102 protein-coding genes, 4 tRNA genes, 3 rRNA genes and 2 pseudogenes (2 of these 111 only partly in view) are annotated in these 113,968 nt (G+C 60.3%); 50 read left to right on the forward strand and 61 right to left on the reverse strand.

The genetic code is table 11. The annotated features are described in order from the left end of the window. The 7 genes in view from HU731_RS19210 to cpaB are tightly spaced (at most 19 nt apart) and all read right to left on the reverse strand, a layout consistent with a single transcriptional unit that may run on beyond the window. On the reverse strand, nt 1-231 hold the 5' portion of the coding sequence (locus HU731_RS19210) for a tetratricopeptide repeat protein (protein ID WP_186608868.1). 495 nt of this gene lie to the left of the window's left edge; only the first 231 of its 726 coding nucleotides appear in the window; it begins with the start codon at nt 229-231; the stop codon falls past the left edge of the window. A 10-nt stretch (nt 232-241) separates the two neighbouring features. Then, nucleotides 242-1,129 (reverse strand): type II secretion system F family protein, encoded by an 888-nt coding sequence (locus HU731_RS19215; protein WP_186608870.1) that lies wholly within the window; start codon nt 1,127-1,129, stop codon nt 242-244. Nucleotide 1,130: 1 nt separating this feature from the next. Then, nucleotides 1,131-2,012 carry a type II secretion system F family protein gene (locus HU731_RS19220; protein WP_186608874.1) on the reverse strand — a complete coding sequence of 294 codons (882 nt, stop codon included), beginning with the start codon at nt 2,010-2,012 and terminating at the stop codon, nt 1,131-1,133. 9 nt (nt 2,013-2,021) lie between these two features. Further along, nucleotides 2,022-3,293, reverse strand: a complete 1,272-nt coding sequence (locus HU731_RS19225) for a TadA family conjugal transfer-associated ATPase (protein ID WP_044271145.1) — start codon at nt 3,291-3,293, stop codon at nt 2,022-2,024. Beyond that, complete coding sequence (locus tag HU731_RS19230; RefSeq protein ID WP_186608875.1) at nt 3,290-4,483, reverse strand: CpaE/TadZ family protein; 1,194 nt, start codon at nt 4,481-4,483, stop codon at nt 3,290-3,292. The genes HU731_RS19225 and HU731_RS19230 overlap by 4 nt, the downstream gene beginning before the upstream one ends. Continuing rightward, a complete protein-coding gene (locus HU731_RS19235) occupies nt 4,480-5,685 on the reverse strand; it encodes a type II and III secretion system protein family protein (protein WP_186608876.1) in 1,206 nt (401 codons plus the stop codon). The genes HU731_RS19230 and HU731_RS19235 overlap by 4 nt, the downstream gene beginning before the upstream one ends. A 19-nt stretch (nt 5,686-5,704) precedes the next feature. Continuing rightward, complete coding sequence (gene cpaB / locus HU731_RS19240; RefSeq protein ID WP_186608877.1) at nt 5,705-6,649, reverse strand: Flp pilus assembly protein CpaB; 945 nt, start codon at nt 6,647-6,649, stop codon at nt 5,705-5,707. Between the two features lie 337 nt (nt 6,650-6,986). On the opposite strand from cpaB, the gene HU731_RS19245 reads away from it, so the two are divergent. Continuing rightward, a complete protein-coding gene (locus HU731_RS19245) occupies nt 6,987-7,184 on the forward strand; it encodes a Flp family type IVb pilin (RefSeq protein WP_186608879.1) in 198 nt (65 codons plus the stop codon). A 53-nt stretch (nt 7,185-7,237) separates the two neighbouring features. After that, nucleotides 7,238-7,642, forward strand: a complete 405-nt coding sequence (locus tag HU731_RS19250; protein WP_186608881.1) for a response regulator — start codon at nt 7,238-7,240, stop codon at nt 7,640-7,642. Nucleotides 7,643-7,925: 283 nt separating this feature from the next. Here the strand turns inward: HU731_RS19250 and HU731_RS19255 are convergent, their stop codons facing one another. The 4 genes from HU731_RS19255 to HU731_RS19270 all read right to left on the reverse strand — a co-directional run bounded on the left by HU731_RS19255 (nt 7,926) and on the right by HU731_RS19270 (nt 14,114). After that, nucleotides 7,926-9,608 (reverse strand): ShlB/FhaC/HecB family hemolysin secretion/activation protein, encoded by a 1,683-nt coding sequence (locus HU731_RS19255; protein WP_186608883.1) that lies wholly within the window; start codon nt 9,606-9,608, stop codon nt 7,926-7,928. A 186-nt stretch (nt 9,609-9,794) separates the two neighbouring features. After that, nucleotides 9,795-11,609 (reverse strand): collagen-like triple helix repeat-containing protein, encoded by a 1,815-nt coding sequence (locus tag HU731_RS19260; RefSeq protein ID WP_186608885.1) that lies wholly within the window; start codon nt 11,607-11,609, stop codon nt 9,795-9,797. Nucleotides 11,610-11,910: 301 nt separating this feature from the next. Continuing rightward, entirely contained in the window at nt 11,911-12,759 is an 849-nt protein-coding gene (locus HU731_RS19265; RefSeq protein ID WP_186608887.1) for a MaoC family dehydratase, read from the reverse strand. A gap of 2 nt (nt 12,760-12,761) precedes the next feature. After that, a complete protein-coding gene (locus HU731_RS19270) occupies nt 12,762-14,114 on the reverse strand; it encodes a 3-oxoacyl-ACP reductase (protein WP_186608888.1) in 1,353 nt (450 codons plus the stop codon). 113 nt (nt 14,115-14,227) lie between these two features. Here HU731_RS19270 and HU731_RS19275 point away from each other — a divergent pair, with 113 nt between their 5' ends. Both HU731_RS19275 and HU731_RS19280 read left to right on the forward strand, forming a co-directional pair. Continuing rightward, nucleotides 14,228-15,505 (forward strand): acetyl-CoA C-acetyltransferase, encoded by a 1,278-nt coding sequence (locus HU731_RS19275; protein ID WP_106111814.1) that lies wholly within the window; start codon nt 14,228-14,230, stop codon nt 15,503-15,505. 134 nt (nt 15,506-15,639) lie between these two features. Next, nucleotides 15,640-16,539, forward strand: a complete 900-nt coding sequence (locus tag HU731_RS19280) for a PA4780 family RIO1-like protein kinase (protein ID WP_014716761.1) — start codon at nt 15,640-15,642, stop codon at nt 16,537-16,539. A 228-nt stretch (nt 16,540-16,767) separates the two neighbouring features. On the opposite strand, the gene cueR is transcribed toward HU731_RS19280, so the two are convergent. The 3 genes from cueR to HU731_RS19295 all read right to left on the reverse strand — a co-directional run bounded on the left by cueR (nt 16,768) and on the right by HU731_RS19295 (nt 19,815). Then, entirely contained in the window at nt 16,768-17,169 is a 402-nt protein-coding gene (gene cueR, locus HU731_RS19285) for a Cu(I)-responsive transcriptional regulator (protein WP_003188242.1), read from the reverse strand. After that, a complete protein-coding gene (locus HU731_RS19290) occupies nt 17,166-19,367 on the reverse strand; it encodes a heavy metal translocating P-type ATPase (RefSeq protein WP_186608889.1) in 2,202 nt (733 codons plus the stop codon). Before HU731_RS19290 ends, cueR begins: the two co-directional genes overlap by 4 nt. A 67-nt stretch (nt 19,368-19,434) precedes the next feature. Further along, entirely contained in the window at nt 19,435-19,815 is a 381-nt protein-coding gene (locus HU731_RS19295; protein WP_186608890.1) for a hypothetical protein, read from the reverse strand. A gap of 147 nt (nt 19,816-19,962) precedes the next feature. Here HU731_RS19295 and HU731_RS19300 point away from each other — a divergent pair, with 147 nt between their 5' ends. Together HU731_RS19300 and HU731_RS19305 are read left to right on the forward strand one after the other, a co-directional pair. Beyond that, nucleotides 19,963-20,160: a heavy-metal-associated domain-containing protein gene (locus HU731_RS19300; RefSeq protein WP_032893730.1), complete on the forward strand. Its 198-nt coding sequence runs from the start codon at nt 19,963-19,965 to the stop codon at nt 20,158-20,160. An 87-nt stretch (nt 20,161-20,247) separates the two neighbouring features. Further along, the gene (locus HU731_RS19305; RefSeq protein ID WP_186608891.1) at nt 20,248-21,441 is read left to right on the forward strand and encodes a multidrug effflux MFS transporter; all 1,194 of its coding nucleotides are present in this window, start codon (nt 20,248-20,250) and stop codon (nt 21,439-21,441) included. Between the two features lie 8 nt (nt 21,442-21,449). On the opposite strand, the gene HU731_RS19310 is transcribed toward HU731_RS19305, so the two are convergent. The 3 genes from HU731_RS19310 to HU731_RS19320 all read right to left on the reverse strand — a co-directional run bounded on the left by HU731_RS19310 (nt 21,450) and on the right by HU731_RS19320 (nt 23,216). Next, nucleotides 21,450-21,626 (reverse strand): hypothetical protein, encoded by a 177-nt coding sequence (locus tag HU731_RS19310; RefSeq protein WP_186608892.1) that lies wholly within the window; start codon nt 21,624-21,626, stop codon nt 21,450-21,452. 146 nt (nt 21,627-21,772) lie between these two features. Beyond that, nucleotides 21,773-22,786 carry a zinc-binding alcohol dehydrogenase family protein gene (locus HU731_RS19315; protein WP_186608893.1) on the reverse strand — a complete coding sequence of 338 codons (1,014 nt, stop codon included), beginning with the start codon at nt 22,784-22,786 and terminating at the stop codon, nt 21,773-21,775. 136 nt (nt 22,787-22,922) lie between these two features. After that, complete coding sequence (locus tag HU731_RS19320) at nt 22,923-23,216, reverse strand: putative quinol monooxygenase (protein WP_032893727.1); 294 nt, start codon at nt 23,214-23,216, stop codon at nt 22,923-22,925. A gap of 117 nt (nt 23,217-23,333) precedes the next feature. On the opposite strand from HU731_RS19320, the gene vimR reads away from it, so the two are divergent. From vimR to HU731_RS19335, 3 genes are all read left to right on the forward strand, one after another. Continuing rightward, nucleotides 23,334-24,245 carry a transcription regulator VimR gene (gene vimR, locus HU731_RS19325; protein WP_186608894.1) on the forward strand — a complete coding sequence of 304 codons (912 nt, stop codon included), beginning with the start codon at nt 23,334-23,336 and terminating at the stop codon, nt 24,243-24,245. A gap of 153 nt (nt 24,246-24,398) precedes the next feature. Continuing rightward, nucleotides 24,399-25,085 carry an ArsR/SmtB family transcription factor gene (locus HU731_RS19330; protein ID WP_186608896.1) on the forward strand — a complete coding sequence of 229 codons (687 nt, stop codon included), beginning with the start codon at nt 24,399-24,401 and terminating at the stop codon, nt 25,083-25,085. Nucleotides 25,086-25,286: 201 nt separating this feature from the next. Then, nucleotides 25,287-26,657 carry an MFS transporter gene (locus tag HU731_RS19335; protein WP_032893724.1) on the forward strand — a complete coding sequence of 457 codons (1,371 nt, stop codon included), beginning with the start codon at nt 25,287-25,289 and terminating at the stop codon, nt 26,655-26,657. A gap of 126 nt (nt 26,658-26,783) precedes the next feature. Here the strand turns inward: HU731_RS19335 and HU731_RS19340 are convergent, their stop codons facing one another. Then, a complete protein-coding gene (locus HU731_RS19340; protein ID WP_003171521.1) occupies nt 26,784-27,737 on the reverse strand; it encodes an adenosine deaminase in 954 nt (317 codons plus the stop codon). 193 nt (nt 27,738-27,930) lie between these two features. Between HU731_RS19340 and HU731_RS19345 the strand changes: the two genes are divergently transcribed. After that, nucleotides 27,931-29,022, forward strand: coding sequence for a calcium:cation antiporter (locus HU731_RS19345; RefSeq protein ID WP_186608898.1), 1,092 nt, complete (start codon nt 27,931-27,933; stop codon nt 29,020-29,022). Nucleotides 29,023-29,090: 68 nt separating this feature from the next. On the opposite strand, the gene HU731_RS19350 is transcribed toward HU731_RS19345, so the two are convergent. The 6 genes from HU731_RS19350 to HU731_RS19375 all read right to left on the reverse strand — a co-directional run bounded on the left by HU731_RS19350 (nt 29,091) and on the right by HU731_RS19375 (nt 35,147). Continuing rightward, nucleotides 29,091-30,449 (reverse strand): 8-oxoguanine deaminase, encoded by a 1,359-nt coding sequence (locus HU731_RS19350; protein ID WP_186608900.1) that lies wholly within the window; start codon nt 30,447-30,449, stop codon nt 29,091-29,093. Nucleotides 30,450-30,659: 210 nt separating this feature from the next. Beyond that, complete coding sequence (locus HU731_RS19355) at nt 30,660-31,346, reverse strand: SDR family oxidoreductase (protein WP_186608902.1); 687 nt, start codon at nt 31,344-31,346, stop codon at nt 30,660-30,662. 56 nt (nt 31,347-31,402) lie between these two features. Continuing rightward, a complete protein-coding gene (locus HU731_RS19360) occupies nt 31,403-31,984 on the reverse strand; it encodes an IMPACT family protein (protein ID WP_014716775.1) in 582 nt (193 codons plus the stop codon). A 12-nt stretch (nt 31,985-31,996) separates the two neighbouring features. Next, nucleotides 31,997-32,656 carry a TetR/AcrR family transcriptional regulator gene (locus tag HU731_RS19365; protein WP_014716776.1) on the reverse strand — a complete coding sequence of 220 codons (660 nt, stop codon included), beginning with the start codon at nt 32,654-32,656 and terminating at the stop codon, nt 31,997-31,999. 87 nt (nt 32,657-32,743) lie between these two features. After that, nucleotides 32,744-34,138: a uracil-xanthine permease family protein gene (locus tag HU731_RS19370; protein WP_186608904.1), complete on the reverse strand. Its 1,395-nt coding sequence runs from the start codon at nt 34,136-34,138 to the stop codon at nt 32,744-32,746. Nucleotides 34,139-34,226: 88 nt separating this feature from the next. Continuing rightward, nucleotides 34,227-35,147, reverse strand: coding sequence for a LysR family transcriptional regulator (locus tag HU731_RS19375; RefSeq protein ID WP_135292593.1), 921 nt, complete (start codon nt 35,145-35,147; stop codon nt 34,227-34,229). A 126-nt stretch (nt 35,148-35,273) separates the two neighbouring features. Between HU731_RS19375 and aptA the strand changes: the two genes are divergently transcribed. The 10 genes from aptA to HU731_RS19425 all read left to right on the forward strand — a co-directional run bounded on the left by aptA (nt 35,274) and on the right by HU731_RS19425 (nt 47,710). Next, complete coding sequence (aptA, locus tag HU731_RS19380) at nt 35,274-36,623, forward strand: omega-aminotransferase AptA (RefSeq protein ID WP_186608906.1); 1,350 nt, start codon at nt 35,274-35,276, stop codon at nt 36,621-36,623. Between the two features lie 39 nt (nt 36,624-36,662). Then, nucleotides 36,663-38,156, forward strand: a complete 1,494-nt coding sequence (locus HU731_RS19385; protein WP_014716778.1) for a CoA-acylating methylmalonate-semialdehyde dehydrogenase — start codon at nt 36,663-36,665, stop codon at nt 38,154-38,156. A gap of 571 nt (nt 38,157-38,727) precedes the next feature. Then, nucleotides 38,728-40,264: ribosomal RNA gene (locus HU731_RS19390) — 16S ribosomal RNA — on the forward strand. A gap of 82 nt (nt 40,265-40,346) precedes the next feature. Beyond that, a tRNA-Ile gene (locus tag HU731_RS19395) sits at nt 40,347-40,423 on the forward strand. A 30-nt stretch (nt 40,424-40,453) separates the two neighbouring features. After that, nucleotides 40,454-40,529 (forward strand) — tRNA-Ala (locus HU731_RS19400). Nucleotides 40,530-40,776: 247 nt separating this feature from the next. Then, nucleotides 40,777-43,668 (forward strand): 23S ribosomal RNA (locus tag HU731_RS19405). A 170-nt stretch (nt 43,669-43,838) separates the two neighbouring features. After that, nucleotides 43,839-43,954, forward strand: a 5S ribosomal RNA gene (gene rrf, locus HU731_RS19410). The 16S, 23S and 5S rRNA genes sit together here with 2 tRNA genes alongside, the layout of an rRNA operon. Before the next feature lie 190 nt (nt 43,955-44,144). Next, entirely contained in the window at nt 44,145-44,804 is a 660-nt protein-coding gene (locus HU731_RS19415) for a paraquat-inducible protein A (protein ID WP_044271246.1), read from the forward strand. Beyond that, nucleotides 44,791-45,414, forward strand: a complete 624-nt coding sequence (locus HU731_RS19420) for a paraquat-inducible protein A (protein WP_186608478.1) — start codon at nt 44,791-44,793, stop codon at nt 45,412-45,414. Before HU731_RS19415 ends, HU731_RS19420 begins: the two co-directional genes overlap by 14 nt. Continuing rightward, nucleotides 45,407-47,710, forward strand: a complete 2,304-nt coding sequence (locus HU731_RS19425) for a PqiB family protein (protein WP_186608477.1) — start codon at nt 45,407-45,409, stop codon at nt 47,708-47,710. The genes HU731_RS19420 and HU731_RS19425 overlap by 8 nt, the downstream gene beginning before the upstream one ends. A gap of 184 nt (nt 47,711-47,894) precedes the next feature. On the opposite strand, the gene mksF is transcribed toward HU731_RS19425, so the two are convergent. From mksF to mksB, 3 genes are read right to left on the reverse strand one after another with little or no spacing between them, the layout of a single operon-like run. After that, nucleotides 47,895-50,735, reverse strand: coding sequence for an Mks condensin complex protein MksF (gene mksF, locus HU731_RS19430; protein ID WP_186608476.1), 2,841 nt, complete (start codon nt 50,733-50,735; stop codon nt 47,895-47,897). After that, the gene (mksE, locus tag HU731_RS19435) at nt 50,732-51,439 is read right to left on the reverse strand and encodes an Mks condensin complex protein MksE (protein ID WP_003188281.1); all 708 of its coding nucleotides are present in this window, start codon (nt 51,437-51,439) and stop codon (nt 50,732-50,734) included. The genes mksF and mksE overlap by 4 nt, the downstream gene beginning before the upstream one ends. Continuing rightward, complete coding sequence (gene mksB, locus HU731_RS19440) at nt 51,429-52,706, reverse strand: Mks condensin complex protein MksB (RefSeq protein ID WP_186608475.1); 1,278 nt, start codon at nt 52,704-52,706, stop codon at nt 51,429-51,431. Before mksB ends, mksE begins: the two co-directional genes overlap by 11 nt. A 187-nt stretch (nt 52,707-52,893) precedes the next feature. Between mksB and HU731_RS19445 the strand changes: the two genes are divergently transcribed. Together HU731_RS19445 and rimI are read left to right on the forward strand one after the other, a co-directional pair. Further along, the gene (locus tag HU731_RS19445) at nt 52,894-53,640 is read left to right on the forward strand and encodes a flagellar biosynthesis protein FlhF (protein ID WP_186608480.1); all 747 of its coding nucleotides are present in this window, start codon (nt 52,894-52,896) and stop codon (nt 53,638-53,640) included. Continuing rightward, nucleotides 53,633-54,085: a ribosomal protein S18-alanine N-acetyltransferase gene (gene rimI / locus HU731_RS19450; RefSeq protein WP_003188286.1), complete on the forward strand. Its 453-nt coding sequence runs from the start codon at nt 53,633-53,635 to the stop codon at nt 54,083-54,085. Before HU731_RS19445 ends, rimI begins: the two co-directional genes overlap by 8 nt. A 133-nt stretch (nt 54,086-54,218) precedes the next feature. On the opposite strand, the gene HU731_RS19455 is transcribed toward rimI, so the two are convergent. Next, nucleotides 54,219-54,623: a serine kinase/phosphatase gene (locus HU731_RS19455; protein ID WP_186608474.1), complete on the reverse strand. Its 405-nt coding sequence runs from the start codon at nt 54,621-54,623 to the stop codon at nt 54,219-54,221. A gap of 139 nt (nt 54,624-54,762) precedes the next feature. Here HU731_RS19455 and can point away from each other — a divergent pair, with 139 nt between their 5' ends. Then, nucleotides 54,763-55,407, forward strand: coding sequence for a carbonate dehydratase (can, locus tag HU731_RS19460; protein WP_003188288.1), 645 nt, complete (start codon nt 54,763-54,765; stop codon nt 55,405-55,407). Here the strand turns inward: can and HU731_RS19465 are convergent. The 4 genes from HU731_RS19465 to HU731_RS19480 all read right to left on the reverse strand — a co-directional run bounded on the left by HU731_RS19465 (nt 55,404) and on the right by HU731_RS19480 (nt 60,673). Beyond that, the gene (locus HU731_RS19465; RefSeq protein ID WP_186608473.1) at nt 55,404-55,928 is read right to left on the reverse strand and encodes an SET domain-containing protein-lysine N-methyltransferase; all 525 of its coding nucleotides are present in this window, start codon (nt 55,926-55,928) and stop codon (nt 55,404-55,406) included. The genes can and HU731_RS19465 overlap by 4 nt on opposite strands. Nucleotides 55,929-56,063: 135 nt before the next feature. Further along, the gene (locus HU731_RS19470) at nt 56,064-57,233 is read right to left on the reverse strand and encodes a hypothetical protein (RefSeq protein WP_186608472.1); all 1,170 of its coding nucleotides are present in this window, start codon (nt 57,231-57,233) and stop codon (nt 56,064-56,066) included. A 119-nt stretch (nt 57,234-57,352) separates the two neighbouring features. Then, nucleotides 57,353-59,053, reverse strand: a complete 1,701-nt coding sequence (locus HU731_RS19475; RefSeq protein ID WP_186608471.1) for an acid phosphatase — start codon at nt 59,051-59,053, stop codon at nt 57,353-57,355. Between the two features lie 201 nt (nt 59,054-59,254). Beyond that, nucleotides 59,255-60,673: a short-chain fatty acid transporter gene (locus HU731_RS19480; protein WP_186608470.1), complete on the reverse strand. Its 1,419-nt coding sequence runs from the start codon at nt 60,671-60,673 to the stop codon at nt 59,255-59,257. A gap of 186 nt (nt 60,674-60,859) precedes the next feature. On the opposite strand from HU731_RS19480, the gene HU731_RS19485 reads away from it, so the two are divergent. Then, on the forward strand, nt 60,860-62,149 hold the full coding sequence (locus HU731_RS19485; protein ID WP_186608469.1) for an MFS transporter: 1,290 nt from the start codon (nt 60,860-60,862) through the stop codon (nt 62,147-62,149). 3 nt (nt 62,150-62,152) lie between these two features. Here the strand turns inward: HU731_RS19485 and HU731_RS19490 are convergent, their stop codons facing one another. Further along, complete coding sequence (locus HU731_RS19490) at nt 62,153-63,523, reverse strand: GntT/GntP/DsdX family permease (RefSeq protein ID WP_186608468.1); 1,371 nt, start codon at nt 63,521-63,523, stop codon at nt 62,153-62,155. Nucleotides 63,524-63,740: 217 nt separating this feature from the next. Here HU731_RS19490 and HU731_RS19495 point away from each other — a divergent pair, with 217 nt between their 5' ends. From HU731_RS19495 to HU731_RS19510, 4 genes are all read left to right on the forward strand, one after another. Beyond that, the gene (locus HU731_RS19495; RefSeq protein ID WP_186608467.1) at nt 63,741-64,646 is read left to right on the forward strand and encodes a cation diffusion facilitator family transporter; all 906 of its coding nucleotides are present in this window, start codon (nt 63,741-63,743) and stop codon (nt 64,644-64,646) included. 109 nt (nt 64,647-64,755) lie between these two features. Continuing rightward, nucleotides 64,756-65,982 carry a TolC family protein gene (locus HU731_RS19500; protein ID WP_186608466.1) on the forward strand — a complete coding sequence of 409 codons (1,227 nt, stop codon included), beginning with the start codon at nt 64,756-64,758 and terminating at the stop codon, nt 65,980-65,982. 19 nt (nt 65,983-66,001) lie between these two features. Then, on the forward strand, nt 66,002-67,108 hold the full coding sequence (locus HU731_RS19505) for an efflux RND transporter periplasmic adaptor subunit (RefSeq protein WP_186608465.1): 1,107 nt from the start codon (nt 66,002-66,004) through the stop codon (nt 67,106-67,108). An 18-nt stretch (nt 67,109-67,126) separates the two neighbouring features. Then, a complete protein-coding gene (locus HU731_RS19510; protein ID WP_186608464.1) occupies nt 67,127-70,270 on the forward strand; it encodes a CusA/CzcA family heavy metal efflux RND transporter in 3,144 nt (1,047 codons plus the stop codon). A gap of 137 nt (nt 70,271-70,407) precedes the next feature. On the opposite strand, the gene HU731_RS19515 is transcribed toward HU731_RS19510, so the two are convergent. From HU731_RS19515 to HU731_RS19525, 3 genes are all read right to left on the reverse strand, one after another. After that, on the reverse strand, nt 70,408-71,805 hold the full coding sequence (locus HU731_RS19515; protein ID WP_186608463.1) for a heavy metal sensor histidine kinase: 1,398 nt from the start codon (nt 71,803-71,805) through the stop codon (nt 70,408-70,410). Further along, entirely contained in the window at nt 71,802-72,476 is a 675-nt protein-coding gene (locus tag HU731_RS19520) for a heavy metal response regulator transcription factor (RefSeq protein ID WP_003188303.1), read from the reverse strand. Before HU731_RS19520 ends, HU731_RS19515 begins: the two co-directional genes overlap by 4 nt. Before the next feature lie 337 nt (nt 72,477-72,813). Next, on the reverse strand, nt 72,814-74,133 hold the full coding sequence (locus HU731_RS19525; RefSeq protein WP_186608462.1) for an OprD family porin: 1,320 nt from the start codon (nt 74,131-74,133) through the stop codon (nt 72,814-72,816). Between the two features lie 226 nt (nt 74,134-74,359). On the opposite strand from HU731_RS19525, the gene HU731_RS19530 reads away from it, so the two are divergent. From HU731_RS19530 to HU731_RS19540, 4 genes and pseudogenes are all read left to right on the forward strand, one after another. Then, nucleotides 74,360-74,692 carry a DUF2790 domain-containing protein gene (locus tag HU731_RS19530; protein ID WP_186608461.1) on the forward strand — a complete coding sequence of 111 codons (333 nt, stop codon included), beginning with the start codon at nt 74,360-74,362 and terminating at the stop codon, nt 74,690-74,692. Between the two features lie 186 nt (nt 74,693-74,878). Beyond that, nucleotides 74,879-75,517, forward strand: a pseudogene (locus tag HU731_RS28980) (PAS domain-containing protein); the annotation flags it as partial. Nucleotides 75,518-75,673: 156 nt separating this feature from the next. Further along, nucleotides 75,674-76,105 (forward strand): annotated as a pseudogene (locus HU731_RS28985) (methyl-accepting chemotaxis protein); the annotation flags it as partial. A 60-nt stretch (nt 76,106-76,165) separates the two neighbouring features. Then, nucleotides 76,166-76,741, forward strand: coding sequence for a flavin reductase family protein (locus HU731_RS19540; RefSeq protein ID WP_186608459.1), 576 nt, complete (start codon nt 76,166-76,168; stop codon nt 76,739-76,741). A gap of 512 nt (nt 76,742-77,253) precedes the next feature. Here HU731_RS19540 and HU731_RS19545 read toward each other — a convergent pair. Both HU731_RS19545 and HU731_RS19550 read right to left on the reverse strand, forming a co-directional pair. Then, complete coding sequence (locus HU731_RS19545) at nt 77,254-77,490, reverse strand: hypothetical protein (protein ID WP_186608458.1); 237 nt, start codon at nt 77,488-77,490, stop codon at nt 77,254-77,256. Between the two features lie 446 nt (nt 77,491-77,936). Further along, nucleotides 77,937-78,746 carry an AraC family transcriptional regulator gene (locus HU731_RS19550; protein ID WP_186608457.1) on the reverse strand — a complete coding sequence of 270 codons (810 nt, stop codon included), beginning with the start codon at nt 78,744-78,746 and terminating at the stop codon, nt 77,937-77,939. 136 nt (nt 78,747-78,882) lie between these two features. Here HU731_RS19550 and HU731_RS19555 point away from each other — a divergent pair, with 136 nt between their 5' ends. Together HU731_RS19555 and ddlA are read left to right on the forward strand one after the other, a co-directional pair. Next, nucleotides 78,883-79,521, forward strand: coding sequence for a LysE family translocator (locus tag HU731_RS19555; protein ID WP_072434135.1), 639 nt, complete (start codon nt 78,883-78,885; stop codon nt 79,519-79,521). Nucleotides 79,522-79,565: 44 nt separating this feature from the next. Next, nucleotides 79,566-80,660: a D-alanine--D-alanine ligase gene (gene ddlA / locus HU731_RS19560; RefSeq protein WP_186608456.1), complete on the forward strand. Its 1,095-nt coding sequence runs from the start codon at nt 79,566-79,568 to the stop codon at nt 80,658-80,660. A gap of 93 nt (nt 80,661-80,753) precedes the next feature. Here the strand turns inward: ddlA and ggt are convergent, their stop codons facing one another. The 4 genes from ggt to HU731_RS19580 form a co-directional block, all read right to left on the reverse strand. Beyond that, nucleotides 80,754-82,583, reverse strand: a complete 1,830-nt coding sequence (gene ggt / locus HU731_RS19565) for a gamma-glutamyltransferase (protein WP_186608455.1) — start codon at nt 82,581-82,583, stop codon at nt 80,754-80,756. Nucleotides 82,584-82,619: 36 nt separating this feature from the next. Further along, nucleotides 82,620-83,399 (reverse strand): PhzF family protein, encoded by a 780-nt coding sequence (locus HU731_RS19570; RefSeq protein ID WP_186608454.1) that lies wholly within the window; start codon nt 83,397-83,399, stop codon nt 82,620-82,622. Between the two features lie 128 nt (nt 83,400-83,527). Then, nucleotides 83,528-83,604, reverse strand: a tRNA-Met gene (locus HU731_RS19575). Nucleotides 83,605-83,839: 235 nt separating this feature from the next. Beyond that, the gene (locus tag HU731_RS19580; RefSeq protein ID WP_032893686.1) at nt 83,840-84,391 is read right to left on the reverse strand and encodes an RNA polymerase sigma factor; all 552 of its coding nucleotides are present in this window, start codon (nt 84,389-84,391) and stop codon (nt 83,840-83,842) included. 263 nt (nt 84,392-84,654) lie between these two features. On the opposite strand from HU731_RS19580, the gene HU731_RS19585 reads away from it, so the two are divergent. From HU731_RS19585 to sctU, 11 genes are read left to right on the forward strand one after another with little or no spacing between them, the layout of a single operon-like run. Beyond that, complete coding sequence (locus HU731_RS19585; RefSeq protein ID WP_186608453.1) at nt 84,655-85,710, forward strand: TyeA family type III secretion system gatekeeper subunit; 1,056 nt, start codon at nt 84,655-84,657, stop codon at nt 85,708-85,710. Next, nucleotides 85,707-87,800 carry a type III secretion system export apparatus subunit SctV gene (sctV, locus tag HU731_RS19590; protein ID WP_186608452.1) on the forward strand — a complete coding sequence of 698 codons (2,094 nt, stop codon included), beginning with the start codon at nt 85,707-85,709 and terminating at the stop codon, nt 87,798-87,800. The genes HU731_RS19585 and sctV overlap by 4 nt, the downstream gene beginning before the upstream one ends. A gap of 37 nt (nt 87,801-87,837) precedes the next feature. Then, nucleotides 87,838-88,743 (forward strand): FHA domain-containing protein, encoded by a 906-nt coding sequence (locus tag HU731_RS19595; RefSeq protein WP_186608451.1) that lies wholly within the window; start codon nt 87,838-87,840, stop codon nt 88,741-88,743. Then, nucleotides 88,740-90,098, forward strand: coding sequence for a FliI/YscN family ATPase (locus HU731_RS19600; RefSeq protein WP_056785417.1), 1,359 nt, complete (start codon nt 88,740-88,742; stop codon nt 90,096-90,098). The genes HU731_RS19595 and HU731_RS19600 overlap by 4 nt, the downstream gene beginning before the upstream one ends. Further along, nucleotides 90,085-90,513 carry a type III secretion system stalk subunit SctO gene (gene sctO / locus HU731_RS19605; RefSeq protein ID WP_056785412.1) on the forward strand — a complete coding sequence of 143 codons (429 nt, stop codon included), beginning with the start codon at nt 90,085-90,087 and terminating at the stop codon, nt 90,511-90,513. The genes HU731_RS19600 and sctO overlap by 14 nt, the downstream gene beginning before the upstream one ends. Next, the gene (locus HU731_RS19610) at nt 90,510-90,977 is read left to right on the forward strand and encodes a type III secretion system HrpP C-terminal domain-containing protein (protein WP_186608450.1); all 468 of its coding nucleotides are present in this window, start codon (nt 90,510-90,512) and stop codon (nt 90,975-90,977) included. The genes sctO and HU731_RS19610 overlap by 4 nt, the downstream gene beginning before the upstream one ends. After that, nucleotides 90,974-91,987, forward strand: coding sequence for a FliM/FliN family flagellar motor switch protein (locus HU731_RS19615; RefSeq protein ID WP_003188327.1), 1,014 nt, complete (start codon nt 90,974-90,976; stop codon nt 91,985-91,987). Before HU731_RS19610 ends, HU731_RS19615 begins: the two co-directional genes overlap by 4 nt. After that, complete coding sequence (gene sctR, locus HU731_RS19620; RefSeq protein WP_003188328.1) at nt 91,984-92,640, forward strand: type III secretion system export apparatus subunit SctR; 657 nt, start codon at nt 91,984-91,986, stop codon at nt 92,638-92,640. The genes HU731_RS19615 and sctR overlap by 4 nt, the downstream gene beginning before the upstream one ends. 7 nt (nt 92,641-92,647) lie before the next feature. After that, a complete protein-coding gene (gene sctS, locus HU731_RS19625) occupies nt 92,648-92,911 on the forward strand; it encodes a type III secretion system export apparatus subunit SctS (RefSeq protein ID WP_003188329.1) in 264 nt (87 codons plus the stop codon). A 10-nt stretch (nt 92,912-92,921) separates the two neighbouring features. Next, nucleotides 92,922-93,710, forward strand: a complete 789-nt coding sequence (gene sctT, locus HU731_RS19630) for a type III secretion system export apparatus subunit SctT (protein ID WP_186608449.1) — start codon at nt 92,922-92,924, stop codon at nt 93,708-93,710. After that, the gene (sctU, locus tag HU731_RS19635; RefSeq protein ID WP_003188332.1) at nt 93,707-94,804 is read left to right on the forward strand and encodes a type III secretion system export apparatus subunit SctU; all 1,098 of its coding nucleotides are present in this window, start codon (nt 93,707-93,709) and stop codon (nt 94,802-94,804) included. Before sctT ends, sctU begins: the two co-directional genes overlap by 4 nt. On the opposite strand, the gene HU731_RS19640 is transcribed toward sctU, so the two are convergent. The 19 genes from HU731_RS19640 to HU731_RS19730 all read right to left on the reverse strand — a co-directional run bounded on the left by HU731_RS19640 (nt 94,805) and on the right by HU731_RS19730 (nt 109,131). Next, nucleotides 94,805-95,170 carry a hypothetical protein gene (locus HU731_RS19640; protein WP_056785398.1) on the reverse strand — a complete coding sequence of 122 codons (366 nt, stop codon included), beginning with the start codon at nt 95,168-95,170 and terminating at the stop codon, nt 94,805-94,807. Next, a complete protein-coding gene (hrpT, locus tag HU731_RS19645) occupies nt 95,167-95,370 on the reverse strand; it encodes an HrpT family type III secretion system protein (protein WP_032893674.1) in 204 nt (67 codons plus the stop codon). Before hrpT ends, HU731_RS19640 begins: the two co-directional genes overlap by 4 nt. Further along, a complete protein-coding gene (gene sctC, locus HU731_RS19650; RefSeq protein WP_186608448.1) occupies nt 95,367-97,505 on the reverse strand; it encodes a type III secretion system outer membrane ring subunit SctC in 2,139 nt (712 codons plus the stop codon). The genes hrpT and sctC overlap by 4 nt, the downstream gene beginning before the upstream one ends. Nucleotides 97,506-97,519: 14 nt before the next feature. Then, nucleotides 97,520-97,909, reverse strand: a complete 390-nt coding sequence (locus HU731_RS19655) for a type III secretion system chaperone (protein WP_186608447.1) — start codon at nt 97,907-97,909, stop codon at nt 97,520-97,522. Between the two features lies 1 nt (nt 97,910). Next, nucleotides 97,911-98,129 carry a hypothetical protein gene (locus HU731_RS19660; protein ID WP_032893671.1) on the reverse strand — a complete coding sequence of 73 codons (219 nt, stop codon included), beginning with the start codon at nt 98,127-98,129 and terminating at the stop codon, nt 97,911-97,913. A 103-nt stretch (nt 98,130-98,232) separates the two neighbouring features. Next, the gene (gene sctL / locus HU731_RS19665; protein ID WP_056785390.1) at nt 98,233-98,805 is read right to left on the reverse strand and encodes a type III secretion system stator protein SctL; all 573 of its coding nucleotides are present in this window, start codon (nt 98,803-98,805) and stop codon (nt 98,233-98,235) included. 24 nt (nt 98,806-98,829) lie between these two features. Further along, nucleotides 98,830-99,372 (reverse strand): type III secretion protein, encoded by a 543-nt coding sequence (locus HU731_RS19670; RefSeq protein ID WP_186608446.1) that lies wholly within the window; start codon nt 99,370-99,372, stop codon nt 98,830-98,832. Beyond that, nucleotides 99,369-100,154 (reverse strand): type III secretion system inner membrane ring lipoprotein SctJ, encoded by a 786-nt coding sequence (gene sctJ, locus HU731_RS19675; RefSeq protein ID WP_186608445.1) that lies wholly within the window; start codon nt 100,152-100,154, stop codon nt 99,369-99,371. Before sctJ ends, HU731_RS19670 begins: the two co-directional genes overlap by 4 nt. A gap of 6 nt (nt 100,155-100,160) precedes the next feature. Next, entirely contained in the window at nt 100,161-100,523 is a 363-nt protein-coding gene (locus HU731_RS28565) for an EscI/YscI/HrpB family type III secretion system inner rod protein (RefSeq protein WP_225931498.1), read from the reverse strand. Nucleotides 100,524-100,574: 51 nt separating this feature from the next. Beyond that, the gene (locus tag HU731_RS19685; protein WP_186608444.1) at nt 100,575-100,751 is read right to left on the reverse strand and encodes a type III secretion effector protein; all 177 of its coding nucleotides are present in this window, start codon (nt 100,749-100,751) and stop codon (nt 100,575-100,577) included. A 184-nt stretch (nt 100,752-100,935) separates the two neighbouring features. After that, on the reverse strand, nt 100,936-101,853 hold the full coding sequence (locus tag HU731_RS19690) for a sigma 54-interacting transcriptional regulator (RefSeq protein WP_186608443.1): 918 nt from the start codon (nt 101,851-101,853) through the stop codon (nt 100,936-100,938). Nucleotides 101,854-102,223: 370 nt separating this feature from the next. Beyond that, nucleotides 102,224-103,324 (reverse strand): redox-regulated ATPase YchF, encoded by a 1,101-nt coding sequence (gene ychF, locus HU731_RS19695; RefSeq protein WP_032893664.1) that lies wholly within the window; start codon nt 103,322-103,324, stop codon nt 102,224-102,226. A gap of 21 nt (nt 103,325-103,345) precedes the next feature. Continuing rightward, the gene (pth, locus tag HU731_RS19700; RefSeq protein ID WP_003188350.1) at nt 103,346-103,930 is read right to left on the reverse strand and encodes an aminoacyl-tRNA hydrolase; all 585 of its coding nucleotides are present in this window, start codon (nt 103,928-103,930) and stop codon (nt 103,346-103,348) included. Nucleotides 103,931-104,097: 167 nt separating this feature from the next. After that, nucleotides 104,098-104,694 carry a 50S ribosomal protein L25/general stress protein Ctc gene (locus tag HU731_RS19705; RefSeq protein ID WP_186608442.1) on the reverse strand — a complete coding sequence of 199 codons (597 nt, stop codon included), beginning with the start codon at nt 104,692-104,694 and terminating at the stop codon, nt 104,098-104,100. Between the two features lie 137 nt (nt 104,695-104,831). Beyond that, nucleotides 104,832-105,773, reverse strand: a complete 942-nt coding sequence (locus tag HU731_RS19710) for a ribose-phosphate pyrophosphokinase (protein WP_003171603.1) — start codon at nt 105,771-105,773, stop codon at nt 104,832-104,834. 46 nt (nt 105,774-105,819) lie between these two features. Beyond that, nucleotides 105,820-105,894: transfer RNA gene (locus HU731_RS19715), tRNA-Gln, on the reverse strand. Between the two features lie 37 nt (nt 105,895-105,931). Next, a complete protein-coding gene (gene ispE, locus HU731_RS19720) occupies nt 105,932-106,783 on the reverse strand; it encodes a 4-(cytidine 5'-diphospho)-2-C-methyl-D-erythritol kinase (RefSeq protein ID WP_186608441.1) in 852 nt (283 codons plus the stop codon). 1 nt (nt 106,784) lies between these two features. Further along, entirely contained in the window at nt 106,785-107,402 is a 618-nt protein-coding gene (gene lolB, locus HU731_RS19725; protein ID WP_186608440.1) for a lipoprotein insertase outer membrane protein LolB, read from the reverse strand. A 4-nt stretch (nt 107,403-107,406) separates the two neighbouring features. Next, the gene (locus tag HU731_RS19730; RefSeq protein WP_003188355.1) at nt 107,407-109,131 is read right to left on the reverse strand and encodes a tetratricopeptide repeat protein; all 1,725 of its coding nucleotides are present in this window, start codon (nt 109,129-109,131) and stop codon (nt 107,407-107,409) included. 316 nt (nt 109,132-109,447) lie between these two features. On the opposite strand from HU731_RS19730, the gene hemA reads away from it, so the two are divergent. The 5 genes in view from hemA to murI are tightly spaced (each overlapping or abutting the next) and all read left to right on the forward strand, a layout consistent with a single transcriptional unit that may run on beyond the window. After that, entirely contained in the window at nt 109,448-110,737 is a 1,290-nt protein-coding gene (hemA, locus tag HU731_RS19735; RefSeq protein WP_003188356.1) for a glutamyl-tRNA reductase, read from the forward strand. After that, nucleotides 110,734-111,816, forward strand: a complete 1,083-nt coding sequence (gene prfA / locus HU731_RS19740; protein WP_044271404.1) for a peptide chain release factor 1 — start codon at nt 110,734-110,736, stop codon at nt 111,814-111,816. The genes hemA and prfA overlap by 4 nt, the downstream gene beginning before the upstream one ends. Continuing rightward, a complete protein-coding gene (gene prmC / locus HU731_RS19745; protein WP_186608439.1) occupies nt 111,817-112,647 on the forward strand; it encodes a peptide chain release factor N(5)-glutamine methyltransferase in 831 nt (276 codons plus the stop codon). Beyond that, entirely contained in the window at nt 112,641-113,396 is a 756-nt protein-coding gene (locus HU731_RS19750) for a molybdopterin-synthase adenylyltransferase MoeB (RefSeq protein ID WP_186608438.1), read from the forward strand. The genes prmC and HU731_RS19750 overlap by 7 nt, the downstream gene beginning before the upstream one ends. Next, a protein-coding gene (gene murI, locus HU731_RS19755; RefSeq protein WP_186608437.1) for a glutamate racemase crosses the window boundary here: on the forward strand, nt 113,389-113,968 show its 5' portion. The gene runs 215 nt beyond the window's last position; only the first 580 of its 795 coding nucleotides appear in the window; it begins with the start codon at nt 113,389-113,391; its stop codon lies off the right edge, out of view. The genes HU731_RS19750 and murI overlap by 8 nt, the downstream gene beginning before the upstream one ends.

The following is a 113,968-nucleotide window of genomic DNA, read 5'->3' on the forward strand; positions in this document are numbered from 1 at the left end:
CTGGCGTTGACGAACCTGGGGCAGGGTGCTGGGCAGGTTTTGCAGGTTGGCGAGGCTGGCGTGCAGCTTGCCTTCGTTAGCCATGTCATCGGCCAGGTTCAGCGCCAGCTCCTGATCGGCGCTGGGCTTGGGGCAACTGCCCGGCGCCAGCAACCCGGCCCACGGAACCTGGCCATTGCTGGCACAGCCGCCCAGCATCAACAGGCTCAAGGTGACGATCAGTGGTTTCATGGCAGGCTCCTCAAAAGTTATTCAAGGCTCGGGAGATGGCGATCATCGCCGGCCCCCCGAGCACGATCAGCAAGGCGGGAAACAGGAACACCATCATCACCACGGACATCTTCGCGGACATCTTCGAGATGTATTCCTGCAGGCGGGTCAGGCGGCGGTCGTCGAGCAACTGCTTGAGGGCCAGCAAGGATTTCATCGCGCCGCCGCCTTGGTGGATCAGCTGCTGAAGAATGATGCAGGTGTCGGTGAACTCATCCACGGCCAGCAGGCGTGCGGTCTTGCCCAACTCTTCGGACAGTTCCAGGCCCGAGTCGACCCGCGCCAGGATCAGGCGCAGTTCATGAGTCAGGTCCGGCAGCAAGCGCTGGGCTTCGGTGCTTAACACCCGCAGCGATTGCTCAACCGCCATGCCGGATTCGAACAGGATGCGCAGCAACGGAATGAAGGTGGAAATTTCCCGCGCGATACGCTCCTGGCGGTATTTCGCACTGAGGGCCAGGATGCGTTTGGGCAGCAAGTAACCGATGCCCAGGGCAATTGCCGGGGCAATCCAGGGCGAGCCGGCATGAGGAAACAGCAGCTGCTGGCCGAGCAGGGTCAAGCCCAACAGCACGACGGGCACGCCGATCTGGCAGGCGGCGAACATGGAGCGCTGGTTGGCTTTGCGCCAGCCGACGCGGTTGAGCAGGGTCTGGGTTTCGTTGTCCAGGCTGACCGAGCGCTGGGCCACGGCACTGGCGCCCAACTGGCGCATCAAGCTGCCGAGTTTGTCCTCGCGGGTCAGTTGGCCTTGCAGGCGTTGGCTGACCAGGCGTTGACGGCGCCTCTGCGCCAGCAGGTTGCCGACGATCAAGGCGACGGCGGCGAGCGACAACAGGATGCAGATCAGGATGGCCATCTCAAATACTCCGCAACATGCGCCACATGACGAAGGTGCCCGTGATGTCGAGCGCCGCCGCGGCCAGCAGCAGGTAGCGCCCGGTACCGTCGTTCCACATGCTCATCAGGTAGCCCGGGTTGACCATCAAAAAGTAGCCGACCATGGCGATGGGCAAGCCTGCCAACACGTAGGCGGTCATGCGCGTTTCGCCGGTCATGGCCTTGAGTTGGCGCGCACCCTGTTCGCGCTCGCGGATCATCTTGATCAGGTTTTCCAGCAGCTCGCTGGCGTTGCCGCCGTAGCGGTGGTTGACCTTCAGGCCCAGGGCAAACAGGCGGAACTCATCGCGTTCGTAAAACTCGGCAAAGTCGCTGACCGACTCCGGCAGGCTCACGCCCATTTGCACGTTGCGCTGGATGCGGCTCATGGCCTGTTTGAGCGGCGCTTCGGTGCTGTCGATCGCGCCCAGCACGGCGTCCGCCAGGGTGCGCCCGGACTTGAGGCTGCGTACGCTGTGGTCCAGCAGTTGCGGCAATTGTTCGATCATGCGCTGCACTCGCCGTTGGTAGCGCCAGGCGATATACACCCGCAGCAGCAGCAGCGGCATGATCAGCATCACCAACAGGCCCAGCCCGCCGGCCAGCAGGTAGCCCAGCAACATGCCCACCGCCCAGCCACTCAACCACAACCCCAGGCGGTCGGTGGGCTTGCCCAGGCCGGCGCGCTGGAACATGCGCTCCAGCGCGATCCAGCTGCCGTTCGGCTCCTGGGCTACTGGCTGGCCATCGGAGAGCCGCTCCAGCACCCGGTCGGTGCCGGCCTGGCGCAGCCCGCGCTGGAACAGCCAGACAGACAGGCTGATCAGCAGGACGCAAATGAGCAGCAAGACAAGTCCGGTCATGAGCCCTCTCTACAACGGCAATGCCGATTCACGCCGCAGCTTGTCGCCGGCCGGGTTGAGCGCTTCGCGCAGGAAGCCAAAACCGGTACGACGGTCGAGGCGGAACAGGGTGTTGGTGACATACACGTCGTCGCGCACGCCCACCACTTCCACCACCTCGCTGACGCAACGGCGCCCGTCGGGCAGGCGCGTCAGTTGAACCACCACATCCAGTGCGGCGCAGATCATCTGCCGCAGGGTTTTCTCCGCCACCACCCGGCCGGTCAGGCCCACCAGGGTTTCCAGGCGCAACAGCGCATCCTGGGCATTGTTGGCGTGCACGGTGCTCATGGAACCGTCATGGCCGGTGTTCATGGCCGTCATCACGTCGAGCACTTCGACGCCACGGATCTCGCCAAGGATGATGCGGTCCGGGCGCATCCGCAGGGCGTTGCGGATCAGGTCGCTGGCCTTGACCTCGCCATGCCCCTCGGCATTGGGCGGGCGGGTTTCCAGGCGCACCACATGGGGGTGGCCCAGTTGCAGCTCGGCCACGTCTTCGATGGTGACCAGGCGTTCGTGGGGGTTGATCAATTGGCTGAGGATATTGAGCAACGTGGTCTTGCCGGTGCCGGTGCCGCCACTGATGAGGATATTGCAGCGTTTGCCCACCGCTTCTTGGAAGAACTCGAAGATGTTGTGGTCGATGGTTTGCATCGCCACCAGGTCGCTGCTCTTGAGCATGTCCTTGCGAAATTTACGGATCGACAAGCACGGGCCGTCCAGGGCAATCGGCGGGATGATCGCATTGACCCGGCTGCCATCGGGCAAGCGCGCATCGACCATCGGCGACGACTCATCCAGGCGCCTTCCGAGGGGCGCGAGAATGCGCTGCATCACGCGTTCTACATGGTGCGCATCGATAAAACGCAGGTCGCTCTGGTGGAGCACCCCGTCACGCTCGATAAACACCCGGTGCGGGCCGTTGACCAGAATCTCGGTGATCGACACATCGCGCAGCAGCACTTCCAGCGGGCCGAAGCCGGTCAGCTCATCGACGATTTCCTCGGCCAGGCGCTCCATCTCATAGCGCGAGATCGCCAGGTGCATGCGCGTGATGTACTCGGCCACTTTGTCGATGACAAATTGCGCCAGGGATTGGCGCGAGCCTTCCAGCAGGTTCTGGCCCGACTCTTCGATGGCATCGATGATGTAGCGATGCAGCACCAGTTTCAGGCCATCGTGATCATTGTGCGCGGCAGCCCCACGGGCCGGGGCGCCGAAGAGTTTTTCGCTGTTCATCGACTCGTCCCCAGCAGGCGTTCGAACCAGCGTGTCGAAGGTTTATCCAAGCCTTCGGTGCGTTTGGCCAGGCGCTCGCCCAGGTGGCGCAGGGCTTGGGTCAAGGCTTCGCGTGGGGCCAGGGTGAACAGGCTTTGCCCCTGGTTCTTGGCGTTCAGGCGTACTTCCGGGCTCAGGGGCAGTACAGCGATGCACTCCAGCCCAAAGCTTTTTTCCAGCGTTTCGGTGTCGGGGGCGCAGCCTTTGATGTAGCGATCGACGAGCAGCTTGGCATGGTCGAGCTTCATGCCTTTTTCGCGCCACAGGTTCAGCATCGCCAGGTTACGCCGACAGTCGAGTACGCACTGGTCGGTGCACCACAACAGCTTGTCGCAGTGGCTGACAAAGGTGCGCAGGGCTTCGCTGTCGGCTTGCCCGGTGAGGTTGACCACGATGTGCTGGAAGTGCTGGCGCAAGGCGCTGAGCAACATGTACAGCTCGGCGGCGCTGGTCATTTCCAGGGGTTCATCGCTGGCGGCGTAGGCGAGGATGCGCAGGCCATCGTCGGTGCTGGTGAACGCGCTGTTGATCAGGGTGGCGTCCAGGCGGCGCAGGTGGCGCAAGGCGTCGCCGAAATTGAAGGTGCTGTCCAGGCCCAGCAGCGCCAGGCTGTCGCCCCTGGGCAGGCCGAGGTCGAGCATCAGCGTCTGTTGGCCACTCTTTTGCACCACCATCGCCAGGTGGCTCGCCAGCAGGGCGCCATCGGTATTGCCCTGGGCACCGTAGAGCACGGTGAGGCCGCCGAGATGGGCGTTTGGCGCCGTGGGCGGCAAGCGCTTGCTCAAGCGCCGCACCAGCCCGGCCACTTCGCTGGAGCGTGAACCATAGGCGACAAAATCCCGCGCGCCGGCACGCATGGCGTTGAGTACCAACTGGTTGTCCATGCCGTCGCCCAAGGCCACCACCGCCAGCATCGGCTTGGCTTCCAGGGCGCCTTCGATCAAGGCGCTCTGGGCCACCAGGTGTTCACGGTCCAGGCCCACGAAAACCAGATTGGCGAAGGTCACGTCCACCAGCGCCAGCAATTCATCCAGGCTGCCGCCGCCCACGCTGATCACTTGGCCAAGGGGCGCCAGAGCACCCTGGAGCCATTCCAGGTCGGTGCTGTTGCGGGTGATTGCCAGGTAGGTCTGGCTCAGGCTATCGCTCATTGGGAAAGTCCACTGCGACGGTCGAAGTTGCCGTTTTCCAGGAAGAACAGCCGGAACCAATTCGGGTCGTAGGTGCGCAGTTTCTCGCCGGGCAGCGACGGCAACTGCGCATTGGCGGCCAATGGCTGCACCAGATGCGGCGTGACAATCATCAACAGCTCTTTCTCCTCGCTGTTGATATTGGAGTCGCGGAAGAACGCGCCCAGGATCGGGATGTCGCCCAAGCCTGGCAGCTTGGCGATGGTAGAGCGGTTGGTGCTGCTGATCAGGCCGCTGATCACGAAGCTTTCACCGTCTGCCAGTGACACACTGGTGTCGGTGCGCCGGACGGTCAGGGCAGGCACCTGAATGCCCTCAATCCGGATCGCGTTGTTGTAGTCCAGCTCGCTGACTTCCGGGGCGACCTTCAAGGCGATGCGGTTGTGGTCGATGACCGTGGGCGTGAGGGTCAGGCGAATGCCGAACTCCTTGTACTCGATGGTGATGGTATCGCTGCCGGCACTGGGCACCGGAATCGGCACTTCGCCGCCGGCCAGGAAGGTCGCGCTCTGGCCGCTCATGGCCACCAGGCTCGGGCGTGCGAGGGTGTAGGCAAAGCCACTGCTTTCCAGGGCGTTGATCAGCGCCTTGACCCGGCCACCGCCAAAACCGATGTTGAAGCTGTCAGCGCTCACCGGCAATTTGAAGATGCCCTCTGAAGGGGACAGCAAGCTTGGGCTGCCGAGGAAGAAGTTGTTGCCCATGCCCAGGATCTTGGTGCTGGCCTCCTTGAGCTTGGTGCGGCTGACTTCGACGAAGCGGATATCGGTCTGCACCTGGCTGGGCAGCGTCGGGTCTTCGGAGGGCGACAGCGATTGGCTGGTCAGCGCCGAGGTGGCCTTGCCCTTGACGAACACCATGCTCTGGCGCGGCGTGGTCGAGCAGCCGGTCCACACCATCAGGCTGGTGGCCCCGCTGCCGACGCCGGTGAGCAGGAAGTGGCGGTCGCCGTTGACCCGCACGTCGGCGATTTTCGGGTCGCCGATGGCCAGGCGCGTAATCGCTACCGGCGATTGCAGCTCGGTCTGCAAGCCTTCGCCCACCTCGATCACAGCGGGCAATTGGCCCAAGGCGTTGCAGTTGCCCGATGCGCCCACCGCCATGCCCAGGGGCAGGCACGGCAGCATCAAGGCCAAGGCCAATTGAGCGTAGCGTTGGCTCATTCAAGGCATCCTTGTTCAATCAGGGGGTAGGTTGTGCCGCCGCTGCGCCGCGAATCACTTCAACGCCCCGACGTTGGCCGGTGTCGGCCACCGCGGGGGTGATTTTTTTCGGCGGGCCGCTGAGGGCCAATTGGGTGAACTGGTAGAGATCGCGGTTGGCGCTTTGCACCTTGTCTGGCGTGTCGCTTTCGCCGGCCCAGTAGCGGCTGAGCAACTGTTCGTCGGCACTGCGCACGGCCAGGCGCAGCGTGCCGGCTTGGGAGGCGAGCATCAGCCGGCTCAGCAAGGGTTCGGGCACCGCCAGTACCACACTGCGCGCGGCGGTGCGGCGTTGCGCCGCCTGGGCGCGCTCTTCAGCGTTGGCGGGTGGCGGCACGGCCGGGGTGCCGTCGTTGGCCAAGCCCAGTTGGTCGCCGACGCTGAGCAGGCGAATCGCTGGGATGACCACCTGCGCCGATTGCTCGGCATTGGCATTGTCCTGGCGCAAGAACAGCAAGACATCCACGTAATCGCCGGGGCTCAACTGGCCACCGGCACCGATGACCTCATCGACGGCGACGGCCAGCGCCCGTTCGTTTGTACGAATCATGCGGGCCAGGGGGCCGCCGGCGGTGAAGCTCTCATCATTGAGCCAGGTGCCGGCACCCAGGGCCCGCAAGGGCGTGCGGCCGATGGCCTGGTCGACGCTGGTCAAGCTGCCGGCGGGCACGGTGCGCAGTTTTTCCACGGCGACATCGGCAGCGGTGAGGGGCACAAAAGGCGCAACCGCGTGCACCAGCACCACGACCGGCTGGCGGGTCTGGTCTTCCACGACTGCAACGGTTTTTTCAACGGAAATGACAGGTGCTGGCGAGGGCGCTACGACGGGTGCCGGCGGACGGCTCAACACCAGGCCCCAATACCCTGCAACCAGTGCTCCGATAAGCAGCAAGCCAGCCAGGACCATGCTGATACGACTGTTCATGACGGCGCTCCCTATCCTGTTGCACTGCTTTTATTCCCGTTTATCCAAACGAGTTAAATTCGCAACTGGGCTGTGATGAACAACTAACGATTTGGCTATTTGAAGGTAGCCCAGCTAGGACAAATTGCCATTACTGAATGAAAAATTTATCTGCGCGGTTGAAGCGGGGGCTGTAAATAACGGATTTGTGGGGCTGGCGGGGTGACTAATACTTTGTGATTAATTCGTTCTTACAGTTGTGAGTGTTAAATTTGTTGACAATGCTCTAGTGGCACACGGCAATCATTGTGCGGGCCAGTTGTATCGGCGCTTTGTGGCGCATGAAGGAGACCTCAATATGATCCTTGACCTGTTCTTGAAATTTTACATTCACGCTCAGTTATTCCTGCGCCGTAGAGACGGGGCGTCGGCCATTGAATATGTGATTATTGTGGCGATAGTTGCGTTGGTTATCATTGGATTCGGCACAGGGCTTGGCGATAAAATCGAGGGTGTGCTCCAGAAAGTGTCCGACGCGTTACCGGCGGCGACTTAACATGCAGCGCTGTCTGTAGTTGTTTTGGCGATTCTCTCTATCAGGTACCGCCCATGACCTACCCTTCGTCATCCCGCCAACAAATCCTATTGGTGGATGACGAGGAGGATGCGCTGATCGAGTTGGCCGAATCCCTCGAAAACGAGGGATTCGTCTGTTTCACCGCGAACTCCGTCACCTTCGCCCTGCAAGAATTGACACTTCACCCTGATATCGCCCTGGTCATCACCGATCTGCGCATGCCCGAGGAAAGCGGTATCTCCTTGATCAGGCGTCTGCGCGAACACACCTCACGCCAGCACCTGCCGGTGATCGTGATGTCGGGCCATGCAGAAATGGATGATGTCAGCGATATGCTGCGCTTGCAGGTGCTGGATCTGTTTCGCAAGCCTATCTACCTGGTGCGCTTGCTCGATACCCTCAATAGCCTGTTTCCCCTCTCTACACCTGGTCGGTAACGGACCTGCACCGCTCAAATGTGGGGCACCAGGCGCTTTGTCGTCGACTGTCCGGCCGTCATTGCAGGCAAGCCAGCTCCCACAGTTTGATCGCGGGGGCTCAGGTAGAAAGGTTTCGGCTGTCAGGCCGCAGGGATCTAATGCCAGGCACTGATTCTGTGAGCAACACAGACCCGTGTGGGAGCTGGCTTGCCTGCGATAGCGGTGGTTCAGTTAAAGACTCATTGACTGAAACACCGCCTTCGCGAGCAAGCCACACACACATTGATTACAGGTGCCCTCGTCACAGCTGATAACTGAAACTCAGCGTATACCGCGGCCTGCGGTTGAAGCTGTCCAGGGCGATATCCGACATTGGCTTGGCCGCCTCCAGCGCGATGTTGTAGTACTTCTTGTCGCCAAAGCGCAGACCCACCGCCGCCGAGGACAGGTCGTTGGCCTTGACCGGTAGGTCGTTGAACCAGGATTTGGCGCGGTCGACCACTACGTAGGGTTGCAGGATCTTCACCCAGTTGCCGGTGCGGTTGAAGCTGTAGTTGACCTCGTACGCCACCCCCCAGCCTTTGTCGCCCGAGCCTTGGTCGTCCGGGTAGCCACGGCCGAAATTCTGCCCGCCGAAGGTCACGCGTTCGCTGTCGGGCAGGGTGTTGTCGCTCCAGTACAGCGCACCGGACAGTACGCCTTGCCAGTTGTCGAAGAACTTGTCGCTTTGCACGCCGGAGAGGCGCAGGCGGAAGAAGTCGAGGTCGGGCTTGGCCACGTCCAGGTCACTGCGGGCCTTGGCGCCCAGACCATCGATGCCCTGGTACAGGCCACCGCTGATGATGCGCAGGCGTTGCGCGTCGGCCTTGCGCCAATCGCCTTCGAAAGCCAGGGCACGCAGGTTGGATTCGATGTCGAAACTCAGCGGGAACCCCACCAGTTTGTAGCGCGTGGTCTGGTCGACCACATACAGGCGCGTGCCCAGGGTGAGTGACTCGGTGGGGGAGGCAATGAACGGGTGGCTCAGGCCAATGGAGTAGCGGTCGATGGACTGGTGCGGCTTGAGTTCGAAACCGCCGTCCAGTTGCACGCTGCTGTTGGGGTCGGCGCGATAGCGTTCGGCGGCGAGCGCCAGTTGGGTGCCCTCGGCGTTGATGAACTGGTTGTAGTCCACGCGGTAGTAATGTTCTTTGTCCTCTCCGGGTGGGAACAGGCCGCTGACGCTGAGCTGCTCGCCCAGAAATGTCTGGGAATTGCTGGTGGCGGTGAACAGGGCCTGCGTGCCGCCTCGGCTTTTCTGCACCAAGCTCATGCTGGTGGTGAAGGGTTTGCGGCTGGCCTGGATCTGCATGCGCGTGGCGCCATCGGTGGTGCCCGGTGGCGGCACTTGCGCCTGGACGCTGAGGCCGGGGATGCGGCTCATCAGCGTGGTGTAGCGCTCGAAGGTCTTGCGGGTCAGTGGGCGCTCAGCCAGGAGCTTCTGCGCGAGCTTATCGACGTAGGCCGACACCGAGCCGATGTCGCCGGTTTGTTGATAGTCCTTGATGTAGCCCTCCACCAGTACCACGCGGACCAGGCCGTTTTCGAAGTTCTGTTGCGGCAGGAATGCGTAGGACAGCAAGTAACCATCTTCCTGATAACGGCGGGTGATGCCACGGGTCGCTTCAATCAGCTGCGCAAGGTTGGTTTCACGTCCAATCAACGGTGCATACACCTGTGCCGTCTCGGCGAGCGGGTAGACCGTTCCGCCTTCGATCTGCAACTTGCGAATGGTGACCTTGGTGTCCATCAACAGCGGTTGGCCGGCAGTCGGCGGCGCCTCGGGTACCTGGGTTTTCGACGTGGGCGGTCGATAGGCGTCGGCGGGCAGGTTGGGCACCGGTAGGGTGCGGACTGTGTCGTTGCTGTTAAGAAAGTTGGGAAGGGTCTCGGCCTGGGCGTAAGCACTGAGGGTGAGCAATAACAACGGCGTCAACACGCGCATAGGACACTCCATGGTCAACTGCAGCAGCGCTTCGGGCCCGCCGGGTTCTGGGACTCGGTTCGGGAGGGCGGCGACTGATCACGCTTGTCGTCGCCCATAAAAAAGACGAGAGACTTATTAAAGGTCTCTCGTCTCAACCAAGCGTAGGCGCTGTAGGGGAGGCCGTCTAATCGGCCAGGTGCATTTCTATTGTCCGGTCAGGCCGTTCAACAAACCGCCCAGACCTCCCGTTGCTGTGGTGCCACCCGTGGTTGTGGCAGTGCCTGTGGTGGTAGTGGTGGCGCCGATGTTCAGGCCGCCGAGCAGGCCACCGCTGGTGCCAGTGGTGCCGCCGGTTACCAGGCCTCCCACCGAGGCGACGGTGCCGCCGACCGCTGTGACGGTGGTGCCTACCGCGTTGGTGATCGGGCTGGCATTGGCTGCCGTCAGGTTGGTACCCAAGCTGCTGACTGCGCCGCCGACTTGAGTCACCAACCCATCGACCGGTGTACCGATACCGGTGGTGGTGCCCACGTTTTGCGTCAGCGTGGTGACGCCGGTGGTCACAGGGTTCAAGGCTGCGCCGACAGCGGTGGATACAGTGGCGAGCGGTGCGGTGGCGCCAGTGTTGGCGACACCCGTGCCGCCGAGTACGGTACCCACCGAGGCAATGGTGCCACCCAATGCGCCGCCGGTTACACCCGCTGCACTGACCGTGCCGTTGGTGCTGCCGGCATTCAGGCCGGTGCCTACGTTGGCTACTACGCCGCCGATCAGTTCGGGTAGGCCGGCAGCTGCGGTGCCGCCGGTTGGCGCGACATACCCGCCGGATGTATCGAGTGCACCACCGACGCCAGTCAGCACGCCGCCGACCACATTCGTGACAGGGTTGCTTGCACCACCCGCGGTAGTGACTTGAGTGCCTAGGCTTGCGACGGTGGTGCCAACTTTATCCAGCACACCACTGACTGGCGTGCCCAGGCCGGTTGCCGTGCCGAGGTTGCCGGTGGTGTTTTCCACCAACGACACTACTGGCACCAATACTTGGCCGCCCAGGGTGTTGGTCAACGAACCCAGCGGGCCGGTGGTGCTGGCAGTGCTGAGGGTGTCGCCGAGCATGGTCACCGTGGTGCCGACTTTATCCACTACGCCGCCTACCGCAGTGCCTACACTGCCTGTCAGGCCTCCCACGACAGGGACACCGCCGAGGGTGGTCGACAGCGATTGGCCGGTAGTCGACAGGCCGTCGCCCAAGTCAGCGACGCCGCCGCCGACACTTGCAACCGTAATGCCCAGCGAGTTGGTATTGGTCCCCAGGGTACCCAGACCTGTTGTAACTCCGGTACCGATGGTGGTGACCGCAGTGCCGACCGAGGTGACCAGGCCGCCTGCTGTAGTGCCGACGATTGGAACAGGGGTCAAGGCGCCTCCGAGATCACCCACTGCTGCGCCTACATTGCCTACGGTGGTGCCGAGGGTGCCGACGATCTGGCCGGTGATCAGTGGGGTGGTTGTCGAACCTGTTCCGCCGCCAGTGCCGCCGGTGCCGCCACCAGTCCCGCCGGTGCCACCACCAGTCCCGCCGGTACCGCCGCCAGTCCCGCCGGTGCCACCACCCGTGCCGCCAGTGCTTCCACCAGTCCCACCGGTACCGCCGTCAGTGCCGCCAGTGCCACCGCCAGTCCCACCGGTACCGCCGTCAGTGCCGCCGGTGCCACCGCCAGTCCCACCCGTGCCGCCGTCAGTGCCACCGGTACCGCCGCCAGTCCCACCCGTGCCGCCGTCAGTGCCACCGGTGCCGCCACCAGTCCCGCCGTCAGTACCGCCAGTGCCACCGCCAGTGCCACCCGTGCCGCCGCCCGTACCGCCATCACCGCTCCCGGCACCTGCGCCGGCATCCGGCGAGGACGCCGCCACGCTGGATTTATGCCCGCCACCGCCGCTGCTGCAGCCGCCCAAGCTCATTGCCAGAACGAGGGCTAGCGCGGTACTTGCTTTCCAAAACACTACTTGAGTTTTCATGATTGAGTTCCTTGCACCTGGTACAACCTTGGTTGTTTCAAACCCTCATTATTTCTTTGGATAACGATAGGTTTGTCCGTGTGGCTATCTCAGGCCAGGGCACTCTTTCACGCAATGCTCAACTTGGTATTAACGATTTATATACACCCGGCCTTAGTCGGCTTAGTGACTAATACCAAAGGTGTAATGGAGGGATGTTTCAGGATGTTTATATAAGCAAAATCAAAGCGTTATAAATAAAGGCGGACCTCGAAAGGTCCGCTATAACTTAGGGTGTATATATACAATTAATCAGGGCTTTTCAGGCAATCGGCTGCCACTTCCCAAGCATATGTTGAATATCCCCAGCGCCTTTGAGTTCCAACGCTCCGCTGGAACCGGCTGCGCTGCTCATCAATATCACTTCGCTGGGCAGGCGCACCGGCTTCATGAACTCGACGTCGATTTCAATATTGGCGGCCGGCAGGTGTTCTGCCAGCGCCGCGAGGGTGCGGGCCTTGTTCCACAACCCGTGGGCGATGGCCTGGGGAAAACCGAACAGCTTGGCGGTAGGCGCACTGAGGTGAATGGGGTTGTAGTCGCCGGATACGCGGGCGTAGCGTCGGCCTATGTCAGTGGGCGCTTTCCAGCGCGTCAGTTCGGTGAGCGTGCCCTGAGTCTGCAATCCGCTGTCCGCAGCTTCGCCTTCAAGCTTCACGCCCCGACATAACATCTGGCTTTCGGCTTCCCACAGGAGCCCAAGGGCATCCTCTACAACCGTTACGATGTCAAAGGTGGCCCCCTTGGGATGGGGGCTGAGATTGCGTGCGTAAACGCCGACACTCACGTCACCCACTGCGCCCAACGGCCGATGAATACGGATGCGATTGCGCAGGTGGATCAACCCCAGCAGCGGAAACGGAAACGTCTTGTCCGTCAGCAATTGCAGTTGCAGGCCGAACGCGAGGATATGCGGATAAGTCGCCGGCAGCATCGGGCTATCAGCAAAGCCACACACCTTGCGGTACGCCGCTACGGCGCCGGGATTGATACTCATCCGGCAGCGCAACCCACGTTCGGGCAATGTGCTGCCGGTGATCTTGCGCTTGAGCGCCGCACGCCAATACAGCGGCAGTAGAGACGGGGTGCTGTCCAACGTTTGCCATTGCATGCTCAAGCTCCCAGCAGGCTTTGCCCACACACCCGCAGCGCTTGGCCGCTGACCGCACCGGAACCCGGCTGGCTTAGCCAGGCGACGGCTTCGGCCACATCCTGAGGCAAGCCACCTTGGCCCAGGGAGCTCATGCGGCGCCCGGCCTCGCGCAGGGCGAAGGGAATATGCGCGGTCATCTGGGTTTCGATAAACCCTGGCGCGACGGCGTTGATGCTGATCCCACGCTCCTTCAACAGCGGCGCCCAGGCTTGAGCCAGGCCGATCAATCCGGCCTTGCTCGCGGCATAGTTGGTTTGCCCACGGTTGCCGGCGATGCCACTGATGGAGGCCAGCAATACCACCCGTGCATTGTCTTGCAGAGTGCCGCTGTCGAGCAGGGCCTTGGTCAGCACTTGCGGAGCCCTGAGGTTGACCGCCAGCACTGCGTCCCAGTATTCCGGGGTCATGTTGGCCAGGGTTTTATCGCGGGTGATACCGGCGTTGTGCACCAGGATGTCGAGCCCGTCTGGCAGGTGCTCGGCCAGTTGGCGGGCGGCATCTTCGGCGCAGATATCCAGCACCACTGTGCGCGCATTCAGGCGCGCGGCCAGGGCTTCGAGGTCGGCCTTGGCCTGGGGCACATCGAGCACAATGACGTCGGCGCCGTCGCGGGCCAGGGTTTCGGCGATAGAGGCACCGATGCCTCGAGCGGCGCCGGTCACCAACGCCTTGCGCCCGGCCAATGGGCGCGTCCAGTCTTGCACCGGGGTATCGCAGGCCGTCAGGCGAATCACCTGGCCGGAGATGTACGCGCTTTTGGGCGAGAGGAAAAACCGTAGCGCGCCTTCCAACTGGTCTTCGGCACCGTCGCCCACGTACAGCAACTGCAGCACGCCACCGCTGCGCAATTCCTTGGCCAGGGAGCGGCTGAAGCCTTCCAGGGCGCGCTGGGCGCTGGCGGCGAAGGGGTCGCTGAGGCTTTCCGGCCCACGGCCAAGGATCACCAGGTGGGCACTGTGGTCGAGGTTTTTCAGCAGCGGTTGGAAGAATTCACGCAATTGTTTGAGCTGGTCGGTGTGCTGCAAACCGCTGGCGTCAAACACCACCGCCTTGAGCTTGGGGCCGTGGCCGGGAATCCATGCGGGCGCTGTCGAGGCCTCGGCGCCGTAGCGGTAGACGGCGTCGGTGAGTCGGTTGGCAAACGCCAGCACCTGGGTTGCCAATGCGCCACCGCCCAGCAGCAGTGCGCCTTCGACCGGGCGCAGGCGTCCGGCTTGCCAGCGTTCCAGGCGTACCGGTGACGGCAGGCCAATGGCGGCGACCAGGCGATGGCCGAGGCTTGAGTTGGCGAAGTCGATATAACGGTCAGACATGGAACGCTCTCCGAAGGCTGGGGTTCAAAGGTTGACCACCCTGGGGTGGCAGTCGTTCGATTGAGCCTAGGCTAGGCTTGATGATTCCACCCACCACCACAAGGGAGCTTTCCATGACTCAATTGCGCCGTGTAGCGATCATTGGCGGTAACCGCATTCCTTTCGCCCGTTCCAATGGCCCTTACGCCACGGCGAGTAACCAGGCGATGCTGACCGCCGCGCTGGAGGGCCTGATCGAGCGCTACAACCTGCACGGCCTGCGCATGGGCGAGGTGGCCGCCGGTGCGGTACTCAAACATTCCCGTGATTTCAACCTGACGCGTGAATGCGTGCTCGGCTCGCGCCTGTCACCGCAAACCCCTGCGTACGACATCCAGCAAGCCTGTGGCACGGGGCTGGAGGCGGCGCTGCTGGTGGCCAATAAAATTGCCCTGGGCCAGATCGAGTGCGGTATTGCCGGCGGGGTGGATACCACCTCGGATGCACCGATTGGCGTGAATGAAGGGCTACGCAAGATCCTGCTGCAAGCCAACCGCAGCAAATCCCTGGGAGATAAATTAAAACTCCTGTTACAACTTCGTCCCCAGCACCTCAAGCCGGAGCTGCCGCGCAACGGCGAACCGCGCACCGGTTTGTCCATGGGCCAGCACTGCGAGCTGATGGCCCAGACCTGGCAGATCCCCCGCGCCGAGCAGGACCAGCTGGCGCTGGAGAGCCATCAGAAGATGGCGGCGGCCTACGCCGAAGGCTGGCACAACGATTTGCTTACGCCCTTTCTCGGCCTCACCCGCGACAACAACCTGCGCCCCGACCTGACCCTGGAAAAACTCGCCAGCCTCAAGCCGGCCTTCGAGCGCAGCGAAAAGGGCACGCTCACCGCCGGCAACTCGACACCGCTGACCGATGGTGCCTCCCTGGTGCTGCTGGGCAGCGAGGCGTGGGCCAAGGAGCGCGGCCTGCCGATCCTGGCTTACTTGCGCGATGGCGAAGCAGCGGCGGTGGATTTCGTCCACGGCGCCGAGGGCCTGTTGATGGCGCCGGTGTATGCAGTACCGCGCTTGCTGGCGCGCAATGGCCTGACCTTGCAGGACTTTGATTATTACGAGATCCACGAAGCCTTCGCCGCCCAAGTGCTGTGCACGCTTAAGGCCTGGGAAGACGCCGACTATTGCAAGACCCGCCTGGGCCTGGACGCGCCGTTGGGGTCTATCGACCGCAGCCGGCTGAACGTCAAGGGCAGTTCCCTGGCGGCGGGCCATCCGTTTGCCGCCACCGGTGGGCGGATCGTCGCCAACTTGGCTAAATTATTGGATGCGGCGGGCAAGGGCCGTGGGCTGATTTCCATCTGTGCCGCCGGTGGCCAAGGCGTGACGGCGATAATCGAACGCTGATTGCCGACAAAATTGGCCCATTGAATGCATTCTGAAGGGGTCAGAGGTCAGTAGCCTCTCCCCCCGGCGAGCCGATTGCCGTATAACGAGTGCCACACGCGTGTTTGGTAATACAGGACCCACAATAAAAGCTGATGAAGACTCCTAAACGCATTGAACCCCTGATCGAAGACGGTCTGGTCGACGAAGTGCTGCGCCCTCTGATGAGTGGTAAAGAAGCAGCTGTTTATGTGGTGCGCTGCGGCAATGAATTGCGTTGCGCCAAGGTTTACAAGGAGGCGAATAAACGAAGTTTTCGTCAAGCGTCCGAATACCAGGAAGGCCGTAAGGTCCGTAACAGCCGCCAGGCGCGAGCCATGGCCAAAGGCTCCAAGTTCGGTAAGAAAGAAACCGAAGATGCCTGGCAGAACGCTGAAGTGGCGGCGCTGTTCCGCCTGGCCGGTGCGGGCGTTCGCGTGCCCCAGCCGTTCGACTTCCTTGAAGGCGTGCTGTTGATGGAACTGGTGGCCGACGAGTACGGCGATGCGGCGCCGCGTCTGAATGACGTAGTGCTGGAGCCGGACCAAGCGCGTGAATACCACGCCTTCCTGATCTCCCAGATCGTGCTGATGCTGTGCACCGGCCTGGTGCACGGTGACCTGTCCGAGTTCAACGTACTGCTTACGCCTACGGGCCCGGTGATCATCGACCTGCCCCAGGCGGTGGATGCAGCGGGCAACAACCATGCCTTCAGCATGCTGGAGCGCGACGTCGGCAACATGGCTTCCTACTTCGGGCGTTTTGCCCCGGAGTTGAAGAAGACCAAGTACGCCAAGGAAATGTGGGCGCTGTATGAAGCCGGCACCTTGCACCCGGCCAGTGTGTTGACCGGTGAGTTCGACGAGCCGGAAGAACTGGCGGATGTGGGCGGTGTGATCCGCGAAATCGAAGCGGCGCGGCTGGATGAAGAGCGTCGCCAGGCGATTCGCGCAGCGGATGATGCGCCACCGAGCAAAGTACCGGACGAGCCACCGCCGCCGCCTTGGATGCAGTGATCTTCGGGTACATGAAGATCAAAATGTGGGAGGGGGCTTGCCCTAATGCCCTGTAGGAGCGAGCTTGCTCGCGAAAAGCGTCAACGATAACGCGTGCTTCCTGAGTGGACGCGGCGTCTTTGAGTTTTTCGCGAGCAAGCTCGCTCCTACAAAAATTAGGGCTTGCCCCGATGGCGGTGGTTCAGTCACTTCCTCCCACATTTGGATTGCGTGTATCAAGCCAGAGCATCAGGCGCAGCAGTTGCCTGCCGCCAACTCCTTGAGTATCGGGCAATCGGGCCGATGATCTCCCTGGCAGTGCTCCATCAGGTCCTGCAAGGTATCGCGCAGTTGCCCCAGCTCGCGAATCTTGTGGTTCAACTCGTCGATGTGCTGGCGCGCCAGGGCTTTTACATCGGCGCTGGCCCGCTGGCGGTCCTCCCACAGGGTCAGCAACTTGCCGACTTCTTCCAGTGAAAACCCCAGGTCCCGCGAGCGCTTGATGAACGTCAGGGTGTGCAGGTCATCGTGGCCGTACACGCGGTAGCCGCTGTCGGTGCGGTGGGCGGTTTTCAGCAGGCCAATGGATTCGTAGTAGCGAATCATCTTCGCGCTTAGCCCGCTGGTGCGGGCGGCTTGGCCGATGTTCATGGGCGTTGATCCTCCAAGTCCTTGGGTTTCCAGGTTTTCAACAACAGCGCATTACTCACCACGCTGACGCTGGACAAGGCCATGGCGGCGCCAGCCAGTACCGGGTTGAGCAGGCCGAAGGCGGCCAGGGGAATGCCGATCAAGTTATACACAAAGGCCCAGAACAGATTCTGTCGAATTTTCGCGTAGGTCTTGCGGCTGATCTCCAGGGCGGCCGGCACCAGGCGCGGGTCGCCACGCATCAAGGTGATACCGGCGGCGTGCATGGCCACGTCGGTGCCGCCGCCCATGGCGATGCCGATATCGGCAGCGGCCAGGGCCGGCGCATCGTTGATACCGTCGCCCACCATGGCCACCACGCCGGTTTTTTTCAGCTCGGCCACGGCAGCGGCTTTGTAGGCGGGCAGTACCTCGGCATGCACATCGTCGATGCCCAATGCCTCGGCCACCACCCGCGCACTGCCGTGGTTGTCGCCAGTGATCAGGTGGCTGCTGATGTGCTGCGCCTTGAGTTGTTGCACGGCCTGCAACGCGCCGGGCTTGAGCGTGTCGCCAAAGGCAAACAGCCCCAGCACGCGGGGCTGCGCGCCTTGCTCGATCAGCCAGGACAAGGTGCGGCCTTCGGCCTCCCATTCCTTGGCACGCGGGCCTAAATCGCCTGCGTCCAGGCCGGTTTCTTCCAGCAAGCGACGATTGCCCAGTGCCAGCGGCCGACCGTCGAGCGTACCGGCAATGCCGCGTCCGGTCAGGGATTGGCTGGCGCTCACATCGGCCACGTCCAAGCCTTTTTCGCGGCAAGCATCCAGCACAGCCTTGGCCAGTGGGTGTTCACTGCCGCGCTGCAAGGCGCCGGCCTGTTGCAACAGCAGGGCTTCGTTGCCATCCACGGCCGCCAAATGCGCAATGTTGGGCGCGCCGGAGGTGAGGGTGCCGGTCTTGTCGAACACCACGGCGCTCACGGCATGGGCGCGCTCCAGGGCTTCGGCGTCCTTGATCAGAATGCCGTGGCGTGCGGCGACGCCGGTGCCGGCCATGATCGCGGTCGGCGTGGCCAGGCCCAAGGCACAAGGACAGGCGATCACCAGCACGGCCACCGCATTGATGATGGCAGTTTCCAGGGAGGCGCCGTACAGCCACCAGCCCACTACGGTAATCAGCGCCAATACCAGCACGGCCGGCACGAACACCTGGCTGACTTTATCCACCAGTTTCTGAATCGGCGCCTTGGCGGCCTGGGCGTCTTCGACCAGGCGGATGATGCGCGCCAGCACGCTTTCCGCGCCCAGGGCCAGGGTGCGCACCAGCAAACGGCCTTCACCGTTGATCGCGCCACCGGTGACCGCGTCGCCGGGTTGTTTGGGCACCGGCAGGCTTTCGCCGCTGATCAGCGCTTCATCGGCATGGCTCTGGCCTTCCACCACCTCACCGTCCACCGGGAAGCGTTCGCCGGGTTTGACCAGCACCAGGTCACCGTGCTTCAACGCGCTGATGGCGACGTCTTCTTCACGGCCGTCCTGCACGCGAATCGCCCGTTCCGGCCGCAAGGCTTCAAGGGCGCGAATGGCACTGGCGGTCTGGCGCTTGGCGCGGCTTTCCAGGTATTTGCCCAGCAGCACCAGGGCGATCACCACCGCCGAGGCTTCGAAGTACAGGTGCGGCGTCACGCCTGGGGCGGCGGTGAGCCATTCATAGATACTCAGGCCGTAGCCGGCACTGGTGCCGATCGCCACCAGCAGGTCCATATTGCCAGCGCCGGCACGCACGGCTTTCCACGCGGCGACGTAAAAGCGCGCACCCAGGATGAATTGCACGGGGGTGGCCAGGGCAAACTGTATCCAGGCGGGGAGCATCCAGTGCAGGCCGAAGGGTTCTACCAGCATTGGCAGCACCAAAGGCAACGCCAGCAGAATGCCCGCCACCAGCGACCAGCGCTCGCGGCGCAGGCGTCGGGCTTGATCGGCGTCGGTGGCGGTTTCGCTTTGGGGCAGGGTGGCGGTGTAGCCGGCCTTGTCGACGGCGGCGATCAGCACGCTGGGGTCCATCTGGCCCTGTACTTCGATGTGCGCGCGTTCATTGGCCAGGTTGACGCTGACACGTTGCACGCCCGGCACCTTGCCCAGCGCGCGTTCGACCCGCCCGGCACAGCTGGCACAGGTCATGCCGCCGATGGGCAGGTCAAAGGTGGTGGATCCATTCATTGGGGCAGTCCTCCAAGAGAAGTTGCCACTAGGATCAACCTTAACCTGTGGGGAAGGTCAAGCCCCTTCAGTATTCCAATGCCGCAGCTTTGAGGTACATGCCGTCCGGGCCCAGGGCAATGCGCAATTTGCGTACATCACCGGCTTTCAACGTGATGTTCTGCGCGGCAGGTGCGAGCATGCCCGGCTGACAGCCTGGCGCTTGGCCCGGCAACAGTTTCAGGCGCAGCGACGTATCGCCGGGGGGAAGATTGAATGAAGTGGCCTGTTCCTGGAACAGACGCCCGGCGAGTTGGTCCTGGATATACAGGCCGATCTCGCAGTAGGTCGGCACTTCCAGGCGTTCGCGGGAAATAATCAGCACCGCATAATCTTCAGCTGCCAGAGCCTGGGGCGCAGCGGCAGGAACGCTTATCAGGCCGGCAAGGGTAAAAAACAACCAGCGCATGGCGAATGCTCCGTGGTTCACAGCTAGGAAGGTTGAAGCTTGGCCGACGTCGCCGCCGAATACCAGCCCGGCAGAAATACTGAGAACTTGACCTTGCCATCATGGCAAGCTCGACACTGGGCTCAACCTCATCAAAGGAGTCATGTCATGCAAATATTCAGCGTTGAAGGAATGACCTGCGGCCATTGCGTTAAAGCGGTGACCCAGGCGGTACAGAGCCAGGATCCGGCGGCGAGTGTGGAAGTCGATTTGAAGGCCAAAGAAGTGCGGGTGGCAAGCGGTCTGTCCTCGGACCAAGTGATCGGTCTGATCACCGAGGAAGGCTACAGCGCCAAGCTGGCGTGATTTTTCTGATCGTTAGCCACCTAACGTAATGTTCATGGCACCCAAGCGCGGCTAGACTGTTGAGCTGCCGACTCACTTGGGTGTCTGATGAACCTTCGCATAATCCTGATTCTGGGCGCCTTGAGCGCCTTCGCGCCGTTGGCGATCGATTTTTACCTGCCCGGCTTTCCGGCAATGGCTACAGCTTTTGCCACTGACGAAAAACATATCCAGCTGACCCTGGCCGTTTATTTCGCGGGCCTGGCCATTGGTCAATTGATCTATGGGCCGCTGGCCGACCGTTTTGGCCGGCGTGTGCCGCTGCTCAGCGGCGTCACCCTGTTTACCCTCGCGTCTTTTGCCTGTGCGTATGCGCCTTCCCTGGAATGGCTGATTGGTGCGCGCTTCGTGCAGGCCCTTGGCGGGTGTGCGGGTATGGTGATTTCCCGGGCGGTGGTCAGCGACAAATGCGATGCCGTGGGCTCGGCCAAGGTGTATTCGCAACTGATGCTGGTGACCGGCCTGGCCCCGATCCTGGCGCCGTTGGCCGGTGGCCTGATGGTCGGCGTGTGGGGCTGGCAGTCGATTTTCCTGGCGTTGTCGTTGTTCAGCGTGATGGCGGCCATCGCCGTGGCGGTCGGGTTGCCGGAAACCTTCCCGGCCGATCAGCCGCGCCAGCCGTTGTCGGGCTCGTTGCGCCGCTACGGCTCGCTACTGTCAGACCGGGTGTACCTGGGCTATGCCTTGACCGGCGGTATCTCGATTGCCGGGATGTTTGCCTACATCGCCGGTTCCCCCTTCGTGTTTATCAAGCTCTACGGCGTGCCTGCCGAGCATTACGGCTGGTTGTTCGGCTCCAACGCCGCGGGCTTTATCCTGGTGGCGCAACTGAACGCAAGATTGCTCGCCAAGCGCGGCCCGGCGTTTTTGCTGTCGCGCACCGTGTGGGTGTACGTGGTGGCGGCGTTGACGCTGTTGGCAATTGCCGCGTTGCGTACCGAGGCGTTATGGCCGTTGCTGGTGCCGCTGTTTATCTGTATCGCCAGCCTGGGCTGCATTTTGCCGAACACTTCGGCCTGTGCCATGAGCGGGCAGGGCGCTCGGGCCGGCAGCGCGTCGGCGTTGCTTGGTTGCATTCAGTTCGGTGTGGCGGCAGGCGCGGCGTCGTTGGTCGGCGTGTTGCACGACGGCACGGCGATGCCGATGGCCATGGTCATCAGCCTCTGCGGTGTGCTGGCGGTGACCATTGCCATGGCGACCCAGCGCCTGCAGCGGGCAAGGGCCGTACAGGCGCCGATCTGAAGTTCGGGTCAGCCAGCGGAACGTTGCTGGTTGGGGAAACGATGGGGTGCCTGGATCCGGGCTTGCAGCGTGGCGGCGAAGGCGCGGGCCTCGGCCTCACTGCGGAAGGTGATGGCCTCGCCGTCGAGACGAACTTGCCATTGGCTGCCGGGGGATTTTGCTAACGCTTTTATCAGGATTTTCATTGCTGACTTCCTCACGTAAAAGAATCGTGGCAAAGGCGGCCAATATAAACCTGAACGGGCGCATAGATATGACAAGGATCAACTCTCGGACTAATGGTGTCGTCCATTACCTACGTGAGTAACGGACGACACTGACAGCCGTTTTTTCAGAACCCTTCCAGCACGATCTTGCCCTTGGCCTTGCCGCTTTCCAGCAGGGCGTGGGCGCGGCGCAGGTTCGCCGCATTGATCACACCGAAGTGCTCGCCTACCGTTGTTTTCAGGGTGCCGGTGTCGATCAGCTCGGCCACGCGGTTGAGCAGGTTGTGCTGCTCGATCATGTCTGGCGTCTCGAACATCGAACGGGTGTACATGAACTCCCAGTGCAGCGACAGGCTCTTGCGCTTGAGCTTGCTCACATCCAGGGCCTTGGGATCGTCGATCAACGCCAGCTTGCCTTGGGGTTGCAGCGCTTCGACCAGTTGGTCCAGGTGATGCTCGGTCTGGGTCAGGCTGGCAACGTGGGTGACTTGCTCGTGACCGGCCTGCTTTAACGCTTCGCTCAGTGGCTGGCTATGGTCGATCACCACGTGTGCACCCAGGGCCTTGGCCCATGCCTGGGTCTCGGGGCGCGAGGCGGTGCCGATGACCTTCAGCGCGGTGAGCTGGTTGGCCAGTTGAGTCAGGATCGACCCCACGCCACCGGCAGCGCCGACGATCAGCAGGCTCTGGCCTTGATCGTCTTTGCCTTGCGCCACCTGCAAACGTTCGAACAACAGCTCCCACGCGGTGATGGCGGTCAGCGGCAGTGCGGCTGCTTCGGCAAACCCCAGGCTCTTGGGCATATGGCCGACGATACGTTCATCCACGGTGTGCAGTTCGCTGTTGCCGCCTGGGCGTACCAGGGAACCGGCGTAGTAGACCTTGTCGCCGGCCTTGAACAACGTCACCTCACTGCCGACCGCCTTGACCACCCCGGCCACGTCCCAGCCCAGCACTTTGGCGGCGCCATTTTCCGGGGCGACGTTCTGGCGCACTTTGGTGTCCACCGGGTTGACCGAGATGGCTTTGACTTCCACCAACAGGTCACGGGGGCCGGCCACGGGGGCGGGCAGTTCGATGTCTTGCAGGGATTCTGGATCGTTGATCGGCAGTGAGGTGTAGTAGGCGATGGCTTTCATGATGACTCCAAGTGAATACGGTCAAGGTAGGAGCGAGCTTGCTCGCGAAAAGCGTTAACGATGACGTGGTGTTTCTGTTTTAACGCGTCGTCCTTGGGTTTTCGCGAGCAAGCCCGCTCCTACAAAAAAGGCGGGATCAGGCGAGAAATTTCAGGCGCTTGAGTTCGAAGTGCTCAATCACATCGGCGGCCTGGGCGCGAAAGCTCTGGATATGCGCGCTCTGGTCGTGGTCGGCCAGCGCCGCGTCATCGCTCCAGCGCTCAAGCATGTAGAAGGTCTCGGGGTGTTGCAGGTCCTGGTGCAGGTCGTACTGCTCGCAACCGGCTTCCAGGCGGGTCGGTTCCAGCAGGCCGCGCAGCAGGGTTTCCAGGGTGGCGTGCTGGCCGGGTTTGGCGATCAGCGTGGCGATGACATTAAAAGCGGTGGACATAGTCGACTCCTGGCACGGGCTAACGGGATGGGCTGATGATTGGCTATTTCCCACGCCGGTAAAAGCGGCTAAAACAGCAGGCTGTTTCAACCAAATATTGATAATGGGCGGGAATGCATGCTGCGTTTTGATGATTTGCAGTTGTTTGTGCGGGCCGCAGATTTGGGCAGTCTGTCAGCTGCGGCGCGGGTCATGGACTTGTCGCCGGCGGTGGCCAGCGCCGCGCTCAAGCGTATCGAACAGCAACTGGGCACGCGCTTGCTGGCACGTTCCACCCGCAGCCTGCGCCTGACGGCCGAAGGCGAGGGCTTTCTGGAGTACGCGCGCGCGTCGCTGAGCGCGCTGGATGAAGGACGGCGCTTATTGGCCAGTAGCCAGGATCACGTCAGTGGTGTGTTGCAATTGTCCGCACCTTCGGATTTCGGCCGCAACCAGCTGCTGCCGTGGCTGGACGCCTTCCAGCAGGAGCATCCGCAACTGAACGTGCGCCTGTTGCTCGGTGATCGCATCGCCGACCTGTTCCGCCAGCCCGTGGACATTGCCCTGCGCTACGGCGAACCCGAAGACTCCAGCCTGATTGCGCTGCCCATCGCCCCGGACAATATTCGCGTACTCTGCGCCGCGCCCAGTTACCTCGCCCGGCATGGCGAGCCGCGCCATCTGGAACAACTGGCCCAGCACAATTGCCTGCTGTACATGCTTGGCAGCCGCGTGCACGACCATTGGGGTTTTTACGATGGCAAGCGTCATGTGAGCCTGACGGTCAGCGGCGATCGCTTCAGCGACGATGCCGATGTGGTGCGCCGCTGGGCGGTGGCGGGCATGGGCATTGCCTACAAGTCGTGGCTGGATGTGAGCACCGATGTGCTGGCCGGGCGCTTGCGTTTGATCCTGCCGGAACTGCAAGGCGAGCGCACACCGCTCAACTTGCTGTGCGCCCACCGTGCGCAATTGAGTAAACCCATCAATCTGCTGCGGGACATGCTCGTGTCCCGTTGTGCGACATTGACCGCGCAGCGACCGGGGTGAATGGGTTCTCGGCAATAGCCTGCGCCACGCTCGGAAGTTTCACTCATATCCTGTCCTGATCTGCACTGTCAGACGCCGCGGAACCTATTGCCTGCGCACCTATACTTGGGCGTCAACCGCAGCAGAAAAAATGGTTTAACAGGGAGTGAATACATGGGAGCAGCACCTTGCATCAGTCAGATCGCTAGCTTGCTCGCCGAGCCTAAACGCACGGCCATGCTCTGGGCCTTGATGGACGGTTCGGCGAAGTCTTCAGAAGAACTGGCGGCTCTGGCCGAGTTGTCGCCGGCGTCAGCCAATGCGCATTTGGCGCGGCTGACCGGCAGCGGCCTGCTGCGGATCGAGGCGCGACGGGGCCAGCGTCTGTTTCGTGTCGCGGCCGCCGATGTCAGCGCCGCCATCGATGCGCTGGCCAGCACCACCATGGCCAGCGCGGCCCGCAGCACTCCGGATGTGTTGCCGCCGGCGCTGCGGGCACCACCGTTGCTGCGCCGTGCCCGCTGGTGCCACGGCCACCTCGGCGGCGAGCTGGCGGCGCAGCTTTATCAACGGATGCTTGAGGCCGGATGGATCGAACGCCATGAGCCGCGTACCGAGGTGACGCCCAAGGGCGTGCAGGCGTTGGCGGAACTGGGCATTTTTACCCAGGCACTGGCAACGCCGCTGGCCTGCGACTGTTTCGACTGGAGCCAGCAGCAACCCCACCTGGGCGGTGCGTTGGGGGCGGGCTTGATGCAGCTGTTTCTGCAGGCGAACTGGATCAGCGTGATCAACGAATCTCGGGCTTTGTCTGTCACTGATGTGGGGCTTGAGCACATAGCCCGCATCGCCAAATTGTAGGCGCGAGCTTGCTCGCGAAAAACGTGAGTGCGCCGCGTTTTATCCAGAAGCCCCCGCGTTAACGTTGACGATCTTCGCGAGCGAGCTCGCTCCTACAGGCGTTGGCGTCGTTCTCAGGTGTTGTCAGGTCGCATCCAGCAATAGCCGGCATAAATGATGCCGCACACTCGCCAAGGGGATTTTTCATTCGAGGGGTGCGGCATGGGTAGGCAGGGTTATAGCGCGGCGGAACGCCTGGAACGGTTGCCCATCAGCGGTTACCACCGAGTCATTTTCATCATCATCGCCCTGGCGTTTTTCTTCGACTCCATGGACCTGGCGATGATGACCTTCCTGTTGGGCTCGATCAAAACCGAGTTTGGCCTGAGTACGGCCCAGGCCGGGTTGCTGGCCAGCTCGAGTTTTTTCGGCATGGTGGTGGGCGCTTCGCTGTCCGGGATGCTTGCTGATCGCTTCGGGCGCAAACCGGTGTTCCAGTGGAGCATCGTACTTTGGGGCCTGGCGAGCTACTTGTGTTCCACGGCGCAGACGGTGGAGACGCTGACGTTGTTTCGGATCTTGCTGGGCATTGGCATGGGCATGGAATTTCCTATTGCCCAGTCGATGCTGTCGGAGCTGATCCCCGCCAAGCGGCGTGGGCGTTACATCGCCTTGATGGATGGTTTCTGGCCATTGGGTTTTGTGGCGGCGGGGGTGTTGTCTTACTTCTTATTGCCGGTGATTGGTTGGCGCGACATCTTCCTGGTGTTGGCGATACCGGCGGTGTTTGTGTTGGCTATCCGTTTCTTTATCCCAGAGTCACCGCGTTGGCTGGAACAGGCGGGGCGCCATGAGGCGGCGGACAAGGTCTTGCTGGGCATCGAGCAGAAAGTGCGCGATTCCCTGGGCCGCGCCGACTTGCCGGAGCCGATTGCCCTGCCACGGATCGAGAGTGCACCGGGGACGTTTTTCTCCGCGTTCCAGCAGTTGTGGTCGGCGCAGTACCGCCAGCGCACGATGATGATCTGGAGTGTGTGGTTCTTCGCCCTGCTTGGGTTCTACGGGCTGACATCGTGGTTGAGTGCGTTGTTGCAGCAATCGGGTTTTGCCGTGACCCAGTCGGTGTATTACACGGTGATCATTTCCCTGGGCGGGATCCCAGGCTTTTTGATGGCCGCGTGGTTGGTCGAGCGCTGGGGGCGCAAGCCCGTGTGTGTGGTGACCTTATTGGGCGGCGGGGTGATGGCGTTTCTGTATGGGCAGAGCGCAGTGTTTGGCGGCAACGTGGGCTTGCTGATCACCTCGGGGTTGTTGATGCAGTTCTTCCTGTTTGGCATGTGGGCGGTGCTGTACACCTACACGCCGGAGTTGTATCCCACCTCTGCACGTGCGACCGGCTCGGGGTTTGCATCGGCGATTGGGCGGGTTGGCTCGTTGCTGGGGCCGTTGGTGACCGGGCTGGTGTTCCCGATAACCGGGCAGGGCGGGGTATTTGCCTTGGGCGCCTTGTGCTTTGCGGTGGCGGCGCTGGTGGTGTGGGTGTTTGGGATGGAGACCAAGGGCAAGACCCTGGAAGAACTCACCCAGGCTTGAAGCTGATGGGGTCATGTGGGAGCCGGGCTTGCCCGCGATAGCGGTAGGTCAGGCAGTAAGAGGCTGGCTGATGCACCGCTATCGCAGGCAAGCCAGCTCCCACAGCTTGAGTCCAGGTCTATTCAGTTATGGCTTCACGAGCCGCGCATCCAGGCTGTTCTGCGCCAGGCGTTTGGCCTGGTCCTGGGTCATGCCCAGGCTGGTGTACAGCGCATGGAAGTTTTCGGTGACATAGCCGCCGAAGTACGCCGGGTCATCCGAGTTGACGGTGACCTTCACGCCACGCTCGAGCATGTCGAGGATGTTGTGCTGGGCCATGTCGTCGAACACGCAGAGCTTGGTGTTGGACAGCGGGCATACCGTCAGCGGGATCTGTTCGTCGATGATGCGCTGCATCAGGCGTTCATCTTCAATGGCTCGCACGCCGTGGTCGATGCGCTGGATTTTCAGCAGGTCGATGGCTTCCCAGATGTACTCGGGCGGGCCTTCTTCACCGGCGTGGGCCACGGTCAGGAAGCCTTCGTGACGGGCACGGTCGAACACGCGCTGGAACTTGCTCGGTGGGTGGCCCATTTCCGAGCTGTCCAGGCCCACGGCCACGAACGCGTCACGGAACGGCAGCGCCTGGTCGAGGGTTTTCTGCGCTTCGTCTTCGCTCAGGTGGCGCAGGAAGCTGAGGATCAAACCGCTGGTGATGCCCAGTTGCTGCTCGCCGTCTTTAAGCGCAGCGGCGATGCCGTTGAGCACCACTTCGAACGGCACGCCACGGTCGGTGTGGGTTTGCGGGTCGAAGAAGGGTTCGGTGTGGATCACGTTCTGGGCTTTGCAGCGCAGCAGGTAGGCCCAGGTCAGGTCGTAGAAGTCCTGGGACGTGCGCAGCACATCGGCGCCCTTGTAATACAGGTCGAGAAACTCTTGCAGGTTGTTGAAGGCGTAGGCCTTGCGCAGGGTTTCGACGTCGTTCCACGGCAGCGCAATCTTGTTGCGCTCGGCCAGGGCGAACAGCAGCTCAGGCTCCAGCGAGCCTTCCAGGTGCAGGTGCAATTCAGCCTTGGGCAGGGCGTTGAGCCAATCGTACATTTTTAAAATCTCATCAGGTGCAATGGCGGCATTCTACAGGCCATGACTGAAATAATCGGCAAAACCTGACCAGCAGGAGAGTATTTCTGTGCCTCACGCAAGGGCGGCCTGAACTAAGGTGTAACGAAACGTTAGCGGCTCGGCGCAGTCTGTACCCCATCAATGACTGATTCGCTGCACGAAAAGGCCCGGAATGCTCACATCCCTCAAGCAAGAAAAATTCATGCTGCTGGCGCTGATTGCCGCCATCGCGGCCTACCCGCTGGAACACTGGATGCTCCACAGCGGCCAACTGGTTGCGCTGCTGGCCGGCTTTGCGCTGATCGCGTTTATCGTGATGGCGTCGATGCGCGTGGCCCATCACGCCGAGCAGTTGGCGGAAAAGGTCGGCGACCCCTACGGCACCATGATCCTGACCCTCGCCGCTGTATTGGTGGAAGTGGTGATTCTGGCGATCATGATGAGCAACGAGCCATCGCCCACCCTGGTACGCGACACCATTTACTCGGCGGTGATGCTGGATATCAACGGCATCCTCGGCTTGGCCGCGCTGATGGGCGGCATCAAGCATGGCGAACAGTCCTACAACGATGACTCGGCGCGCACCTACAGCGTGATGATTCTTACCGCCATGGGTGTGTCGATGGTGGTGCCGGAATTTATCCCCGAAGCCGACTGGAAAATTTACTCGGCCTTCACCATTGGCGCGATGGTGGTGCTTTACACCTTGTTTTTGCGCATGCAGGTGGGGCCGCATAGTTATTTCTTCAGCTACAGCTACCCGGAAAAACGCCGCAAGAAACAGCCCGAAGACGAGCACGCGCCGTCTGTCAGCCTGACGTTTTCCATTGCGACCCTGGTGTTTGGGGTGATCGTGATTGGCGCGCTGGCCGAGGTGATGTCCAAGACCCTCGACCTGGGCCTGGAAGGCACAGGCGCACCGCCGGTGATTACCGCGATTGTGGTGGCGGCTATCTCGGCCGCGCCGGAAATCCTCACGGCACTGCGCGCCGCGTTGGCCAACCGCATGCAGTCGGTGGTCAACATTGCGCTGGGGGCTTCGTTGTCCACGGTGATTCTGACGGTGCCGGTGATGGAAGCCATGGCGCTCTATACCGGGCAGCCGTTCCAGATGGCGATGACGCCGGTGCAAACGGTGATCGTGTTTATCACGCTGATCGTCAGCGCGATCAACCTCAACGATGGTGAAACCAATGCGATTGAAGGGATGACGCATTTTGTGTTGTTTGCGACTTTTATCATGTTGTCGCTGTTGGGGTTGTAACCGATTTGAAGGTGCCGCAGACCCAATGTGGGAGCGGGCTTGCTCCCACATTTTGATTGGCGCCTGGCTTAGGTGCCCGCGATCAACTGGCGCGCTGCCTGGCTGTGATCGGCGATCAAGCCCTTGAGGTCCAGGCCTTCGACTTGGCCGTCGATCACCCGCCACTTGCCGCCAATCATCACTCGGTCTGCCCGGTCCGCGCCGCACAGCAGCAGTGCGGAAATGGGGTCATGGCTGCCGGAGAAGCGCAGTTCATCGAGCTTGAACAGTGCCAGGTCGGCCTGCTTGCCGACGGCCAACTCGCCAATATCCGTACGCCCCAGCAACTGCGCCGAACCCTTGGTGGCCCAGCCCAATACGCCTTCGGGGGTGATCTTTTCCGCGCCATAACGCAGGCGCTGGATGTACAGGGCCTGGCGCGCTTCAAGGATCATGTTCGAGGCATCGTTGGATGCCGAGCCGTCCACGCCCAAGCCGATGGGCGCGCCGGCGGCAAGCAGGTCCAGGGTAGGGCAGATGCCGGAGGCCAGGCGCATATTCGAGCTTGGGCAATGGCAGATGCCGGTGCCGGCGGCGCCCAGGCGCTCGATTTCGTCCGGGTTGAAGTGAATGCCGTGAGCCAGCCAGGTGCGCGGGCCAAGCCAGCCGACGCTGTCGAGATAATCCACGGTACGCAGCCCGAAGCGTTGCAGGCAGAAATCTTCCTCATCGAGGGTTTCCGCCAAGTGGGTGTGCAGGCGCACGTCCAACTGGTTGGCCAGTTCGGCGCTGGCTTGCATGATTTCGGGGGTGACCGAAAACGGCGAGCACGGTGCCAGGGCGATCTGGATCTGCGCGCCGTCACCGCGCTGGTGATATTCGCGGATCAGGCGCTGGCTGTCCTCGAGGATCACCTGGCCTTGCTGCACGGTTTGCTGCGGCGGCAGGCCGCCATCGGCTTCGCCCAGGCTCATGGAACCGCGGGTGAGCATGGCGCGCATCCCCAGTTCGCGCACGCTTTCGACCTGCACATCAATGGCGTTTTCCAAGCCATCGGGGAACAGGTAATGGTGATCGGCCGCCGTGGTGCAGCCCGAGAGCAGCAGTTCAGCCAAGGCGACTTTGCTGGCCAGGGCGAGTTTTTCCGGAGTGAGCCGCGCCCATACCGGGTACAGGGTTTTCAGCCAGGGAAACAGCGGCTGGTTGACCACCGGGCCCCAGGCGCGGGTGAGGGTTTGATAGAAGTGGTGGTGGGTATTGATCAGCCCAGGCAGCACCACATGCTCGCGGGCATCGAACACCTGCGCGCAGGGTTGTGCAGGCGCTTGCCCTTGGGCCAGCACTTCGGTGATGACACCGTCTTGCAGCACCAGCCCGCCACGGGCATCGAGGCCATTGGCAGTGAAAATCGCGAGGGGGTTTTTTAACCAGATACGGGTCGCAGGCATTGGCCGGCTCCTCTGAATGATGGGTTCAGGTTTGCCAGCTCAGTGTTGCCCTGTCTGCTGATCCAGGGTCGCCGGGGAGGGCGAGGTGGGCAGTCTAACGCTGTAGGAGCGAGCTTGCTCGCGAAAATCGTCAATGATGACGCGGGCAGTCTGGTTTAACGCGGTGCCTGGGCGTTTTTCGCGAGCAAGCTCGCTCCTACAGTTTGGGGGTTACCAGGCGATGGTGTCGCCTTTGTAGTCGATGAAGTGATGGCCGCCTTTGCCGGTGTAGGCATTTACCTGGTCCACCAGGCCGCGCACGCTGGTCTCGACATCGATGTGCGCATTTTCACCGCCCATATCGGTCTTCACCCAACCTGGATGCAGCGACAGCACCGTGGGTTTGGGCTCGCCCAGTTGCGTGATAAAGCTGTTGGTCATCGAGTTGAGAGCGGCCTTGCTGGCCTTGTACAGCGCCAGGTCCGAGCCGTCGGGAATGCTCACGCTGCCCAGTACCGAACTCATGAAGGCCAGCACGCCGGTGTCTTTGCGGATCTGCCCGACAAAACGCTGGGCCAGGTTGATCGGCGCCACGGCGTTGGTGAAGAACAACTGGCCGACCTCCGCCAGGGTTGCGTGGCCGGGCTCCTGGTTGGCTGGGCCCTTGACGCCGGCGTTGATGAACAGCAGGTCGAAGGTGCGGTCTTTCAGGCGTTGGGCCAGGGCGATCACGGCTTGCTGATCGTCCATATCCAACTTCTCGATCTGCACCGGCCCCACGGCTTTCAGGGCATCGGCCTTGTTCGGATCGCGCACGGTGGCGGTCACGTCCCAGCCGTCCTGGAGCAGTTGCTTGACCAGGCCAAGGCCCAGCCCGCGCGAGGCGCCGATGATCAGTGCGGTTTTTGGCGTAGACATGAAAGGCTTCCTTTGAAATCGCGGTTCAGGGAGTTCAGCGCATAACAGTAGCAGTTTCAGCGTTCGAGCAGGATGCGCCCACGGCTCAGGTCGGCGAGCTGGGTTTGCAGGGTATCGATGTGCGCCTCACCCAGTGCGAGCTGCAGCTCCACGCCGTTGGCGGTGAAGGTTTCCTCCACCACAAGCCCGCCGAGTTCAGCGACACGCAGCTTCACCAGGTTCAGTTCGGAGAACCCACAGGCGCAACGCAGGGGGACGCGGCTGATCAGCTCGATGCGCTCGGCATTCTGCAGGCATTTATTGGCCCCACCGCCATAGGCGCGGGCCAAGCCACCCGTGCCCAGTTGGATGCCGCCGTACCAGCGGATCACCAAGACGGCCACCTGATCAAAGCCCTGGGCCTCGATGGCCGCAAGAATCGGGCGCCCCGCGGTACCACCGGGTTCGCCGTCATCGCTGCTGCGGTATTGATCGCCCAGCTTCCAGGCCCAGCAGTTGTGCGTGGCGTTGAGGTCGCTGTGCTGCTCGAAAAACGCCTGGGCGTCCTGCGGGCTGGTAATCGGCGCCGCCAAGGTGATAAAGCGGCTCTTGCGTATTTCTTCACGAAACTCGCAAAAGCCGGTGAGCGTAAAAGACATAAATCGCTTCGTTTATAGGGCTGGCTTGATGCCGCAGCCTTTGAGAATGATATGGATCAGGTTGGTGCCGGCATCTTCCATGTCCTGTTTGGTCAGCTTGGTGCGACCGGTGACGCGGCAGATCTGGGTGGCGAAGTCGGCGTAGTGCTGAGTGCTGCCCCACAGCAGGAATATCAAGTGCACGGGGTCGACGGGGTCCATTTTGCCTGCGTCGATCCACGCCTGGAACACCGCGGCACGGCCACTGAACCAGGCCCGATAGTCCTGGCCGAAATATTCAGTGAGGCACTCGCCACCGCTGATGATCTCCATGGCGAAGATCCGCGAGGCTTGGGGCTGGCGGCGCGAGAACTCCATCTTGGTGCGGATGTAACGAGCGAGCGCCACGGCCGGGTCATCTTCGGCAGTCAGGGCGTTGAAGGTGCTGTCCCACAGTTCGAGGATATTGCTCAGCACTGCGACATACAGGCCCAGCTTGTTGGTGAAATAGTAGTGCAAGTTGGCTTTGGGCAGCCCGGCACTGGCAGCGATGGTGTTCATGCTGGTGCCTTTGTAGCCATGACGCGCGAATTCATCTTCAGCAGCCTGGAGAATCGCTTGTTCGTTCTTTTGCCGAATGCGGCTGGCGGGTTTACCGGCGTGGTTGCTGTGGGCAGGAACTTCGAGGCTCATGGAGGTTTCCGTGCTGATCGATAGAGACGACGTGTGCACAGATAACCCACCCTCAAGCCTCAGACAAGTCCTGATGCAATAAAACCGTCAAAGCGGTTCCAGGCTGTCGCGTTCCGGGCTGCGGTTTGCGGCGGCGGTACTTGCCTTGGCCTCCGGCAGTAACAGGCACAACACAATGGCGGTGATGCCGCCGCTGGTGATGGCAGAATCGAACAGGTTCTGCACCAGAGTCGGCATCAGGTGCAGCAGGTTGGGTTGCGCGGCGATACCCAGGCCAACGCCGAACGAGGTGGCGATGATCAGCATGCTGCGTCGGTCCAGCGGTGCCTGGGCAAGGATGCGCACGCCGGCCGCAGCCACGCTGCCGAACATCACCAGGGTGGCGCCGCCCAGCACCGGCTTGGGGATTTGCTGCAGCACAGCGCCAATCAGCGGAAACAGGCCCAGACAGAACAGCAACACACCGATGTATAAACCGACATAACGGCTGGCCACGCCGGTGAGTTGGATCACGCCATTGTTCTGGGCAAACGTGGTGTTGGGGAAGGCGCTGAAGGTGGCGGCGATCATGCAACTTACCCCATCGCCGAGCACGCCGCCCTTGAGCCGGCTTATATAAGAAGGGCCGCTGATGGGCTGGCGGGCAATCATGCAATTGGCGGTGAGGTCGCCGACAGTTTCGATGCTGCTGATCAGATAAATCAGCGCAATCGGCAGGAAGGCGCTCCAGTCGAAGGTGAAACCAAAGCGGAATGGCGTAGGCAGGCTGACCAATGGCAGGTCAGGCAAGGCTTGGGGAACAAGTTTGCCACTGAACCACGCCGCGAGGCTGCCCAGGGCCAGGCCGATGATGATGGCCGACAAACGTACCCAGGGCGTGTTGGAGCGGTTGAGCAGGATGATCGTCAAAACCACGAACAGGCCTAGCGCCAGGTTGGCGGGGGCGCCGAAGTCTGGTGCGTTGAAACCGCCGCCAAGGTCGGTGATGCCCACTTTGATCAGGCTGATGCCGATCAGCGTAATCACAATGCCGGTTACCAGCGGTGTGATCACGCGGCGCAGCTGGCCGATGAAGCGGCTCAATACAATCTGCACCGCCGCGCCGAAGAAGCACACGCCGAAAATCATCGCCAGAATGTCTTCCGGGCTGCCACCGCGTTGTTTCACCAGAAAGCCTGCCGACAACACTGCGCCAAGAAACGCAAAGCTGGTGCCTTGCAGGCAGATCATGCCGGCACCGATACCAAACGGCCTGCGTGCCTGGATGAAGGTACCTACGCCGGAAACCATCAACGCCATGCTGATCAGGTAGGGCAGGTGAGCGGTGAGGCCGAGGGTGGAGCCAATGATCAGCGGCGGCGTGATGATGCCGACGAACGCCGCCAGTACATGTTGCAAGGCCGCGAGTAGAGCGGGCAGTGGTTTCGGGCGATCATTGAGGCCGTAGATCAGGTCGCTGGGGCTGGAGGATTCTGGAGGCATGGCGGGTTAACTCAAGGCGGACGGTTCAAGGTCCTTGAGCCCTTGCAAAAAGCTGTCCATGTGCTCAGCTTTTTGTGTAGCGCCCGATTTAGCGGGTGGCGGCCAAGCTTTCGAGGAAACTTTCCAGCACCAAATGAGGGCGACGGCCCTTGCGCGTGACCGATGCCAGGCTCAAATCGTAAAAACGTGTAGCCGGTTTCAGCGCACGCAGTCGGCCTTGTTGTACCCACAGGCTGGCGTAATGATCGGGCAAGTAGCCGATATAACGCCCGGTGAGAATCAGGAACGCCATGCCTTCACGGTCTGAGGCGCTGGCGGTGCAGTTGAGCGCCTGGTAATGGGCCTGGATCTCCGCGGGCAAGCGGAAGGTGGGGGCGATGGCGTCCTGGCTGTCGATGCGTTCGTCGCCCAGTTGCTTGTTGTCGGCGTAAAACAGCGGGTGGCCGACCGCGCAATAGAGCAAGGAGCGTTCGCTGTACAACGGCTGGTATTCCAGGCCCGACAATGCGCTGGCCTGGGGCACCACACCGACGTGCAGGCGACCGTCGAGTACACCTTGCTCCACTTCATTGGGGGCGATCATGCGGATCTGGATCTGCACATCCGGGCCGCGTTCCTTCAACTGCGCCAATGCGTGGGTGATGCGCATATGGGGCAGAGTGACAAGGTTATCGGTGAGGCCAATGATCAATTCGCCGCGCAAATGTTGGTGCAGGCCGTTGACCTCGGTGCGAAAACTTTCCAGGGCACTCAGCAGTTGCAGGGCAGACTGATAGACCTCGCGGCCTTCTTCTGTCAGGGAAAACCCGGCGCGGCCGCGTTGGCAGAGCCTCAGCCCGAGCCGTTGCTCAAGGTCGCTCATCTGCTGGCTGATGGCCGAGCGCCCGATGCCAAGGACGGTTTCCGCTGCCGAGAAGCCGCCGCACTCCACCACGCTGCGAAAGATGCGCAGCAGGCGAATATCGAAGTCACTGACTTGCGCCAAAGGGTCGGGACGACGGCTGCTCATAGTTTAGTGAAGTCCTGACTGAAGGTTAGAAGAGTTGGATTTCACCGACTTTATCCCCGTGGCAATTTAGCTGCAACAACGCTTTTTCAATCCCGACGCTGCCTTTTGCCCTGCGAGGTTTTGCTGATGAACATGCCCGAAAACGCCCCATCGTCCCTGGCCAGCCAATTGAAGCTGGATGCGCACTGGATGCCTTACACCGCCAACCGTAACTTCCAGCGGGATCCACGCCTGATCGTGGCCGCTGAAGGTAGCTGGTTGACCGATGACAAGGGGCGCAAGGTCTATGATTCGTTGTCGGGCCTATGGACCTGTGGCGCCGGGCATACGCGCAAGGAAATCCAGGAAGCGGTCGCCAAGCAATTGGGCACCTTGGACTACTCTCCAGGCTTTCAGTACGGTCATCCATTGTCCTTCCAGTTGGCGGAAAAGATCACCGACCTGACCCCAGGCAACCTCAATCATGTGTTCTTTACCGACTCGGGCTCTGAATGCGCCGATACAGCGGTGAAAATGGTGCGGGCCTACTGGCGCCTAAAAGGCCAGGCCACCAAGACCAAGATGATTGGTCGCGCCCGGGGTTACCACGGCGTGAACATCGCCGGTACCAGCCTGGGCGGTGTGAACGGTAACCGTAAGCTGTTTGGCCAGGCGATGATGGATGTTGACCATCTGCCTCACACCTTGCTGGCCAGCAATGCCTTCTCCCGGGGCATGCCGGAGCAGGGCGGGATTGCCTTGGCCGATGAGTTGCTCAAGCTGATCGAGCTGCATGACGCGTCGAATATTGCCGCCGTGTTTGTCGAGCCGATGGCCGGTTCCGCTGGCGTATTGGTGCCACCGCAGGGTTATCTCAAGCGTCTGCGCGAAATTTGCGACCAGCACAATATCCTGTTGGTGTTCGACGAAGTGATCACAGGCTTTGGCCGCACCGGCTCGATGTTCGGTGCCGACAGTTTCGGCGTGACGCCGGACCTGATGTGCATCGCCAAGCAAGTCACCAACGGTGCGATCCCGATGGGCGCGGTGATTGCCAGCAGCGAGATCTACCAGACCTTCATGAACCAGGCGACGCCGGAATACGCCGTGGAATTCCCCCACGGTTACACCTACTCGGCACACCCGGTGGCTTGCGCGGCGGGCTTGGCGGCATTGGACCTGTTGCAGAAAGAAAACCTGGTGCAGAGCGTAGCCGAAGTCGCACCGCACTTTGAGACTGCGCTGCACGGTTTGAAGGGCAGCAAGAATGTGATCGACATTCGCAACTACGGCCTGGCCGGTGCTATCCAGATTGCCCCACGTGATGGGGATGCCATCGTGCGTCCATTCGAGGCCGGCATGGCGTTGTGGAAAGCCGGTTTCTATGTGCGTTTTGGCGGCGATACCCTGCAGTTCGGGCCAACCTTCAACAGCAAGCCGCAGGACCTGGACCGTCTGTTTGACGCGGTCGGCGAAGTGCTGAACAAGATCGACTGATTTCTCCTTCTATATAGAACAATTTTTCAGGAGCCCTGCATGAGCCTTATCCAGCATTTGATCAACGGTGAACTAGTCAACGACAGCGGTCGTAGTGCCGACGTCTATAACCCGTCTACCGGCCAGGTGATTCACCAGGTGCCGTTGGCCAGCCGTGAAACCATTCAACAGGCGATTGATTCGGCCAAGGCGGCGTTTCCGGCCTGGCGCAATACGCCGCCGGCCAAGCGTGCCCAGGTGATGTTCCGTTTCAAACAATTGCTGGAGCAGAACGAAGCACGGATCTCGCAGTTGATCAGCGAAGAACATGGCAAGACCCTGGAAGACGCAGCGGGTGAACTCAAGCGTGGGATCGAGAACGTGGAGTACGCGTGCTCGGCGCCGGAGATTCTCAAGGGTGAATACAGCCGCAACGTAGGGCCGAACATTGATGCGTGGTCGGACTTCCAGCCGTTGGGCGTGGTGGCGGGTATCACCCCGTTCAACTTCCCGGCGATGGTGCCGTTGTGGATGTACCCGCTGGCGATTGTCTGCGGTAACTGTTTCATCCTTAAACCGTCAGAGCGCGACCCGAGTTCGACGCTGTTGATCGCGCAGCTGTTGCAGGAAGCCGGGCTGCCCAAAGGCGTGCTCAGCGTGGTGCATGGCGACAAGGGCGCGGTGGATGCACTGATCGAAGCGCCGGAAGTCAAAGCCTTGAGCTTTGTAGGCTCGACGCCGATTGCCGAGTACATCTACTCCGAAGCGACCAAACGCGGCAAGCGCGTGCAAGCGCTGGGCGGGGCGAAGAACCACGCGGTGTTGATGCCGGATGCCGATCTGGATAACGCGGTGAGTGCCCTGATGGGGGCGGCGTATGGTTCCTGCGGTGAGCGTTGCATGGCGATCTCGGTGGCTGTGTGCGTGGGCGATCAGGTGGCGGATGCGTTGATCGCCAAGCTGGTGCCGCAGGTCAAGGCGTTGAAGATTGGTGCGGGCACGTCTTGCGGCCTGGATATGGGCCCGTTGGTGACGGGGCAGGCGCGGGATAAGGTCAGTGGCTATATAGAAGACGGTGTGTCGGCGGGTGCCGAGTTGGTCGTTGATGGTCGTGGCTTGAGTGTTGCCGGGCATGAGCAGGGATTCTTCCTCGGCGGTAGCCTTTTTGACCGTGTGACCCCTGAGATGCGTATTTATAAAGAAGAGATCTTTGGGCCAGTGCTGTGCGTGGTGCGGGTTGATAGCCTGGAAGCGGCGATGCAGCTGATCAACGATCATGAATACGGCAACGGTACGTGCATCTTCACCCGTGACGGTGAAGCGGCGCGTCTGTTCTGTGATGAGATTGAAGTCGGCATGGTGGGGGTTAACGTGCCGCTGCCAGTGCCGGTTGCGTATCACAGCTTTGGTGGCTGGAAGCGTTCGCTGTTTGGCGATTTGCATGCCTATGGGCCGGACGGGGTGCGTTTCTATACCCGTCGCAAGGCGATCACCCAGCGTTGGCCGCAACGGGCCAGCCATGAAGCCTCGCAATTTGCCTTCCCTAGCCTGTAAGGCTTGGTAAGTAGAAGGCCGGCCCCTTGGGGCCGGCCCTTGCGTTATTGGGGGTTTTTGACTTATATGACAGAAATGTGAAAAAGAAGGTTGACGGCAGATTCTGGAAGCCTATAATTCGCCCCACTTCCGGCGCAGTCGAAACGGAAAACTCCTTGGTAAACAATGAGTTACGCGGTTCTCGACAGCAAGCTGCTTCAGTCCATCGAAGCCAAAAGGAAGTTGAAAAAGAGGTGTTGACAGCAGCGTGTAACGCTGTAGAATTCGCCTCCCGCTTACGAGAGATCGCAAGCGCAAGTGGTTGAAGTTGTTGAAGAAATCTTCGAAAACTTCTGAAAATAACCACTTGACAGCAAATGAGGCTGCTGTAGAATGCGCGCCTCGGTTGAGACGAAAGATCTTAACCAACCGCTCTTTAACAACTGAATCAAGCAATTCGTGTGGGTGCTTGTGGAGTCAGACTGATAGTCAACAAGATTATCAGCATCACAAGTTACTCCGCGAGAAATCAAAGATGTAACCAACGATTGCTGAGCCAAGTTTAGGGTTTCTTAAAAACCCAAAGATGTTTGAACTGAAGAGTTTGATCATGGCTCAGATTGAACGCTGGCGGCAGGCCTAACACATGCAAGTCGAGCGGTAGAGAGAAGCTTGCTTCTCTTGAGAGCGGCGGACGGGTGAGTAATGCCTAGGAATCTGCCTGGTAGTGGGGGATAACGTTCGGAAACGGACGCTAATACCGCATACGTCCTACGGGAGAAAGCAGGGGACCTTCGGGCCTTGCGCTATCAGATGAGCCTAGGTCGGATTAGCTAGTTGGTGAGGTAATGGCTCACCAAGGCGACGATCCGTAACTGGTCTGAGAGGATGATCAGTCACACTGGAACTGAGACACGGTCCAGACTCCTACGGGAGGCAGCAGTGGGGAATATTGGACAATGGGCGAAAGCCTGATCCAGCCATGCCGCGTGTGTGAAGAAGGTCTTCGGATTGTAAAGCACTTTAAGTTGGGAGGAAGGGTTGTAGATTAATACTCTGCAATTTTGACGTTACCGACAGAATAAGCACCGGCTAACTCTGTGCCAGCAGCCGCGGTAATACAGAGGGTGCAAGCGTTAATCGGAATTACTGGGCGTAAAGCGCGCGTAGGTGGTTTGTTAAGTTGGATGTGAAATCCCCGGGCTCAACCTGGGAACTGCATTCAAAACTGACTGACTAGAGTATGGTAGAGGGTGGTGGAATTTCCTGTGTAGCGGTGAAATGCGTAGATATAGGAAGGAACACCAGTGGCGAAGGCGACCACCTGGACTAATACTGACACTGAGGTGCGAAAGCGTGGGGAGCAAACAGGATTAGATACCCTGGTAGTCCACGCCGTAAACGATGTCAACTAGCCGTTGGAAGCCTTGAGCTTTTAGTGGCGCAGCTAACGCATTAAGTTGACCGCCTGGGGAGTACGGCCGCAAGGTTAAAACTCAAATGAATTGACGGGGGCCCGCACAAGCGGTGGAGCATGTGGTTTAATTCGAAGCAACGCGAAGAACCTTACCAGGCCTTGACATCCAATGAACTTTCTAGAGATAGATTGGTGCCTTCGGGAACATTGAGACAGGTGCTGCATGGCTGTCGTCAGCTCGTGTCGTGAGATGTTGGGTTAAGTCCCGTAACGAGCGCAACCCTTGTCCTTAGTTACCAGCACGTAATGGTGGGCACTCTAAGGAGACTGCCGGTGACAAACCGGAGGAAGGTGGGGATGACGTCAAGTCATCATGGCCCTTACGGCCTGGGCTACACACGTGCTACAATGGTCGGTACAGAGGGTTGCCAAGCCGCGAGGTGGAGCTAATCCCATAAAACCGATCGTAGTCCGGATCGCAGTCTGCAACTCGACTGCGTGAAGTCGGAATCGCTAGTAATCGCGAATCAGAATGTCGCGGTGAATACGTTCCCGGGCCTTGTACACACCGCCCGTCACACCATGGGAGTGGGTTGCACCAGAAGTAGCTAGTCTAACCTTCGGGAGGACGGTTACCACGGTGTGATTCATGACTGGGGTGAAGTCGTAACAAGGTAGCCGTAGGGGAACCTGCGGCTGGATCACCTCCTTAATCGACGACATCAGCTGCTCCATAAGTTCCCACACGAATTGCTTGATTCATTGAAGAAGACGAAAAGAAGCAGCCCGAAATTGGGTCTGTAGCTCAGTTGGTTAGAGCGCACCCCTGATAAGGGTGAGGTCGGCAGTTCGAATCTGCCCAGACCCACCAATTTTGTGTGGGAAACGCCTGTAGAAATACGGGGCCATAGCTCAGCTGGGAGAGCGCCTGCCTTGCACGCAGGAGGTCAACGGTTCGATCCCGTTTGGCTCCACCACTACTGCTTCTGTTTGTATAAAGCTTAGAAATGAGCATTCCATTGTTGTGATGGTGAATGTTGATTTCTAGTCTTTGACTAGTTCGTTCTTTAAAAATTTGGGTATGTGATAGAAAGATAGACTGAACGTTACTTTCACTGGTAACGGATCAGGCTAAGGTAAAATTTGTGAGTTCTCTTAACTGAGAAATTCGAATTTTCGGCGAATGTCGTCTTCACAGTATAACCAGATTGCTTGGGGTTATATGGTCAAGTGAAGAAGCGCATACGGTGGATGCCTTGGCAGTCAGAGGCGATGAAAGACGTGGTAGCCTGCGAAAAGCTTCGGGGAGTCGGCAAACAGACTTTGATCCGGAGATGTCTGAATGGGGGAACCCAGCCATCATAAGATGGTTATCTTGTACTGAATACATAGGTGCAAGAGGCGAACCAGGGGAACTGAAACATCTAAGTACCCTGAGGAAAAGAAATCAACCGAGATTCCCTTAGTAGTGGCGAGCGAACGGGGACTAGCCCTTAAGTGGCTTTGAGATTAGCGGAACGCTCTGGAAAGTGCGGCCATAGTGGGTGATAGCCCTGTACGCGAAAATCTCTTAGTCATGAAATCGAGTAGGACGGAGCACGAGAAACTTTGTCTGAATATGGGGGGACCATCCTCCAAGGCTAAATACTACTGACTGACCGATAGTGAACTAGTACCGTGAGGGAAAGGCGAAAAGAACCCCGGAGAGGGGAGTGAAATAGATCCTGAAACCGTATGCGTACAAGCAGTGGGAGCCCACTTTGTTGGGTGACTGCGTACCTTTTGTATAATGGGTCAGCGACTTATTTTCAGTGGCGAGCTTAACCGAATAGGGGAGGCGTAGCGAAAGCGAGTCTTAATAGGGCGTCTAGTCGCTGGGAATAGACCCGAAACCGGGCGATCTATCCATGGGCAGGTTGAAGGTTGGGTAACACTAACTGGAGGACCGAACCGACTACCGTTGAAAAGTTAGCGGATGACCTGTGGATCGGAGTGAAAGGCTAATCAAGCTCGGAGATAGCTGGTTCTCCTCGAAAGCTATTTAGGTAGCGCCTCATGTATCACTGTAGGGGGTAGAGCACTGTTTCGGCTAGGGGGTCATCCCGACTTACCAAACCGATGCAAACTCCGAATACCTACAAGTGCCGAGCATGGGAGACACACGGCGGGTGCTAACGTCCGTCGTGAAAAGGGAAACAACCCAGACCGTCAGCTAAGGTCCCAAAGTTATGGTTAAGTGGGAAACGATGTGGGAAGGCTTAGACAGCTAGGAGGTTGGCTTAGAAGCAGCCACCCTTTAAAGAAAGCGTAATAGCTCACTAGTCGAGTCGGCCTGCGCGGAAGATGTAACGGGGCTCAAACCATACACCGAAGCTACGGGTATCACGTAAGTGATGCGGTAGAGGAGCGTTCTGTAAGCCTGTGAAGGTGAGTTGAGAAGCTTGCTGGAGGTATCAGAAGTGCGAATGCTGACATGAGTAACGATAATGGGTGTGAAAAACACCCACGCCGAAAGACCAAGGTTTCCTGCGCAACGTTAATCGACGCAGGGTTAGTCGGTCCCTAAGGCGAGGCTGAAAAGCGTAGTCGATGGAAAACAGGTTAATATTCCTGTACTTCTGGTTATTGCGATGGAGGGACGGAGAAGGCTAGGCCAGCTTGGCGTTGGTTGTCCAAGTTTAAGGTGGTAGGCTGGAATCTTAGGTAAATCCGGGATTCTAAGGCCGAGAGCTGATGACGAGTTACCTTTTAGGTAACGAAGTGGTTGATGCCATGCTTCCAAGAAAAGCTTCTAAGCTTCAGGTAACCAGGAACCGTACCCCAAACCGACACAGGTGGTTGGGTAGAGAATACCAAGGCGCTTGAGAGAACTCGGGTGAAGGAACTAGGCAAAATGGCACCGTAACTTCGGGAGAAGGTGCGCCGGTGAGGGTGAAGGACTTGCTCCGTAAGCTCATGCCGGTCGAAGATACCAGGCCGCTGCGACTGTTTATTAAAAACACAGCACTCTGCAAACACGAAAGTGGACGTATAGGGTGTGACGCCTGCCCGGTGCCGGAAGGTTAATTGATGGGGTTAGCTAACGCGAAGCTCTTGATCGAAGCCCCGGTAAACGGCGGCCGTAACTATAACGGTCCTAAGGTAGCGAAATTCCTTGTCGGGTAAGTTCCGACCTGCACGAATGGCGTAACGATGGCGGCGCTGTCTCCACCCGAGACTCAGTGAAATTGAAATCGCTGTGAAGATGCAGTGTATCCGCGGCTAGACGGAAAGACCCCGTGAACCTTTACTATAGCTTTGCACTGGACTTTGAATTTGCTTGTGTAGGATAGGTGGGAGGCTTTGAAGCGTGGACGCCAGTCTGCGTGGAGCCATCCTTGAAATACCACCCTGGCAACTTTGAGGTTCTAACTCAGGTCCGTTATCCGGATCGAGGACAGTGTATGGTGGGTAGTTTGACTGGGGCGGTCTCCTCCTAAAGAGTAACGGAGGAGTACGAAGGTGCGCTCAGACCGGTCGGAAATCGGTCGTAGAGTATAAAGGCAAAAGCGCGCTTGACTGCGAGACAGACACGTCGAGCAGGTACGAAAGTAGGTCTTAGTGATCCGGTGGTTCTGTATGGAAGGGCCATCGCTCAACGGATAAAAGGTACTCCGGGGATAACAGGCTGATACCGCCCAAGAGTTCATATCGACGGCGGTGTTTGGCACCTCGATGTCGGCTCATCACATCCTGGGGCTGAAGCCGGTCCCAAGGGTATGGCTGTTCGCCATTTAAAGTGGTACGCGAGCTGGGTTTAGAACGTCGTGAGACAGTTCGGTCCCTATCTGCCGTGGACGTTTGAGATTTGAGAGGGGCTGCTCCTAGTACGAGAGGACCGGAGTGGACGAACCTCTGGTGTTCCGGTTGTCACGCCAGTGGCATTGCCGGGTAGCTATGTTCGGAATAGATAACCGCTGAAAGCATCTAAGCGGGAAACTAGCCTCAAGATGAGATCTCACTGGAACCTTGAGTTCCCTGAAGGGCCGTCGAAGACTACGACGTTGATAGGTTGGGTGTGTAAGCGCTGTGAGGCGTTGAGCTAACCAATACTAATTGCCCGTGAGGCTTGACCATATAACACCCAAGCAATTTGCATGCTCTGAGCTGAAAAGCGAAAGAGACCAGATTGCGGTGTGTGAAGACGAAAATGAACCGAAAGTTCGACGCTCACAAAACACCGAGATCTATCACTTACCCAATTTGCTGAAGCGAGGCCAACTGGCCGCGACTCAGTACCCGAATTTCTTGACGACCATAGAGCATTGGAACCACCTGATCCCATCCCGAACTCAGCAGTGAAACGATGCATCGCCGATGGTAGTGTGGGGTTTCCCCATGTGAGAGTAGGTCATCGTCAAGATTAAATTCCGAAACCCCAATTGCGAAAGCAGTTGGGGTTTTGTTTTGGGTGCTCGAAAAGTGTCCGCCTTGTCCCCGTACACTTATTCCCGCCAACCCCGACCTGACTACCCCGACAAATTTGCACAGTTATTTCTGAGCGACACCACTAGAATAGCCACCTAACCATTTTTAGAGTCAGAGCCCTATCTATGCCCGATCCGGTTGATGCCCTTGAGGTGTCGGATTTACCGCTGGACGACTTGGTGGCATGCCATGAGTGCGACTTGCTGATGCGCAAACCAACGCTCGCCCTCGGCGAAAAAGCCCAATGCCCGCGTTGTGGCTACGAGCTATACGCTCACCGGCACAATGTGGTCGAGCGCAGCCTCGCCTTGGTACTGGCAGCCCTGCTGCTGTACATCCCCGCGAACTTTTTGCCCATCATGCAGCTCAATCTACTCGGGCAGTCTTCAGAGGACACCGTGTGGAGTGGCGTTGTTGGCCTGTTTGATACGGGTATGCAAGGCGTCGCCGCCGTGGTGTTCCTGTGCAGCATGGGCATCCCCTTGCTCAAGCTGCTCTGCCAACTGGCAGTGCTGCTCAGCATTCGCTGGAACATAGGGCGCAATTACGGGCTGCTGCTATACCGCATCTACCACCACATGAAGGACTGGGGGATGTTGGAGGTCTACTTGATGGGGGTGCTGGTGGCGATCGTAAAGCTCGCCGACATGGCCTCCATCACCCTTGGTCTGGGTCTGGTTTGCTTCGTCAGTTTATTAATGGTCCAAGTTCTGCTTGAGGTGGTGATGTCGCCCCATCAGATCTGGCAAGCGCTGTCAGGAGAGGATGACCATGCGGGCGATTGATGCAGGTATTCTGGTTTGTACCGAATGCCATGAGTTGAACAGGCAGGACGCGGATACCGATGAGCAGCTCTGCACCCGTTGCGGCGCGTTGATCCATGCCCGTCGCCCCAATAGCCTCATACGCACCTGGGCGCTGTTGATCACTGCGGCGATCCTGTACATCCCCGCTAACCTGTTGCCCATCATGACGGTCAACTCCCTCGGCCAAGGCGACCCCAGCACTATCATGTCGGGTGTCATCCAGCTGGTGCAGCACGGGATGTTCCCGATCGCCGCCGTGGTGTTCATCGCCAGTATCCTGGTACCGACCTTCAAGTTGGTCGGCATTGGCCTACTGCTGTTCTCGGTGCAGCGTCACCAACCGCTGTCCGCGCAACAACGCATTGTGATGTATCGCTTTATCGAGTTCATTGGGCGTTGGTCCATGCTGGATATCTTCGTGATCGCCATCCTGGTGGCGGTCGTTAACTTTGGGCGACTCGCCAGCGTCGAGGCCAACCTCGGTGCTGCAGCGTTCGCCAGTGTGGTGATCTTGACGATGCTTGCCGCAGTAACTTTCGATCCCCGACTGATTTGGGATAACACGGAGTCGGACGACGACCATGAGTGATTTGCCTAAAGCTAAAACCCGCCCAGCTTCTAACTGGTCGGCCATTTGGGTGTTACCCCTGATTGCCCTGATCATCGGTGGCTGGCTGGGGTGGCGTGCCTATTCCCAGCAAGGTATCGAGATTCAAGTTCGCTTTGAGAGCGGCGAAGGCATTCAGGTCAACAAGACCGAGGTGGTCTACAAAGGCATGACCGTGGGCAAGGTCAAAACCCTGGCCCTGGATGACGAGGGCAGCAATCGCGGGGTGATCGCCACCATCGAGATGAACAAGGACGTGGAGCAGTACCTCAAGACCAACACCCGCTTCTGGTTGGTCAAGCCCAGCGTCAGCCTTGCTGGCATCACCGGCCTGGAAACCCTGGTCTCGGGTAACTATATCGCCGCCAGCCCCGGTGATGGCGAGCCCACGCGCAAGTTCAAGGCGCTCTCCGAAGAGCCGCCGTTATCCGACGCCAAGCCCGGCTTGCACCTGACCCTCAAGGCCGATCGCCTGGGCTCGCTGGACCGTGGCAGCCCGGTGTTCTACAAGCAGATTCAGGTTGGCCAGGTTAAAAGCTACCTGCTGTCTGAAGACCAGAGCACCGTCGAGATCAAGGTCTATATCGAACCGACCTACGCCAACCTGGTGCGCAAACACACGCGTTTCTGGAACGCCAGCGGCATCAGTATCGACGCCAACCTTTCCGGTTTGAAAGTGCGCAGCGAATCCCTCTCCAGCATTGTCGCCGGGGGTATCGCCTTCGCCACGCCGGAAAACCGTAAAGACAGCCCGCCCACCGACCCGAGCCTGCCTTTCCGTCTATACGAAGATTTTGACGCAGCCGCAGCGGGCATCAAGGTCAAGGTCAAACTCACCGACTTTGAAGGCCTGCAGGCCGGGCGTACGCCGGTCATGTACAAAGGCATCCAGGTCGGCAGCCTGAAAACCCTGAAGATCGACCCGGACCTGTCCAGCGCCAGCGCCGAGCTGACCCTCGACCCATTGGCTGAAGACTACCTGGTCGAAGACACGCAATTCTGGGTGGTCAAACCGTCCATCTCCCTGGCCGGCATCACCGGCCTGGAGGCCTTGGTCAAGGGCAACTACATCGCGATTCGCCCAGGCGACAAAGGCACCCCGCCACAACGCGAATACGTAGCCCGCGCCAAGGCCCCGCCTTTGGACCTGCGTTCCCCGGGGCTGCACATGGTGCTGCTCACCGACAGCCTGGGCTCGTTGGATGTCGGCAGCCCGATCCTGTACAAGCAGGTCAAAGTCGGTTCGGTGCAGAGCTACCAGTTTTCGCGCAAGAAAAAACAACTGGTGATCGGCGTTCATATCGAGAAGGAATACGAAAGCCTGGTCAACGGCTCGACGCGCTTCTGGAATGCCAGCGGCGTCACCCTCACGGGCGGGCTCACCGGCGGTATCCAGGTCAAAAGCGAATCCCTGGCCAGCCTGATGGCCGGTGGTATCGCCTTCGAAACGCCGGAGCCGAACGTGCCATTGAAACATCGCATCCCGCGCTTCCGCCTGTATGCCGACCGTGATGCCGCCAACCAGCACGGCACTCTGGTGACCATCAAAGTCGAGCGCGCCGACGGCCTGAGCGCCGGCACACCGGTGCGCTTCAAGGGGCTGGATGTGGGCAAGATCGAGAGTGTCGACCTCAGTTCTGACATGCAGTCGGTGCTGCTCAAGGCGCGTATCACCCAGGTCGCGGACCGCATCGCGCGTACGGGCAGTCAGTTCTGGGTGGTCAAGCCGGAACTGGGGCTGATGAAGACGGCTAACCTGGAAACCCTGGTCACCGGCCAATACATCGAAGTGCAACCGGCCGCGAAAAACGCCGGCCCGCAGAAGAGCTTTGTCGCCCTGGCCCAGCCGCCCGAAGCGGTGCATCAGGAAGCTGGCCTGAGCCTCACACTCAGCGCCGCCCGCCGTGGTTCGTTGAAGGAAGGGGTACCGGTCACCTACCGTGAAGTGACGGTCGGCAAAGTCATCGGCTATGAGCTCGGCCAGACCGCTGACCGTGTGCTGGTGCACATCCTGATCGAGCCCAAGTACGCGCCGCTGGTACGCAGTGGCAGCCGTTTCTGGAACACCAGCGGCTTTGGCCTCGACTTCGGCTTGTTCAAGGGTGCGACCGTGCGGACCGAGTCCCTGGAGACATTGGTGGCCGGCGGGATCGCCTTTGCCACGCCGGATGGCGAGCGCATGGGTAACCCGGCGCGACCGCAGCAGACGTTCCCGTTGTTCGACAAGTTTGAGGATGAATGGCTGATCTGGGCGCCCAAGATTCCACTCGGTAAATAAACCGAGGCGCGGCCTTCGCGAGCAAGCCCGCTCCCACATTCGATCGCATCCCTACAGGGAAACTCGGTCTACTGTGGGAGCGGGCTTGCCCGCGAAGAGGCCCGCCAAAACACCACAAAAACCAAACCGAAAAAAAGGCCGCGATCCAAAAGATCGCGGCCTTTTTGCCTTTTAGCGCAACAGGTCAGACCTCATCCAGCTCCGGCTCGTCCGCCTTCACATTCATCGTCGCTTTCACCACATCATGGCGACGGATGTACTTCCAGTCCGCCTCATCAATGTAGATCCCGTTCGGCCCGCTGCCGCCTTCCAGGTCGATCGCCACCTGGGCGGACACCTGCGGCTTCACACTCGCCAGGATCGGCACAAAGCCCAATTGCAGGCTGGTTTCCAACAGCGCTGCCTGGTTCTTCTCATCGATGTCTGCCGCTTCATCCAGGTAGTACGGCAAGCGCACGCGACCGGCCTGGTCGCGGTCCATCAGGTGCAGCAACAGGTACATGTTGGTCAGCGCCTTGATGGTCATGGTGGTGCCGTTGGACGCAGCGCCGTCGATGTCGGTATGGATCACCGGCTGGCCGTGAACCTTAGTGATTTCGAACGCCAACTCGAACAAGTCCTTGAGGCCCAACTGGTTATGGTTGGCGGCTACCAGGCGAGCCAGGTATTCCTTGGCTTCTTCGTTCTTGTTGTCTTGTTCGGCGCTCTGGCTGAGGTCGAACACCGACAGGGTCTCGCCTTCTTCATACTGACCGGCACTGTGGATGATCTGGTCGATATGCTTGAGCGCTTCCTTGTTCGGCGCCAGCACGATGCGAAAGCTTTGCAGGTTGGAGACCTGGCGCTTGTTGATCTCGCGGTTGAACAGCGCCAACTGGTGTTCCAGGCTGTCGTAGTCGCTGCGGATGTTGCGCAGGGTACGGGCGATATCGGTGACCGCTGCACGGCGCGCCTTGCCGAGGGTCAGCGCCTCGTCGGTACGGTGCGCGTAGGCGTTGATCAGCAGTTGCAGGCGACGCTCGACATCATCCTCACTGTCGAACTTGGCCACACCCTTGAGGCGCACCTGGGCGTACAGCGCTTCGATCTGGCCATCGGCGCGCAGCAAGCCCTGCCAGCTGTCCTGATAGTCATTGAGCAGCGGCAACAGGTTGTCCATGGAGTCGTCGACCGGGTCCATGAACGGCGTGCCGAACGGCAGGTCCGCCGGCAACAGCTGACGACGGCGCAACGCGTCATCCAGCGTGCGCTGCTTGGCTTCCATGTCGCCGATCTGGCGACCGACCAATTGCAGCTTGGCCGACAGTTGCTGGACGCGTTCGGTAAAGGCATCGCTGGAACGCTTCAACTCGTCCTGGGCGGCTTCCATCTGCGCCAGGTTTTCCAGTTTCTCGCCTTCTTCGGCGCTCAGGGTCTGGGTGCGGCGGAAGTCTTCCAGGGCCTTCTGGGCATCCAGTACCTGCTGGTACAGCGCTTCGGTCTGGGTCTTGCTTGCGGCGCGGTCGGACGCCACGGCCTGCTGGGTTTTCAGTTGCTTGAGTTCTTTTTCCAGGCGCTCTTTCTGGTCACGCAACGCGACACGGTCTGCCAGGGCCTGCAAGGCCGGCGGCTCGATGTGCGAGATGTCGATGGACAGCCCCGGCACTTCAAAGCGCTCGCCCTTGAAGCCATCGAGGATCTGCTCCAGGGATTTGACCCACTGGCCGCCTTCGTCCAGCGTGATGCCATGTTCGCCCAGTGGCAGGCTGAACAACGAGCTATTGAACAGGCGCATCAGGCGCTCGACATCCTGCTGCGAGAACTCTTCGCGCAGCTTGGCGTAGCTGTTGTTGTCCGCGTGATCGAGCTGCTGCTTGACCGACTTCAAGCGCTTTTCCAGGTCGCGCAGACGCTCTTCCAAGTCTTCGGCGCTGAACTGTCGCGACTGCGCCAAGGCGCCCGCCAGTTCATCGTGAGCGTCCTTGGCGGCGAGCAGTTGCTGCTCCAGCATCTTGACGTCATCCACCAGGGCAAAGCGGTGCTTGAGCACCGACAACTCGCCCAACCAACGCTGGATGCCGCTGATTTCCCGCTCCAGGCGCATCAGCTCCTGGGTGCCGCCGCGCTGGTCGTTCTGCAGCGCGTCCTGCTCGTTGCGGTAGTGTTCGGCCTGGATGGTCAGCTCTTCCTTGCGCGCACTGGCGTAGTCCGACCAGGTGCCCAGCAACGAGTCAAGCAGCGGCGACAGGCGATGCAGTTTGCCGCGCAGGGCGTCGCGCTGTTTCACGCCATTGGCCAAGGCTTCAACCAAGGGGCCGGCTGCCACCAGCGAGTTGTAGTCCTGCTCCATGCGTCGCACATCGCGGAAGGCTTCTTCACAGGCCGCGATGTAGTCGACACTGCCCGAACGCAGGCTGTGTTCGAAGGCATCGAGGAACAGCTGCTTGAGCTTGGCCGCGGTGATTTCGCGCATGTGCAGCAGGTTGATAAACAGCGCGCGGAACGTCTTCAGGCTCTGCTCGCTGGTGGAACGCAGCGGAATCAGGGTCAGGTCCAGGGGGATCGACGTATGCCCGCCCACCAGCAAGCGCCGCAGTTCATCGGGCTTGAGTTCGTAGGCTTTCAGGCCCTCGCGCTCAAGGTTGGTGAACAGCTCTTTCTGGCGCAGGCAGGTGTCGTTTTTCTGGTAGTGGGCCAGGTCCAGCTTGCCGGCGTAGGCAAAGAACTGGTGACCAAAGCCACCGCCCGGGCCGCGACCGACCACGCCGATGACGTGCGGGCCGTGGGGCAGGGAGACTTCTACCAGGATGTAGCTGGTGTCGGTGGCGAAGTAGAAGCGCCGCGATTGTTCCAGGGTGTACTTGCCGAAGCTCATGTCCGACATGCGTGCCAGGATCGGGAACTGCAAGGCGTTGATCGAGGCGGATTTACCCAGGTTGTTGGCGCCGTACACCGACAGCGGTTCTTCCAGCGGGAACAAGCCCAGGCTGTAACCGGCGGTGTTCAATAGGGCGAAGCGGCGGATGCCGTAGCGTTCCTTACTCATGCGTCGGTCTCCTGTTCTTCGGCAATGGCACGGGCCAGGGCATCTTCTTCGCTTTCTTCGGTGAAGGCGCTCAGATCCAGCGGGTCGTCGGTCTTCAGCAGTTTTTCATCGCTGTCTTCGTCGATGATCACCGGGGCCGGCAGCGGCAATACGCTGTGTACGCTGGCGGCAAGGTCGCGGTCTTGCTGCACCGACAGGCACACATCCAGGAAGCGGTGCATCGGCGGCAGGAAGCGGTAGATACCGTTGTCTTCGCTGGCAAAACCCAGTTGGGTCATGCGGCGCATGATTTTTTCTTCGAGCTCTTCCTGGGTTTGCACCTCGGCCTGGATAAACAGGTCGCGGTATTTCTCCAGCAACGAAGGCAACTCATCGCGGCCCAGGCTGCCGCCGTCGAGCACGGCAATCGGGTCACGGCCCTGGTCGGCCAGGTGTTCGACGATGATGAAGGTAAACAGGGCCAGGCGCTGGGCGGTCTTGTTCACCTGCGCGGCAGCCACGGCAGTGTCCGGCACGAAGTAATAGAAACCGCGGGTATCGCACACCAGCTCAAAGCCCAGGGCCTTGAACAGCGTGCGGTACTGGTCCTGGAAGTTCGACAATTGCGCGTACAGCTCCGGGTCGCGGCGGCTGACGTGGTAGCCCTTGAACAGCTCGCGAAAGATCGGCGCCAGTTGGGACAGTTCGGATAGATCAAGATGCATAAGGCGTGCTCGCAGAATTCTCGGTGGCATCAGCGCCGGCCGGGAGCAGGGCGAAGGAGCGCAGGCTGACCTGGTGCTCGTGTGTGTGGTAATCGCGACGTTCCAGGCGCTCGCGCTTGAAGCGTTTTTCCCGGGACAGGCGCGAGAACCAGTACAGCAATTCATCGGTGGCGCCGTCCGGCTCCTGCTCCAGCAGCCAGGTCATCAGGTCGGGCATCGGCAGCGCGTCTTCGCAGCGTTCGAGCATTTCCTTGACCGTACGCGGTGCGCGCTGGGCTTCGCCTTTGTGCGACTTGTGCGCCTTGGGGAAACGCGCAGGTTTGGGTTCGAAATTGGCCAGGGCATACACATAGGCCTCGACCTGACTGGCACTGCCCAGGAAGGTGCTTTGCGGCCGGGTGAACATCGGCATCGCCGCTTGCGGCACCGCGTCCAGGCCTTTGCGGCGAATCGCCGACAGGGCCAGCGCCGCGCCACGAGTCACGGCGTTATGCCGGCGTGCTTCTTCACGCAGCGGCAGCAGCAACTCCCGCGCATGGCGCAAGGTCAGCTGGGCGCTGGTTTGCATCTCGAGGATGCGCGCATGGGTGCGCAGCAGCATGTCGTCATCCACCAGGTGGCCAAGACGCTGTTGCTCGGTGAGCATGCGCAGCAGCACGTTTTCCACCTTGCGCACACCTTGCTCGAAGGCGCCGTCGGCGTTCACCAGCTGGATCATCGGCTCGACGTATTCGTCCCAGGTCGCCAATACTTCGGCGTAACGCTGGCGCAACGGGATCTGCCGGTCGCTGGTCTTGGCGCGGTCGGCCACGGCGGCGAGGGCTTGTTCATCGTTGGCGAGCTTTTTGAGCACATCGCGCACGCGCATATCCAACAGGCGCAGTTGCCGGGCCAGGTCGTGGCCGTCGCGGATGTCGAAGGCGTCCTGGATGTAACCGGCCAGGCGCTCCAGGTGGCGCAGGTAGGCTTCGATTTCCAGGCACAGGCCAAGCCGGTGCTCCTTGCGAAGATAGGCGAGGAAGTCGTGGATCTGCGCGTTGAGCTCGAAACGGTTCGGGCTCTTGGCGACAGGCACCAGGATATCCAGGCGAATCCACACGTCCAGCAGGCTGGTGATGTCCTGGGGCGTGCTGTCCAGTTGTTGGGCGGCCAACTGCGCGCGCAGCTCGGCCAGGCTCAGGGTGCCTTGGTCGAAGTGTTCGCACAGAGGCTCAAGTAAGGCCCAGTGTTCGGCGAGGGCGCGCAGGACGCGCTTGGGTTCGATCATGGGAATGGCCGGCTGGTTGGCGATTAAAAGTCGCGATTGTACTGCATCACGCGCGGGATTTATCCACAGCCGGTCAGTGCGCAGTGGGCGATTGTGGCTGAACAGCGGTAGAATCCCCGCTCTTTACTTATCCACAAGTGGCCGAGCTGTGCTTATCGAGTCCCGACGTCGCGCTTACTTGACCGCCATGCAGGTGGTCAACTGGCTGCCCCGCACCGAACTGCCGTTTGCCGCGCCGTCGCGGCCCGAGTTGTTGCAGGCGCTTGAGCCCTATGAGGCGTTCGAGTCGTCGGGAGAAGAGGCGGCCGCGCCCGTGGCGGTGGTCAAACCCACCCCTGAGACGCGCCCGGCGGTCGAGCGGGCCAAGATCGAAGTGCCGCGCCCAGCGCCGGTGACCAAGGCTGCCAAGGTGGCTGAAGAGGCTGTGCCGGTGGCGAAGGCACCGGTGGTGCCGCCGCCACGCTTTGCCCTGCAATTGCTGCGGGCCGGGCGTTGCCTGTTGCTGGTGGAACTGCCGACCGGCGAACGTTTCCAGTCCCGTGACCCGGCCTACCTGTTGCTCAAGGACATGCTGCGCGCCGCCGGCCTGCCCGACAGCCCGCAAATCGTCGGTGAGCCGGTGCGCTGGCCGCTGCTGGTGCGCGGCACCATGGACCAGGGCCCCGAGGCTGCGCGAGATTTCGTCCAGGGGTTTGTCTCGGCGCGCCTGGAAGACGAGCCCTGCGTGTGCCTGTGGCTGATCGGCCTGCCCGCCGTGCGCTTTGCCGGTGAAGCCAACGCCGAGGCCTGGTACCGCGAGCTGCAGGTTGAAGGCCTGGGTTCGGTGTGGGCCCTGCCGGGCCTGGAATTATTAATGGAAGAGCCACAGCGTAAGGCTGATGTCTGGCAAGCCATGCGCCGGCTGATGGCGCGCTGGAAAACAACTGATGAGTGAGGCTTTATCCTTTCGCCCGATGACCGAGGCCGACCTCGACGCCGTGCTGAAAATCGAATACGCGGCGTTCAGCCACCCCTGGACCCGCGGGATTTTCCTCGACGGGCTGGGCAAGTACCAGATCTGGCTGATGTTCGAAGGCGAGCAGCAAGTGGGGCATGGGGTGGTGCAGATCATCCTCGATGAAGCGCACTTGCTGAACATTACCGTGAAACCGGAAAACCAGGGCCGTGGCCTGGGCCTGGCGCTGCTGGAGCACTTGATGTCCCGTGCCTATGCGGCCAATGCCCGGGAATGCTTCCTGGAGGTGCGTGACAGCAATACCGGCGCGTTTCGCTTGTATGAGCGTTATGGCTTCAACGAAATTGGCCGTCGCCGGGATTACTACCCGGCAGTCGGTGGCCGCGAAGACGCGGTTGTGATGGCCTGCACCCTCGTCGACTGAACAACCGTGAGCTGTAGGAGCGAGCTTGCTCGCGAAAAACGTCAACGATAACGCGTGCTTCCTGGATGAGCGCGGCACCTGTGGGCTTTTCGCGAGCAAGCTCGCTCCTACACCTACATAGAGTGATGATCGATCAGCGCTTGCGGTTCAGCGGGTCCAGATCCGCCAGTTCCGCCTCATCCAACCCATTCCCGCCACCAATGTCATTTTCTTCCACGACGCTCAAGTCATAGTCGGCGGCATTGTCTTCGCCTTCCTCCTGCGCATCCCGTGCGCCATCCTCACGGATCAGCGTTTCCGGGCTCATATCGTCATCGGTAGCTTCATGATCATCCGTCGAAGCCCCGGTCAGCCCGGCTTCGCGCACCCGTTCGTCGGGCATTAGATGCTCGCGCTCGCCACGCGGGATTTCATCGCCGATTTCCGCAGTCTGGTCTTGCTCGTCAAAATCCAGCTCGCGCATTGAACCCATGCGGTCTTCGTTGTCATCGATCGGTTCCGGCTGGGTTGCGCCGTAGGGACGTCGTGATTCAGTCATGGCCAATCCTCATACTGTGGGGCTTATAGTGTGTGGACAGGCACGGCAGCCAAAAAATTCAAGCTAATTAGCGCTTGGCGTGACCCGGACGAAGGCTTGTCAGTCACAAAACTGCGCATCATTCCTGAGGCTTTCCCTGATGAACGAACTACAAGACCTGCTTGATAACAACGAACGCTGGGCAGACGCGATCAAACAGGAAGATCCCGAATTCTTCGCCAAGCTCGCCCGCCAGCAAACCCCGGAATACCTGTGGATCGGCTGTTCCGATGCGCGTGTACCGGCCAACGAGATCGTCGGCATGTTGCCCGGTGATCTGTTCGTGCATCGCAACGTAGCCAACGTGGTGCTGCACACCGACCTTAACTGCCTGTCGGTGATCCAGTACGCGGTGGATGTGCTCAAGGTCAAACACATCCTCGTCACCGGCCACTACGGCTGTGGCGGCGTGCGTGCGTCGATGCAGGACCGCCAGTTCGGCCTGATCGACGGCTGGCTGCGCACCATTCGCGACCTTTACTACGAAAATCGCGATGTGCTGGCCCAGTTGCCGACTGAAGAAGAGCGCGTAGACCGCATGTGCGAGCTCAACGTGATCCAGCAGGTGGCCAACGTCGGCCACACCAGCATTGTGCAAAACGCCTGGCACCGTGGGCAGAGCCTGTCGATCCATGGCTGCATCTATGGCATCAAGGACGGCCGCTGGAAGAGTTTGAACACCACCATCAGTGGCTTCGAGCAACTGCCGCCGCAATACCGCCTGCGCCCGTTGGGCGAAGCCTAAGGTCGCTTGTGCTCGCGCCACCAGGCCATAAAGGCCTGGCCTTCGGCGTTCAGCGGCTCCTTGCTGCCGGTGATCCAGCCCCGGCAGTTCAGCTCGCCGCAATGGCAAGCGAACTGCCGGGTCAGTGTGTCTTCGGTGGTGGCGTAATCCAGGGTCAGCAGGCTGCCGGCGCCAATGGGTTGCACCGTCCATAGCTCCAGGTACGTGGTGTCCAGAAACACGTTCGGGTTGCAGGAGTGCTGTAACAGGCCGCAGAACCAGCAATCGTACAAGTGGATGCGGGGTGACAGTTGCAGCGTGTGCGGGCGACGTTCGCTCACGGCATATCCGGAAACCTGGGCAATGCGCATGCGACTCTCAAAGGCCACGCGCGCCGTGACCCTGGCCGAGATTCCCTCAGCATCCTGCTTGACCTCAAAGTGCTCGGTCGAGGGGTAACCCTGTTCCACGAGCAGCGTCTTGAAGGGATAGAGGCAGTCATTCACAGCCGTTTTAGCCTTATCCATGGCTCGAGTTTTCATCACTCTCCTGAGCGGGGCTGCATGGACCTGCGGGTGTGACGGCCAGTCTTGCAGCAAATGGGCGCGGCCCCAGATTCGCCGAAGTGGGATCCGATTTCTACTGTCAAAGTTGACAGTAGAAACGGTTTATTCGTCTTAAAGCGCAGGGGCTGTGACGGTGGGCGCGGGGGCGGCATTTCTCAGCTGTTTCAACTGTGCCTTGATGGGCGCAGTGGCGCACTTGGCGTTGGCCTGCTCGGGCGTCAGGTGGCGCACGGAGGTGTAGAACAGCTCACACGTCTGTTCCTTGCGCGTGACCTGCCAAGTATTCAAGCAGGCCTTGAGTAACACATTCGCATCGCTGGCCGGTTTTTGGCCCATGCCGGCTTGCCAGCAGGCGGCGCTCAAGTCCTGGCCCATCACTTTCAAACCGGCGTCATCGGCCTTTTGTTCGTCACCGTCATAGCTGTCGGGGCTGGCCGCATACCAGATGTAGCTTGGGTGGTTGGCGCCCAATACCGAGACGGTTTTGCCGGGCTCCGGGCTGATCTGTGCCAGGCTCAGCACTCCCACGGTTTGCCCGTACAGTTGCTTGATCCAACTGCGCACCGGCGCGCCGAAGGCCACCATCGGCAATGCGCCGCCAGGGCGCAGGCTCAGTTCCTTGACCATGCGGGTCTGGTAGTCGGTGAAATACCCATAAACGGTTTCCAGGTCTTTGCCGGCATTGGAGGGCGCAGCGATGGGGGCGATATCGATGATGGTCTGGTACGCCGGCGTTTCCGTGGCCGGTACGCCATTTTCGCTTAGCAAGGTGGCCCAGCGGTCGGTGGTGGCCGATTCCAGGTAATCCTGGGCCTGGGTCAGCGAGTAATCTGGAGGGAAGTGCAACAGCTCGATGCTTTTGCGGTTTTCCAGGGCCATGCCCAACGGCAGGAACAGGTACCAGTTGTAGGCCCATTTGCCATCGCTGTTGAGCCGGCTGGCGCCTCGGTATGCCAGGTCGGCGGTATTGAGCAGCGTGGTCAGTGGCTGGCCGTAACCGTCTGGCACGCCGCTGAAGGTCGCCGTGACCTGGCCGTCGTGGGTTTTCACACTGACCTTGGCCCGGCTGTAACCGTCACGTTGCAGGCTCTGGTTCAAATAGTGTTCGGCGGTCTGCTCCAGTGACCATGGCCGAAAGCAGATCACATTGCAGTTATTGGGGTACGCGAACAACTGGGTGACGCGCTGCGTGCTGCCCAGTGGCACCTCGATGTCGGCCTGTACGACCGCACTCGCCAGCAGTGCGGCAAGGGTGAAGGACAGCCTGGTCGGTTTAAACATAGTCAATTCCTTGTCAGCGAAACCCGTCTGCGCGGGATGGAAGCCCACCTGCACACAGTAGCGGCTGACCAGGGAAATCGCGTGTTAAATCGCCCGGCATGTCGTTATTGGATAAGCCCCTACAGGCTGAACTGCAGGGCATTGCTCAGATCGCCCATGGGCTTCTGGCCGCGCGCGATCATCGCGTCATCGCGTTGCTTGAGGCCGTCCAGGGTCTCCAACTGGAACACCCGGGTGATCAACCGCAGGATCGATGCCGTGTCGTACACCGTATGGTCCACCGTGCCTTTGCGGGCAAACGGCGACACCACCAGCGCCGGCACCCGCGAGCCTGGGCCCCAGCGGTCGCCCTGAGGCGGCGCCACGTGGTCCCACCAGCCGCCGTTTTCATCCACGGTCACCACCACCACCATGTTTTTCCACTGCGGGCTCTCTTGCAGCACCTTCAAGGCGCGGGCGATATGGCGGTCGCCCGAGGCCACATCAGCATAGCCGGCGTGCATGTTCAGGTTGCCCTGGGGTTTGTAGAAACTCACGGCAGGCAGCTTGCCAGCCTGGGCGTCGGCGAAGAACCGGTTGGTGCTCGACTCATCGCCCAAGCCACCGTCGCGCAGGCGCTTGGCACGTTCTGCGGGGTTTTGCGGCCCTTGCTGCTTGAAGTAATTGAACGGCTGGTGGTGGTACTGGAAATTCGGAATCTTGGGGATGCCGCCGGAGTCCTTGAACTGCTCCAGGGTGGCTTGCCACGCACCGGCGTACCAGGCCCAGTCGATGTTCTTTTTCGACAGCTTGTCGCCAATATGCTCGTGGGTTTGCGGCACCAGCACATTGGGCAGGTCGGGCTTGGAATAATCCGGGTTTTGCGGGTCGCGGATCCAGGTGGGCCAGTAGGGTGGGGCCAGGGTGTTTACGCCGTAACCATCGGGAGTCAGCGCGCTGGGGCCAAATTGTGGCGGGCCGGTCATGGCGCTGGCCGGGGACGTGTCCAGGGGCTTGAGGCGCGTGTCGCTGGGGTCATCGCTTTGCAGCGTGGCGATCTGCGCCTTGGCCACCGACTGCGCGGCATTGGGATAAAACGGCGCGGTGGCGCTGATCAGGTACTGGTGGTTGAGAAACGAGCCGCCAAACGCGCCCTGGAAGAAGTTATCGCACAGCACGAACTCCTTGGCCACGTCCCACAGGCGCAGGGCATAACGGCTCTGGGCGTAATGGGCCATCACCAGCCCACCGGAATCGCCCCAGGCGACAAAACCATCATTCTTGCCGCCGTTGATCTGCATCTGGTTCTGGTAGAACACGTGCCACAGGTCGCGAGTCACCAGGCTCAATGGCAGGTCTTCGCCCTGCGGGCCTTTGAGGGCGAACGGTGCGTTGGGCAGGTTTTCCTGGAATTGCACTTCGCTTGGGTAGGTCACCCCGTCCACCGTTTGCGGGCCGACCTGCAGCACACCGCCCCAGCTCGGTGGCAGGGCAGGCAATACGCTGCCATCGCGGTCGCGCTGCTGGAAGTCCTTGGCGGTTAACGCCGACAGCGGTTTTTCCACTCCGGGGAAATCTGCGAACAGGTTGTTGAAGCTGCGGTTCTCGGCGTAAATCACCACCACGGTCTTCACCTGCTCGCGCAATGCCCTATCCAACTCCTGAGGCGTGAGCGGCCGGGTCACGGGTGGGCTCGGTGCTTCGCTGGTATTGCCGCAGGCACTCAAAGTCGCACCCACCCCCAACACCGCCGCACCGCCGAGGAAGCGCCGACGGCTGGTGTCTACCGTCGGTTGGATGGCGGAATCGGAGGAGGGAAGGTCTTCGTGCTCATCACTCATTGCGGGAGAGTCCTTGGCGAGATGTTGCAAGATATTTCGCAGGACGGTAGCAACGGAATGTGACGGAACAAAGACAGTCTTGATAGCGCTACAGAACAAACTGTGGGAGCGGGCTTGCTCGCGAATGCGATGGATCAGTTAATGAATCCGCTGACTGACACTCCGGATTCGCGAGCAAGCCCGCTCCCACACCGACCGCTGTTAGGGCATCACAGGCGGTAAATACTTCAACGTCGCCCCCAACGCCCACAGCAAAAACAACACCAGCGGTGTATGCACCAGCAGTTGCACAAACGAAAACCCGATCAAATCCCGCGCCTTCAGCCCCAGCACACCCAGCAACGGCAACATATAAAACGGGTTGATCAAGTTCGGCAGCGCCTCGGCGGCGTTGTAGATCTGCACCGCCCAGCCCAGGTGGTATTGCAGGTCATTGGCCACTTGCATCACATACGGGGCTTCGATGATCCACTTGCCGCCACCCGAGGGGATGAAGAAACCCAGCACCGCCGAGTACACGCCCATCAGCAGGGCGTAGGTGTCGTGGGAGGCGATGGAGGTGAAGAACGTCGAGATATGGTGCGCCAGGGTCTGGCCGTCGCCGCCCTTGACCACGGTCATCAGCGCGGCAATCGAGCCGTACAGCGGAAACTGGATCAGCACGCCGGTGGTGGTCGGCACCGCACGGGCCACGGCATCGAGGAAGCTGCGCGGGCGCCAGTGCAGCAGCGCGCCAACCATGATGAACAGGAAGTTATAGGTGTTGAGCCCCGAGATGGCGCTGATCGCCGGCTTCGTCGAGAACTCATGGAACAGCCAGCCGGCCGCCAGCAACGCCAGCAGAATGGTCAGCAATGGGCTGTGTTCCAGCCATTCACCGGGGCGCGTTGGCGCTTGCGGCTTGGGCAGGTTGAAGGCCGGGTCAATGCCGCAGGCCTTGGCATCCCGGGCGCTGTTGGGGCCCGGCGCGGTGGCGTAGGCGATGATCAGCGACACCACGATCAGCGCCAGCAACAGCACGCCGGATTGCCACAGGAAAATGGTCTCGGTAAACGGGATCATCCCGGTGATCGACAGGATCGACGGCGGCAAGCTGGCAGGGTTGGCCTGCAACTGCGCGGCCGACGACGACAGCCCCAGCGCCCATACGGCCCCCAGGCCCAGGTACGCCGCAGCGCCAGCGGCGCGGTAGTCCATGCGCAAATCCGTGCGCCGGGCCAATGCCCTTACCAGCAAACCGCCGAACACCAGGGACAGGCCCCAGTTAAGCAACGACGCCACCATGGAGATCAACGCCACCCAGGCCACGGCCGAACGGCCATTCTTGGGAATGCGCGCCAGGCGGTCGATCAACTTCACCGCAGGCGGTGAGCTGGCGACCACGTAACCGCCGATCACCACAAAGGCCATCTGCATGGTGAACGGGATCAGGCTCCAGAACCCATCGCCAAATGCCTTGGCCGCTTCGGCCGGTGCGGCGCCCATGCCCAGAGTCGCCACGGCGACGATGATCACGGCGAGGGCGGCAAACACCCAGGAGTCAGGAAACCAGCGCTCGGCGAAGTTGGAGCAACGCAGGGCAAATCGGGCATAGCGGCTGTCTTCGATAGCATCGGCCACGAGTCTTTCCTCTTGTAGTTATTATGGGGTTTGGCAGTTTTACGGCATGTTCCTCTACGGCCATTGATTTGGGAATGTAGTTATCTTCAATGATCAATGAGTAAAACAAATATATCCGTCGCGATTGCCATCGATGGGCTCAGCTCATAACCTGCACGCCATTTTGTTTGTCTGCCGAGCCTGCACATGACTGCCACCTTTTCCCCACGGGCGCAGCGTTTTTCCCGCTCCGACTACAAAACCCTGGGCCTGGCCGCCCTCGGCGGCGCCCTGGAAATCTACGACTTCATTATCTTCGTGTTCTTTGCGCTGACCCTCAGCCAACTGTTCTTCCCCCCAGAAATGCCCGAGTGGCTGCGCCTGCTGCAAAGCTTTGGCATCTTCGTCACCGGCTACCTCGCCCGCCCACTGGGCGGCATCCTGATGGCGCACTTCGCCGACCACCTGGGGCGCAAGCGCGTGTTCAGCCTGAGCATCCTGATGATGGCCTTGCCCTGCCTGCTGATCGGCATCATGCCGACCTACGCGCAAATCGGCTATTTCGCCCCGCTGATCCTGCTGGCGCTGCGCGTGCTGCAAGGCGCAGCGGTGGGCGGCGAAGTGCCCAGCGCCTGGACCTTCGTCGCCGAGCACGCACCGCGTCACCACCGTGGCTACGCCTTGGGTTTTTTGCAGGCCGGCCTGACCTTCGGTTACCTGCTTGGGGCGCTGACCGCCACCTTGCTGGCGCAAGTCTTCACCCCCGCCGAAATCCTCGACTACGCCTGGCGCTTCCCCTTCCTGCTTGGCGGCGTATTCGGTGTGATCGGCGTATGGCTGCGCCGCTGGCTCAGTGAAACCCCGGTGTTCCTGGAAATGCAGGCGCGCCGCCAGGCCGCCGCCGAAATGCCCTTGCGCACCGTGCTGCGCGACCATCGCGCCGTGCTGCTGCCGGCGATGATCCTCACCTGCGTGCTGACGTCTGCCGTGGTGGTGCTGGTGGTCATCACCCCGACCATGATGCAGAAAACCTTCGGCATGAGCCCCAGCCATACCTTCGCCCTGAGTGCCCTGGGCATCGTCTTCCTGAATATCGGCTGCGTGCTCGCCGGCCTGCTGGTGGACCGCATCGGCGCATGGGGCGCGGTATTGGTCTACAGCCTGTTGCTGCCGGTGGGCATTGCGCTGCTGTACGCCAGCCTGATCGCCGGTGGTGTGTGGCTCGGTGCGGCGTATGCCGTGGCGGGCCTGAGTTGCGGCGTGGTGGGCGCGGTGCCGTCGGTGATGGTCGGGCTGTTTCCGGCGCAGGTGCGGGTGTCGGGCATTTCCTTCACCTACAACATTGCCTATGCACTCTGGGCAAGTACTACACCGTTGTTATTGATCGCGCTGATGCCGACCAGCCCGTGGATCTGCGTGGGGTATTGCGTGGTGATGGGGGCGGTGGGGGTGGCAAGTGTGGCGCTGTTTGGCAAGCGCCACACCTTGGCCGCCTGAGGGTCAGGTCAGGAAGTGCCAGAGCAACAAGGTCCCCACCAACCCGACCACCGAAACAATCGTCTGCAACACCGACCACACCCAGATCGTCTGTTTCAACTGCAAGCCAAAGTACTCACGCACCATCCAGAACCCGGCGTCGTTGACGTGGCAGAAGAACACCGAGCCGGCGCCGATGGCCAGGGCGACCAATGAGCTTTGCGTCGCCGCCAACCCGGCCATCATCGGCGCGAGGATCCCGGCGGTCGTGGTGGTGGCGACGGTGGCCGAGCCGGTGGCTTGGCGCAGGGCCACAGCGATCAGCCAGGCCAGCAGCAGGTAGGGCATGTGTGCGCCTTCGGCGACCTTGCTGATGGTCTGGCTGACGCCGGCGTCCAGCAGGGTTTGCTTGAGGCCGCCGCCGGCGCCGATTGTCAGCAGCAGTACGGCGATGGGCGCCAGGGCTTTGCGCAGGGTGGTGCCGACGTCGGCGCGTGGCATGCCCGCCGCCCACCCCAGGCAAACCACCGCAGCGATTACCGCCAGGCCGAGGGCGACCAGCGGTTCACCGAGGAATTTCAAGCTCAGGGCGAGGGTGCTTTCCGGCGCCAACGCGACTTTGGCCAAGGTGCTGCCGAGCATCAGGATTACCGGCAACAGAATGATCAGCAATGACACACCGAAGCTCGGTTGGCGCGGGGCCTTGGGCGGTGCGCTGAACAAGGCGCCGATATCGGCCGGTTCATCCACGTGCAGGCGCTTGGACAGCCAGTTGCCATACAGCGGCCCGGCCAGGATCACGGCCGGTACCGCCAGGCAAAAACCCAGCAACATGGTCAGGCCCAGGTCGGCGTGCAATGCGCCTACGGCAATCAGCGGCCCCGGATGCGGCGGCATCAAGGCATGCAAGGTGGTCATGCCCGCCAGTGCCGGGATGGCGATTTTCAGCAACGGCTGGTTCGAACGCTTGGCCATCACAAAGATGATCGGCACCATCATCACCAGGCCCACTTCGAAGAACAGCGGCAGGCCGATGACCATGGCGACCAGCGCCATCACCCAGGGCAATGACTTGCCTTTGCCCAGCCCGAGCAACGTGGTGGCAATACGGTCGGCCGCGCCGGATTCGGCCATCAGCGCGCCGAGCATCGCACCCAGGGCAATGATGATCCCGGCTTCCCCCAGAATCGCCCCGGCACCTTTGCTGAACGCCTTGGCCACTTCTTCCGGCGGCAGGCCGGCGCCGACCCCGGCGATAAAAGTGCCGATCAGAATCGACAGAAAGGGCGGCAGTTTGGTCGCGCTGATCAGCACAATGATGCTGGCGATGGCCAACAATACGCAGAGCATGAGGCGGGTGTCGTGAACCATCCACGCGGCAGTCGATAACTCCAAGACGGGACTCCTTATCGAGCAGGTTGGCTAATATGTTTCTTTTTGTTTCAGCCTGAAAAGCATACCTGATACAACGCCCCCAACGCGTGCATGGGCGATTTTGGTGCGCTTGAAGGTAACGACGCTCTGGCGCGCAGATGACAATTTTGCAAACCATGCCCGTGGATCTGGCCTATAGCTCTATGATCCGCCCCATCCCAACCCACGAGGACATTCCATGAGCGCAGGACACAGCCACGCCCAAGTACGCGCCGGCCACGAACGCAAGTTATGGATCGCCCTGGGGCTCACCGGCAGCTTCATGCTGGCCGAAGTCATCGGTGCCTTTGTCACCGGCAGCCTGGCACTGTTGTCCGATGCGGCGCACATGATGACCGACGCCCTGGCCCTGGCGATTTCCCTGGTGGCGATCCAGGTCGCCAAGCGCCCGACGGATCGCAAGCGCACCTTCGGTTATGCGCGCTTCGAGATCCTGGCGGCCGCCTTCAATGCATTGCTGCTGTTCGCCGTGGCGTTCTACATCTTGTACGAGGCTTACCAACGGCTGCAGGCGCCCGCCGAAATCCAGTCCACCGGCATGCTGGTGATTGCGCTGCTGGGGCTGGTGGTCAACCTGATCTCCATGCGCCTGCTCAGCGCCGCCAGCGGCGAGAGCCTCAACGTCAAGGGCGCCTACCTGGAAGTCTGGAGCGACATGCTGGGCTCCGTCGGCGTGATCATTGCCGCGCTGGTGATCATGTTCACTGGCTGGGGTTGGGTCGATTCCGTGGTCGCGGCCGCCATTGGTTTTTGGGTGTTACCGCGCACTTGGACGTTGCTCAAGGCGAGCATGAACATCCTGCTGCAAGGTGTGCCGGAGGGTGTGGATATCGAGCAGGTGGAGCAGGGCATTCGCAGCGTGCCTGGGGTCAAGGACGTGCACGACCTGCATATCTGGGCCCTCACCAGTGGCAAGAACGTGTTGAGTACGCACCTGGTCGCGGATGCGTCCCAAGGCAGCGAGCAGCAGATCCTCAGCCGAGTGACGGAATTACTGCACGAACAATTCGATATTTCCCACGCCACGATCCAGGTCGAGGGCGAAGGTTTTCAACATGACGATCACGACGAAGTGCATGCCTGAGCCTGGCTAACGGATTTGTAATCTTTCGCCCACGGCCCTGATAAGTACCGAAAGCTACATTGCCCCCGCTGGGAAACCTCAGCGACTTCATGGGCGTGGAACTCTCGTTATGGCAATTTTTGTTAGAACACTGTTGGGGGCGGCGGCATTGGCATTGTGGATATCCGCAAACGTCGCCCAGGCACAACCCCTCACCCTCGATGCAGCCTTGCAAACCGCCTTCGCCAACAACCCGGACCTGGCGGCCGCACAATGGGAAATCGACATCGCCCAGGGCGGCCGCCAACAGGCCGGCTTGATCCCCAACCCGGTGGCCTCCTGGGACGCCGAAGACACCCGCCGCAACAGCCGCACCACCAGCATCAAACTCAGCCAGACCCTGGAACTGGGCGGCAAGCGCGGTGCACGCATCGAAGTGGCCAGCCGTGCCCAGGATGCCGCCGCGCTGACCCTGGAGCAGCGTCGCAACCAGTTGCGCGCCGAGGTCATCGACAGCTACTACGGCGCCCTGCGTGCCCAGGAACGCCTCGATCTGGCGCAACGTTCCATGACGCTTGCCGAACGCGGCCTGGTGGTCGCCAATGGGCGCGTCACCGCTGGCAAATCGTCGCCAGTGGAAGCCACCCGCGCCCAGGTGCAGGTGTCGGAAATCCGCCTGGAATTGAACCGCGCCCAGATCGGCCTCACTGACGCCTACCGTCGCCTCGCCACCAGCACCGGCAGCGCCGCCACCGACTTCCAGGCCGTCGCAGTGCCAAGCACCTCCGTACCGGCGTTACCCGCCGCCGCGCCATTGCTGGCACGCCTTGAGCAAACCGCCGAATTGCGCCTGGCCGAACTCAATATTGTGCAGAACGAAGCCAGCGTGGGCCTGGAAAAAGCCCAGCGCATTCCAGACCTGGATGTGTCCATAGGCAGCCAATACGACGCCAGCGTGCGCGAACGGGTAAACCTGGTGGGCGTGTCGATGCCGATCCCGCTGTTCAACCGCAACCAGGGCAACATCCTCGCGGCCACTCGACGCGCCGACCAGGCCCGCGACCTGCGCAACGCCGCCGAACTGCGCCTGCGCACCGAAACCCGCCAGGCCCTGGACCTGTGGCAAACGGCGAATACCGAAGTGCGTGCGTTCAACCAGCAGATCCTGCCCGCCGCACAAAGTGCGGTAGACAGCGCCACCCGTGGCTTCGAGATGGGCAAGTTCAACTTTCTCGACGTGCTCGACGCCCAGCGCACCTTGATCGCGGCTCGCACCCAATACCTCGCGGCGACCGCCCAGGCCACCGAGGCCTGGGTACGCATCGAACGCATTTACGGCGACCTCGCCCGCTTTTGATTTTTCCTGGAGTCTCCTGATGAACAAAAAACATGGCATGGCGCTCGCCGTCGCCCTGGGCCTGATGCTATCGGGCCTCGCCCACGCCGAGGAAGAAGAAGGCAAGCTCGAACTCACCGAGCAGCAGATTCAAGCCGCCGGCATCCAGTTGGCCCAGGCGCAACCGCGCGCCATCAGCACCGTGCTGACGCTGCCGGGCGAGGTGCGTTTTGATGAAGACCGTACCTCTCACATCGTGCCTCGTGCGGCGGGCGTGGTGGAGGCGGTGAAGGTCAACCTGGGCCAGTCGGTGAAGAAGGGCGAACTGTTGGCGGTGATCGCCAGCCAGCAGATTTCCGACCAGCGCAGCGAATTGGCGGCCAGCGAACGCCGGGTCGAACTGGCGCGCACCACCTTCCAGCGCGAGCGTCAGTTGTGGCAGGACAAAATCTCTGCCGAACAGGATTACCTGCTGGCGCGGCAAACCCTGCAAGAAGCCGAAATCGCCCTGAACAATGCGCGGCAAAAGATGACCGCCCTCAGCGGCAGCGCGGTATTGGCCGGCGGCAATCGTTATGAACTGCGTGCGCCCTTCGCCGGTGTGGTGGTGGAAAAACACCTGGGGGTGGGCGAGGTGGTCAGTGAAACCAGTAATGCGTTCACCCTCTCGGACCTGTCCCTGGTGTGGGTCACCTTCGGCGTATTTCCCAAGGACTTGAACAAGGTTCGCGTGGGCAAACCGGTGAAAGTCAGCTCGACGGAAATGGGCACCGAAGTGCTGGGCACCGTGGCCTATGTGGGCAACTTGCTCGGTGAGCAGACGCGTACCGCCACCGTGCGCGTGACGGTGCCCAACCCCGACGACGCCTGGCGCCCGGGCTTGTTCGTGGCCGTGCAAGTGGCCACCGATACCTACCAGGCCAAGGTCACCGTGCCGCAAACCGCGATCCAGACCGTCGAGGACAAACCCTCGGTATTTGTGCGCACCGCGGACGGCTTTATCACCCGCGATCTGGAACTGGGCGTCAGTGAAAACGGCTACGTCGAAGTGCGCAAAGGCCTGGAGGCCGGCGCGCAGGTGGCGACGGCTGGCAGCTTCATCCTCAAGTCCGAACTGGGCAAAGGCTCGGCCGAACACGCCCATTGACCCTGCGAGTGATTCCCCATGTTTGAGCGCCTTATCCAATTCGCCATCGAACAGCGCATTGTCGTGTTGCTGGCGGTGCTGTTGATGGCCGGTGTCGGCATCGCCAGCTATCAGAAACTGCCCATCGACGCGGTGCCTGACATCACCAACGTGCAGGTGCAGATCAACTCGGCGGCGGCCGGTTTTTCGCCGCTGGAGACCGAGCAACGCATCACCTTTCCCATCGAGACGGCCATGGCCGGCCTGCCGGGCCTGCAGCAGACGCGTTCGTTGTCGCGTTCCGGTTTGTCTCAGGTCACGGTGATTTTCAAGGACGGCACCGACCTGTTCTTTGCCCGCCAACTGGTCAACGAACGCCTGCAAGTGGCCCGTGAGCAATTGCCCGATGGCATCGAAACCGCGATGGGGCCGATTTCCACCGGCCTTGGGGAAATTTTCCTGTGGACCGTCGAAGCCGAGGACGGTGTGCGCAAAGAGGACGGCACTCCGTACACCCCCACCGACCTGCGGGTGATCCAGGACTGGATCATCAAACCGCAGCTGCGCAACGTGCCGGGCGTGGCCGAGATCAATACCATCGGCGGCTTCGCCAAGGAATACCAGATTGCGCCAGACCCCAAGCGCCTGGCCGCTTACAACCTGACCCTCAACGATCTGGTCACCGCGCTGGAGCGTAACAACGCCAACATCGGCGCCGGCTATATCGAGCGCAGCGGCGAACAGTTGTTGATCCGCGCGCCGGGCCAGGTGGCGTCTATCGACGACATCGCCAACATTGTCATCACCACCTCGGACGGCACGCCGATCCGCGTGCGCAATGTGGCCCAGGTCGACATTGGCCGCGAGCTGCGCACTGGCGCGGCCACCGAAAATGGCCGTGAAGTGGTGCTGGGCACGGTGTTCATGTTGATCGGCGAGAACAGCCGCAGCGTGTCCCAGGCGGTGGCGAAAAAGCTTGAGGAGATCAACCGCTCGCTGCCCGAAGGCGTGGTGGCGGTCACTGTTTACGACCGCACCAACCTGGTGGAAAAAGCCATCGCCACGGTGAAGAAAAACCTCTTCGAAGGTGCGCTGCTGGTGGTGGCGGTGTTGTTCCTGTTTTTGGGCAACATCCGTGCGGCGCTGATCACGGCGATGGTGATCCCGCTGGCGATGCTGTTCACCTTCACCGGCATGTTCACCAACAAAGTCAGCGCCAACCTGATGAGCCTCGGCGCGCTGGACTTCGGCATCATCGTTGATGGCGCGGTGGTGATCGTCGAGAACGCCATCCGCCGCCTCGCCCATGCGCAACAGCGTCATGGCCGGTTGCTGACCCGCAGTGAGCGCCTGCACGAAGTGTTTGCCGCGGCCAAAGAGGCGCGACGCGCGTTGATCTTCGGGCAGTTGATCATCATGGTGGTGTACCTGCCGATCTTCGCCCTCACGGGTGTGGCCGGGAAGATGTTCCACCCCATGGCATTCACGGTGGTGATTGCCTTGCTCGGCGCGATGATTCTGTCGGTGACCTTCGTACCGGCGGCGATTGCGTTGTTCGTCACCGGCAAGGTCAAGGAAGAAGAAAACTTCGTCATGCGCAGTGCGCGCCGGGTGTATGACCCGGTGCTCAACTGGGTGATGGTACGTCGGCCCCTGGTGTTCGGCCTGGCCGCTTTGACCATCGTCGTCTCGGGCCTGGTTGCCAGCCGCATGGGCAGTGAATTTATCCCCAGCCTCAGCGAAGGCGACTTTGCCCAACAGGCGCTGCGTGTGCCCGGTACCAGCCTGACCCAATCGGTGCAGATGCAGCAGCAACTGGAAAAAACCTTGCTGGCCCAAGTGCCGGAAATCGAGCGCGTTTTTGCGCGCACCGGTACGGCGGAAATCGCCTCCGACCCGATGCCGCCGAATATTTCCGACAGCTACGTGATGCTCAAACCCAAGGACCAATGGCCAGACCCGAAGAAGTCCCGCGAGGCAATCATCGCCGATATCCAACGGGCCAGCGCGATTGTGCCGGGCAGCGTGTATGAGCTGTCGCAGCCAATCCAGTTGCGCTTCAATGAACTGATTTCCGGGGTGCGCAGCGACGTGGCAGTGAAGGTGTTTGGCGATGACATGGCGGTGCTCAACACCACCGCCGGGGAAATCGCCGAGACCTTGCAGAAGCTCAGCGGCGCCTCGGAAGTGAAGGTGGAACAGACCTCCGGCCTGCCGGTGCTGACCATCAATATCGACCGCGACAAGGCCGCTCGCTTTGGCCTGAATGTGGGCGATGTGCAGGACACCATCGCCGTCGCTGTCGGTGGGCGCCAGGCCGGTACGTTGTACGAGGGCGATCGGCGTTTTGACATGGTGGTGCGCTTGTCCGACACGTTGCGCACCGATATCGACGGCTTGTCACGCCTGTTGATTCCGGTGCCGGCGCTGGCGAGTAGTACCTCGGGGCAGTTGGGCTTTATCGCCTTGTCCCAGGTTGCCAGCCTCGACCTGGTGCTGGGCCCCAACCAGATCAGCCGCGAGAACGGCAAACGCCTGGTGATCGTCAGCGCCAACGTGCGTGGGCGCGATATCGGCTCGTTTGTCGAGGAGGCCGAAGCCGCCATCGCCACCCAGGTGAAAGTCCCGGCCGGTTACTGGACCACCTGGGGCGGCCAGTTCGAACAGTTGAAAGAGGCTTCTGAGCGCTTGCGTATCGTAGTGCCGGTGGCGTTGCTGCTGGTGTTCGGCTTGCTGTTCATGATGTTCAACAACCTTAAGGACGGCCTGCTGGTGTTTACCGGCATCCCCTTCGCGCTGACTGGCGGGATCATGGCCTTGTGGCTGCGCGATATTCCGCTGTCGATTTCGGCGGGGGTGGGCTTTATCGCCTTGTCAGGTGTGGCGGTGCTCAACGGCCTGGTGATGATTGCCTTCATTCGAAACCTGCGCGAGGAAGGCCGCTCGTTATCGGTGGCGATCCACGAAGGCGCGTTGACCCGCCTGCGCCCGGTGCTGATGACCGCGCTGGTGGCGTCCCTGGGCTTTATCCCCATGGCACTCGCCACCGGCACCGGCGCTGAAGTACAACGCCCGTTGGCGACGGTGGTGATTGGCGGGATTATTTCCTCGACCTTGCTGACATTGCTGGTGCTGCCGGCGTTGTACCAATGGGCCCATCGCCGCGATGAAGAGACCACCTGAATACGTTGAGAATGCCGCAAAATAAAGGCTTGCCCTAATATCTGTAGGAGCGAGCTCGCTCGCGAAAAACTCATAGGCACCGCGTTTATTCAGGACACACGCGTTATCGTTGACGTTTTTCGCGAGCAAGCTCGCTCCTACAAAGCGCAAGCCCCTTGGGGAAACACCAGGCTGAACCGCGTAAAACGCCCAGGCTGGCTGGTGACATGAGCATGCCCCTGATGCAAATGCATGATCGACTTCACAATGGCCAAGCCCAACCCGGTGCCGCCCTCGGCGCGGGTACGGCTGCTGTCGGCGCGGTAGAAGCGTTCGAACAGGTGCGGCAGGTGGTGGGCTTCAATGCCACGCCCTGGGTTGCCCACCGACAGCGATACGCTCTGCTCGTAGGTCTCCACCAACAGCAACACGGTGGACGCCTCGGGTGTGTGGCGAATGGCATTGGAGAGCAAATTGGAAATCGCTCGCTGGATCATCAGCCGGTCACCGGTCACCCAGGCGTCGCCGCGCAGGCTCAGGGTGACGTGTTTGTCTTCGGCACTCAGGGCAAACAACTCCATCACGCGCTGGGCTTCCTGCGCCAGGGACACCTCGGTGAATGAGGCCCGCGCCGCCGGGTGGCTGACCTGCGCCAGAAACAGCATATCGCTGACAATCCGCGCCAGGCGTTCGAGCTCTTCGGTGTTGGATTCCAGCACCGCCTTGTATTCCTGCGGCGGGCGCTGGCGCGACAGGGTCAACTGGGCCTTGCCCATCAGGTTGGTCAGGGGCGCACGCAGTTCGTGGGCCAGGTCATCGGAGAACTGCGAGAGTTGTTGCACCCCGGCATCCAGGCGGTCGAGCATCACGTTGATGCCGTGGGCGAGTTCACCGAGCTCGTGGGGCAGGTTGTCCACGGACAAGCGATGGGTGAGGTCTTGGGTGGTGACTTTCGCCGCCACCTGGCTGAACTGCTTCAACGGTGCCAGGCCCCTTTGCACCAGCCACCAGGCGCCCATGCCAATCAGTATCAACAGCAGCGGCAGCGCAATCAGCGTGGCGCGCAGGTAGGCACTGAGCAGCGCCTGGTCGTCCATCCGGTCCAGGGACAGCAGCACCCGCACACGCTCACCGCTGGCCAGGCGCATCAGGCTGGAGGCACTGAGTATCTGGTTGCCGTAGCTGTCGACCCAATTGAGGTAGCCCAGGGTTTCCCGTGGCTTGAAGTCGGTGAGCAGTGGTTCCTGGGGCTTGCTGCCGACGTTGAGCAGCACGCTGTTATCGGGCGCGGTACCGACGATGGTCAGGTGGAAATTGTCGTGGCCCATCACCAGGTCCATCAGCGAGTGCGGGCGGGCGCGAATACCATGGGCGTCCAGGCCCAGGGCCAGGCTGTGCTGGATCTGCTCCATCTTGCTTTCCAGGTTCTTGCGCGCGAGCTTTTCCAGCTCATGGGTGAGGGCCAGGTAGGCCAGGGTCGCCAGCAGCAGCACCAGGCCTGCGCCCATCAGGCTGACCGTCAGGCCCAGGCGCATCGACAGGCTGCCGGTCTTCATGGGCGCGCCTCAAGCACATAGCCCACGCCGCGAATGGTGTGGATCAGCTTGACCTCGCTCTGGTCATCCACCTTGGCGCGCAGGCGGCTGATGGAGACTTCCACCACATTGGTGTCGCAGTCGAAATTCATGTCCCACACCAGGGAAATAATCTGCGTGCGGGTCAGCACTTCGCCGGCCTGGCGCATCAGTACTTGCAACAGCGCGAACTCCTTGGTGGTCAGGTCGATGCGCCGGGCGCCGCGATAAGCGCGGTGGCGGCGCGGGTCCAGTTCCAGGTCCGAGACGCGGAACACTTCCGGCTGTGGAATGTGCTCGCTGCGGCGCATCAGGGTGCGTACCCGTGCCAGCAGTTCGGGAAACTCGAACGGCTTGACCAGGTAATCGTCGGCGCCCATGTCCAGGCCCTTGATCTTGTCAGCCAGCCGGCCACGGGCGGTCAGCATCATCACGCGCTGGGTGCCGTTGCGGCGCAATTCTTCCAGTACTTGCCAGCCATCCTTGCCCGGCAGATTGACGTCCAGAATCACCAGTTCATAGGCGTGTTGCCCGGCCAGGTGCAGGCCGTCGATGCCATTGGCGGCGCAGTCGACCACGTAGCCACTTTCGTTCAGGCCCTGTTGCAGGTAGTCGGCGGTTTTCTGCTCGTCTTCAACCACAAGAATACGCATGGGGGGTTACCTCTTGAATTAGGGGAGAGAAGGCGCCCATTTCCCTATGGTGGCGGTTTCGGAAGTGGGAAAAGTCTGAAGGCTGAAGTAACTCTAGGGTCAACTGCGACCGTCGGTCGCACCGCGCCGCAGGCAAAAAAAACGCCCCAGCGGGGCGTTAAAAATTCATCTCTTTCCAAAGGAGCTACACAAAAGCTTCAGAGATGAATGTGCTCGGGTGAATAAGTTGAAGCGAGTATACAAAGCTCAACTTAACGGGAAGCTGAGGCCAATATTACAATTTTGATAACCGGCTATTTGTGAACAGATGTTAGTTAATCGCGAGCGAATGTAAGGGCTACAGCACGGCCAATGGGTATTCGGCAATAAAACGAACTTCTTCCAGGTCTGACTCGAACGCACTGGAGCGCACCGTGGCTTGGCGCAAGCGCAAGGACAAGTCCTTCAAACGCCCACTTTGCACCACGTACTTGGCCTCGATATCCCGTTCCCAGCGGCGTTGATCGGTCAAGGGGTTGCCCGCTGCATCGCGGCGCATATACACGGCATTGGCGTTGCTGTAGTCGGCGCCGGTGCCTTTGCCGTAGCGGGTCATGAACGACAGGCCGGGAATGCCGAACGCCTGCATGTCCAGGTCGTAGCGCACCATCCATGAACGCTCCTTTGGCGCGTTGAAGTCGCTGTACTGGATCGAGTTATTGAGGAAGATCGAGTCTGATTGGCGCAGGTAGTCGAAATCATCGTCGCCGTTGTTACGCTGGTGCGATACGGCCACGCTGTGGGCACCGACCTTGACCCCGAGCCTGGCGCTCCAGATGTTGTTGTCGAACTCACCGAGCCGTTTCTGACCTTCGTCCACGGCCTTGTAATAGTTGAAGTCGCCGAACAGCGACACGTCGTCGGTCAACGCGTAATTGGCATTGCTGCCCAAGTAGTACTGGTCCCAGGCGTCCTTCAAACGGCTGCTGTAAAGGCTGAAACCCAGGTGGCTGTTGAGTTGGTAGTCACCGCCGAAGTAGGCGATCCAAGGCGAGTCGACCTTGCCGGCATAGAAGGTGGCAAAGCCTTTGTTCATGCCGCTTTCACTGGGCTGGCTCATGCCGCTCAGGCGTCCGCCTTGCAGGCTCAAGCCTTCCAGGCTGGTGTTTTGCAGGGTGACGCCGCGAAAGCTCTCGGGCAACAAACGAGAGTCGCCGTAGGCCACCACGGGGGTGAGTGGGAACACGTCGCCGGCCTTGATCACCGTGTCCAGCACGCGCAGTTTTGCCGCGCCGCCGACTTTGCTGTAGCTATTTTCCGGCTGGTTGTCGCTGTTCACCGGCAGCACGCCGAACGAGCCTTTGCCACCGCTGCGGCCGCTGCCCGAGTCAAGCGTCAGGCCGTACATGGCGAACGCGTCCAGGCCAAAACCCACGGTACCCTGGGTAAAACCGGATTCGAATTTACCGATAAAGCCCTGGGCCCAGGCTTCGGAATAACCATTGCCGGTGGGGCTGGACTGGCCTTTGCGGTCATCGCGGTTGAAGTAGAAATTGCGTGCCAGCACGTTGATGCGGCTGCCCTCGATAAAACCCTCGGGCTTGTCCTCCGCCGCCACTGCGGCCAGGGGCAATGCGGCCATCAGTGAAAAGGGAAGGGTGTAATGACGAATGCTCATGATGCGCTCCTCGGTGATGGCAGTTATCGGCTTCTTATAGAGGCGGGCGTTTTTATTGATCTGGCCCTGGTTGATAGTTGCAAACGGCGGATAACAACTGCATGGCGCGAAGATTACAATTCTGGAAACTAACGGCCATCTAACAAATAAGTAATGTTCTGGTGAACCTGGCGTCAGGGTTCACTGGTTACTCTCGACACTGAACTTTCCAGTCGAGGAACCTGTGATGAACTTTTATAAATTAGGCTTGGGTGTGTTAACCGCAGTCTTGTCATTTAGCGCGCTGGCCGAAGGCGGCGGGGATCGCACCTTTGCCCTGATGATGGAGCGCAATGAGAAAGCCATGGCCGCCTACGCCATCAAAAAAGGCAAGCCGGTGCCCGAGGTCCAGGCCTACCGCTATGGCATGGACCTGGACATTGCCAAGGTCGTCAACGTGACGCCGCCGATCCGTTCGTGCAACGCCGTGCCGTCGCGCATGACCTACGAAGACTCCAGCGGCAAGCTCAATACCCTGGAATATCAGGTCATGGGCGTATGCCGTAACAATGGCGGTTGAAAATATAGTTGGGCCCAGGGCTCAAGCGCTCTTCAGAAAACCCCGGCAGCGCCGATGCAGGTTAGAACACCCACCTCACTTGCCTAACGGTGCCCCATGTTCAACACCCGCCTGAAGCAAGAGCTGACCGCTCTGCGCGAAGAATTGTCGAGCTTGCTCCAGGTGAAAGAGAGCCTGGAAAGCGAAATGCTCTGCCTGACCCTGGACCCTGCAGGCCGCGTGGAGTGGGCCAATGCCAACTTCCTGCAGGAACTGGCTTATTCACTCGGCGAGATTGTCGGGCGCGCAATCGAAGACCTGGTGCCGGCCCATGTGCGCCAAGACGCGTTCCAGCTGCGCTTCAAGCACGCGCTGGCTCGCGGCGAACACTTTGCCGGCGCCGTGCGCCTGATGCGCGGCAATGGCAAGGAAGCCTGGTTGCGCTCAATCGTGCAGCCGGTGCGCAGTTCGGACGGGCGCATCAAGCAGTTTTCGATGTTCTCCAGCGACCTTACCCGCACCATCGAGAGCTCGCGTGAACATGAAAACCTCATCACTGCGTTGATGCGTTCTACCGCGTTGATCGAGTTCGACCTGGAAGGGCATGTGCTCACCGCCAATGACCGCTTCCTCGGCGCCATGGGTTACAGCCTGGCGCAGATCGAAGGCAAGCATCACCGTATGTTCTGTGAACCGCAGGAATACAATAGTGCCGAATACCAGCAGTTCTGGAAGCGCCTGAACGCCGGTGAGTTCGTCGCGGCGCGCTTCAAACGAGTGGACAGCCACGGCCGCCTGGTGTGGTTGGAAGCCACCTACAACCCGGTGGTGGATGCCAATGAGCGGCTGTACAAAGTGGTCAAGTTTGCCACGGTCATTACCGACCAGGTCAACCGCGAGCAGGCGGTGGCCGAGGCCGCCAATATCGCCTACAGCACCTCTTTGCAAACCGACGACAGCGCCCAGCGCGGCACCACCGTGGTCACCCAGGCCGTGGACGTGATGCGCGACCTGGCCCAGCACATGCAACAGGCCGGTGAAGGCATCGAGGCGTTGAATGCCCAGTCCCAAGTGATCGGCAGTATCGTCAAGACCATCAGCGGCATTGCCGAGCAAACCAACCTGCTGGCGCTCAACGCCGCCATCGAAGCGGCGCGTGCCGGTGAGCAGGGGCGTGGCTTTGCGGTGGTGGCCGATGAGGTGCGGCAATTGGCGTCACGCACCAGCAAAGCCACCGAGGAAATTGTCGGTGTGGTGCGCCAGAACCAGGACATGGCCCGCGACGCGGTGGCCTTGATGGCCGACGGTCGTGCCCAAGCCGAGCAGGGCCTTGCCCTGGCGGCCGAGGCGGGTACCGTGATCGTCGAGATTCAGGACGGTGCGCAGAAGGTGGTGAGTGCGGTCGGGCAGTTTGCCAATCAGCTGTCGAGCTGACCTGTCGGGCTTGTGCTTGAGGTATCGTAGGTCTTTTCTCGCTTGCAGAGCTGATCGACCATGAGCCCTACGTTCCGTCGCCCCGTCCCACTGTCCAAGGCTTACCGTTTGCTCAACCACGGGCCGACCGTGTTGGTGAGCGCAGCCCACAACGGCCAGCGCAATATCATGGCCGCTGCCTGGGCCATGCCGCTGGATTTCGAACCACCGAAAGTCGCGGTGGTGCTCGACAAGGCCACCTGGACTCGCCAGCTACTGGAAGGCGCCGGCACCTTTGTGTTGCAGGTGCCTTGTGTTGCACAGGCTGATCTGGTGCAGACGGTGGGCAATACACGCGGCGTTGAAGCCGATAAATTCGCGGCCTACGGCCTGCACAGTTTCAGCGGTGAGCACACCGAGGCGCCGATGCTGGAAGGCTGCGTGGCTTGGCTCGAGTGCCGCCTGCTGCCCGAGCCGCATAATCAGCAGGCCTATGACCTGTTCCTGGGCGAAGTGGTCGCGGCCTATGCTGATGAGCGGGTATTCAGTGAGGGCCACTGGCATTTTGAAGGGCATGATGAACTGCGCACGTTGCACCATGTGGCGGGTGGGAATTTTCTGGCCATTGGCGAACCGGTTGTCGGGCGTCAGCTCTGACAGAGGCGCAAAGCCACGAAGATCCAATGTGGGAGCTGGCTCGCCTGCGATGGCGGCCTGCCAGCCGACGCCCATCTACCTGACACCCCAACGATCCTACTGTGGGAGCGGGCTTGCTCGCGAAGGCGGCCTGGCAGTCAACACAGTTGGATTGTGTACATATCCATTCCTGCGGTAACGGCCCCTTAGGGTTCCGCCCCAACGGCGGCTCACTTTTGAAAAGCGCAAAAGTAAGCAAAACGCTCTTGCCCCACCGCTCGGCACCTCGCTTGGGCTCGGTGTGCCCGTAATCCGCCAGTGATTTGGGGGGCCGCCGCCACGCGCCATCCATGGCGCGGGGCGGCTAAACCGGCATCCCTGCCGGTTTACCCCCCAAATCCCTGTCGAATTCCGGCCAGCGTGGTTTAACGGGGCGCCTAAGATCAAGATCACAAGCAGATCAAGATCAAGAGCGGCTCGCTTCGCATCGTGGTTACAGGCGAGCCAGCTCCCACATGGGGTTTGTGGTGTTTTCAGGTGCGTGGCATGCACTCGATGGTGCGGTTTACCACGGTTTTGGCCATCTCCAGCAAGTGCCATGCGGCGTGGATTCGGGCGCGGTCGTGGGGTTGCAGGTGATCGCAACAGTCCCACACCGTGGCCGATGCGCTGTTGATCAGATGGGAAATGTAGAGTTGAGCGTCTTCGAAGCTGAGCTCTTCATTGACGACGAGGCAATCCATGAGTGGATCGGGAAGTGCTTTGGTCATGGTGTAACTCCTATTGAGCAAGGGAGCGACCACTCACGCTGCTAAACGTAAGGTGGCAGCTGTACGCGGGTTAGCAGACCGGTCAATAGGAAAACCGGCGCACCCGAAAGTGCCCCGCGCACAGCCACCATAAACGTATAGGTGAACCTGTGCCTATTGAGTTCGGGCTGCTAAACCCGATCACTGAAATTCAGTGACGGGCCGAAGACTAGCCATCGATTCCAACAGGCACAAGGCGGCGGGGATTGTCTCGGAAACGTCCTGCAATTTAAAGGGACGCGGCTTGCTGGCCTTTTACAAACCATGACCAAATGCCAGCAGCTGGGCAGCTTTTGTAGGAGCGAGCTTGCTCGCGAAAAACTCACCGGCGCCGCGTTCATTCAGAAAACCCGCGTTATCGTTGACGCATTTCGCGAGCAAGCTCGCTCCTACAGTCCCCACGCATTTCAGCGTCCGAGCATCTTCACCCAACGCGACGGCGGCATGCCGTAGGTGCTGCGAAATTGGCGGGTCATGTGGCTTTGGTCGGTGAAGCCTGCGGTCATCGCGGCATCCACCAACGATTGGCCTTGGGCCAATAAATGGCGCACCAGGTCCAGCCGGCGCATGGTCAGGTAGCGGTAGGGGCTGGTGCCGAACAACAGGCGAAAATCCCGCGATAACGCCCAGCGGTCGCGGCCGGCGTGGTCGGCTATTTCATCCAGGGTGATGCTGCGGCCCAGGGCGCTGTGGATGAATTCACGGGCGCGTTCGGCCGCGATGTAGTCGAAGGATTTACGGTGGATGATGGCCCCGGACGCAGCGCTCAGCGCCTGGGCCAGGTCGAACAGGGCGTCTTGCTCCTGCATCGGGTCTATCGGGCAATCCAGGCTTTGCAGCAACACTTCGCTGGCGCGGTGCAGCCGTGGGTCGGTGGACAAGCCGCCGGGGATAAATGGCAATGGCTGGCCACCGAGGATCTGCTGGATCAGCGCCGGCTCCACATAAATCATCCGGTACTTGAAACCTTCGTCGCTGCCGGCGCGGCCGTCATGGGTTTCATCTGGGTGGATCACCATGGTGGTGCCGGGCAGGCTGTGGGTCGTGCCGCCGCGATAATGAAAGCTCTGCACGCCGAACAACGTGCGCCCGATGGCGTAGGTGTCATGGCGATGAGGGTCGAAGGCAAAGCCGGCAAAGTACGCCTCGATACGGTCCAGGCCGCTGGCGTGGGGCGCGCGGTGCAGCCAGTCGAGGGAGTGGGTGGGGTTGCCCATGGTGACTTGTCACAAAAGGAGGTGAAAACACGTTAACTGAGTCTGCACCGGTTGTCTGCCGGGGTCTTGTACGATTGTGCAGGTGTTGGGCGAGGCCTATGATCCCTGTTCGTATACTGCGCTGGTGGTGCTCCTCATGGATGTTTTCAACCCTGCCTATGTGGCGCCGCTGGTCTCGCTCGCGCTGCTGTGGACGGTCGCCGTGGTGACCCCCGGTCCCAACTTCTTCAATACGGCGCAGTTGGCCGCCAGCTGTTCGCGGCGTCACGGTGTGGTGGCGTCGGCGGGCGTGGCGACCGGCACGATTATCTGGGGGTTGGCTGGTGGCTTGGGCATCAAGTCGCTGTTTACCGCCGCGCCCATGTTGTACCTGGCGTTCAAGATCATCGGCGGCTGCTACCTGATCTATCTTGGGCTGAAGCTGTTCAAACGCTCGGCGCCGAGCACGGGGCAGACGGTGTTGCCCGATGAGCCGCGACGGTCACTATTTTCCGCATGGCGTTTCGGTTTACTGGGCAACTTGTCCAACCCCAAGGCAGCTCTGTTCGTCGCCACGGCCTTTGCCTCGACGATGCCACCGTCACCCTCGCCGGCGCTGTTGACGCTGGCGGTCATCACCATGGCTACCTTGTCGTTCAGTTGGTATTGCAGCGTCGCCCTGGTGTTTTCCAGCGAGCACATGGCCAACCTCTACAGCCGTTCGCGCAAGTGGCTCGACCGCTTTGCTGGCAGTTGCTACCTGTTGTTCGGTGCACATCTGGTAGCGAATCGCTGACCGCCCGTGGTAAGAAGCCTTACTTTCAATAGTGAGGTCGGGTCATGAGCAAGGTGCGGGTAGGGATTATTTTTGGGGGCCGTTCGGCTGAGCATGAAGTCTCGCTGCAATCGGCGCGCAACATCGTCGACGCCCTCGACCGCTCGCGCTTTGAGCCCGTGCTGATCGGTATCGACAAGGCCGGTCACTGGCACCTCAATGACACCTCGAACTTCCTCATCAACCAGGAAAACCCGGCGCTGATCGCCCTCAACCAATCCAACCGTGAATTGGCGGTGGTGCCCGGCAAGGCCAGCCAGCAAGTGGTGGAAACCTCCGGCCAGGGCTTGCTGGAACACATCGATGTGATCTTCCCGATTGTCCACGGCACCCTCGGCGAAGACGGCTGCCTGCAAGGCTTGCTGCGTATGGCCGACTTGCCCTTCGTCGGCTCCGACGTGCTCGGCTCGGCCGTGTGCATGGACAAAGACATCAGCAAGCGCCTGCTGCGTGATGCGGGTATTGCGGTCACGCCGTTCATCACCCTCACGCGAAGTAATGCGGCGCGCACCTCGTTCGAAACGGCCGCTGGCAAGCTCGGTGTGCCGATGTTCGTCAAGCCCGCCAATCAGGGTTCGTCGGTGGGCGTGAGCAAAGTCAGTGACGAAACCGAATACCGCGCAGCGGTTGAACTGGCGTTGGGGTTTGATGAAAAGGTGCTGGTGGAGTCCGCCGTCCAGGGCCGCGAAATCGAATGCGCCGTGCTGGGTAATGCCCAGCCCATCGCCAGCGGTTGTGGCGAGATCGTGGTGAGCAGTGGTTTCTATTCCTACGACAGCAAATACATCGACGGCCAGGCCGCCCAAGTGGTGGTGCCGGCGGCGATCAGTCATGAAGCCAGCGAGCGGATTCGCAGCCTGGCCATTGAGGCGTTTGAAGTGCTGGGCTGCGCCGGGTTGGCGCGGGTGGATGTGTTCCTGACGCAGGACGGCGAAGTGCTGATCAACGAGATCAACTCACTGCCCGGTTTCACCCGCATCAGCATGTACCCCAAGCTGTGGCAGGCGGCGGGCATGAGCTACAGCGAGCTGGTCAGCCGGTTGATCGAGCTGGCGCTGGAGCGGCATGCGGGGCGCAAGGGGTTGAAGATCAGCCGCTGATTTTTGCGGGTACTCGGCTCAAAGGCTGGTTACCCACTGTGGCGAGGGAGCTTGCTCCCGTTGGGGCGCGAAGCGCCCCTAGCCACAACCACTTCAGTCACCCAACGCCTCACCTTCACGCCGAGGATCAGCACCGCCACTGAGCGCCACCTTGCCCTGGGCATCCCGTGTGCGCACGATGGCTTGCACGCCGCTGGTCATCTCGATCTCGCTCAGGGCGTGGCCCTTGTCCTTGAGCGTCTGTTTCAGCGCCGGGCTGAACAGCCCTGCTTCCAACTCGGTAGCACCATTACGACTGCCAAAGTTGGGCAGGCTGATGGCTGCCTGCGGGTCGAGCTTCCAGTCGAGCATAGCGACCAGGGATTTACTCACGTATTCGATGATTTGCGAGCCGCCGGGGGAGCCGACGGTAGCCAGCAGTTCGCCCGTATTGCGGTCGAACACCAAGGTCGGCGCCATGGCCGAACGTGGGCGTTTGCCCGGTTGTACGCGGTTGGCCACGGGCTGGCCGTTTTCTTCGGGAATGAACGAAAAGTCGGTCATCTGGTTGTTGAGCAAAAAGCCCTGGACCATCACATGGGAGCCGAATGCCGCTTCCACCGTGGTGGTCATCGACACGGCGCCGCCCTGGTCGTCCACCGCCACCAGCTGGGAGGTAGAGATGCGCAGCGGCGAGCGGTCTGGTGCGTACGCCACCTGAATACCGGCGGGTTGGCCGGGCTTGGCGACGCCCATGCTGCGCTCGCCGATCAGCGTGGCGCGTTGTGCCAGGTAACCTGGTGCGACAAGACCAGCAACCGGGACGGGGGTGAAGTCTGCATCGGCCACGTACAGCGCTCGGTCGGCAAAGGCCAGGCGCCCGGCTTCGGCGAGCAGGTGCACGGCCTCGGGTGTCGGTTCAAACCCGGCCGGCGAAGCGCTCTTGACCGGTGTCATCGGTGCGATGGCCAGCCGCGGGTCGCGGGTTTCCAGGGCTTGCAGTGTCCCGAGGATCTGCGCCACGGCTATCCCGCCCGAGGACGGCGGTGGCATGCCGCAGACCTTCCATTGTTTGTAGTCGGTGCACAGCGGTGCGCGTTGTTTGGCGGCGTAGCCCTTGAGGTCGGCCTGGGACAGGCTGCCGGCATTGCGATGGCCCTGTACCTTGCGTGCGATCTCATCGGCAATCGGGCCTTGGTATAGCGCATCCGGCCCTTCCTTGGCGATGCGCTTGAACACCGCGGCCAGTGCCGGGTTTTTCAATAATGTACCGGTGGCTTTTGGCGAGCCATCGGCATTCAGGAAGTACGCCGCCATGTCGGGTGATTGCGCGATAAAGCGGTCAGCGGCGATCAAGCTGTGCAAGCGTGGGGAAATGGCAAAGCCTTGCTCCGACAGGCGAATCGCCGGTTCAAACAGCTTGGCCCACGGCAAGTGGCCGCTCTTTTTGTGCGCCATCTCCAGGGCGCGCAATACCCCTGGCGTGCCCACCGAGCGCCCGCCAATCTGCGCATCCGTGAACGCCATCGGCGTACCGTCGGCCTTCAGGAACAGACTCTCCGTCGCCCCGGCCGGCGCAGTTTCGCGGCCGTCGTAAGCCTGCACGTTGTGCCCATCCCACAGCATGATGAATGCACCGCCGCCGATGCCGGAAGACTGTGGTTCCACCAGGGTCAATACCGCTTGCATGGCAATCGCCGCATCAATGGCCGAACCACCTTGGCGCAACATTTCACGGCCGGCTTCAGCGGCCAGAGGGTTGGCGGCGGCGGCCATATGGCGCTCGGCGTGGCGGGTGCTCAGGTCGGTGCGATAGCCCGAGCCCAGCTCCGGGGCCGGTGGCTGTTCATTGACGGGCGTGTGGCAGGCGGCGAGGGCCAGGGTTGCGGCGATGACTGTCAGGCTGCGGCGGGAAATCAAAAACACGCGCTGAACTCCGTTCATGGTGAGAAGGGGCTGTTGTCCTTGGGGTACTGTGTTTTACAGGTAAATCGTGCCTTGCATGTACAGCACGGCCTTGCCGGAAATAATCACCCGGTCACCCTGGAGCTCACAGCGCAACTGGCCCTTACGCTGGCCGCCTTGCTCGGCGCTCAGTTGCGATTTGCCCAGGCGCTCGGCCCAGAACGGTGCCAGCGAGGTGTGCGCCGAGCCGGTAACCGGGTCTTCATCGACGCCCACATTCGGGCCGAACCAGCGCGAGACAAAATCAAACCGCGTACTTTTGGCGGTTACCGCAATCCCGCGTTTAGGCAGGCCCTTGAGCCGTGCGAAATCCGGTGTGAGGGCCGCCACCTGCGCTTCATCCTCCACCAGCACGATGTAGTCGTCGGTGCCAAACACCTCGGCGGTTTCAAGCCCCAGGGCGCTCAACATGCCGTGGGGCGGCTCGCAGCGTTCGGGGTTTTTGGCCGGAAAATCCATCGCCAGCTCATCGCCATTGCGCGTTACCCGCAACTCGCCGCTACGGGTGGCAAAGCGCAACACCTGCGGGGCGTCCGCCAACTTGTGGATCAATACCCACGCGGCGGCCAACGTAGCATGCCCGCACAGGTCCACCTCCACTTGCGGGGTGAGCCAGCGCAACTCATAGAAGTCGCCACGGGGTACAAAGAACGCGGTTTCCGAAAGATTGTTCTCGGCCGCAATCTGCTGCAGTTGCTCGTCGGGCAGCCACTCGGTGAGCGGGCACACGGCTGCCGGGTTGCCGCCGAAGGCATGGTGGCTGAAAGCGTCGACTTGGTAGATGTCCAGTTGCATCGTGGCACTCCGTGTTTAGGGGAGGCTGGACACTAACAGTGGGGGTGGGGGGCGTCAAAATACAGTTGGGGCGTTTTTTTGCGCGCATAAAAAAACGGCCTACCTTTCGGTAAGCCGTTTTTAGTACTTGGTGGCTACACAGGGACTTGAACCCCGGACCCCAGCATTATGAATGCTATGCTCTAACCAACTGAGCTATGTAGCCAAGTGGCGCGCATTATTCGCTTGGAACGGCAATGCGTCAAGCGTTTTTGTTGAAATTTTTTCTACGCTTTCAACTGTTTAAGCCAAAGCGCTGGTTTTGGCGACGGGCGGTGGCGAATGCACCGCGGATGAGGGGAGCACAAGCGCTTGGCGTCTTAGAAGGTTTACTTGCGGGCCAAGTCCGACAGTGTTGGGCAGATATCCCTGTCGCCCAACGCTTGACTGGCTAACTCAACTTACGGGTGCAGTGGGGTGTGGGTGACGCGCTTGAGCTGTTCGCGTGCCCGTGACAGGCGCGAGCGCACGGTGCCGATAGGAATGTCCAGTACGTCGGCGGTGTCCTGGTAGCTGCCGTCGGTTTCCAACGAGGCATACAACGTCCTGCGCATTTCTGTGGGCAAGTGGTCGATGGCGCTCAGGGTATTTTCCAGTCTCCGGTTGACCTCGAATTCCCAGTCCAGGCTGTGGCTTTCTTCCTGTCCGTGCCACAGCGACTCATCGAATTCGCAATGCGCGGGTTTGGCATACAGGCGCCGAAAGTGATTGCGGATCAGGTTTTGCGCGATACCGCACATCCAGGTACTCAGCGTCGCGGTACCACTGAAACGCTCGCGATTGCGCCAGGCTTCCAAGTATGTCAGTTGCAAAAGATCATCCGCGTCTTCCGGGTTGAGTACCCGTTTGTGAATGAAACGTCGGAGTTTTTTCTGTTGGTCGTCTGTCAGATGGAGCATGAATTGAGGCGAACTGCCACCAAGGTGAACTAAGGCTTCAATAGGGATATTCATGATTTTTCCTTAAGGTAGACGCAGTCGAAATAGTTTCGGCGGTTACCTCTTTTGCACTGCCTGTGCCAAAGGAGAATCTGCACATAACCCAATGATTTATATGTATAAATACTTTAGTTTCGTGGCGCTTTTGTGCAGTAATTTGCAAAAGGCACCAGGGGCTTGTGCGGGTTTTTTCACCTTGTTGGAAGAGCGAGTTTCAATGGAACCATCTGGACGGGCCTAACCACACATTGGCACTCTCTTCCTGTACTGGCCTGCCCATGAAAGTCGAATCTACCCCCGAAGTGCCAATGACCCCGCGTGTGGAACTCCCCACCGTTAGCCCGGCCGCCAAGCCTGAGCCAGGCCAAGGTATCGATGATCTTTTCCTGCACTTCAGTCAGGAGGTTGAATCCAGCAGCCGTACGTTGGACAAACGCAAAATTGGCGTACGTGTGCCTCCTGTCCAGGCGCTCGCGCAGCTCTATGAGCAGTTGGGGCATCCGGCCCAGGAAAGCTTTGCCGCGGTAGCGCGTCGAATCAGGCTGCAATTGCTGATGCAACCCAGCATCGATAAGTTGCTGGAGGCCACTGGCGGTGATCCGGCGCGCACCTTCGTGGTACTCAAGGCGGTGTGCGAGCAGGCCGAGGCTGACGTGCGCAGCTCCGAAGCCGACCTGGCGCGGGATGCTATTGCCAAGCTGGAGGTCCGTTTCAAAGGGCAGATCCAGGCGGGCCTGAATATCGCCATGGCCTTGCAGACGGCGGGTGGCGATCCACAAGAGCGCCAGGCGCTGCGCGCGCTGTACTACGCCAGTGTGGTGACACGGCAATCCCTGGCCTCCATGATGCAGGCGCTGCTGGGCGTCTACGGTGACGATCGTTTTGCACATGGCTTGAATGTGATGTCCAGCGCCCTGACGGCCGACATCGCCGCCCATGTGTCCTCCGTGCCTACGGCAATGTTGCGCACCTTGCTGGTAGGGCTGCGCAGCTGCGGTGCATTGAGCGGGGTGTTGTGCAACTGTCGTGAGCTGGTCCAGAACCTTGCAACCGAACTGCATGCGGTAAGCCTGCTGCAACGCCTGCTGGGTTATACAAGTACCGGCATCGTGACAAATGAAGTCATGCGCCTGGCCGAAGATATGAGGGCCGGCACGTCAACACTCGTGGCGCTCAATGCGCTTTATCCGCTGTTTCTGAAATTGCCCCTGGCTTTGTGGCCGGATAGCCAGTCACGCCAAGAGGCGCTGCACAACTTTCTACTGGTGATGGACGAGCTTGCCCGCCTCGAAGGCATAAGCCCTGGCTTTCCTAATTCGAGTATCCTGGCGTGAACGTGCTGTCCACCATCAACGGCATACTGCTCAAGGTAGCGCAGCGCGCCGAGGTCTTGGGCGCCGTGGTGATCATGGCCATTGTGTTCATCTTCATCGTGCCGCTGCCTACCTGGCTGGTGGACATTCTGATTGCGCTGAATATCTGTATTTCCTGCCTGTTGATCATGCTGGCGCTGTACTTGCCCGGGCCTTTGGCGTTCTCTTCCTTCCCGTCGATTTTGTTGCTGACCACCATGTTTCGCCTGGCATTGTCGATCGCTACGACGCGCTTGATTCTGCTCGAACAGGACGCCGGCGATATCGTTGAGGCCTTCGGCAACTTCGTAGTGGGCGGCAACCTGGCCGTCGGGATGGTGATCTTTCTGATCCTGACCCTGGTCAACTTTCTGGTGATCACCAAGGGCTCTGAGCGGGTTGCCGAAGTGGCGGCGCGCTTCAGCCTGGACGCAATGCCGGGCAAGCAGATGTCCATCGACAGTGACTTGCGTGCCGGTTTGATTGACGGTGTGCAAGCGCGCGACAAGCGTGAACAGTTGTCCCGCGAGAGCCAGCTGTTCGGCGCCATGGATGGCGCGATGAAGTTCGTTAAAGGCGATGCCATCGCTGGCTTGATCATTGTGGTGGTCAACCTGCTGGGTGGGTTTTCAACGGGGATGTTCCAGCACGGTTTGAGCGCTGCCGATTCGATGGCGCTGTATTCTGTGCTGACCATCGGTGATGGCCTGATTGCGCAAATTCCCGCGCTGCTGATCTCTCTGACCGCCGGTATGATCATTACCCGCGTGGCACCGGAAGGGCGCAAGGGCATCACGAACATGGGCGCCGAGATCGCACGCCAGATGACCAGTGAGCCCAAGAGCTGGATGATCGCCTCGGTGGCCATGCTTGTGTTTGCGATCGTGCCTGGCATGCCGACCCTGGTGTTTATCCTGCTGGCGATGATGACCGGTGCCTTGGGTTATTACCTCGACCGGCGGCGCCGACGTGAAGCGCAGCCAGAAGCCGAAGCCGTCGAAGCCATGCGGCCTGAAGAAAATGGCAAAGAGGACCTGCGCGGGTTTGATCCGTCCCGGCCTTATCTGTTGCAGTTTCCCTCGGCCCTGCGCGGCACGCCTGAGGTGACCGATCTTATTCACGGCATCCGACAGGTTCGAAATTCCCTGGTTGCCAATATCGGCCTGACATTGCCGCCGTTTGAGGTCGAGATCGATGACTCGCTGGCCGATGATGAAATGCGCTTCTGCGTTCATGAAGTGCCAATGGTCAAGGCGTCGGTGGTCCAGCGCGTTGCCGTAGAGCGCAGCGCCCTGACGGTTGAGCCTGAGCATGGCATACCGGGATTGGCCGAGCGTAACGAGCAGGATTGGCTCTGGCTGCCACCTGACGACCCACTGCTCAATGACGCGCAGTTGGAGCGCTTCAATGCGACGAGCCTGATCGTCGAGCGCATGAAGAAGGCGATGATGCTCAGCGGGCCGCAGTTCCTGGGGATTCAGGAGAGCAAGGCGATCCTCAGTTGGCTGGAGAACAATCAACCCGACCTGGTGCAGGAGCTGCAGCGCATCATGCCGATCTCGCGCTTTTCGGCGGTGCTGCAACGCCTGGCCAGCGAAGGGGTTCCGCTGCGCGCCGTGAGGTTGATTGTCGAATCGCTGATCGAATACGGCCAGCACGAACGTGAGCCCGAAGCACTGGCTGACTATGCGCGCATTGCCCTCAAGTCGCAGATCTACCACCAGTACAGCGAGGCCGATGGGCTGCATGCCTGGCTGTTGTCACCGCAGACCGAAAACGTGTTGCGCGAGGCACTGCGCCAGACCCAGACCGGGGTGTTCTTTGCACTCGACGGCGACAATAGCGCTGCGCTGATCAACCTGCTCAACCAGGCCTTCAGTGCACGCGCAAAAATTAAAAGCGTGTTGTTGGTGGCGCAGGATTTGCGCAGCCCCTTGCGAACCTTGTTGCTTGAGGAGTTCAACCATGTACCGGTGTTGTCTTTCGCCGAGCTGGGGAGCAATTCCAAGGTCAAGGTGCTGGGGCGTTTTGACCTTGGCCAGGATGAGTTGATGCACGGGACATTGGCATGAACACATCGCTACTTGCAGAGTACGGGGGGGCGTACTGATGTTCGAACTCCGAGTGTTGGATGGTTCGCATCAAGGGGCCGCGCTGCCTCTGTTTGGCGAGCAATGGAGCCTTGGCGCCAACGCGGGCGCCGACCTCTTGCTGGATGACCCTGGTGTCGCCGAGCACCACGCACGCCTGTTATTGCTCGAAGGGCGCTGGTCAGTGCAGGCTGAAGCGGGGTTGCTGAAAAACAGCGATGGGCAAATGTTGGCGCAGATCGGCGATCTGGCACTCAACACGCCGTTTGTGATCGGCTCTGTCAGCTTGTGTGTCAGCCCTGCCGATCATCCTTGGCGCCAGGCATCGGTGCTCAAGCCGCCTCAGCCGGCAACGGAACCTTTGCCCTCGGCGCCATTGCCGCTGACGCTGTCTTCCATTTCCGCGTTGCAGCAAAAACGCCTGGTCAGCCTGGTGCTGCTATGCGCCGTGATCATCGCTGCGGTTGGCATTATCTTCACCGGTGAGCGCGAAGCCCAGGCATCGCTGATGCCGGCGGTCATTCAGAAACCTGGGTTGGACTCACCCGTTGAGGTGCGCCAGCAACTCATGAGGATGCTCAACGAACGCGAATTGCTCCAGCGTGTCAGCTTGCAGATCGTCAATGGTCAGATTGCCCTCAATGGTGTTGTTTCCCAGGATGAAGTGGAACTGATTGCGCGCATGCTCGACCGTTTTGCCGAGCAATTCGACACGGTGGTGCCGGTGATCAGTCGCGTACGGGTACGCGATGGCAGGTTACCGTTCAAGATCTTGCAGATAGTGGGCGGTCCGAATGGTCACGTGGTGCTGGACGAAGGAACCCGCTTATTCGTGGGTGATGAAGTGGATGGTCTGCGCCTGGTTTTGATCGATAACAGCAAAGTGGTTTTCGACGGCGAGCAACGTTATGAGGTGGGCTGGTGAAGGGTTCGCTGCAGGAGCGTCTGGAGGCCTGGCAACTGAACCAGTCACAGGCGTTGAGCAGCTTCGCACCGGTGACGATGCTCGGTCGTATTCAGCGCGTGAACGGCATGCTGTTGCAATGCCGATTGCCGCAGGCCCGTATTGGCGACCTATGCCAAGTCGAAAAAGCACCGGGCGACTACATGCTCGCCGAGATCATCGGGTTCGATCAGCGCGATGCGGTGCTCAGTGCCCTGGGCAATCTGGAAGGTGTGCGTGTAGGGGCGAGCGTTGCGCGGTTGGGGGTTCCGCATCAGGTTCGGGTCGGTGATGAGCTGTTGGGACAGGTGCTGGATGGTTTTGGTCGTCCGATTGCGGGCGATGGTGTGGGCGCGTTCGTGGAAGCGGACACACCTGGGGCGACCACCGTGTTATGTGAGGCGCCTCTTCCTACCGAACGGCCGCGGATCAACCGTGCACTGGCCACGGGTGTGCGCTCGATTGATGGCCTGATGACCCTGGGGGAGGGGCAGCGTGTAGGGCTGTTTGCCGGTGCCGGTTGTGGCAAGACCACCTTGTTGGCCGAGATCGCCCGTAACGTGGAGTGCGATGTGATCGTATTCGGTCTCATCGGGGAGCGGGGCCGGGAGTTGCGCGAGTTTCTTGATCACGAACTGGACGAGCAGTTGCGTGCCAAGGCCGTGTTGGTGTGCGCAACCTCCGACCGCTCAAGCATGGAGCGCGCGCGTGCCGCGTTCACGGCAACCGCGCTGGCCGAAGGTTTCCGGCGTAAGGGCCAGCGGGTGCTGTTGCTGATCGACTCTCTGACCCGTTTTGCCAGGGCCCAGCGTGAAATCGGCCTGGCTGCCGGTGAACCCTTGGGGCGCGGTGGTCTGCCGCCGTCGGTCTACAGTTTGCTGCCACGCTTGGTGGAGCGTGCCGGCTTGACCCGTGAAGGCGTGATCACGGCCATCTATACAGTGCTGATCGAACAGGACTCCATGAACGATCCGGTGGCGGATGAGGTGCGCTCTCTGCTCGACGGTCATATCGTCCTGTCGCGCAAGCTGGCCGAGCGCGGCCACTACCCGGCGGTCGATGTACTGGCCAGCCTTTCGCGGATTCTGAGCAATGTCGCCGAGCCCGTGCATATCCGTGCCGGTACGGCGTTACGACGCTTGCTGTCGGCTTACCAGCAGATCGAGCTGATGCTCAAGCTAGGGGAATATCAGCCCGGCAACGATGCGCTCACCGACCTGGCAGTTGACAGTCGGCAGGCGGTGGATGGCTTTCTGCGCCAGGACTTGCGCGAACCTTCGCCGCTTGCCGCCACCATGGATCAATTGGCTGAGCTGACCGCCCATGTCCCATTCTGAAGTGTTACCGGGTGAAATCGACACTCTGCGACGTTTGCGTCGACACCGTGCTGACCGCGCCGAGCGTGCGCTGCGTGAGGCAAAACGGGCGCAGCAAGCGCTGGTCGCGCACATCCGGGAGGCGCAAGAAGTCCTCGAACAAACCCGCCTGGAAGAGGCCCGGCAATGCGCCGAGCTGTTGAGTCTGCACCAGGGGCAGGTGGTGACGTTCAAGGCGCTGAAAAACTGGAATGCCAAGGAGCGGCAATTATCGGCGGGTACCCGGCGTGAAGAAGGCCAGTTGTTGCAACTCAAACAGCGGCAGCAAGAGCAGGCTGCACAGGTCGGCCACGCGCAGAAACACGTCACCTTGTGCTTGCGCCAGGTGGAAAAAATCCAAGAGCTATCTAAGTTACTGACGCAGGAGCCGATATGAAACAGGTTTCAGTTAGTCCGCCTGAACGTCCGCGTCCGCGTCCGCGTGAGTCTCGCGATGACCGTGCGCCTGAATTCGGCGCCCTGGTGCCTTGGGAGCAAGGACGATTGTTCGCCCGGTTGTTTAACGATGGGGGCCAGGACGGCGGGGGATATGGAGCGTCTCTGAACGCAATCAAAACCTCGGGCGATGTCGCCATGATCGAGGCGTTGACCGAGCAGTTGGCGCCGCGAATGCTCGTCGGTTCGCAATGGCCGATGATGGCGGTTTTTCACCTGGGCCGCCTGGGACGGATCAACGCCAGTATCCGCCGGGAGCAGGGGAGCTGGAATGTCGAGTTGGACGCGGAGCAAGACAACACGGCGCGCTGGCTCAGTGGCGTACGCCAACAATGTGAGCAACGGTTGGCGGCGAGCCTGCGCCAGCCCGTCAATGTGTATCTGGCAAAATCGGCGCAGGCATGATGCTGCCACCTCTGATATTTCCCACATTCAAAGCCGATATTGCGGTTGCCCGGCAGCGGTTGGGGCAAGGGTTGTGTATGCCGTTCGAGGTCGCCGGGTCGAGAGGCGAGTTGAGAATGGAGCCTGGTACTGCTCCGGTGGGTATCCAGCCGCTTTGCTTCGAAACCGCCTGTGGAGTATTGGCCTTCAGCGAGCCAGGACCGCAGTTAAGCCTGATGGGTGAATGCCCGGTGACGTTCGCACAGGCCGGCAACGATCCCGACGCCTGGTTCTGGGAGTTGTTTCAGCATCATCTGAGCCCTCAGGTGCAAGCGCTGTTTGGTTACCTGCGTTTGCTGCCCGGCACCCGCCCCTTGAACTTTGGTTGTCGACTCTGCGTGACGCTCGGCGCCTCTCGCGTCACGGGCTATCTGTGGCTGTCTGTCGAGAGCTTTCTGGCGCTATGCAAGGCGGGGCCGTGGCGGCTCAAGGCGGAGCCAATGCCGGCGCAGTTTCAGCTGGCGGTGGACGTAACGCTCGGGCGCCTGCGGTTATCCATGCACCAACTGCGCAGCTTGCGTGCCGGTGACGTGCTGGTGCTTGAACGAGCCTTTTTCAGTGCGTCGGGAACCGGCCATGTGCAGGTTGGCAAACAGCGTCTGGTGGGCTGGATCGACGCTGGATCCGGGCCGACGCGTCTTACCCTTACTTCTATCGAGGATATGTTTGTGGACGAGGATTTTGCAACACAGCCTTACTCAGGGCATGAGGATGAAACAGCGGTGATGGATGTGTTCGGGCATGAACCCTTCGACGAGCTGAGCATGGCGCTCAACGTACGGTGCGGTACGCTGAACCTGACCCTCGGCGAACTGCGCAACCTCGCGCCCGGCGCGGTGCTGGGAGTCGCCGGCTATGCCCCTGGCACTGCGGGGCTCTACTACGGCGACCGCCCCCTCGGCCAGGGCCAGTTGGTTGAAGTGGACGGGCGGCTGGGGCTGCAGATGACTCGCGTGATCTTTTCTCGATGAGTAGTTTCCAGGGAATAGATCCGGTCGTCCTGGCAATATTTCTGGGGGCATTGTCGTTGATGCCCATGCTGTTGGTCGTCTGCACGGCGTTCCTGAAGATCGTGATTGTGCTGATGATCACCCGCAATGCCATCGGTGTGCAGCAGGTGCCTCCGGGCATGGCCATCAATGGTATTGCCCTGGCGGCCACCCTGTTCATCATGGCGCCTGTAGGCTATGAGATGGCCGAGATCGTCAAGGTGTCGCCCCTGGACCTGACCAGCGTGGGCGCACTTCAGCAGACGGGAATGGAGGCGATCAAACCATTGCGCACCTTCATGCTGCGCAACAGTGACCCGGATATCCTTACCCACCTGTTGGAAAATGCCATGCGCATGTGGCCGGCACAGATGGCGCAGGAGGTCCAACGTGAGGACCTGATCCTGCTGGCGCCGGCCTTTGTGCTGTCACAGTTGCAGGCGGGGTTCGAAATCGGCTTCCTGATCTATATCCCTTTCATCGTGATTGACCTGATTGTCTCCAATCTATTGTTGGCGCTGGGGATGCAAATGGTCTCGCCCATGACCATTTCCCTGCCGCTCAAATTGCTCTTGTTCGTGATGGTCTCCGGGTGGTCGCGGTTGCTCGACAGCCTGTTCCTTTCCTATCTCTGAGTGACCTATGGAACCCATCGTATTATTCAAGCAGGGCATGTTGCTGGTAGTGATGCTGACGGCGCCGCCGCTGATTGTGGCGGTGGTGGTGGGGGTCATGACCTCCCTGGTGCAGGCGCTGATGCAGGTACAGGACCAGACGTTACCCTTTGGTATCAAGCTGGTGGCAGTGGGGATCACCCTGATCATGACCGGCCGCTGGATCGGTGTGGAGTTGATCCAGTTGATGAACGTGACCTTTGACATGATCGGTCGCTCGGCCCTGCACTGAGGTCTTGCCTGTGCTGCTATATCTTGAGTATTTGCCCAGCCTGCTGGTCGCCATGGCGCGTATCTACCCCTGTGCCTTCCTCGTGGCGGCATTCTGTTTTCAACATATACGCGGCATGCTGCGGCACACCATTGTGATGGTCATGGCACTGCTGCCTGCACCTGCCATTCACGTCATGCTGGCGGGCCAGGAATACTCGGCGTTGATGCTCGGTGGGCTGGTCTTCAAAGAGTTGGCCCTGGGATTATTGCTGGGCGTGTTGCTGTCCATGCCGTTCTGGCTGTTCGAGTCGGTTGGGGCGTTGCTGGACAACCAGCGTGGCGCCTTGGCCGGTGGTCAGCTCAACCCATCGCTTGGGCCAGACGCGACGCCAGCCGGGCACTTGTTCAAGCAATTGGCGATTTTTTTGCTGATGGCCAGCATGGGCCTTGGGGCGTTGACGCAGGTTATTTGGGACAGCTATCTGCTCTGGCCACCGACGGTGTGGTTCCCACTGCCCGCTGCCGATGGCTTCGATGTATTTGTCGGCCTGCTGGGCGATACCTTCACGCACATGATGCTCTACGCCGCGCCCTTTATTGCAGTGCTGCTGTTGCTGGAGTTCGGCATTGCCCTGCTGGGGGTCTACAGTCAGCAATTGCAAGTGAGTACGTTGGCGCCGCCCCTCAAGAGCCTGGCGGGTATCGGAGTGCTGTTGTTGTATTTTGCGTTGCTGCAGGACCTGATCGTCGGACGCATGGGCTTGCTTAAAGACCTCAAGCACTCCCTGGGCGTGCTTTTCGAGGTCTCGCTGTCATGAGTGATTCGGGGGAAAAGAAGCACCCCGCGTCAGCCAAGAAGCTGCGCGATCAGCGTAAGAAAGGCCAAGTCGCCCAAAGCCAGGATGTGGGTAAGCTACTGGTGCTGACAGCCATCAGCGAAATCGCCTTGTTCACCGCCGAGAGCAGCTTGCAACGTTTCCAGCAGTTGATGCTGCTGCCGATCTCGCGCCTGTCCTTGCCTTTCCCGCAGGCGCTGGAAGAAGTGATGGTCGAAGGCTTGATGTTGTTTTTCTCCTTCGCCCTGCTGATGGCCGCGGTGGCGATTATCACGAAGCTGGTCAGCAGCTGGATGCAGTTCGGGATTCTGTTCGCACCGGACTCCTTGAAGCTCGACTTCAATCGTCTGAACCCGCTCAGCCAACTCAAGCAAATGTTCTCTGTCCAGTCGGTAATGAACCTGTTGATGAGCATCGTCAAGGCAACACTGCTGGGCCTGATCCTGTACGTGGTGATCTGGCCTTCCCTGGGGGTGTTGATCAATATGGCCAGCAGCGATCTGCAAAGCTACATCCTGGGACTGATCGCCCTGTTCCGCTATCTGCTGCATGCCTGTCTTGGGTTATTGCTGGTGCTGGCGCTTATCGACCTGGCGATGCAGAAGTACTTCTTTGCCAAGCGCATGCGCATGACCCAGGTCGAGGTCGTGAAAGAGTACAAGGACATGGAGGGCGATCCTCACGTGAAGGGGCAGCGCCGCGCCCTGGCGCAGCAATTGGCCCAGGAGGAGCCGAAGGTCAAGCTGCCCAAGCTGGAGGAGTCCGATATGCTGGTGGTCAACCCGACGCACTTTGCCGTGGCCTTGTATTACCGCCCCGGTGAAACGCCGCTGCCCCTGCTGGTGAGCAAAGGGACTGATGATGACGCCCGTGCGTTGATCGCTCGCGCCAAAGCGGCCGATGTACCGGTGATCCAGTGCGTGTGGTTGGCCCGTACGCTGTATACGAACAAGCTGGGGGCGACCATTCCTCGTGAAACCCTGCAGGCCGTGGCATTGATCTACCGCACCCTGCGCGAGCTTGATGATGAGGCCAAGCGTGAAACCCTGGAATTGCCGGAGCTTGATCTGCGTTGATCAGCGCCGGGTACGCGCATCCAGGGTTTCAAGGTTGGCCAACGACAACATTCGGCTGAGGAGCCTGTTGAGCAGGTTGCGCTGTGGAGGCAGTGCATGCCAGATCACCAGGGCGTCCTGTGCGTCAATGTAGATAAAGCAGCCATCGAATGCCACGGCTTGCTCGAAACGCCGCTCCAGCACGTTCTGCAATTGTGAAGCTTGCAGTGCCTCGCGAGCCACGTGCAGGGCCAGGCCCTGACGGGTTCCGGCTTGCAGGCTGCTGGCCGTTACCCCCGGGCCAAGTGTCAGGTGAGCGGCAGAGCCGCCCACCAGGCTGTCGAGGAATACCTGGCGTTCATCGGCCGGGGTTCCTTGGGCGCTCATCGTTCCAGCGACACTGTCTGATAGTCCGCACGCTCTCCGGCAGGGCCGGGTTCGACGCGCATTTGTGGAGGCCACCAGATCACCAGCTTGTCCTGGGTCGATTGCGGACGTGAGCAGGAGTCGCCCTTGCAGGTGGGCGTACAGCCGGCGACAAGCAGCGCCGCGCCGATCAGAGTGACGTACAGCAAGCGATGTTTCATGGCTTGGCCTTTTGGGTTGGAGTGATCAGGGAGGGACGGGGCACGCTGACGTGTTCATCCTTGACCACCGGACGCATGGCGATAAACACTTCTGCTTCCTCGCCCGGCTTGAGCCAAGCGCGCGGCCAGACACTCACGGCCAGGGTTTGCGACGTACTGCATTCCTTTTCGTCGATACGCACATTGCGGTTGAACTGATTGCGCAGCACCACCACGGCTACGTTGTACTGCGGGCCGGCGTACCATTGGCTGCGCTCGGTGTTCAGCGCCAGCAAGTTGCGGGTGCTGCACAAGGTGTTCAACCCCAGGGGCATCGGCGCTACCTTGAAAGCTTTGGGCACTTGCCCTGTGACCAGATGCGCCAGGGTACTGATAATGTCACTGCGCTTGATCTCCGGTTGGTGAGGGTCATAGCGCCTGACCAGGGGTGTGAGAGCGGCCTGCAATTGGGCCTGGTCTGCCTGGGGCAGGTAACGTGACGGGTCGGCCTGGTCGCCGATGACGCGTGGCGTGAGGATAAACAGACGTTCGCGCCGATTGTTCTGTCGTTCAGTCGAGGAAAACAACGCCTTGCCCAATAGAGGAATATCACCCAGCAGGGGCACCTTGCTGTGCTTGTCGATGCTTTCGGTGACGTGGAAACCGCCGATCACGAGCGAGCGTTTTTCGGCCATGATGGCTTGGGTGCTGACTTTGCCTCGGCGTACATCGAAGCTGCCGGGAGTAGGGTTGGCATCTTCGAAGTTACCGTCCTCGATATCTACCAACAACTGGATCTGATGACCGCCACGGCTCGTGATGACGCGCGGCACAACCTGGAAGCCGGTGCCCACGGTGATCGGCAGAATCGTAGCGTTCTGCCGACCGCTGGTCAGGTATTGGGTTCGGTTGAAATCAATCACCGCCGGCTGGTTTTCCAGTGTCAGCACTGACGGATTGGACACCATGGTTGCCAGGCCCTTGGCTTCCAGCGCGCGTATCTCCGCGTCGAAACGACCACGGTTTTCAATTGTCAGTTGAGCGTTGCCGGAAATCAGGTTGGATGCGCCACTGAAGCGACTGCTCTGAAAGCCCCATCTCACCCCGAATTCGCGCAGTTGCGTGCGCTCGATGTCGAGGATGATTGCATCAATTTCCACCAGTTTGCGCGCCACGTCGAGTTGAGTGATCAGTTCGCGATACATCGCCTGCCGTTCCGGCACGTCATAAATCAGGATGGCGTTATTGCGCAAGTCGGCTTCGACGCGGATACGGGCTGGGCTGACGGGGGCACGCGGGGTGATTGACATGCCTATATCGTTAGAGCCGTTCAGCCCGGTTGTCGCGGTGGAGCCGAGCATTTGCCCCAGTAACGGGTTGCTCAAGCGTGGAACCACGGGCGTAATGAACGCGGGCTGGGTGATGGAGCGTTGAGCCTGTGCCGAAGACGTCGAGGTTGAGCGCGGTTCCAGAAGCCCTCGTAGCATGGTGGCTACACCGGGGATGGTGATTTTTTCGTTGCGGTATTCCATTTGGCGGTCCGCCGCGCTGGCGAATTTCAGTGGGTAGCTCAACACGCTCTGTTTTTCATCCGCGGAACGGCGCTGGCTGCTGAAACGCTTGATTTGTTCGATATAAACTTTCGGGCCGGAGACCAGCACAACACCGTCTTCTGGCAACTCGCCCCAGCCGAAACGACTGTCGAGCAAGCCTATATCGGTCAGCGCTTGCTTGAGGTCCGCGATGGTCTCGGAAGAGACTTCCAGGCGTGCCGATTCTTGCTGGTCCAGGGTGCTGATATAAAGGGTGTTGTTGTACATGTACCATTGGAAACGGTGTTCGACCCCCAGCCGGTCGAGCAATGACTGTGGCGTATTAGCGCGTATCTTGCCGTTGACGTTACCTTCGAGCAGGCCCTCGACCTGGAGCTGAGTACCAAATGTCTGGGCAAAATCTTCCAGTACTTCACGCACCGGTTTGTGCTGGGCTTCATAAGCGTAGGCCGTGTTTTTCCATTCGGGAGGGATTGCGGCCAGCGCGCTATCCAGTGGCAGCAGCCACCCAGGCAGCATGATGAGCCAACACCAGGCGGCGCGGTGGGTCGAAGCAGGTACGTGAGGGCGCAAGCGTTTGTGCTTGTCGTTTTTGTCAGGCATGGGAAAGTCTCTGATTAGTGCGATATCGAGCGCAGCGACGTGGGTATGAATGTGCGTACAGGCCGCGCCTGGCGCGCGACAATGGCGCGCCAGGTGTCGCGTTGGTTGAGAAGGGATTCGAGACACTTCGCCAGCTGCTCGCCGTGCCCCATCTCCACACATTGAATAAGCCAAAGCGCACCGGTGGTCGGCGCCAATGCCACTGCGCCCTGAAAATAGCTGAGGCTGGGGCCTCCCAGACGCATCCAGGTGCGCAGCTGGGCTTTGTCTTCGTCTGCTTTGGTCAACTGGACCTTTACCAGCAGTCTGTTCGAAACGCGTTGAAAGATGATTTCGTCGTCGTTCTCAAACAAAGTCAGCTGCCCTTCGTGGCCATTCAGCCAACCGGCAAGGAGTGCTTGCAACTTATTGCACGCCGTCCAGCGCTGTTTTGAGCAGCGTATGCCTGGAGCGCGTGTGTTCGTTGAACGCGATAAGAGAGAGCTTCTGTTGTTTTACGAGGTCGCTGAAATATTCGATATCTGCATCGAGCGCAACCGGATCTTTATAGGCTGTATTCACTCGCTTGATATCAGCCTGAACTTGCTTCAATAGATGGTTTTTCAGGTTTCCGTGAAAGTCCATGATTTTTACTCCAGATGTGTCTGAACTGTGTGGCGGGTTGTTTGCCACCAGTTCCATCGGCAGACATTTTTTTAAAGATATCGCCTGCCTCTACCGCTCTGTCCTACTCGCCTGTAAACAATATTTCTCGCATCGAGGCCCAGTCGATACGAAAATCGCCTTCATCTGTTTCCAGTAGCAGTGATTGAGGTTTGATCTGGTCATCGGGGCGAAGCTTCCAGGGGGTAGAGCCCAACCGGGCCAAGGCTTGGGCTATCTGCTCATGCTCGTGCGGGTGGCAAACCAAGGTTGCCTTGATAGGTGGAATTTGCGTCGCTACCAACTGTTTGACCAATGCCGAAAGACGCTTTGGGGGAGGCACTTCTTCCAACAGGCAGTGGAAGGCTCGGTTGGCAATGGATGTTGCGTAGTGTTCGAGGCTGTCACACATCGACTGGCGTTGACGCTCCCACGCGCTGAGTTGCGCGTGGGCACGTGACCAGAAGTCGAGGCGGGCCTGCTCGAGCATTTCTTCGCGATGCTCAGCCGCCTGGCGCAGCAACTCTTCAGCTTGGGTCTGTGCGCTACCTAGCAACTGCGCGGACTGGACGCAATCGGCGAGCATCTCCCGGGTAATCAATACTTTTGGCTGCCCGCAAGCGCCGTTGTGCAATTCGATTTTGCGTAGGGTCAACATAAACAATGCTCTGGCTTGTTGCAGTTAACGACGATTTGTTTCGCTGCCCGTTGCTTCGATACGCCAGACAATCGCCTGCCACAGCGTATTGAGCCGGCCATGCGCGTCGTCGAGTGGCAGGTGAGTGGTTTCAAGCGCCTGCACCCGGTCTGGGGGCAAGCGCAGCCGAAGACGTTGCCAGACAGCAGGCTCAACCCACGCCCTCAGCAATTGCAGTGGATCATTCTCCGGTTGCAACAGGGCGTCAGGGTGCAGGGCCTTGGCAAGGCGCTCACACCACTTGCGGTGTTCATCGTACAAGGGGCTGTCGACGTTGGGATGGCACGTAAGCTCCAGTAGCGCTATCGCCAGATCGAACTGCTCTCGTGAAGCCAGGGCCAAACCAAGCACCGTTGCACGGGGAGGGGGAGGTAGGCACGGCTCGATGCCCAACGCTGCACACGCCAGTGCGGGTTGGCTGCGACACAGGGCGGGTAATGCGTGGTAGGCCTGGGCGCTGGTCGCATCCGGGTGCGAAAACCGCCACGGACTGGCCCACCATTGGGCCCAGGCCAGATGATCACTCATTCGGTAGATGCGCTGGGACTGACAGGATCCTGCCTTGATCGTCGGCCTCGTATGCGCCAGAACAGCGCAGCGACGAGCGTCAGTATCGCGCCGATAACCAACAAGCTGACAGTGGTACGCCAAAAACCGATGTCTTCCTCGGGGACCAGGAACGGACCGAAATAGCTCAGGCGTTGTTGCTCTTGGTAAGCCGCTGCCGGCACAAAAACCACCGTGAGCTTCTGCGCGTTATCCAATGCAGTGGTCATGCCGGGAATACTACTGGATACCATCCTGCGTACGCGCGCCCGGATGCTGTCGGGCTCCAGTCGCGGGTCATGCTTGATGAACACCGAGGCGGAGGCGGGTTGGACGGGCTCACCGGGAGCCACGCGTTCGGGCAATACCACGTGCACGCGAGCGACGATGACGCCATCGATGTTTGACAGTGTCGCCTCCAACTCCTGGGACAGTGCATAGATATACCGGGCACGCTCTTCCAGTGGGGTAGAGATGACGCCCTCCTTGCGGAAGGTGTCGCCCAGTGTGGCACGGGCGACCTTCGGCAATCCGACCGCTTCGAGTGTGCGAACGGCGCGGCTGATATCGGCTGCATTGACACGCACCACGACGCCGTCCTTGGCAGGCACTTTTTGTGCGCGTATGTGTTTGTCAGCCAGTTCCGCGATGACCTCATTGGCATCCTGCTCGGAGAGTTGGCGATGCAATTCGACACTTTCGCCGCAGCCGCCCAGTATCAGCGTCAGCGAGAAAACTAATCCGATGGATAGAAAACGAATCATTTTTTCCTACTGCAGGTTGCTGACTTTTTCTAGGCATTGCGCGCCCTTGCCGACGCACTTCACCAGGGTTTGGGTCAGCAGTAAGGAGTCTGAAAGATGGGAGGCATAATTAAGCCGATTTTTCTCTTTGAACTCATTGTTGAAGTCTTTCAGGCCTCGACTCATGCCACTTCTCGCCTTGTCCAAATGCTGCAAAGCGTCGGTCAGGGCATTCGATGATGACGTGGCGGTAGCCCGTTGCATCGACGGTTCCAATAACGAGCTGAAAAAGCTCACGTCTTCGCCGTGGTGTGTAGGTTGGGTAGGGGGCCTGCGAGCTGTGAGGCCGTTTTGATATTCGCGTAATACATCGACTTCTTTTATCTGCATATAGACCTCTTGGGGAAACCGCCCTTTGGTGACAAAGGGCGGTAATGCTATTTAGCGCATCGCGTCGATGTTCTTTTTCTTCTCAGAAATCTTGAAGGATTCAATACTTTCCTTCAGGGATTCGCGAACCGCTGCTTTCCTTTCTGCTTTAAGGTCTTCGTTTTCGCCGCCGCCGGAGCTTTGGACAGGGACTTGATAGGTTTGCGGGTTAATGCCAGAAACACTCATAGTGATACTCCAATATCTAAGAAATGATGTTTGAGTCTTGATATGTAGTTGCAATATTGTTGCTTCAATAGGCACTAAATATATCAGGCTCATCCTTGTGTGGTTCCGGGGCGAATATGGTTCCAGTTTTTACTTGAAGGGTGTATCTGGAGATTTCTTCGGTGCCTGTGGCCTGCGCAGTGGGCTACTGTATGTCTAGTTGTTTCATGCGATAGTAAAGCGTTCTCTTCGCCATCCCCAACTCTACAGCCACCTCGTCCACACAGTAGGTATGACGACGCAACGACTCTTCAATCAGAGCTTTCTCGATTTGTTGCAGGCGTTCTTTCAGGTTGATTGGCTCGTTTGTAACGTTCGAGGGGGAGCTTGATAACGGCGCCAGACCCAGCACGAAACGTTTGGCAGTGGAGCGCAGCTCACGCACATTCCCCAGCCATGGGTGGCACAGCAACTGTTGCACCAACTCGCTGCACAGGTTTGGGGCGAGACACTTATAGTGCTCGGCTTCCTCTTGAATCATATTCAGGAACAACGGGACGATTCGGTCACGGCGATTGCGCAGCGGAGGCAGATTGATATTTACGACGTTAAGGCGGAAATACAGGTCGCGCCTGAACCTTCCCTGATCGACCATCTCATGCAGGGATTGCTGCGCAGAGGCGATGACTCGCATATCTACCGGGATAAACCGGGTTGAGCCCAGCCGTTCCACACCCCTTGATTCCAGTACCCGTAGCAGTTTGGCTTGCATGGAGAGCGGCATACTGTCGATTTCATCCAGATACAAGGTACCCAGGTGAGCGGCTTCGATAAAACCCGCACGTGATTGCACTGCTCCGGTATAGGCGCCGCTGTTGACGCCGAACAGTTGGCTCTCTGCGAGGCTTTCCGGGATGGCGGCGCAGTTCACGGCGACAAAATGACCTCGTCGCCCTGACAAACGATGGATCCGTTGGGCCAAGGTATCCTTGCCCGTCCCCGTCTCTCCTAATAATAGAATGTCGATATCGAGCGCCGCAGTACTCTTGAGCGTACGCTCGATGTCCAAGGCTTCAACAGAGGGGAGGTATGTCTCATTTGTTATTTTGTAAGAGGCTGACATAGTCCGGGTACTCCACTATCGCTATCACTTCACTGTTGATAGAACGCTGTTGGCGTACGGCCAGTAGAACGCAAATAATCAAAAATGTCATCGTGGCTGTGAGTATGAAAATGCTGCAGGAGAATGTGTGAAATATTAACTATGTCAGCACGCTGTATTATTCAAGTGCTTTAGTGTTGGTTATTGAGTGTTTGGTGTAGGAGAAGACTTAAGAGTTGAAGGATTCATCGTTCAAATGCATCGCCGCATCTGGATGATTAAGGTTTCTATGTAAAGGGTCTTTAGTTGCGTGGTAGATAGAAATAGGAGGCAACAAAAAACCGACGCAATGCGTCGGTTTCTTGTATAGGGCAGGGTGTTCAGCTAACGCTTATACGTTAAAGCGGAAGTGCATCACATCGCCGTCTTTAACAATGTAGTCCTTGCCTTCCAGGCGCCATTTACCGGCTTCCTTGGCACCGGCTTCGCCCTTGAACTGGATGAAGTCGTTGTAGGCGATCACTTCGGCGCGGATGAAGCCTTTTTCGAAGTCGGTGTGAATCACGCCGGCGGCCTGTGGCGCAGTGGCACCAACCTTGACGGTCCAGGCGCGGACTTCTTCGACACCGGCGGTGAAGTAGGTCTGCAGGTTGAGCATTTCGTAGCCGGCGCGGATCACGCGGTTCAGGCCAGGCTCTTCCAGGCCCAGGGCCTCGAGGAACATGTCCTTTTCTTCGCCGTCATCGAGCTCGGCGATTTCCGCTTCGATCTTGTTGCACACCGGAACAACGATGGCGCCTTCTTCGTCGGCAATAGCCTTGACCACGTCGAGCAGTGGGTTGTTCTCGAAGCCGTCTTCGGCAACGTTGGCGATGTACATCACAGGCTTGGTGGTCAGCAGGTGGAAGCCCTTGATCACGGCCTTCTCGTCTGCGCCCATGTTCTTCATCAGGCTACGCGCTGGCTTGCCTTCGGTGAAGTGCGCGATCAGTTGCTCCAGCAGGCCCTTCTGGACCACTGCATCCTTGTCGCCGCCCTTGGCGTTACGCGCGACTTTCTGCAGTTGCTTTTCGCAGCTATCGAGGTCGGCGAAGATCAGTTCCAGGTCGATGATCTCGATGTCGCGCTTGGGGTCGACGCTGTTGGAGACGTGAATCACGTTCTCGTCTTCAAAGCAGCGGACCACGTGGGCGATGGCATCGGTTTCGCGGATGTTGGCCAGGAACTTGTTGCCCAGGCCTTCACCTTTCGAGGCGCCGGCGACGAGGCCCGCGATGTCGACGAACTCCATGGTGGTCGGCAGGATGCGCTTGGGATTGACGATGGCCGACAGTGCGTCAAGACGCGGGTCCGGCATCGGCACAATGCCGCTGTTGGGTTCGATGGTGCAGAAGGGGAAGTTCTCCGCCGCAATACCGGACTTGGTCAGGGCGTTGAACAGGGTGGATTTGCCGACGTTGGGCAGGCCGACGATGCCGCAATTGAATCCCATGGTGTTTCCCCTCGGTAAGAGTCAGGCCTTCTGGCTGTGCAGGTTTTTCATCGCACGGTTCCATTCACCGGCGAAGATATCCGGCAGCACGCCGAGGGCAAAATCGATGCTGGCATCGAGTTTTTCCTGTTCGGCGCGTGGCGCACGACCCAGGACGAAATTTGAAACCATACTGGCAACGCCTGGGTGGCCAATGCCGAGCCGCAGGCGGTAAAAATTATTCTGATTGCCCAGCTGCGCGATGATGTCGCGCAGGCCATTGTGCCCACCATGCCCGCCGCCGAGCTTGAGCTTGGCTACGCCGGGTGGCAGGTCCAGTTCGTCATGGGCCACCAGGATTTCTTCGGGTTTGATCCGGAAGAAGCCCGCAAGCGCCGCGACAGCCTGGCCGCTGCGGTTCATGTAGGTGGTGGGAATCAGTAGACGAACATCCTGACCCTGGTGCGAGAAGCGCCCGGTCAGGCCAAAATATTTGCGATCGGCCACCAGATTGATGCCTTGGGCGTGGGCGATACGCTCAACAAAAAGGGCCCCCGCGTTATGCCGGGTCTGTTCGTATTCGGCGCCTGGATTTCCCAGGCCAACGATCAGTTTAATGGCAGTCACGACAGGGGCCCTTCCTTTGGAGTTGTGGATAACATCGCCGTACCCGTGTGCGGCGAAAGTGGACGACACTACATCATTTACTCAAGAGTAAACGCCGCGTTATCGCCCGCTTTCTCGCTACGTTTCGGTCCGCGATGTTTCCTCAAGCTCCGGCAATACAGAGTGAATTACTCTGCAGCGCCTTCTTCAGCTTCTGGAGCAACGCGTGGAGCGTGAACGTTGGCAACAGCTTTGTCATCACCGTGAGCCAGTGCAACAAACTCAACGCCTTTAGGGGCCTTGAGGTCGGACAGGTGAACGATGGTGCCGATTTCCAGAGCCGACAGGTCGACTTCGATGAACTCAGGCAGGTCTTTCGGCAGGCAGGTCACTTCGATTTCGTTCAGGACGTGAGAGATCTCGCCGCCTTTCTTGACCGGAGCTTCTTCACCCACAAAGTGCACAGGCACGATGGCGGTCAGTTTCTGGCCAGCTACAACGCGAACGAAGTCAGCGTGCATGATGAACTGCTTGGAAGGGTGACGCTGCATCGCTTTAACGATGACGTTCTGCTTGGCGCCGTCGACGTTCAGCTCGATAACGTGGCTGTAGGCAGCTTCGTTTTCGAACAGCTTGGCGATTTCCTTGGCCAGGATGGTCACGGATTCAGCAGGCTTGTTACCACCGTAGACAACGGCTGGGATGTTGGCGGCGTGACGCAGGCGGCGGCTCGCACCTTTCCCCAGGTCAGTACGCGCTTGGGCGTTCAGAGTAAATTCGTTCATGTTGTATCTCCAAAATAGCCATCATCGAGGGGCGTTTGCGACCAGCGCCGAACTCGATATGGGCAAAAAAGCCCCGCCCCAGCGGAATGCTGGGGCGGGGCGCTTTTCGTCAGTGAGGTGATCCGTTGGTTTGACCCTTAACGGAACATCGCGCTGATCGATTCTTCATTGCTGATGCGGCGAACCGCTTCGGCAACGACCGGTGCAATATCCAGTTGACGGATACGTGCACAGGCTTGAGCTGCGGCGGACAACGGGATGGTGTTGGTCACCACCAGTTCGTCCAGCACGGAGTTCTCGATGTTCTCGATCGCTCGGCCCGACAGCACAGGGTGTGTGCAGTAGGCGAAGACTTTTGCTGCACCGTGCTCTTTCAAGGCTTTCGCCGCGTGGCACAGAGTGCCGGCGGTGTCGACCATGTCATCAACCAGAATACAGGTACGCCCTTCGACATCACCGATGATATGCATCACTTCAGAGTGATTGGCTTTCTCACGGCGTTTGTCGATGATCCCGAGGTCCACGCCCAGGGATTTGGCAACAGCCCGTGCACGCACGACGCCACCAATGTCCGGGGACACGATCATCAGGTTTTCAAAGCGCTGGTCTTCGATGTCATCCACCAGAACGGGGGAGCCGTAGATGTTATCTACCGGAATATCGAAGAACCCCTGGATTTGGTCAGCGTGCAGGTCAACCGTGAGCACACGGTCGATACCTACCACGGTCAGCATGTCAGCAACGACTTTCGCGCTGATAGCCACACGTGCGGAACGCGGACGGCGATCCTGACGGGCATAACCAAAGTAAGGGATTACAGCTGTGATTCGAGTCGCTGAGGAGCGGCGGAAGGCATCAGCCATCACGACGAGTTCCATCAGGTTATCGTTGGTCGGAGCGCAGGTCGGCTGAATAATGAAGACGTCTTTACCGCGGACATTTTCATTGATCTCGGCTGTAATTTCGCCGTCGGAGAATTTACCGACAGAGATGTCACCGAGAGGGATATGCAGCTGACGTACGACACGCCGAGCCAGATCGGGGTTGGCATTCCCCGTAAAGACCATCATCTTGGACACGCGCAGTACCTAGAGGCTGAGGGTAACCTGGATGAGTATTAGAAAATGGCAGGGGCGGCTGGATTCGAACCAACGCATGGCAGGATCAAAACCTGCTGCCTTACCGCTTGGCGACGCCCCTGTATCTGTTGCAACGAGTGCCTAACACTCGGTTCCTTTTAGAGCAGACTTTGCAGCTTGCGATGCAACATCGAAACGTTGCTTCCCTTTGCTACAAACCCTGTAAGGGTCTCTGTAAGAAGGGCCGAGACTTTATCAGCTTCAGCTTTGCTTGGGAAGCCCCCAAACACACAACTTCCAGTTCCGGTTAATTTTGCTTCGGTAAATTTACCTAACAAATTCAAAGCGTTACGTACCTCTGGATAACGCCTTGCTACAACCGGTAAGCAGTCATTTCGACTGTTTTCCTTGGGAACGGGGCGCACTTTAATGGGAGAAGAGTTACGTGTCAACAACGGATCTGAAAAAATTTCTGCTGTACTTACAGATACTTGCGGCACCAGCACGACATACCAAGGTTCTTCGGGCTCTACAGGGGTGAGTTTCTCGCCGACGCCTTCAGCAAATGCGGCGTGCCCACGCACGAAAACCGGGACGTCGGCGCCCAGCGTAAGGCCCAGCGCAGCAAGGCGGTCATGGTCCCAGCCCAGTTGCCATAAGTGATTGAGGCCTAACAAGGTGGTGGCGGCATTTGAGCTGCCACCACCGATACCACCGCCCATGGGCAGGATTTTGTCGATCCAGATATCGATGCCGAGTGTGCAGCCAGAGTGTTCCTGAAGTTTTTTTGCCGCCCGCACAATCAGATTGCTGTCGTGGGGCACACCGTCGAATTCGGTGTGCAGCTGGATCACGCCATCGTCACGCACCGCAAAGGTCAGCTCATCGCCGTAGTCGAGAAATTGAAACAGCGTCTGCAACTCGTGGTAGCCATCTTCACGGCGACCGAGGATGTGTAGCATCAGGTTGAGCTTGGCGGGGGAGGGCAGGGTCAATTTTTGTGCTGACACGTTATTGCCCCAGCTTGCGCGGTTGCCAGTCCTTGATCACCAGCGTGACATCAAGGTCGGTGCCATGCAGCTTGATACGTTCTGGGAGCCAGTAGCCGCGTTGTTCCACATAGCTCAAATATTCGACCTGCCAGCCATCCTGCTCCAGGGTGGCGAGCCGGCTGTCGCCATTGAGGCTCAGACGGCTCTTGCTGTCCGGCGCCGGCAAGCCGCGCACCCACCAGACCAGATGCGAGACGGGCAACTTCCAGCCAATCTGCTGCTCCAGCAGTTCTTCCGGGGAGGTCGCCTCGTAGCGGCCCTGGTTGGCCACTTCCAGGCTGACTTGCCCTGGCCGGCCAGTCAGGCGGGCTGCGCCACGACCCAGGGGGCCCGAGAGGCGAATGTCGTAGTAGTCCTGGCGTTGCAGCCAGAAGAGGGTGCCGCTGCCGGAGTCTTTCGGCGCACGCACCCCGACCTTGCCCTCGATCTGCCAGCCATCGATGCTGCTGAGCTGGTCCTTGTGTTGTTTCCATTGGGCCGGGTTGCCCTGGCCTTCAACGGATTCACGGCTGCCGATGCCCGCGCAACCGGCGAGCAGGGCGATGAAACTGAAAACAATAACGTGGCGCAAGAACATAAATTTAAAGGGTCTCGGATCCGGTCAGGCGCTTGATGGTGCTGCGCAGGATGGGGCTGTCGGGTTGTTCCTTGAGGAATTTTTCCCAGATTTGTCGGGCTTCGCGTTGCTTGCCATTGGCCCAGAGCACTTCGCCCAGGTGCGCGGCGACTTCCTGGTCCGGGAAACGCTCCAGTGCCTGGCGCAGCAAGCGTTCGGCCTCGTCGAGGTTGCCCAGGCGGTAATTTACCCAGCCCAGGCTGTCGAGCACGGCCGGGTCTTCCGGGTTGAGCGCATGAGCCTGTTCGATCAGCACCTTGGCTTCGGCGTAGCGCGTGGTGCGGTCGGACAAGGTGTAGCCCAGGGCGTTAAGGGCCATAGCGTTGTCCGGGTCACGCTTGATGATCAGGCGCAGGTCTTTTTCCAGCTGCGCCAGGTCATTGCGTTTTTCTGCCTGCATGGCGCGGGTGTACAGCAGGTTCAAATCGTCGGGGTATTGCAGCAACGCCTGTTGCAGCAGTTTCCACGCGCGTTCGCCCTGTTTGTTGGCCGATAAGGTCTCGGCCTGGATCAGGTACAGCTGGATGGCGTAGTCCGGCTCGGCATCGCGGGCCGCGGCCAGGCGTTTTTCCGCTTCGTCGGTGCGGCCATTGCTCATCAGAATATCGGCCTGGCGCAACTGCGCGGGCAGGTAGTCATTGCCGGGCCCGACCTGGGCATATTCAAGCAGGGCCGCCTGCGGGTCGTTGCGCTCTTCAGCGATGCGGCCCAGGTTCAGGTGTGCCGAGTCCACGTGGCTGTCACGTTCGATCAGCTCTTGCAGGTAGCCCTTGGCCTCGTCCCAGGCTTTGGCTTCCAGGCACACCAATGCCAGGGAATAACGCAGTTCGTCGTCGTCCGGGTATTGTTGGACCAGGTTGGCGAACTGCACTTTGGCGTCTTCCATCCGGTCCTGCTCCACCAGCATGCGCGCATAGGTCAGGAGCAGGCGCTTGTCGCCGGGGTATTTCTTGATGCTTTTTTCCAGCAGCGGAATCGCTTCCTTGCCGCGGTTAAGGCTTTGCAGCAGGCGTGCACGCAACAGGATCGGCGCGATTTCGCCTTCTTCCGGCGGGTTCTGTTCCAGCAGCTTGAGCGCGGCGTCGGCTTCATCGTCCTGTTGCAGCAGCAGGGCCTTGCCGAAAATCAACTGACTGTTCTTCGGGTGCTTTTGCAGCAGCCGATCAAAACTCTTCATCAGCCCGTTGCGCGTGTCCTGGTCGGTGTCTGCGGCCGACAGCGCAAGAAAGTCAAAATGCGTGTCGCCCTTGCCCTGCAGAACCTTCTCCATATAGACCATGGAGTCGTCATAGCGCCCGGCACGTGCCAGTTGCACGGCTGCGGCGCGCTGGGCTTCCAGGTCATCCGGGGCGTTTTTGGCCCAGATCAGCGAGGTGTCCAGCGCTGCCTGGTCGGCGCCCAGGTATTCGGCGATGCGAAACGCTCGCTCGGAAATTCCCGGGTCCTGGGTGTTGATGGCCTGGGTCACGTAATTATCCAGCGCAATATCGAAGCGATTGCGCTGGCCGGCCAGTTCAGCGGTCAGCAGGCTGTAGATCGTTTCTTCACTGAACGAGGAATAAACCTTGGGCTTTTCAGGGGCGGGAGTGCTGTCTTCCACCGGCGACGTAGCGTCCGGCGATACGGGTGCCATGGCCTGGCAGCCGCTGAGGAAGACAAAAGCGAGGAGCAACGCGGAAGATCTATTCATATAGGAAGAGGACGACTAACCTGCGGTCGGATCATCATGACACAAGCCTTCGGCCAAACATAACCGGGGCACTCGGAATACGACTATTGCTGCCTTTTGCCTTTCCTTTGTAGGAGCGAGCTTGCTCGCGAAAAACCTGAGAGCGTCGCTGAGCGCCAGGCTTGCCGCGTTATCGTTGACGATTTTCGCGAGCAAGCTCGCTCCTACAAAAGCGCATTGATAGGCACAAGGTATAGGGACAATAGACGACGGTGGTTGTTCTGGATCTTTCGAAGTAGGACAATTGTCGGCTTCCCGACATCATCAGCGATATTGAATGGCCTTCCTCGCACTCGGTATTAACCACAAGACTGCCTCCGTAGACGTGCGCGAGCGCGTGGCGTTTACGCCAGAGCAGTTGGTTGAGGCCCTGCAGCAGCTCTGCCGGCTCACCGACAGCCGCGAAGCTGCGATCCTTTCGACCTGCAATCGCAGCGAGCTCTATATAGAGCAGGAACATCTTTCAGCCGATGTCGTGCTGCGCTGGCTGGCCGATTATCACCATTTGAGCCTCGATGACCTGCGCGCCAGCGCTTATGTGCATGAAGAGGATGCGGCAGTTCGTCACATGATGCGCGTGGCGGCCGGTCTCGACTCGCTGGTATTGGGCGAACCGCAGATCCTCGGCCAGATGAAGTCCGCCTACGCCGTAGCGCGCGAGGCCGGCACCGTCGGCCCGTTGCTGGGCCGCCTGTTCCAGGCCACCTTCAATTCCGCCAAGCAAGTGCGTACCGACACGGCCATCGGCGAAAACCCGGTGTCCGTGGCCTTTGCCGCCGTAAGCCTGGCCAAGCAGATTTTCAGCGACTTGCAGCGCAGCCAGGCCCTGCTGATCGGCGCCGGGGAAACCATCACCCTGGTGGCCCGTCACCTGCACGACCTTGGCGTGAAGCGTATCGTGGTCGCCAACCGCACCCTGGAGCGCGCCAGCATTCTGGCCGAGCAGTTCGGTGCCCATGCGGTGCTGCTGTCGGACATTCCCGCTGAGCTGGTACGCAGTGATATCGTCATCAGTTCCACTGCCAGCCAATTGCCGATTCTGGGCAAGGGTGCGGTCGAGAGTGCGTTGAAGCTGCGCAAGCACAAGCCGATCTTTATGGTGGATATCGCCGTTCCTCGGGATATCGAGCCTGAAGTCGGCGAGTTGGACGACGTTTACCTCTATAGCGTCGATGATCTGCACGAAGTCGTCGCCGAAAACCTCAAGAGCCGTCAGGGCGCCGCCCAGGCCGCCGAGGAAATGGTCAGCACGGGCGCTGAAGATTTCATGGTGCGCCTGCGTGAACTGGCGGCAGTGGATGTGCTCAAGGCGTATCGTCAGCAGGGCGAACGCCTGCGTGATGAAGAGTTGCTCAAGGCCCAGCGCATGCTGGCCAACGGCAGCGGCGCCGAAGAGGTGCTGATGCAATTGGCCCGTGGCCTGACCAACAAACTGCTTCACGCCCCTAGCGTCCAGTTGAAAAAGCTTACCGCCGAAGGCCGCCTCGATGCGCTGGCCATGGCCCAGGAACTCTTTGCCCTCGGTGAGGGCGCGTCAGACAGCTCTTCGGATAAAAAACCGCAATGAAAGCGTCACTGCTCAATAAACTGGACGTGCTCCAGGACCGTTTCGAAGAACTGACCGCCTTGCTCGGCGATGGCGAGGTCATTTCCGATCAGACCAAATTCCGCGCCTATTCCAAGGAATACGCCGAAGTTGAGCCCATTGTGGCCACTTATAAAAACCTGCTGAAAGTTCAGGCCGACCTTGAAGGCGCCCAGGCCCTGCTCAAGGACAACGACCCGGACATGCGCGAAATGGCCGTGGAAGAAGTCCGCGAAGCCAAGGAAAAACTCGCCGAGCTTGAGGGTGATTTGCAACGCATGTTGCTGCCCAAGGACCCTAACGACGGGCGCAACGTGTTCCTCGAAATCCGCGCCGGTACCGGTGGCGACGAGGCGGCGATTTTTTCCGGCGACCTGTTCCGCATGTATTCGCGTTATGCCGAGCGTCGTGGCTGGCGCGTGGAGATCCTCTCCGAGAACGAGGGCGAGCACGGCGGCTATAAAGAAGTCATCGCCCGGGTTGAGGGCGACAACGTCTACGGCAAGCTGAAGTTCGAATCCGGTGCGCACCGCGTGCAGCGAGTGCCGGCCACCGAGTCCCAAGGCCGTATCCACACCTCGGCGTGCACCGTCGCCGTGTTGCCTGAGCCGGACGAACAGGAAGCCATCGAGATCAACCCGGCGGACTTGCGCGTCGACACCTACCGCTCATCCGGTGCGGGTGGCCAGCACGTTAACAAGACCGACTCGGCTATCCGTATCACTCACCTGCCGTCGGGCATTGTGGTGGAGTGCCAGGAAGAACGTTCCCAGCACAAGAACCGTGCGCGGGCCATGTCCTGGTTGTCGGCCAAGTTGAACGACCAGCAGACCAGCGCTGCGGCCAACGCGATTGCCAGCGAACGCAAGCTGCTGGTGGGCTCCGGCGACCGCTCCGAGCGTATCCGCACCTACAATTTTGCCCAGGGCCGGGTTACCGACCATCGGGTCAACCTCACCCTGTACTCCCTCGACGAAATCCTCGCCGGTGGCGTGGATGCGGTGATCGAGCCGTTGCTCGCCGAATACCAGGCCGACCAACTGGCGGCGATAGGTGACTAAATGACCATCATCGCCAGCCTGCTGCGCGCCGCTGACCTGCCCGACTCGCCGACAGCGCGCCTGGACGTGGAGTTGCTGCTGGCCGCTGCCCTGGGCAAATCGCGCAGCTACCTGCATACCTGGCCGGAAAAAATCGTCAGCAGCGAAGACGCCCTGACCTTTGCCAGCTACCTGCAGCGCCGCCGCAGCGGCGAGCCGGTGGCCTATATTCTCGGCCAGCAAGGCTTCTGGAAACTCGACCTGGAAGTGGCTCCGCACACGCTGATCCCGCGCCCAGAAACCGAGCTGCTGGTGGAGGCTGCCCTGGAATTGCTGCCCGCCACGCCCGCCCAGGTCCTGGACCTGGGCACCGGCAGCGGCGCCATCGCCCTGGCCTTGGCCAGCGAACGCCCGGCCTGGCAGGTCACGGCGGTCGACCGCGTGCTGGAGGCCGTGGCCCTGGCCGAGCGCAATCGCCAACGCCTGCACCTTCATAACGCCACGGTGCTGAGCAGCCATTGGTTCAGCGCCCTGCAAGGCCATCGCTTCGACCTGATTATCAGCAACCCGCCCTACATTGCCGACAATGACCCGCACCTGGTGGCCGGTGATGTGCGCTTCGAGCCGGCCAGTGCGCTGGTGGCGGGGCACGATGGCCTGGACGATTTGCGCCTGATCATTGCAGAGTCGCCTGCTCACCTGAACGACGGCGGCTGGCTGTTGCTCGAACACGGTTACGACCAGGCGCTGGCCGTGCGCGACTTGTTGCTGAACCAGGGCTTTGAAGGCGTACACAGCCGCATCGACCTCGGCGGTCACGAACGCATCACCTTGGGGCGCCGCTCGTGCTGACCGATCAGGAGCTGTTGCGCTATAGCCGGCAGATTCTGTTGCAGCATGTGGACATCGACGGCCAATTGAGCCTGAAGCAGAGTCGCGCGTTGATCGTCGGCCTGGGTGGCCTGGGCGCTCCAGTGGCGCTTTACCTGGCCGCTGCTGGGGTGGGCGAGTTGCACTTGGCGGATTTCGATACGGTCGATTTGACCAACCTGCAACGCCAGATCATCCATGACACTAACAGCGTGGGGCAGACCAAGGTCGAGTCGGCCATGGGGCGCCTGAAGGCGATCAACCCTGAAGTCACCCTGGTCGCCCATCGTGCTGCGCTGGATGCCGACTCGCTGGCCGCTGCGGTCAACGCAGTGGACCTGGTGCTCGATTGCAGCGACAACTTCTCTACCCGCGAGGCGGTCAACGCGGCCTGCGTAACCGCTGGCAAACCGTTGATCAGTGGCGCGGCCATTCGCCTTGAGGGGCAATTGTCGGTATTCGACCCCCGTCGCGCCGACAGCCCCTGTTACCACTGTTTGTATGGGCACGGCAGCGACACGGAACTGACCTGCAGCGAAGCCGGCGTCGTCGGGCCGTTGGTGGGGGTGGTTGGCAGCCTGCAAGCGCTGGAAGCCTTGAAGCTGCTGGCCGGTTTTGGTGAGCCGTTGGTGGGGCGCTTGTTGTTGATCGATGCGCTGACCACGCGTTTTCGTGAGTTGCGCGTCAAGCGCGACCCAGGCTGCAGTGTCTGCGGGACTCATCGTGGATAAAGGCGCGCCTATTGGTGTGTTCGATTCCGGCATTGGCGGCTTGACGGTGCTGGAAGAAATCCAGCACTTATTGCCCCACGAATCATTGCTGTACGTGGCGGACTGCGGGCATATCCCCTATGGCGAGAAAACCCCCGCGTTCATTCTTGAGCGTTCTCGCTCTGTCGCTGAGTTTTTCCGCGAGCGGGGCGCCAAGGCGTTCGTGATTGCCTGTAACACGGCAACCGTCGCCGCCGTCGCCGATTTGCGCCAGGACTACCCCGACTGGCCGTTGGTCGGCATGGAGCCTGCGGTCAAGCCTGCTGCTGCTGCCACGCGCAGCGGTGTGGTGGGTGTGCTTGCCACCACCGGCACCCTGCAAAGCGCCAAGTTCGCCGCCTTGCTCGATCGCTTCGCCACCGATGTGCGCGTGATTACCCAGCCGTGCCCAGGCCTGGTGGAGTTGATTGAAGCCGGCGACCTCAACAACCCGGCCTTGCGCGCCCTGCTGCAAGGCTATATCGAGCCGCTGCTCAGCGCCGGTTGCGACACCATCATCCTGGGTTGCACCCATTATCCCTTCCTCAAGCCAC

The sequence above is a fragment of the Pseudomonas salmasensis genome (assembly GCF_014268375.2).
In the GTDB taxonomy this organism is placed as follows: domain Bacteria; phylum Pseudomonadota; class Gammaproteobacteria; order Pseudomonadales; family Pseudomonadaceae; genus Aquipseudomonas; species Aquipseudomonas salmasensis.

Bases quoted from the DNA above. Each gene is read 5' to 3' on its own strand.
- HU731_RS19570 (WP_186608454.1), bottom strand. From the start codon at position 83,399: ATGCAACTGGACATCTACCAAGTCGACGCTTTCAGCCACCATGCCTTC.
- HU731_RS19475 (WP_186608471.1), bottom strand. From the start codon at position 59,053: ATGAGTGATGAGCACGAAGACCTTCCCTCCTCCGATTCCGCCATCCAA.
- HU731_RS19455 (WP_186608474.1), bottom strand. From the start codon at position 54,623: ATGACTGAATCACGACGTCCCTACGGCGCAACCCAGCCGGAACCGATC.
- HU731_RS28565 (WP_225931498.1), bottom strand. From the start codon at position 100,523: ATGCAGATAAAAGAAGTCGATGTATTACGCGAATATCAAAACGGCCTC.
- vimR (WP_186608894.1), top strand. From the start codon at position 23,334: ATGCTGCGTTTTGATGATTTGCAGTTGTTTGTGCGGGCCGCAGATTTG.
- HU731_RS19235 (WP_186608876.1), bottom strand. From the start codon at position 5,685: ATGAGCCAACGCTACGCTCAATTGGCCTTGGCCTTGATGCTGCCGTGC.
- HU731_RS19540 (WP_186608459.1), top strand. From the start codon at position 76,166: ATGAGCCCTACGTTCCGTCGCCCCGTCCCACTGTCCAAGGCTTACCGT.
- HU731_RS19275 (WP_106111814.1), top strand. From the start codon at position 14,228: ATGACTCAATTGCGCCGTGTAGCGATCATTGGCGGTAACCGCATTCCT.
- HU731_RS19345 (WP_186608898.1), top strand. From the start codon at position 27,931: ATGCTCACATCCCTCAAGCAAGAAAAATTCATGCTGCTGGCGCTGATT.
- HU731_RS19445 (WP_186608480.1), top strand. From the start codon at position 52,894: ATGCAGGTGGTCAACTGGCTGCCCCGCACCGAACTGCCGTTTGCCGCG.
- HU731_RS19230 (WP_186608875.1), bottom strand. From the start codon at position 4,483: ATGAGCGATAGCCTGAGCCAGACCTACCTGGCAATCACCCGCAACAGC.
- HU731_RS19330 (WP_186608896.1), top strand. From the start codon at position 24,399: ATGGGAGCAGCACCTTGCATCAGTCAGATCGCTAGCTTGCTCGCCGAG.
- HU731_RS19370 (WP_186608904.1), bottom strand. From the start codon at position 34,138: ATGCCTCCAGAATCCTCCAGCCCCAGCGACCTGATCTACGGCCTCAAT.
- sctL (WP_056785390.1), bottom strand. From the start codon at position 98,805: ATGTTGACCCTACGCAAAATCGAATTGCACAACGGCGCTTGCGGGCAG.
- HU731_RS19610 (WP_186608450.1), top strand. From the start codon at position 90,510: ATGAAACAGGTTTCAGTTAGTCCGCCTGAACGTCCGCGTCCGCGTCCG.
- HU731_RS19470 (WP_186608472.1), bottom strand. From the start codon at position 57,233: ATGTTTAAACCGACCAGGCTGTCCTTCACCCTTGCCGCACTGCTGGCG.
- can (WP_003188288.1), top strand. From the start codon at position 54,763: ATGAACGAACTACAAGACCTGCTTGATAACAACGAACGCTGGGCAGAC.
- HU731_RS19305 (WP_186608891.1), top strand. From the start codon at position 20,248: ATGAACCTTCGCATAATCCTGATTCTGGGCGCCTTGAGCGCCTTCGCG.
- HU731_RS19375 (WP_135292593.1), bottom strand. From the start codon at position 35,147: ATGAGCAGCCGTCGTCCCGACCCTTTGGCGCAAGTCAGTGACTTCGAT.
- sctS (WP_003188329.1), top strand. From the start codon at position 92,648: ATGGAACCCATCGTATTATTCAAGCAGGGCATGTTGCTGGTAGTGATG.
- HU731_RS19420 (WP_186608478.1), top strand. From the start codon at position 44,791: ATGCGGGCGATTGATGCAGGTATTCTGGTTTGTACCGAATGCCATGAG.
- HU731_RS19355 (WP_186608902.1), bottom strand. From the start codon at position 31,346: ATGTCTACGCCAAAAACCGCACTGATCATCGGCGCCTCGCGCGGGCTG.
- HU731_RS19545 (WP_186608458.1), bottom strand. From the start codon at position 77,490: ATGACCAAAGCACTTCCCGATCCACTCATGGATTGCCTCGTCGTCAAT.
- ggt (WP_186608455.1), bottom strand. From the start codon at position 82,583: ATGAACGGAGTTCAGCGCGTGTTTTTGATTTCCCGCCGCAGCCTGACA.
- HU731_RS19255 (WP_186608883.1), bottom strand. From the start codon at position 9,608: ATGCGCGTGTTGACGCCGTTGTTATTGCTCACCCTCAGTGCTTACGCC.
- HU731_RS19730 (WP_003188355.1), bottom strand. From the start codon at position 109,131: ATGAATAGATCTTCCGCGTTGCTCCTCGCTTTTGTCTTCCTCAGCGGC.
- HU731_RS19320 (WP_032893727.1), bottom strand. From the start codon at position 23,216: ATGTCCACCGCTTTTAATGTCATCGCCACGCTGATCGCCAAACCCGGC.
- HU731_RS19660 (WP_032893671.1), bottom strand. From the start codon at position 98,129: ATGGACTTTCACGGAAACCTGAAAAACCATCTATTGAAGCAAGTTCAG.
- HU731_RS19510 (WP_186608464.1), top strand. From the start codon at position 67,127: ATGTTTGAGCGCCTTATCCAATTCGCCATCGAACAGCGCATTGTCGTG.
- HU731_RS19315 (WP_186608893.1), bottom strand. From the start codon at position 22,786: ATGAAAGCCATCGCCTACTACACCTCACTGCCGATCAACGATCCAGAA.
- sctR (WP_003188328.1), top strand. From the start codon at position 91,984: ATGAGTAGTTTCCAGGGAATAGATCCGGTCGTCCTGGCAATATTTCTG.
- sctJ (WP_186608445.1), bottom strand. From the start codon at position 100,154: ATGATTCGTTTTCTATCCATCGGATTAGTTTTCTCGCTGACGCTGATA.
- HU731_RS19685 (WP_186608444.1), bottom strand. From the start codon at position 100,751: ATGAGTGTTTCTGGCATTAACCCGCAAACCTATCAAGTCCCTGTCCAA.
- HU731_RS19615 (WP_003188327.1), top strand. From the start codon at position 90,974: ATGATGCTGCCACCTCTGATATTTCCCACATTCAAAGCCGATATTGCG.
- HU731_RS19415 (WP_044271246.1), top strand. From the start codon at position 44,145: ATGCCCGATCCGGTTGATGCCCTTGAGGTGTCGGATTTACCGCTGGAC.
- HU731_RS19500 (WP_186608466.1), top strand. From the start codon at position 64,756: ATGGCAATTTTTGTTAGAACACTGTTGGGGGCGGCGGCATTGGCATTG.
- HU731_RS19265 (WP_186608887.1), bottom strand. From the start codon at position 12,759: ATGCAATGGCAAACGTTGGACAGCACCCCGTCTCTACTGCCGCTGTAT.
- HU731_RS19585 (WP_186608453.1), top strand. From the start codon at position 84,655: ATGAAAGTCGAATCTACCCCCGAAGTGCCAATGACCCCGCGTGTGGAA.
- HU731_RS19385 (WP_014716778.1), top strand. From the start codon at position 36,663: ATGAGCCTTATCCAGCATTTGATCAACGGTGAACTAGTCAACGACAGC.
- HU731_RS19525 (WP_186608462.1), bottom strand. From the start codon at position 74,133: ATGAGCATTCGTCATTACACCCTTCCCTTTTCACTGATGGCCGCATTG.
- HU731_RS19485 (WP_186608469.1), top strand. From the start codon at position 60,860: ATGACTGCCACCTTTTCCCCACGGGCGCAGCGTTTTTCCCGCTCCGAC.
- rimI (WP_003188286.1), top strand. From the start codon at position 53,633: ATGAGTGAGGCTTTATCCTTTCGCCCGATGACCGAGGCCGACCTCGAC.
- HU731_RS19225 (WP_044271145.1), bottom strand. From the start codon at position 3,293: ATGAACAGCGAAAAACTCTTCGGCGCCCCGGCCCGTGGGGCTGCCGCG.
- HU731_RS19365 (WP_014716776.1), bottom strand. From the start codon at position 32,656: ATGAGCCTCGAAGTTCCTGCCCACAGCAACCACGCCGGTAAACCCGCC.
- mksE (WP_003188281.1), bottom strand. From the start codon at position 51,439: ATGCATCTTGATCTATCCGAACTGTCCCAACTGGCGCCGATCTTTCGC.
- sctO (WP_056785412.1), top strand. From the start codon at position 90,085: ATGTCCCATTCTGAAGTGTTACCGGGTGAAATCGACACTCTGCGACGT.
- sctC (WP_186608448.1), bottom strand. From the start codon at position 97,505: ATGCCTGACAAAAACGACAAGCACAAACGCTTGCGCCCTCACGTACCT.
- HU731_RS19465 (WP_186608473.1), bottom strand. From the start codon at position 55,928: ATGAAAACTCGAGCCATGGATAAGGCTAAAACGGCTGTGAATGACTGC.
- HU731_RS19260 (WP_186608885.1), bottom strand. From the start codon at position 11,609: ATGAAAACTCAAGTAGTGTTTTGGAAAGCAAGTACCGCGCTAGCCCTC.
- HU731_RS19520 (WP_003188303.1), bottom strand. From the start codon at position 72,476: ATGCGTATTCTTGTGGTTGAAGACGAGCAGAAAACCGCCGACTACCTG.
- HU731_RS19310 (WP_186608892.1), bottom strand. From the start codon at position 21,626: ATGAAAATCCTGATAAAAGCGTTAGCAAAATCCCCCGGCAGCCAATGG.
- ychF (WP_032893664.1), bottom strand. From the start codon at position 103,324: ATGGGATTCAATTGCGGCATCGTCGGCCTGCCCAACGTCGGCAAATCC.
- HU731_RS19295 (WP_186608890.1), bottom strand. From the start codon at position 19,815: ATGCGCTGGTTGTTTTTTACCCTTGCCGGCCTGATAAGCGTTCCTGCC.
- aptA (WP_186608906.1), top strand. From the start codon at position 35,274: ATGAACATGCCCGAAAACGCCCCATCGTCCCTGGCCAGCCAATTGAAG.
- prfA (WP_044271404.1), top strand. From the start codon at position 110,734: ATGAAAGCGTCACTGCTCAATAAACTGGACGTGCTCCAGGACCGTTTC.
- HU731_RS19495 (WP_186608467.1), top strand. From the start codon at position 63,741: ATGAGCGCAGGACACAGCCACGCCCAAGTACGCGCCGGCCACGAACGC.
- HU731_RS19555 (WP_072434135.1), top strand. From the start codon at position 78,883: ATGGATGTTTTCAACCCTGCCTATGTGGCGCCGCTGGTCTCGCTCGCG.
- cueR (WP_003188242.1), bottom strand. From the start codon at position 17,169: ATGAACATCGGCCAAGCCGCCCGCACCAGCGGGCTAAGCGCGAAGATG.
- HU731_RS19595 (WP_186608451.1), top strand. From the start codon at position 87,838: ATGTTCGAACTCCGAGTGTTGGATGGTTCGCATCAAGGGGCCGCGCTG.
- HU731_RS19580 (WP_032893686.1), bottom strand. From the start codon at position 84,391: ATGAATATCCCTATTGAAGCCTTAGTTCACCTTGGTGGCAGTTCGCCT.
- HU731_RS19280 (WP_014716761.1), top strand. From the start codon at position 15,640: ATGAAGACTCCTAAACGCATTGAACCCCTGATCGAAGACGGTCTGGTC.
- hemA (WP_003188356.1), top strand. From the start codon at position 109,448: ATGGCCTTCCTCGCACTCGGTATTAACCACAAGACTGCCTCCGTAGAC.
- HU731_RS19515 (WP_186608463.1), bottom strand. From the start codon at position 71,805: ATGAAGACCGGCAGCCTGTCGATGCGCCTGGGCCTGACGGTCAGCCTG.
- mksB (WP_186608475.1), bottom strand. From the start codon at position 52,706: ATGATCGAACCCAAGCGCGTCCTGCGCGCCCTCGCCGAACACTGGGCC.
- hrpT (WP_032893674.1), bottom strand. From the start codon at position 95,370: ATGAAACATCGCTTGCTGTACGTCACTCTGATCGGCGCGGCGCTGCTT.
- HU731_RS19705 (WP_186608442.1), bottom strand. From the start codon at position 104,694: ATGAACGAATTTACTCTGAACGCCCAAGCGCGTACTGACCTGGGGAAA.
- HU731_RS19670 (WP_186608446.1), bottom strand. From the start codon at position 99,372: ATGAGTGATCATCTGGCCTGGGCCCAATGGTGGGCCAGTCCGTGGCGG.
- HU731_RS19270 (WP_186608888.1), bottom strand. From the start codon at position 14,114: ATGTCTGACCGTTATATCGACTTCGCCAACTCAAGCCTCGGCCATCGC.
- ddlA (WP_186608456.1), top strand. From the start codon at position 79,566: ATGAGCAAGGTGCGGGTAGGGATTATTTTTGGGGGCCGTTCGGCTGAG.
- HU731_RS19215 (WP_186608870.1), bottom strand. From the start codon at position 1,129: ATGGCCATCCTGATCTGCATCCTGTTGTCGCTCGCCGCCGTCGCCTTG.
- cpaB (WP_186608877.1), bottom strand. From the start codon at position 6,649: ATGAACAGTCGTATCAGCATGGTCCTGGCTGGCTTGCTGCTTATCGGA.
- HU731_RS19245 (WP_186608879.1), top strand. From the start codon at position 6,987: ATGATCCTTGACCTGTTCTTGAAATTTTACATTCACGCTCAGTTATTC.
- HU731_RS19550 (WP_186608457.1), bottom strand. From the start codon at position 78,746: ATGGGCAACCCCACCCACTCCCTCGACTGGCTGCACCGCGCGCCCCAC.
- lolB (WP_186608440.1), bottom strand. From the start codon at position 107,402: ATGTTCTTGCGCCACGTTATTGTTTTCAGTTTCATCGCCCTGCTCGCC.
- HU731_RS19290 (WP_186608889.1), bottom strand. From the start codon at position 19,367: ATGAATGGATCCACCACCTTTGACCTGCCCATCGGCGGCATGACCTGT.
- HU731_RS19425 (WP_186608477.1), top strand. From the start codon at position 45,407: ATGAGTGATTTGCCTAAAGCTAAAACCCGCCCAGCTTCTAACTGGTCG.
- HU731_RS19640 (WP_056785398.1), bottom strand. From the start codon at position 95,170: ATGAGCGCCCAAGGAACCCCGGCCGATGAACGCCAGGTATTCCTCGAC.
- HU731_RS19250 (WP_186608881.1), top strand. From the start codon at position 7,238: ATGACCTACCCTTCGTCATCCCGCCAACAAATCCTATTGGTGGATGAC.
- HU731_RS19300 (WP_032893730.1), top strand. From the start codon at position 19,963: ATGCAAATATTCAGCGTTGAAGGAATGACCTGCGGCCATTGCGTTAAA.
- HU731_RS19335 (WP_032893724.1), top strand. From the start codon at position 25,287: ATGGGTAGGCAGGGTTATAGCGCGGCGGAACGCCTGGAACGGTTGCCC.
- HU731_RS19530 (WP_186608461.1), top strand. From the start codon at position 74,360: ATGAACTTTTATAAATTAGGCTTGGGTGTGTTAACCGCAGTCTTGTCA.
- prmC (WP_186608439.1), top strand. From the start codon at position 111,817: ATGACCATCATCGCCAGCCTGCTGCGCGCCGCTGACCTGCCCGACTCG.
- HU731_RS19690 (WP_186608443.1), bottom strand. From the start codon at position 101,853: ATGTCAGCCTCTTACAAAATAACAAATGAGACATACCTCCCCTCTGTT.
- sctU (WP_003188332.1), top strand. From the start codon at position 93,707: ATGAGTGATTCGGGGGAAAAGAAGCACCCCGCGTCAGCCAAGAAGCTG.
- HU731_RS19360 (WP_014716775.1), bottom strand. From the start codon at position 31,984: ATGTCTTTTACGCTCACCGGCTTTTGCGAGTTTCGTGAAGAAATACGC.
- HU731_RS19505 (WP_186608465.1), top strand. From the start codon at position 66,002: ATGAACAAAAAACATGGCATGGCGCTCGCCGTCGCCCTGGGCCTGATG.
- HU731_RS19220 (WP_186608874.1), bottom strand. From the start codon at position 2,012: ATGACCGGACTTGTCTTGCTGCTCATTTGCGTCCTGCTGATCAGCCTG.
- HU731_RS19340 (WP_003171521.1), bottom strand. From the start codon at position 27,737: ATGTACGATTGGCTCAACGCCCTGCCCAAGGCTGAATTGCACCTGCAC.
- mksF (WP_186608476.1), bottom strand. From the start codon at position 50,735: ATGAGTAAGGAACGCTACGGCATCCGCCGCTTCGCCCTATTGAACACC.
- HU731_RS19350 (WP_186608900.1), bottom strand. From the start codon at position 30,449: ATGCCTGCGACCCGTATCTGGTTAAAAAACCCCCTCGCGATTTTCACT.